The organism is Candidatus Leptovillus gracilis, assembly GCA_016716065.1.
GTDB classification, from domain to species: Bacteria; Chloroflexota; Anaerolineae; order Promineifilales; family Promineifilaceae; genus Leptovillus; species Leptovillus gracilis.
Genome location: JADJXA010000005.1, coordinates 227,420 through 342,762 on the forward strand (window position 1 = coordinate 227,420; position 115,343 = coordinate 342,762).

Consider the following 115,343-nt stretch of genomic DNA (forward strand, 5'->3'; position numbering starts at 1 on the left):
CGATGATACGTCCTGACATTAGCCCCCAGAACAGTTCGCCATCAGCTCGTTTTAATCCTACCTCATACGCGGTTACTTGCTTGTGTTCGCGTAAAGCTGCCAGATAGCTCTGGCGTTGGCTCGGATCCTGGTAAAAGTTCGGCGTCTGTTGGCCTGTTAATACATCGCGCGATTCTCGAATCATTTGGGCCATCGGTTCGTTGACATAGGCCACCATGCCATCCGTCAATTTGGAAATCACAATGGGCACATTAAACGACTCCAGGATGGTTTCGACGCGAGCCTGTTCCTGGCGAATTTGCGCTTCAGCCTGCTTGAGTTCGGTAATGTCGCGAACAAAAATAACGACGCCGGTAATGTCACCAGACAAATCGCGCAGCGGCAGCTTGATGGTATTCAGGACGCGCGATTGACCCTGAACCACAGCCAGTTCTTCAGCAATATATTTCGTTTGGCCGGTGTTGATCACCTCATCATCATCAGCCCAAAACCCGCGAATGCCTTGTTCCGGGTCGCCCAGCACAAACGCTTCGGGGAAGCCTATCTCCAGATCATCCTTGCCCAACATCTCTTCAGGGGAGAGACCAAAGGATTCGGCGAAAGCCTGATTAACCAGGCGGAATCGGTGCTGCTTATCCTTAATGCTGATCCAGTCAATGCTGGAGTCAATGATGGTGCGCAGCAGCGCCTCGTTAGCACGGGTGGTTTCTTCCCCCTGGACTTGTTTGGTGATGTCATGGACAAAACCAACAACCCCGACCACTTCGCCCGCCGCATTTTTCAGAGGCGCTTTAATGGTGTTCAGGTAGCGTGGCTCGCCATCTACCACGGCCGGTTCTATGTCTATCACCTTCAACTCACCGCGCGCCATGATCTCCCGATCATCGGCCCAAAAGCCGCGAATGCCTTTTTCTGGGTTGCCCTTGACAATTTCCTCGGGGAAACCAATATCCAGGTCGTTTTTGCCGATGAAACTGTCTGGGGTCATGTGGAAGGAATTGGCGTAGCCCTGGTTGACCAACACGTAACGATGGTCACTATCCTTCACAAAAATCCAGTCGGGGGTGGCGTCAATAATGGTTCGCAGCAAGGTTTCACGTTCGCGGATCGCCTGTTGCGAATCTTGCAAGGTTTGGTATTGATCGGCGTTTTGCAGGGCGATGGCTATCTGGCTGGCAATCGTTTGTAACAGGTTAGCGGTCGCTTCATTGACGCCATTGGCCACGTTGTGCTGCACATCTAGTACCCCCAACACCTGTTCGCCCAGCAAAATAGGCACGGCGATTTCCGATTTAGTTTCAGGTAACAGAGGGTTGGGCAGCCATTGGTGGTCCTGGCGGACATCGGGGACAAGAACGGCCGTATTGGTCGCCGCCGCCTGCCCCACCAGGCCTTGCCCAACAGCCAACTTGTGCCCGGCAGCCAGCATTTCTTGCCCAGCCTGGCCGGTACCGCCGGCCATGTGCAGCATGTGCGTCGCCTCATCCAACAGATAAATGTGAACGTGGTAATAATCGAAGGCATCGCGCACCTGCTGCACCACCTCAGACACCAACTGGTCGCGGTCGAGAATCGTCGAAAGACTGCGGCTGACATCGCTGCTGGCGGACAAGTCACGAGTACGGTCAGCGACCCGCTGTTCCAGACTCTCCACAAGGCCGCGCAGCTGCACCGCCATGCTGTTGAAGGCAGTGGCTAAACTGCCAATCTCATCTTGTCGAGACACGGCAATCGTCTGCTGCAAGTCACCGGCGGCCAAGGCGGTGACCGCTGTGGTCAGGTTTTGGATGGGACGAATAGAGCGGCTGGCGACAAACCAAACCAGCACGGTAATCAGTAAAATGGTCAACAGACTGATGAGACCGCTGTTAATCACGAAAGCGCGGGTTGTCGCAAATGCTTCCGCTGTTTGCTGCTGAATCACCACACCCCAGCCATTTTCAGCCTGCTTCACATGGGCGGTCCACTCGATGCCATCTTCATCTACAAAGGTGAAAGGGCCAGTCTGCCCGGCGAGCAGGTAAGCGACCGGCGGATAACTGCTGAGGTCGGTCAATTCGGTGGCTTCGGCCGATAAATCAGGATGGGCTAACATATGGCCCATTTCATCTACAACATAGGCATAACCTGTCTTGCCAATTTGGGTCGCGCCTGTCTGGTTTGCCACTTCTGTGAGTTCTGTGCCCACAAAAGCGACACCTTGCACCCTGTTACTGCCATCATAAATCGGTGCAGACATCGCCACAACCGGCCGGCCAGTGCTGCGGCTGACAACCGCTTCGCGGGTGATAGGGACGCCGGCCGCCGCCTGTTGAAACCAAAATCGGTCGGCGTAGTTGATGGATGCGCTGTTGTCGCTGCGAGCGACGTCTGTGCCGGACTTATCCAGAGTCAGCGCCAGGTACATATACTCATAGACGTTAACCATCTGGTTTAGAACTGGCTCTTGCTGCGCCCTATCCATGCTGACAATACCTGGTTGGCCGCTCATGTTCTTTAGCGCCAATACAACGGATTGGTCCCAGGTATTGACGGTTTGCTGAAGCTGGGCGGCCTGGTTGGTAAGGTTTTGCTCGACGCTGGTCCGCTGATTTGCGCCAATGCTGCGGTTGAGCTGGACCAACGCCAGGAGAGCGGGCAGCAAAACGACGATCAGGATAAGGATGGTTACTTGGAAGCCAAAACTGCTTTTAATTCGTCTGATCATCTTCGCATCTCCAAAGATGTGTCTTCTGAGGGTTGATGGGTGTGGGCACGGCCGTTTGTTGGCGCGTTCGCCATTTTCTCGTCGTCATAGTCGGTCAGGTAGACAAAGGACTCCATACCCAACGCCCGGCCGATTTCCTCGGCGGCGGCGCGCAGCATTGATTCCGTATCTACCGCGCCATACACCCGGTCGGATAACTGGCGCAGCAGGCGTTCGCTTTGCACACGCTCCTGAGCCTCTTCAAACAAGCGCTGAGTCTGGGCCACGGCCGCCGCCTGCCCGGCCAGGCTGAACAATTGGCGCGCCGCATTTTCGTCAGTCTGGTAAACATCATCGGCCAGGCCTATGACAAAACCAATCCACAAATCACCAGCGATCAATGGCGCAGCAATGAGGGATTTGACGCGCCGGGTCTCATAAAAAACCCGTTGCGCGGCCTCATCTATCCGTGGTTCCTGGGCAATGTCGGCGACAACCAACGGCCGTTCCCGCACCAAATAAGGTAAGATGGGGTACAGATCAGCCGGGAAGGGTACGCCTAATTCCACACCGGGTGGCCGTCCATCTTTGCGCCACACGGCCGTTACCGTCAGGCTCTTGGGCGGCTCTTTGCCCCACGGGGCGTCAAAGAAAACCAGCGAGGCGCTGTCCATGGCTTGTAGAACGGTGGCGTCTACCAATGCCTGCAAAATATCGGCCATACTGGTGGCGCGCACAATCCGGTCGCTGCCGGAAAAGAGGGCTTCTGTCTGGCTGCGCGCCTGTTCTGTTTGTTCAAACAGGCGCGATTTTTCCAATGCCTGCGCTACCTGCAGCGAGATGGCTTCCAGGAAAAGCTGGTCCTGGGCGGAAAGTGGTTGGTTATTGGGACGGCGCACGCCCAGGCTGCCAACAGACGCGCCATAGACAGTTAGAGGAATGGTAACGGCCGTTCCCGCTGCATCACGCTCATCAATTACCTCAGCCAGGGGCTGAACCCTCTCCTGATTGGCGACATAGCCTCTGGCCGCCTCTTGGCTGCGTTGGAAAGCGCTCCAGCCTTCACGCGCCGTCATGCGCTGCAAGGCGCTTAATTCCGCCAACGCGATTTGGTTTTGCTCGTAGCGGGCGGTGTTTTGCAGCGCCACAGCCACTTGCGCCGCCAGCGTCGTCTTCACGTTCACGTCTTCTTCTGTAAATCGGTCTTTAACGGCCGCTAAAATCTCCAAAACGCCCAGCAGCACATCGCCAACCACCAATGGAGCCGCCAAACCAGACCGCGCTTCCGGCAGCAAATGATGGGCGACATAACCGGGGTCCTGGCGAAGGTCGTTCACCACCACTACCTGCCGGGTCCGGGCCGCCCGCCCCACCAATGTCGGGTCGGTATGGAGATTCAGATGGCTCTGCTCGGCCAACATACGCTGCCCGGTTTCGCCAGACGCGGCGGCCAGATGCAGATCATCGTGGGCCTCGTTGTAAATATAAAGGTGAACCTGATACAGATCGAACCCTGTTTTTGTCAGGTTTACCACATCTTGCAGCAGCTGCTGCCTGTTGGGCGCAGAGGCCACCACGGTGCTGATCTCCGCCACAATTTGCAGGTCGGTAACCGTAGCTTGAATTTGCGCCAGCAGGCGCTGGCTTTCCACGTAGCCGCTCACCCGCCGGCCAATTTCACCGATGAGGGCGCTTTCTTCATTGAGGAAGGGTTGGTTTTCTGTGTAGGCGATATAAACACGGCCAACTTGTTGGCCGCCAATATGCAGCCCTTCAACCATCTGGCAAGGCAGGTTGATGGCCGCCGCATCGCCGTACACGACGCCATCCAGAGTGATGGCTGCCTGACATAATTCTACAAACTGCATCCCGGCCGGGATGCGCTGGGCGACGTAGTGCAAATACTCATCCAGCGACGGCCGTTGGTCAGCTTTGCGTCCTATTTCATTCAGCAATCTCATCTCTTTGACACGCTCGCCCAACATCCCTTCTGACTCCAGACGGTTGGTAATGTCTTCGGAGATGCCCATCAGGTATTTTGGCCGGCCATCTTGACCCATAACCGGCACTTTAATGGTGTGCAGATAGCGCACTTCTTTGTGGGCAGTTTCCAGCCGCTCTTTGGGAATGTCTACCAGAACCCCTTTGTTCAGCGTTTCGCGGTCTTTTTGCACATAGAAGGCGGCCTCTTCCGGCGGGAAAAAATCATAATCTGTTTTGCCGATGAACGTTTCCGCCGGCCAGCCGGTGAGTTCGGCCCCGGCTTTGTTCCAACGAACAAAACGCAGGTTTTCAGCTTCTTTGACAAACAACATGACAGGCAGATTTTCGATGACCGAATCGAGGAAGGAGCTGTTTTCTTGTAGTTCCTGGGACAACTGCATTTGCTGGCGGAACAAGGTAGCGTTTTCAATGGAGACGGCCAGTTGCCCGGCCAGGGCCTCAAATGCGGGCATATTTTCGCTGGAGAGTGCGCCGGGGACTGCGCTTTGCAAATCCAGCACACCGACAACGCGGTCGCCGGCAATCAGGGGCACGGCCGTTTCCGACCGCGTATCTGGCAGCAGGGGGTGGGCTTTGAAGGCGTCGCTAACGGCCGTATCGGCGACCAACATGGTCCGTTTGCGGCTGGCGGCCTCGCCGTTAATCGAGCCGCTGCCGATGGGCAGTTGATGGTGTTCGGCCAACAACTGCCGCCCCACAGCGCCGGTGCTGGCGGACAACACAAGCGTCTGCTGCGTTTCGTCTACCAGATAAATTTGTACATGATACAAATCAAACCAGTTACGAATCAATTCGGCCGATTCGTTCAATAAATCATCCAGTTGATGGATTTGGGAGACAAAGCGGCCCACTTCAGCGGCCAACGCCAGGTCGCGGGTGCGTTCCGTCACCCGTTCTTCCAGGACGTCAATCAACTGGCGCAGTTCCTGGTCTCGTTCTTCGATCTGGTTGGCTAAATCATTGGCGCGGTGGGCAATAAAGTTGGCGTCGGCCTGGTCAATGGAGGGCAGGCGATAATGATAATTGGCGGCCAGTTTTTCCAACCCGCCGGCCAGTTCATCCAACGGCCGTGAAACAAAACGGGTAATCAACAGGCGGACTGCAATCATCAACAGCACCACCATCGGCGCTAACAAAATCATCAGGGTGATGAATGTGTTGCGGCGCAATTGGCTTAACACCTGACCGGTAAAAGTCATTTCCACCTGGCCGATTGTCTGACCCTCAAACACAATCGGGCGGATGACTGTGTACGGATTGGCCACACCAGCCAACGAACCAATCTCAAAAGCAGGCGCGCCAGACTGATCCACCACGCGCAGTTGGGCAATGTTGTCCGCCTGGGCGTAGGCCTCGGCGGTTTGTTGGATAATCAGCGTATCGTCGGCAGCTAACGGCCGTGCCAACACCACAGCCAGATTCTCCACAATTATGGCCGATTGATCGGTCTGCGCCGCCTGCACGCGCTGCCCCAACAAAGCATTGCTGGCAGCGCCAAAAACTAAAAAGGCCAGAACAAGAATGACGCCCACACTTATAGTCAGGTCTCTGGCAATGGTTCTGCGCGTTTCGAAAGAGGTCTGTTCAGATAGGTTCATAATCTATTTGCCCACATGAAGGATGCAGTGGCATCTAGGCACGGCCGTTCTCGCCGTTGGTTTGCGCTTCGTCGAGGTCTCTCAGGTAAATAAACGTTTCCAGTCCCAGGGTGCGGCTCACTTCGCGCACGGCCGTTTGTAAAATGGTGTCGGCGTCGGCGGCGGCAAACACCCGCGCCGTCACCTCACGCAAACTCTGTTCACGCCGGGCGCGCTGCTGGGTTTGGTCAAACAGCCGCTGCGTCTGGCTGACCGAAGCGGCCAGACCGGTCAGGCTGCTAATCTGACGGATTTCGGCCTGAGTCAGCCGCAAAGGTTCCGCCGATAACCCTGCCACAAACCCAAACCATTGATCACCGGCCACCAGTGGAAAGAAGATGGCGCTTTTTGCGCCCAGCGCGTCGGCCAGCCGCTGCGCATCTGGTCCCACCTGTGGGTTGCCTGCCAGGAGCCGGAAAATCGTCGGTTCGTGGCGTTTGATATGCCGGAAACTGGGCAGTTCCGACAACATGTACGCCGTGCCAATGGCTCGCTGCGCCGATTTGCCGGCTTTATTCCAGGTGGCCGCCAGAGTCATCTGTTCCGGCGCCACCGTCGTCCAGGGTTTGTCGAAGAAGAGGAAACTCACCTGGTCCATCTCGTGCAGCGCCGTAGCGTCCACCAGGGCAGCCAACACCTCCTGAATGGATTGGGACTGCACCAGGCGTTCGCTGCCGGCGTACAGTTTTTCCATTTGCGCCTGGGCCAACTGCATCTCTTCAAACAACCGGGCGCGTTCCAGCGCGTCAGCCACCTCAGCGGAGATGGCGCTTACAATGTCCTGCTGCTCAGCGCTTAACGGTTCGCCCGCCGGATGGCGGGCGCTTAAAACGCCGATGGTCTCCCCGCGCACCAGCAATGGTACGGCAATACCGGCCGGGTCCCCAGGGCCATCTGGCGATAACTGGGGCATGTTTGGTGCCTTGCTGTCGCGGCGGGAAAGTAAATGGATGCGCCCATCGTCAAAGGCAAAGCCCTGGATCAGGCGCTGCGGCGCTGTAAGAAACTCAGACCAACCCTCGCGAGTCATGGTGCGCTGAAGCGCGTTCACCTGCGCCAGGCGTTCTTCAAGCTGAGTGGACAGGCGGCTTTGGGCTTTCGCCGCTTCCAGGCGGTCGGTGATGTCGTGCATGGTAATGCTAAAGTTTAAGGGCGCGTTTTCCTCGTCGTTATTGACAGAGATGATCGCTTCTACCGGGATGACGGCAGCGCTGAGGGTGCGCAGGTGAAGCTCGCCGGTCCACAAGCCGTTTTCCAAAGCCGTTGGCAAAGCTGTCTGGTGAATGATGGGGGCGTCTTCGGCGATGTAGAACTCGGCAGCGCTGAAGTTGTTGAAGGTATGGTCGGCTGGCAAACCTAACATGGCCAGGCCACTGGGGTTGGCATAGAGGACACGGCCGTCTAGCGCCGCAATGCTGATGAAATCTGGGTGGTTTTCGACAATATCAGCCAACGAATGAACTCGTTCTGTCAGCCGGAGGCTCTCTAATCGGGAAGCCAGAAGCGCGGCAATTTGCTGGATAAACTGTACATCGGCGTCTGTCCAGGTGTACAGCGGTCGGCGGCCCACCGTTAATGCGCCTATTGTCTGGCTGCCAGCCTTTAGCGGCAGCACCAGCAGGCTTTGCAGCCCATCCTGGGTTAAAGCGGCCGTATCCAGGTACGCGGTCAGGGGAATTTCATTGGGTAGGGAAATCACCCGGTTTTGCTGCACAGCCAGACCAACGGCCGTATTGCCCACCGGCAGTTTGTCGCCTATGTGCAGCGCCCCCGGCTGCCCGGCCAACGCCACCAACTCGCCGGCTTTGCCATCTTCGGTTAACAGGACAACAGCAGCCTGATCCGCCGCCGTCAGCGCCATGACCTGCTGCCCGGCGACCAAAAGCAAATCATCTGTTCTGGCAGCGGCGCTGAGCGCCAGACCCAGGGCGTTCAGCGATGATTCTTGCTGCGCCTGGCGTTCTGTATTGGCCAGCAGCGTTTGCAGTTCGCGGGAAGTCTCTTCACGGGCGCTGAACAAAGCCGCGTTTTCCAGAGCAACGGCCAACTGGCCGGCCAGCGCCTCAAACGCCGGCAGGCTGTCGGCGGAAAAGCCATACGGCCGGACACTCTGCAAATCCAAAACACCCAACACTTTGTTGGCGCTAATCAGCGGCACGGCCATTTCTGAACGTGTGTCTGGCAGCAGGGAGTTGGGGCGAAAGGCGGGGTCTTCGGCCGTGTTTGTCACCAACACGGCCCGTTTCTCCAACGCGGCCGTGCCATTGATGGACGAATTATTTATCGGCAAGAAATGCGCCTGACTCAGCAGCTGCTCGGCGGCGTGGCCGTGCGCCGCTTTTAGTTCCAATATCCCCCTGGTTTCATCTACCAGGTAGATTTGGACATAATACAAATCGAAATAGGATTGAATGATGTTCACCGCCCCAGACAGCAGGGCGTTGACGTTGCGAATAGCGGTAATACTGCGGCCAACTTCACCGGCCAGGGCCAGGTCTCGGGTGCGCTCGGCAACACGCTCTTCCAACACGACCTGGGCCTCTTGCAACGCCTTCTGGTTTTCCTGGAAACGCGCCTGAGCCATTTCCAGATTTTGCATGGTCAGGTATAGGATGGTGGCCAGGGCAAACAGGTTAGCAGCCGTTGCCGATGCATCAACCAGTGGATTACCCGGCGCTGGGATCAGCACCTGGGCGTAGAACTCCAGATAATATACCACCGCACTGGCCGCAATACTCAGGGCAGCGACTAAAATGCCGACCCGCTTGTTGATGGCTACGCCGGACAGAAGTACTATCACAAAATAGCTGGAGACGATAACGACCGAATACCCGGTGAGCAAAAAGCTGACGGCGGCAACCATCGTCCAAAAAATGGCGACGGTTAAAATGGCCACGGCACGAACGTGTCCACGCCGCATCACGGCAAACAAGGCCAGAGCAATCACCACCGCCGCCGCGTTGATCAGACTGGGCAGCCACTCGCCCAGGAAAAAAATGGTGACGATGGTGTTGAACAAGAGAAAGATCGCAAGGACCAGCAAGATGATGTTCAACAGTCTGGCGATGCGCGTTTTCTCTTCGTCCTCAGGATAGACTGGTGGCGCAAAGAGTTGTTTAAAGGTTTCTCCCATCAGTTCCTTCCTAGCTTACGCGGGCTGCGGTTCGTCTTCGGCTGCAAGCAGCGATTGGTGGCCGTTGGCGTCCGGGTCTTGCAGGTAAACGGAGGTCTGCAAACCCAATGTGCGGCCAATTTCGCGCACGGCCGTTTGCAAAATAGATTCAGCATCCAGGGTGGTATTGATGCTGCCGGAAATATCCCGCAGCATCTGCGCCCGCCGGGCCATCTTGCGCGACTCATCCAATAGACGGGCGTTGTCCAGGGCCACCGCCACATGGTTGGCAATGCCTAAAAGTAGCGTAATGTTGGCCGGCGTGTAAGCGTTGAGTTCATAACTTTGCACCGATAAGACGCCCAGCGTCTCCTGGCCGATGCGCAAGGGCACAAACAGCAGCGACGCCGAGGGCCGAGATTGGTTGCCAATCATGCGGCTGCTCTTTTGCGCCAGCAACAGGGCTTCAATCTCTTCGGCGGTACGGTTGATTAATAGAGCCTCGCCGCTTTCAATCACCTTGCCAATGTTGTTGGCCGGGTTGAAAAAGCCGGTCGGCTGCTGGTAAACACGGCCGTCATCATACACCAACGGATAGACAATCTTGCCAGTCGGCCGTTCGTACAAGGCCACATAAAAAGCGTCTACCGACATAATACGTCGAATCTGGTCATACACAGTCAGCAGCAGATCTTGTTGGGTAATTTGCCGCGAGACTATTTCCGCCACTTCGTTAATAACCGCCAATTCCTCGGCGCGGGCTTCTGTTTGCTCAAACAGACGGGCCTTTTCAATGGCCGTAGCCGCCTGCAAGACAATGGCTTCGGCCAGTTGTAACTGCTCCGTGGACAAACCATTGTCGCCGTCTAAAATATCTATGCCCAACGTGCCGGCAACCCGATCGGCGATAACGATCGGGATGACTGCCAGTCCCCAAATGCCCTGCGTCAACAATATTTCCTGAAAAGATTGGGTCAAGGACGAGGTGCGTGCATCCGGCACGTAGCAGGCATGGCGCGTCTGCACAACCTGCTCGGTCAGCAGATTACCGGCCAGGGGAATGCTTTGCCCCATGGCGCTGGGCGCATGGGCGGCGTCGTAATGCTCGGCAACAATGGTCAACTGGTCGGCGGCCTCGTTGAACAAGGCAATACGCGCCTGTCGGACGCGAACGGCCGTGGCCACCTCATTCACAACAATTTGCATACTCTCTTGCAGACTGGTGGCAGCCGACAGATTGGTAACGATATTGTTCAGGATAGCCAGCTCACGGCTGCGCCGTTGGGCTTCGGCCAGAGCTTGCCGGGTGGTGGCGCTGAGGCGTAGTTTTTCCAGATGTTGGCCCAGTTGTTGGGCCACGACAAACGCTATCCCCCGCGCCTCGGCCAGGTCATTCACATCTTCGGTAATCACCAATTCGCCAATCACCTCGCTGCCGATGCGTATGGGAAGGCGCAGCAAGGCGTCTTCTACGGCCGCAGCCGCTGCCCCATCCGCTGAATTTTCCGTACCTATCAGGCGCACGACACGCCGCTTGGTCCCCCAGGCATGGCCCAACTCCATGTCGGCCACTTGCAAAGCCACGGCCTCATCTTCTGTGCTGAGAATGCTTTCGTTGATGGCCCGAATTTGAGCTTCGCGTTGGCCGCGTTTTTCGGCTTCAGCGTAAAGCTGGGCGTTGCGCAGGGCGATGGCGACCTGGTTGGCAATGGATTGCAGCAGGTCCACATCTTCTTGCTGCAAACCGCCGGTCACATTGTGCTGCACGTCCAAAACGCCCAACACTTCCTGGCCGACTTGAATGGGCACGGCCGTTTCTGCTTTGGTGTCTGGCAGCAAGGGGTTTGGCAGCCAGTCGGCCGCCTGCGAGACATCTGGCACAAGCACGGGCGCGGCGCTGTTGGCGGCGCGCCCCACCAGCCCTTGTCCCCAGGCGATTTTGTGGCCTCTGGCCAGCATCTCGCGCCCGGCTTCACCGGTACCGCTGGCCATCAGCAAATACCGCTTGTGGTCGTCAACCAGATAAATGTGGGTGTGATAATAACCAAAAGCGGCATCAATCTGGGTCACCACTTCATGCACAAGCTGCGCCGGGTCCAAGATGGTCGTTAACTGGCGACTGATTTGGGTGCTGGTGAGCAGGGCATTGGTCCGGTCGGCGACACGCTGCTCCAATTCGGTGTATGATTCGCGCAGCAGGTTGGTCATCCCGGCAAAGGCGCGGGAAAGCTGGCCGATTTCGTCCTGGTTGTCCAACGGCGTGATTTCACGGAAATCGCGCTGGGTCACGCGGTGGGTTTGTTCAATGAGGGCGTCAACCGGCTGGGTGATGGTGCGTATGACCCACAGGCCAACGGCCGTGCCCACCACCGCCGCCAATATCGCTGTGCCGATCCAGATGAGGCGCAGCACATTCTGGGCCTGCACAGAATCGGCAATAGCCATGTCTACATCGGTTTGGATGTTGGTGCGGAATAGGGCCAGGTTTTCATCGAACCGGCGCTGTAATGAACTCATCTCGGTGTGGCGAATAACCTGCGCTCTGGACCAACGGCCGTCGGCGGCGACGGCCGTAATCTCTTCCACCAGGTCGGTTAGCTGCCCGCCCAATAATTGCAATGTTGCCACCGTCGCCTGGTCCCGTTCATTCAGGCCAGTCTGCCCGGCCAGGTTGGTCAGGCTGGTGTTAAAATCGGCCAGGGCGTTGGTCAGGTCTTGCTGCACCGCGCCGCCTGTCTGCCGGTTGAGCAGCATTTTATCCACAATGGCGGCTGCTTGCGCCCACGTTCTTTCTAACTGCGCCAGGTCATCAAACTGCTGTAACCCGCTCTCTGTCGCCGAAATTGTGCGCGTTACCGAACTGGCAAAAATCAGTCCCAGGCTGCTAGAAAACAGCACCAGTAAACCAATCAGCAAAAAAACCAGACCAATTCGTTGTCCCAGAGAAAGATTTCGTATCATAACCATTACCTGCGGTACGCGCCGCTGAAACTATTGAGCGCCGGGCGTTCCATCTTAATCCAAAAGACCAGACATTCGTCTGTAAGCGGTAATCCGTAATGTCGTTTCACGGCCACTGCATATTGTCACAACTACTCGTGCGGCAAAAACCCTGCCTGGTCGGTGTGAACTTTGTTTTAGCGGGTAATCATTGCCAGATCAACGGCGATGGCTTTGGGAATGACCCTGCCTTGCAAATGTTTGACAGCATTTTCCACACCCAAACGCCCCATTTCCGATGGCTGTTGGGCGATGGTCGCCGCCAATGAGCCGCTTTCCAGGGCGGCGACGGCATCATCTACGGCGTCGAAGCCCACAAAAATAATGTCGCCGGCGCGGCCAGCCTCTTCGGCAGCCAGAATAGCCCCCAGAATCATCTCGTCGTTATGAGCAAACACGCCATCAATATCGGGGTTGTCGGCTAAAATTTGGGCGAATACGGTTTGCCCCACCTCGCGGTTAAAATCGGCGACCTGGCGGGCAGCGACGGTAATGTTGGCGTATGCCGACATGGCCTGGTTAAAGCCGGCGCCGCGCTCTTTGGCCGCCGATGTGCCGACAATCCCTTCCAACTCCACCACGCTGCCTTGTTGGCCGATGGCTTCAGCCAGGTAGTCACCGGCCATCTTACCTCCGGAGAGGTTGTCGGAGGCGATGTGGCAGGTGACAACATCGGAGGCGATGCTGCGGTCCACGCTGAGGATGGCGATGCCGGCCGCGGCGGCGGCTTCGATTTGGGGGACAACGGCCGTACTGTCCACCGGTGTGATGATGATCGCGTTCACGCCCAGGTCTATCATCTCCTGAATCTGTTGGTTTTGGGTGGCAATGTCATTGACGGCGTCACGGGTGATCAATTCCACACCCAGGCGATTGGCGGCTTCGGCAGCGCCGTTTTGCAAATTTTGGAAGAACAGCGGACCTTCCGGGATCAGCAAGGCGATACGCGGGGTAACGGCCGTTTCTTCTGTTTGCGTTGAACCGCTGGCGGACGGTGTGGGCGTTGGCGCGGTGCAGCCAGCAAGGCTGACGCCTAATACAAATACCAGGCCATACAAGATGATGGTCCATAAATTTTTGTGAGACATCTTTTCTCCTCAGTCGAATGGTCCAGGGATTTGGGTGATTGTGGGATGGTTGCTACTTTGTTCAATTACCCAATTCTATCTGGTGACAGCTTGAGACTGAATGGTACTTTTGGTAAGCGCCAGCTTCTTGTTGTGTCTGCGCAAACTCGTGGATTTAGGGCTGCCAATACGTAGCAGCCGTAGGCCGAAGTCCGTTTCCCGTTATCCGATGACATTTTCTAAAGGTAGCGCCCTACGAATACGGATTACCGATAACGGATTATCGCTTACGGGCAGTAGGTTACAGATGTGCTGCATAGTACTCGCCCATAATAACATAGAGTAACCAACCGCGTGTGAAGAATGCGTGACTGTACTCTGGAAATGGGTGGGAAAATAGTACCCTTTATGGCCTGCCCGGGTGGGCAAAATGCCAGGCAAACAAAAAGACCTGAAGGGGTCTGCAAACCCTTCAGGTCTTTCTATTCCATTCCGGCGGCGGCAAACATTTTCTCCCCCGCCAGAATCGCTACTTTCAACCAGTTTTCTGGCGGTGGCAGCGGGCAGCTGTAGGCGGGCGAATACGCGCAGTAGGGGTTGTAAGCGTAATTGAAGTCTACCTCGAATGTCGTCTCAGAGAGCTGGTTAAGACCTGGTCGGTGATTATCCAGGTAACGGCCGGCGGCGTAGGTGGAACGGCCGTTGCTCTTATCCTTAAACGGCAGAAAAAAGTCATAACCATGCGGGTCGCTGTAGATCGTCAGCGCCGCCGCCTGGCCGGCTACCTGGAAGGCAAACGTCGCCCAGCGCCGGTACAGGCGCATCTCGCCGCTGCTGGTCTCCATCTGAACCAGTGGCTCTGTTTCCGCCAGGCGTGTCACCGTCACCGTAAACACAAAGGCCGGATCGGCGGCGAAATAGCTCAGCCCGACAAAATCGGCCAACTGCGCCGGCGACAGCGGCGATTGGGGATGTTGTCGCATAAAACGATCTACTTCCGCCCGGAAGTGGGTTAATTCACTCATATGGTTTTCGCTTTTCAGCCAAACTTTTCGGGTCTGGATGAAAAAAGGACACCCTTGTGGATGTCCTTGTATATCAGGCGGAGAGGGTGGGATTCGAACCCACGGTGACAATAAAGCCACAACGCTTTTCGAGAGCGCCCCGATCAACCGCTCCGGCACCTCTCCAATCAGACAGCAATTATCAATGAACCACGGCCAATTGTCAATTTTCTGTAGTAGTCAACAGCAATTCTCAATTTGCCATGGTGTGATAGTAGGGGCGGGACGGCGCGGACAGGTAACAGCCGCAGCGGATGGCATTTTCCCGCGCCGTCGCGCCCCTACCTGCTCAACTCATTTGAAACACACCCATTGAGAGGGTGCGTTTCATTTCAGTTATGCTTTGTTTACATTGCTGCACACAAAAAAAACCCGGCAGGGCCGGGCCAGGAGCATCTGAAACGAGGCGGTTTTGTTAATTACCGGCGGAAATCGCCGCGTTGTTGACGGTGAAGGATGAGCGAGTTAGGAGTTCACCATTGACCCAGACATCCAATGAATATTCGCCTGGTTGGAAGCCTTCTTCTGGGTTCAGATAAACGTACCCAGGGCCATCGGCCCCATATTCCCACAATTCGTTGCCGCCTTCCAGGACACGGCCGTTGTGCCGCCAAACCCACGCCCAGGCCATGCCATCGGCCATTTGATCATAGGCAAAGGTGGCGTAAAGCGTATAGTAACCCTCAGCAAAAATGCGCCCTGGGTTTAAAGCTTCATATTGGTCGTTGATTTCAGTGGAAAAAGAGAGGGGGCTGAGTTCTGTCGTATCTTTCAAAGCAACAGTGGGATCATACTTGTTGAACTCTGGGGGTAGTATTGGTCTGGTTGAAGTTGTCACCAGAGACGCTGTTTGCACGGTCTCCAATGTTTGCATCAGATCGGCTGATTTCGCTAATGCAGGGCTGGCTTGAACCAATTGAACGATATCTTCGTGGGGCGGTTTGTCATTGACCAGTATGGCGACCCGGTTCACGTTGTCGTCGGGGCTTCGCCAGGCGTAGGCAGAAACAGCCGCCGCCGCCAACAGCAGCACCAGGCTGCTGGAAAGATACGTTTGCAGCCGTTTTTCGGCCTGACGGCGCATGAAGAAATAGGGAGACTGCTTCATGTCGCGCCAGGATTTTACGGCTACGCTGAAGGTAAACAATATAAGAAGCAGCAGTGTACCCAATATCCAGGGTATGATAGTTTCAGTGAAAACCACAGATTATCCTGCTCATCCTCTTCCCGATGTGGTAACTATCGGTCACGGCAATACCCATTACAAAGTATTGAGCCGCTTGATTTTTATGGACCGTTTATGCGTCACAAACAACCATGAAGCTGTCATAGTTACCCGAAATTCTTGAAACATTATAAATAATCGTTGGTTTTGAGGCAACTCTCCGTAGGGGCTTCGTAGGCTTCACCACCGGTGGGCAGCAAAAATGCCACCAATTTGACTCCAATTTTGCCCATTTTTAATGAATGCTTCAACCGGTTAGAGCGATGGATAAACGGCCGTTTGAAGCAGGCGTCGGGTTGGAATGTAGCGACAAAGCGGGAATACGCATATTATTGTGACGGCCGTTTACCCGGCAACATGAGCATAGAGTTAAGAATGATGATCACAATGCCCACAACAACACCTTCACCCATGATTCAAATTCAAGGGTTGGTCAAACAATATGGCGTGAATATGGTTTTGCGCGGCGTAGATTTACAGGTTGCCCAGGGAGAGTTTGTCACCCTGGTTGGCTCCAATGGCGCCGGCAAATCTACCCTGATGAAGATTGTGGCGACCCTCTTGCAGCCCACGTCCGGCCAGGTGGAGATTGGCCGCTGGCGGCTGCCGGCTTTTGCGGCTAACGTGCGGCAGCATATTGGCCTGGTTTCGCACCAATCACTGTTGTATGGCGATCTGACCGCCGCCGAGAATCTCGCTTTTTTTGCCCGGCTGTACCGGCTGGACAACGCCGACGCGCGCGTGATGGCCGCGCTGAAAAAGGTGGGCTTGTTTGCCCGGCAGCGTGACCCGGTAAGTACTTTTTCGCGGGGCATGGTACAGCGTTTGACCATCGCCCGCGCCACGCTGCACGAACCGGATGTGCTGCTGTTGGACGAGCCGTATACCGGGCTGGATCAGGACGCCAGTCAACTGCTGGATGACCTACTGCGCCAGGAACATGGCAACGGCCGTACCATTCTCATGATCACCCACGACCTGGCACATGGCCTGAACCTGTGCGACCGCACGGCCATTCTCAACCGGGGCAAAATTGTGCAAGAAATCGCCAGCCAGGACGTGACGGCGGCGGAATTTCTGGACCTTTACACCCATTACACACGCAAACAGAAGGCAAAAGACACCACGTCATGAACGAACAAACTGCGGCAGCACGGCCGTCTGAATCAGAAACCAGGCTGTTTTTTACGGCCGTATGGGCCATTGTCTGGAAAGACCTGCGCATCGAGCGCCACACCCGGCAGACCATCAGCGTCATGGCGATGTTTTCCGTCGTCACCGTCGTCATGTTTAATTTTGCCCTGGAGGCCAACATGGATGCGGCGCGCAATGTGTCTACCGGGCTGCTGTGGGCCACCATTTTGCTGGCCGGCACGCTGGGGCTGAACCGCTCCCTGGCGATTGAACGAGAAAACCAGACGATGGACGCCATGTTGATGGCGCCCATCCACCGCAACGCCATCTACTTGGGCAAAGTCATCAGCATCACCTTGTTTACCCTGGCCCTGGAAGCCATCCTGGTGCTGCTGTTTATCATCTTTTTTGATAAGCCGTTGTGGCGGCCAATGGTTTTGTTGGTGCTGGTTTTGGGAACGATTGGCTATGTCGCCGCCGGCGTCATCGTCACTTCGATGACGATTCAGAGCCGCAGCCGGGAAGTTTTGCTGCCGGTGCTGCTGCTGCCATTGTCTTTGCCCCTGGTGCTGCCCGCGGCAACGGCCGTTGCCATGTACATGTTTCCGCAGCCCCCCACGTGGGGCGAAGTCCAGAGCGCCGTCTACATTGTCATCATTTATGATCTGCTTATGGTAACGGCCGGTTTTTTGACGTACCATTTTGTTGTAGAATCATAAGCGCAGGTTAGTTGATAGTTGATAGTTGGTAGTTGGTAGTTGGCGGTTGGTTAAGTTGGGTAGCAGACCAACAAATCCGCCAACTGATTACATACCCCCATTGGAGGAAACGGATGACATCAATCACTTCCGCACGTTTGGATAAAAGCATTCGCATTGCCAATTGGGCGGCGGCGATTGCCATTATGGTCTCCCTATTGGTCATTTTCTTTTACGCTCCGGTGGAAAGAACAATGGGCAACGTCCAGCGCATCTTCTATTTTCACGTTGGCTCGGCCTGGGTTGGCGCGGTGGCTCTCTTTGTCGCCCTTATCTCCGGCATGTTGTACCTGCGCCAAAACGACCGCAAATGGGACACCGTTAGTCTGGCCTCGGTCGAGATCGGTCTGGTCTTTCTAACCATGGCCACCGTCGCCGGTTCGGTGTGGGGCAAACCGGCCTGGAATACCTGGTGGCTGTGGAGTCCCCGCCTCACCCTCATCACCATCGCCTGGCTGACTTATGCCGCTTACTTCATGCTGCGCGGCGCCATTGAAGACGAAGAACGACGCGCCCGATTTGCCGCCGTTTACGTCATCGTCGCTTTTGTCACCATCATCATGGCCTACATCAGTGTACGTATCCTGCGCGACATCCACCCAGTGGTCATCGGCAGCACGCTGGAATCGGCGCAGGGCGCGTCCGAGGGCCTGCAAGAGTTTTCCGGCCTGGATTCGGCCAAAATGGGCATCACCTTGCTGATCAGCACCAGCGCCTTTTCATTATTATATGTCGCCTGGCTGCTCAATCGGATCCGCCTGCAACAATTAGCCGATGCCGTGAAAAATCTGAAAATCCAGGTGACCGCCCACCTGCAAGGAGAACACGCTTCATGACCGCCCTCGTTTTGTTGACCGTCTTTCTGGAAACGGCCGATGTGCCCAACCGCTTCAACAATTATCTCGTCCTCGGCTACTTTGCCATGTGGCTCATTGCCGTCGTCTACATTGCCAGCCTGACCATTCGCCAACGGAATTTAAAGCAAGACCTGCAATTAATGGGGCAAATTTTACAAGAGGAAGAGAAGTAGCCTCATCACACTTCCCGGTTTGAGTGAACTGCTGATCGCTGGTTGGTGTAAGATAACGGCCGTCCCCATCATCTAAACAGCAAAATAGCTTCACTCAAGGCAAGATATATCTATGCAAAAATCCATCTCTTTACCAGGGCGACTGCGCACCCTGTCCACCGGCCAATGGCTGCTGCTGGTTTCCATTTTCCTCGTTGTGTTGTTTCTGATCGTGGGCACAGTCACCCAATCGTCCACAACCAATGAGTTTTCCTTGGGGATTCAGCGGCAGCCCTTTGTTGTGCTGGCCGTTCTCGCCTTTTTGGCTGGTCTGCTCAGCTTTGTATCACCCTGTACGCTGCCAGTTCTGACCGCTTATTTCGCCTTTGCTTTCCAAAGCGAACGCCAACGCATTGCCACCAATACTCTGGCTTTTATGTTGGGTCTGGCTACCACATTCAGCATCTTGGGGGCGGTCGGTTTTGTCGTTGGCCGGATTTTGCTGCAAAACCAACAACTGCTCCTGCTGGTGGGCGGCTCGGTGATTCTGATGTTTGGCGTGATGAGCCTGTTGGGCATGGGTTTTGGTGGCGTCGCCCAGGGGAGCGGGCAGCAGTTTGGCGCCAGCGTGGGCGGCTCTTATCTGTTTGGGCTGACTTTTGCCGTAGGCTGGTCGAGCTGCGTGGGTCCCATTTTGGGTTCGGTTTTAACCCTGGCGGCGCAAACAGCCTCGGTGTGGCACGGCATGATGCTGCTTTTCATTTACACCATTGGCCTGGGGCTGCCACTGCTGATCGTTTCTACCTTTTTTGGGCGTATGAGCCGTCAGAGTTTGTTTTGGCGGGCGTTGAAGGGCAAAGGTTGGGACTGGGATACGCATGTCTTTGTGGTGGCCCTGGTATGGGCATTGGCTGTCTGGCGCATTCTGGTGGCGGCTTTTGTATACGCACAGCGGCGTTTCGCGTTTATGAGCGGCCTGGAGCCTTCGTTAGGCGTGGAACTTGGCCTGCTGGCGCTGGCGATAGTGGGGGCGGCGTTGTGGGTGCTTACCAGCTCCGCCGAAAGGCGCACGGTGGTACACCTGCATACGACGCAGCTTGTTAGTGGGGCGTTGTTTATTTTGATGGGTCTGTTGATGTTGGAGGCGCAGTTGGCCTATTTTAACAACATCATTCCGCCGGGATTGGCTGAGTGGCTGGCGGTGCAGGAAGAGCGGCTGATCACGCTGTTTACGCGATGACCAACGGAACGGATTCTCCGGCGGCGGGAACAAACCCTGACGGCCGTTCCCCTTTCCTCATTTGGGGCGGCCTATTTCTCCTGGGACTGGCTTTTACCCTCTTGTTGTTTGGCAGCAATTTGCTGGGCAATGATGAGGCGGCGGTTGGCGGGGATACGGCCGTTCTCTCCCAGTTACCCGCCCCTCCAGGCACAGCCAGGGTGGCCCAACTACCGGCCGGTGGCAGCAAATTCGTGGCCGTTGGCGACACCGCCACCAACTTCTACCTGCCCGACCTGACCGGCGAGATCGTGGATTTAGAGAGTTTTCGCGGCCGGCCGGTCATCGTCAATTTTTGGGCCACCTGGTGCGCCCCCTGCCGGCTGGAAATGCCTGCCCTGGAAGCCGCCTACCAGGCCCACCAGGCAGACGATCTGGTGATTCTGGCCGTCAACAGCCAGGAAACGCACCAGGACGTGACCGATTTTTTTGCTGAATTGGGGTTAACCTTCACGCCGCTGCTGGATTACGACGGGCAAATTTCCCGCCTCTACAGCGTGTTTAATTTTCCTTCGACTTATTTTATTGATGAGGCAGGACGGGTAACGGCCGTACATCGTGGTCTGCTCTCCGCCGAACAAATCGAAACCTATCTGGCGGCCATCATCAATAAACCCAACTAAAACAGGCCCTTTGGGGGAGTGTTCAGTATTCAGTGTTCAGTGGGCGCTGCCACTGAACACTGAATACTGAATACTGACTATAGGCCAGGAAAAAATTATGGCATCTTCTCCACCCAAACAACCGGTTACCGGCCGACAGCGCAGCCTGGTTATCGGCATAGACAAGCTGATCTACCATTTCAGCCGCCATTGGTTGGCCGTGTTTAACATCGCCATCGCCCTCTACGTCGGGCTGCCCATGCTGGCCCCCGCCCTCATGAAAGCGGGTCTCGAACGGCCGGCCAACGTCATCTACACTATCTACAGCCCCATGTGCCACCAGATGGCCTCCCGTTCATTCTTTCTGTTTGGCGAGCAGTGGGCCTATCCGCGCGCCCTCGCCGAGAGCAGCTTAACGCCCATCGAAGCCTACATGCCCACACTGCCCGAATTTGCCGGGGCTTCTGCCGATCCGGCCGAATGGACGACGTTTTTGCTTGCGGCGCGCCGCTTTGTAGGCAACGAGCAGATGGGCTACAAAATGGCCTTATGTGAACGCGACATCGCCATCTATTCCTTTGTTTTGATTGGCGGATTGTTTTATGGGCTGCTGCGCAAGCGGTTCACCATCAAACCACTGCCTCTCTGGGCCTTCATCATTTTGGGCATGGGGCCGATTGCCCTGGATGGCTTTAGCCAGCTTTTCAGCCAGTATGGCGCAGCCAGCCCAGCCCTGAGCTTTTTCAACGTCATCTTCCCTCTACGCGAAAGCCCGCCCTTTTTACGCAGCCTGACAGGGGCCATCTTTGGCTTCGCGCTGGTGTGGCTGGCTTATCCCCACGTGGACGCCGGCATGAAAACCACCGCCGCCGACCTGGAAGCCAAACTCATTCGCATTGGCGAAATAAAATCGGCGGAATAGCGGTGGGCGGTGGGTAAGGGATCGTTACCCCCGCTGGCCGCCGCCCGCCACGTCATGTCGGCGAAATACTAGTGTCGCGTTATGCCCGCCTAAGCCAAATGTATTTGACATAACAGTGCGCAAATCAGACTTGCGGGCATGGTTGGGCACAACATCCAGGTCGCAGTCTGGGTCAGGGGTTTCGTAGTTGATGGTGGGCGGAATGACGCCCGCTTGCATGGCCCGCAGGCAAAGGATGGCCTCCAGCGCGCCAGTGGCCCCCAACAAATGGCCGTGCATGGATTTGGTGGAGCTGACCGGTACGTTGTAGGCCATATCGCCAAAGACTTGCTTGATGGCCGCTGTTTCACTTTTGTCATTGAGCGGGGTGCTGGTTCCGTGGGCGTTGATGTAGTGGATGTCAGACGGCCGTAGCCCTGCATCTGCCAGGGCCAACTGCATCGCCCGCGCAGCGCCTGCGCCATCTTCAGCCGGCATGGAGATGTGGTAAGCGTCGGCTGTGCTGCCATAGCCGCTCAATTCGCCATAAATGGCTGCCTGCCGCGCCAGGGCGTGGTCCAGCGCCTCCAGCACCAGCACCGCCGCCCCTTCACTGACGACAAAGCCATCCCGCTCTTGGTCAAACGGCCGTGACGCCTGCTGTGGCGCATTGTTGCGGGTGGAGATAGCCCCCATCACGCCAAACCCGGCCATCGCCAATGGCAAAATGCACGCTTCCGCGCCCCCGGCCACCATCACATCGGCCAGACCAAATTGTATCTGGCGCGCCGCTTCGCCCAGGGCATTGTTGCCGCTGGCGCAGGCGGTAAACAGCGCCAGATTCGGCCCACACAGGCCAAATTCAATGGAGATCAGGGCCGCCGGTGTGTCGGCCAGCATCATCGGCACAAAAAAGGGGCTTACCCGGCCGGCGCCGCGCTCCTGCAATACGGCCTGGCTTTCGATGATGGGCTGCATAATGCCCATGCCGCTGCCGATCATCACCCCAATGCGGTGACGATTGGTCTCGGTTACTGCTAGTTGGGCGTCGGCGATGGCCTGGCCGGCGGCGGCCAGAGCCAACTGGGTCACGCGGTCCATGCGCCGCGCCTCTTTGCGCCCAAACAGGGCGGCCGCGTCGAACCCTTTCACCTCCCCGGCAAATCGGGTCTTAAACTCAGCCGCATCAAACTGAGTAATTGGGCCGATTCCGCTACGGCCGTCCACGACCTGCCGCCAGGTTGTGTCTACATCATGCCCCAACGGGTTAAACGTCCCCATCCCGGTGATGACCACCCGTCGTTTCTGTTCATTCATACCCCATCTCCGTGTGGCAGTTTTAGGCTGTTGACCATTGGCTGCTCACCCACCTCGCCTCATTTATAACCCGTGGAACTAAGCGAAGATGCGAAAAAGCCGCCGATGGTGACACCGGCGGCTTATGTGTACCAGAGAAGAACCCTGAGGGTTTCTGAAAACCCTCAGGGTCTAAGCGCACGTTTATTCGATGGACAAAACAAACTTGCCCGCACCCGATTTCAGGAAATCGCTGACGCGAATAATGTACAAGCCTGCTTCCGTAAACTCAAAGCTCAATTCCTCGCCTTCAGCGGTGATATTGGCGTCGGCTTCGGCCAACACATTGTCATCAAAGTCCAGGAATTGCAGGACCAGGTCTATGTTGTCATCAGTTTTGGCCGTCAGGACAATGGTTTCGCCGGCTTCGGCGGCAATGAAGTATTCGATGAAGCTGTCGGGGCCAAAACGGCCGATCACCAGATCGCCCACCGCCAGCTCAAAAATTACCAGATCAGAGCCAACCAGGGTAATGTCGTAGCTGCCGGTGCTGCCTTCATAGCCAATCACGCGGAAGTAGTAGTTGCCATCTTCAGGCACGTTGAAGATCAGTTCTTCAAAGCCGGTGGTGGCGTCCACTTCCTCAATGGGTTCGTCGGAATCATCTTTAAAAATCTGGAGAACCACGTCAAATTCCAACTCAACCGGGTCTACCTGAGCGATGACCATGTCGCCTTCCAGGGCGAAGAAGGGGAATTCGTGGAATTCTTCAGCGTCATCCAATGAGCCGAAGGCGAAAATGAAGCTGGCCGGTTGGCTGAGGTAAGATTCCTCAACCAGCAGTTCAAAATCACCCGACGAACCATCGTAACTGGTGATGGAAATGGTGTAAACGCCATCGGCGGGGATGGGCAGAATGCGGATGTATTCGGTGTCGAAGGATTCATCGCGCGGCGCATCGAGCAGGGAACGGCCGTTTTCATCCAACACATCCACCACCACGTCAAAATCGTCGCTGGATGGAATCACTGTGATGTCCACAAAATCGCCGGACAACGCTTCAAACGTCCACAAGGAAGCGGTGGAGCCGTCGCTAGACCCAACCATAAACTCGCTGTACACCACCGTTCCGCTCAGTTCACTGGCGGCCGGGCCTGTGCCCGATTCCAACAGCGTCAGGCTATAGTCGCCCATCGCGCCGCCATACCCAGAGATGACAATGGTAAATGTGCCATTGCCCGGCAGCAGCAAGTTGGTGATTTCTTCCGTGCCAAAGGAATCGTCTATCGGAAAGTCTAAAATAGAAGCGCCGGTTTCGTCCAGAATGTCTACCACCAGGTCCAGGTCGCCCTGCGGTTCCACGATCAGGTCAATGCTTTCCCCTTCCAGGCCAATAAAGTCCCAGGCCGATGGGCCGGCTTCGGTAATTGCGCCGTCTACGCTGTCGCCATAGAACAAAAAGCCTTCGGATATGCTGCTGCTTACTACTTCGGTGGGTTCGCTTAACACAATGCTCTGGCCCATAGCCGCAAAAATGGGCAGGTATTCGGCAGCATCGGCCGCCGGGGCGGCGGCAATCATGGCCGCGCCGTAATCACCGGCAACGATGATAAGGACGTAGGCGGTAATCCGTGTGCCGTCTTCGGCGTCAGCTTCCAGAACGATATAAGCGCCGGGGAAGTCGTTGACAGTGACGGCCGTTGGTCCCTCCAATGTTTCAAGATTTGCACCGAGATCAAATTCGGTGAGCATTTCATCTATCAATTCCAGCGGGTCGTCACTGGGGAACTCGTCGGCAGGGCCGTTCAGCACCAGGACAGACGCCCCTTTCGCGCCAATGTCGTCGGCAAACAACATCTCTTCGGTGGGCGCAAAGGCGATAAAACCAGGGAAACCACCCTCAAGCCAGCCTTCTGGGTAGCCAACGCTCAGGCCGGATTCCTCGCTAAAGTACTCTTGCAGTTCCACAGCGGGAACGGCCGTTGCCGTTGGCGCGGCGGTAGCTGTCGGCGCCGGCGTTTGTGTCGGCGGAACCGGCGTATTGATCGGCGGGACTTCGGTGCTGGTTGGCAGCGGCGCCGGCGTGGGCGTCGGCTCTTCGCCGCCACAAGCCGCCAAAACCAGCAGCAAAACGAGAACGGCCGTTAACACGACCATCAAACGGGAACGATAACCTCTCATTGCTAAACCTCCTGTCATAAAAACGTAAAATTGAACCATGGTACAAGTAATTGTGATGCCTGCTTCGGCCTCTTGGAATAGTCCAAATTACCTATTCAGCCATTGCCAACATCAGAAGCTGACGCAAGGTATTGGCATTGTATCAAGGGAAGAAACCAAAAGTATCAAATAATTTACCCGCGAAAAGTAACAAGTTGTCTTTCAGGGAGAATCTACCGCGCCCGGTTCAACCAACGCAGCGTCAGTTCGCCCAGGCGTTCTGTGCGTTGGCGCAGAACCGTGCAGGGCGGCAATGAGTCCAAAAACATCTGCCCATACCGCTTGGTCAGCACCCGTTTATCCAGCACGGCCACCACCCCTTCATCTGTGCCGCGCCGAATTAAGCGACCAAAACCCTGCCGGAAACGCAGCACGGCCTCCGGCACAGAATATTCAAAAAAGGCGTTCTCAAAAGTCTCTGACCGAGCGGCAAAAACCGGGTCCGAGGGCACATCAAAGGGCAGTTTGGCAATGATCACACATTGCAGCGCCGGGCCGGGAATGTCCACGCCCTCCCAAAAAGAGCGCGTGCCCAACAACACTACCCGCGCCCCTTCCTGCTTAAATTGGGTCATCATCTGCTGGCGCGACATGCTGCGCCCCTGCGCCAGGGTGAGAATACCGGCGTCGGCCAGCGGGCCTTCGATGGCCTGAGATGTCTGGTTAAGCTGGCCGTAAGCGGTAAAGAGTACCATCGTCCGGCCACCCAACGCCACCGCCACATCCACAATAGCGCTTTCCAGATAGCGCTGATAGCCAGGTTGATTGGGTTCGGGCATGTCGGAAGCCAGGTAGAGCAGCACGGCGTTTTGGTAATCAAACGGTGAGCCGACAGCCAACTGCCGCGCGTCCTGAGCGTGCAGGCGTTGGCGCAGGTAGGTAAAGTCCGCCTCGTTCCACCCCCCAGCGCCGGCCGTGCGCATGGTAGCCGAGGTGAGGATAACTGTTTCCAGCGCGCCGAAAATGTGCTTTTCTACCAGCGGCCCCACGTGCAGCGGCGCGGCATGCAGCGACAGCCGTTCTTTAAACACCTCGACCCAATAAATCATGTCGTCTTGCGGTTTTAAGATGATGCGGTCCAGGTTTTGCCGCGTCTCTTCCAGGTCACGAGCAGCGCCGGCCAACGATCTCTGCAAATCCTCGCCGTTCTCAATGTCGAAGTTGTAAATATGGTCGCCCAGCCCATCGGCCAGTTTGTCAAAACCCGTTACCAGACTTTTGAGATGTTTGCCCAGGCTGTCCCAGGCCATTTCCACTTCATCGTAATTGGGTTGGGCGCGCACGGCCGTTGTCAGGCGAATTTGTTCGGCAAACTGGCTGCGCCGGTTGACAAAATCCTTCAAAAAGAAGCCCAGGGTCACAAAAAAATCGTCCAGGCGCATGGCCGCCTCTTGCGCCTCATGGCGCATGGCGTTGCTGGTGGTTTCCAGCGGTGCATACAGTTCGCGTGGCAGTTGATTGCGTGTGCGCGCCAGCAACTGACCGATGAGTCCGGCGCTGGGTTTGGTGACTTCGTCCAGCACCGCCTCCAGGAAAAATTTGTCGGCGCGGAAACTCAGGCCATCGGTAACGGCCGTTTCCAAATGATGCGCCTCGTCAATGATCAAATCCTTAAAAACGGGCAGAATGTGATTTTCGCTGGCCATGTCGGCCAGCAGCAGCGAATGGTTCACAATGACAATGTGGGCCTGCTCAGCGCGCATCCGCGCCAGGTGCAGCGGGCAGCGCGCCTGGGCGCAATGTTCCGCAGTACAGACCTTGTTTTCGCCGTTCAACCGCGCCCAGGCCTGCCGTTCGCCCGGCGTGCGCAGCACAATCTCGCCCACGTCGCCGGTCTGGCTGTGCGGCAGCCAGAGCAAAATACGGGCATAGAGGGTCATGTCATCGGCGTTGGTGGGGCCGTTGTGGCGCATTTGCTGGAAAAGGCGGGTGCAGAGGTAGTTGCTGCGCCCTTTGCGAATGGCCGCCCGCAGTTCAAAGGGCAGCACGCGCCGCAGTTCCGGCAAATCTTTGAGGATGAGCTGGTCTTGCAGGTTGATGGTATTGGTGGAGACGACGACGCGACGGCCGTTTTGTACCGCCCAGAAAGCCGATGGCAGCAGGTAGGCCACGCTTTTGCCCGTGCCTGTGCCCGCCTCGACCAGGGTGTGCTGCCCCTGGTTGAAGGCATCGGCAACGGCCGTCATCATCTCCACCTGCTGCGGCCGATATTCAAAGTCTGGAAAAAGCTGGCTAAAGTTGCCGCCCGGTTCCAACATAGCGGCGATCAAGTCGGCGTCCAGCGGCTTCACTTTTTCCAGGGGAACAGGAATTTGCCCGGTGGGTTTTTCCGGGTTGAACAGTTCAGGCAGACGTTGGGTGGCAGGCCGGGAACGGCCGTCGCTAAACGCCAGTCGCGCCTTTTCCGCCAACACTTCCTCAAAAAAGAGCGTTTCCGGCCAGGCAATACGCCGCCCCGCCTGCACAATCTCTTCAATCTGCCACATTTCCAGAGCCAACGCCCGCTCCCGCAGGGCCAGGAACAGCTCCACCGTCTGCTCGGCATCGTCCAGAGCGCGATGGGTTTGCCCACCATTGGGGTCAGGCAGTTCCAGATAGTGGACCAGCGATTCCAGATCATACCGCCCCGCCTCTGGAACCAAAATAGAGGCCAGGGTGATGGTGTCCAGGCGGTGGTTGCCCACCCCCAAGCGCTCCTCGTTTAGAAAACCGAGGTCAAAATCCACGTTGTGGCCCACCAGGACGTTGTCGCCCAGCACCCCGCGCAGGCGCGTGCGCACGGTGAACATGGTCGGCGCGTCGGCCACCATCTCGTTGGTGATGCCGGTCATGCCGGTGATCATGGGCGGGATGTCGCGGTGCGGGTTCACCAGTGAAGCGAACTCGTCCAGGATGTCATGCTCGCGCAGGGTAATGGCAGCCACCTCAATGATGGCGTCTTTTTGCGGGTCTAGTCCGGTGGTTTCCACATCCACGATGACGTAAGTTGTAGACATAAGTTAATCCGTGATGGGCTGTGTCATGCGTCAGGCGTCAGGCGTCATGAATCAGGCTTCATGGGTAGAATAGGGAGAATTATAGCACGGATTTTCTAGCGCTACTGCCCTGCCAATTGCAAAATTAAGGCAATCGCCTTACCACGTGTCCATCATAAGAACATGCTGGCCAACAATCAGCAGTTCTCATTTTGCAATCCAGCCGTAGGAGCGGGACAGGCGGCGCAACGTCTTTGCCAATCATCAATGCCTTGCCTCCCGCCTGTCTGGCCCCTCTTTGGGTCCCATTGGGCGAGACGGCGTGGGAAAAGGCCGTCCGCTGCGGCTGTTTTCTGGGCGCGCCGTCCCGCCCCTACCGTACACCACGACAAATTGAGAACTGCTGGCCTAAAATTCCCACGCTTGACGCTCTCCAGGGCATATGGTAGACTACTTTATGTTTACCAAATGAATTCACGTCGTGAAATCATTGAATTTCCCCACAACAAGTTAGGAGGACGCCCGTGAAACGGAAGACAATCATCCCCTTCTGGTTGGTAGCAGCAGCAGTATTTCTGCTCCTGGCGCTGTCTGCCTGTGTGCGGCCGGTGCCGCAGCCCGAGGCCAGCCCCACCCCCGTACCGATAGAAAACCCCACCATCGCCCCAGAGATCACCGTGCCCACGCTGGCGCCACCTGTGGTAACACCAGACCCTTACCCGGCCCCCGGCGATGCCACAGCGACGCCGGTTGGTGAAGCGCCTGGCGGTGAAACACAACCCCAGGCAACGCCGGTTACTGATCCCTTAGGACCACAAAGCCACACGGTACAGCCAGGTGAAACCCTGAACAGCATCGCCACTCTGTACAATGTTCCGGCCCAAGAAATTGCCATTGCCAACAATCTGGCTAATGTCAATCAACTCGATGTCGGGCAGGTATTGGTGATTCCAGTGGCCGGTTCTACGCCGCCGCCTGTGGGTACAACACCCCCCACCGTTGGCGAGCAAGTTCACGTGGTTCAGGCTGGCGATAATTTGTTCCGCATTGGGCTGCGGTATGGCTTCACAGTCAACGAACTGGCGACCTATAACGGCATTGCCAATCCCGAACGCATCTTTGTGGGGCAGGTGATTCGGATCCCGCCGCGTTAAGGAACGACGTTTAAATAACGAAGGGCTTCAGGCCCCCGACGCTTTCCTGGCGTTGGGCGCTTTTACACCTGGGAGCCAGTCCACATTTTGTTGGTGAACCATATACGTGATGCGTGGCATTGATTGCGCATCACGTATTTTGTTAACGAACCAGGCATTGACGACCAGGCTGCACATGAACACGCCGACCAAACTATTAACCATTGCCGGGTCAGACAGCGGTGGCGCGGCCGGTTTGCAGGCCGATTTGCGCACCTGGGCTGTGCTGGGGGCGTATGGCATGAGCGTGGTCACGGCCGTTACCGCCCAAAACTCCCTCGCCGTCCAGTCGGTACAGTTCCTGTCGCCAGACTTTGTTACCGCCCAACTGGAAGCGGTGTTGTTTGACTACGGCGCCGACGCCGTGAAAACTGGCTTTTTGGGCCGCGCTGCCATCATCAAAGCTGTCGCCGCCGGTTTACGCCGCTTTGCCGTGCCGCGCCTGGTGGTTGATCCGGTGCTGGTAAACCATAAAGGAGAGGCCATGTTTGACACGGCCGTCACCGACGCCTACATCAGCCATCTCTTCCCCCTGGCCCACCTGCTCACGCCTAATCCGGCCGAAGCCGGGCTGCTGCTAGACATGCCTGTACGCTGTCTGGCGGATGGCGAAACGGCCGTGCGCCGCCTGCACGCCCTCGGACCACAGCACATTTTGCTCAAACGCATCCCGGCCGGCGGCCGGCTGGTGGATTTGTTTTTCGACGGCCGTACCAGCCGACGCCTGCCAACCACCAAAATCCACACCCACAACACTCACGGCAGCGGCGATGTGTTTTCGGCGGCTATCTGCGCTTATTGGGCGCAGGGCATGGAGCTGGAAACGGCCGTGCCCCAGGCCCAAACCTTCACCGCCGCCGCCATTCGCCACAGCGCCCAATGGCAGTTGGGCGGCGGCCACGGCCCTGTCTGGCCGACCGATTCATCTGCTTGACGAAGGCAAAATTTTTGATACTCTGTACGTTCAAAATGTTTTGAACGCAAGGGTTTTTGATGAACGAGAAATTAATCGCCGTCAATGAAAGTACAATTGCCGGAATCGGCCGTCTGGCGCGCTACTTTGGATTTGCCGAGGTCATGGGCCGACTGTTTGGCACGCTGTTGATGAGTCCTGATGCCATGTCCCTGGACGATCTGGCCGCCGAGCTGGAAATCAGCAAAGGGTCTGTCAGCATGAACATGCGGGCATTGGAGCGTTGGGGCATGGCCAAAGAAGTGTGGATGCGCGGCGACCGCAAAAAGTATTACGCCGCCGAGCATGACCTGTGGCAGATCATTCGCAGCATCCTGAGCAGCCGCGAACGGCGTGAAGTGGAGCTGGCCCTACACGTCTTAGGCGACAGCATCGCCAAATTGCAGTCCGCCCGCGGCGAATTATCGCCCGAAGAGCGGCAGTTGGCTGAATTTTATCTGGAGCGCATTGCCGATTTGCAAGCCTTTTTTACGGTGGCCCAGATGGCTCTGGAAGCTGTCTTAGGCCAGGAGGAGTCTTTGGACTTCGACGCCGTCACCAAGATTGAAATCGGCTGAAGTGTGAGGCAGTGTTCAGTGACCAGTGTTCAGTAAGCGCTGACCTGGCAAACGCAGACTGAACACTGAAAACTGAAAACTGAATTCATCGGAGGATTATGATGATCCAATTATTCGACAAAGCAACGGACGCCTTGATTGGCGAGGTAAGCGAAGCGCAGCTTGCTTTTTTAGTCAGCAATCTGGAAGAAGAAGACGTGGACGACATAGATTATTATCTGGATGAGGCCACATTAGATTTGTTAGCCGCAGAAGGGGCTGACCCTGACCTGATTTCTTTACTGCGTCAGGCTCTAGACCAACATGGGGAGCTGGAATTTCGTTGGGAACAGGCATGAGAATCGCTGTCGGTTCCACCAATCCGGTGAAGGTAACGGCCGTACAAACCATCGTCAGCCAATTGTGGCCGGAGGCGGTGGTAACGGCCGTGTCCGTCGCCACCGGCGTCAGCCACATGCCCCTGAACGATGACGAAACCATCACCGGAGCGCGCAATCGGGCGCGGGCAGCGCGGGCAGCCGTAAATGCCGACCTGGGCTTTGGCCTGGAAGGCGGTGTACATCCAGACCCCATAGGCCTGGTGCTGCAAGGCTGGGTGGTGGTGACAGATGGCAACGGCCGTGAAGGAATCGGCGGCGCCGGCCGTTTGCGCCTGCCGGCCGGCCTTGCCAGCCGGGTGCTGGCCGGTGAAGAACTGGGTCCGGTGATGGACGAACTGCTGGGCGAGGCTAATGTCAAAGCCAAAGGCGGCGCCGTCGGCGCCCTCACCGGCGGCCTGGTCCCCCGCGCCCAGGCGTTCGCCCTCGGCGTCGCTTATGCGTTAGCGCCATTTGTCGCCCCAGAGTTTTATGATGAACAGACTGATAGTCAGATAGCCTTATAGTCGGGGAGTCGCCTCGCCCCAACCAATAGACTACCCGACTACCAGATCACCCTCGCCATGACTCCGCCACTCATTGACACCCACTTCGACGAAGAATTTGCCGATGCGCTGGCGCGGTTGGAATCTTATAACAAGCATTTGTATCGCCCAAACACCTACCTGCATAAGTGGTGGGCACGGCGCTGCGGCAGCACCTTCCGCCTGATCCTCAAAGCGTTGATAGAGGATGAGGCAGCGCGTGATTATTACACGCCAGGCGGGCTGGAAGGCAAAATCATCCTGGACCCGATGATGGGCGGCGGGACAACCCTACATGAAGCTGTCCGCCTGGGAGCCAACGTCATCGGCGCGGATGTGGATCCGATACCCGTTTTGCAGGCGCGCGCCAGTTTATCGGCAATCCCAACAACACAGTTAGCGCAGCAATTTAAACAGTTTCATCAATCTTTGCGCACTGAGCTGGCCGACCATTTTCGTACAACCTGCCCCCAATGCGCCCGCGACGTAGCTTTGTGGTATGTGTTGTACGGTTTGCGTCGGCGCTGCGCGTGTGGGGAAGCGTTGATTGTAGACAGCCTGACACTGCGCCACAACAACGATGGCTCAGTGGTTCATCTGGACCCAACGACCCACGACGTTTGTCTGGACGGGGTTGTGTTTAGCCGCGCGGAGACTAAGGAGAAACGGCCGTTACGCGAACGCAGCAACAAAACCTGCCCTACCTGCCACACACCCTACCGCGAAATTTTGGACGCGCCATATTACCAGCGCTATGTTCCCCTGGCGGTCAGCGGTCACTGTCCCGAACATGGCCTGTTTTTTGCCGCCATGCGTCCCAACGATTGGGCCGCCATCCAACATGCCGATACACAGCGATCGGCAATTGACTTACCCGCCGCAGCGTTTGCCATTGGTCCCGGTTCTAAATCGCGCAGTTTGCACGAACGGCGCATTCACAGCTATCTGGATTTATTTAGCAGCCGACAATTGTTGTATTTGGCGGCGGCCATTAGCTGGCTAAATCGCCGGTCAGTGGTCCAAGACGAGTTTTCAGTCCTGATACGGCTCAATCTGGCTTTGTTGGTCTCTACAGCGCTGGAGTTTAACACGCTGCTGTGCGGCTATAAGGGTTACGGCGCGCGCCGACCGGGAGCCATTCGCCATGCGTTTACCTATCACGCCTACAGCTTTCCGTACACGGTGCTGGAAAACAATCCGCTGTACGGCCGTCGTGCTTCTGGCACGCTGGAAAATTTGTTTAACGGCCGTATCCTTCGCGGCCGGCGGTGGGCCAAAAATCCGGTGGAACGGCGGCCGGTCAGTGGGCGGCGAAGCTGCGCCGTGCCCATCGCCGGGGAAGTAGACGAAGGCACAGAGGCAGCCCAGTTTGACGAATTGGGCAGCGGCCGTCGCCGTTTTTTGCTCATCCAGGGTTCCTCCACCCACCTCGATCTGCCCGATAGCAGCGTGGATTTCATCGTCACCGACCCACCCTATTTTGACAGCGTACAGTACAGCGACCTGGCAGCTTTCTTTCGCGTCTGGCTGCGCCAACTGCTGCCGGAAAGCGACGGCTGGAGCTACGAGCTGGACCAATCGGCCGTTGAGCAAACCACCAACGGCAGCGGCGCCGATTACACGACCATTTTAAGCGGGATTTTTGCCGAATGCGCGCGGGTGTTGCAGAAGGGGAACGGCCGTCTCATTTTCACCTATCATCATTGGAACCCCAAAGGCTGGGCGGCGCTCACCCTGGCCTTGCGGCGCGCCGGGTTTAGTTTGGTGAACCGTTACGTCGTCCACGCCGAAAACCTGGCGTCGCGCCACATCGTCGGCCAAAACGCCCTCGTTCATGACGTGATTTTGGTATGCGCCCCGGCCCGAGAGATCAGCGAGACGGGGTGTGAATGGGAGGCGGTAACGGCCGTTACCCTCACCAACAGCTATCAATTCTGTTATGATTGTGGCAGCGTGCTGGGCTGGCTGCTCCACGCCGACCACGATGAAACAACCATCGAAACCACCTGGTGCAACTTATTGACCCCATCAAGTTAAACCGCCGAGGCGCGGACAACGCAGCGAAACAGAAAAACTGCGGGCGCTCCGTGCCTCCGTGGCGAAAAAGCTATGACGCTGGAAATTGAAAAACTAACCGCAGACCTGGAACAAATGGCCCTGACCACAGCGCGGCGTTATTTGCTGCGCCAGGAACGGCTAGACGAAGCGCTGGCAGCCCTGGCAACCTACCGCACCAACTGGACGGCCGTCTCCCAAGCCCTGTCTCTGGCCCACAAAAAAGCCGACCCCAAACTGTACCGCGCCGCACGGCCGTTCGACGATAAAGAGCCGCTGGATACGGCCATAGACGCGCCCGTCCCACCACCCCAGGCCACCATCCTTGCCACCGACGGCTCGCAAATCCTGCCCGACCGCCACGCCGCTTACCTGTATTATCTCATCAACGTTGGCGGGATTATCTACCACCACGGCGATAGCCGAGGCCACGGCGACAGCCGAGGCCTCGGCAGCAGCCGCGCCCCGGAGACCTTCGCCGTGCCCAAACTGGTCTACCCACCGGACGACAACAACCTGGACGATTTCAACAGCAGCAGCGGCGCGGTCAGCATCGAGCGCGACCTGCTGGAAATTGATACCCTGGCGCGGCAAACCTTCCACCATCGTCACGACAGCGACATTGTGCTGGCGGTGCTGGACCAACGGCTGCTCTACTGGCCCATCGGCTCGGCCGGCGTGGCCGAAAACGCGGCCGTCACCGAATGGGGCAGCAGCATGACGGGCATTCGGCAGGCAGGGGCGCTGCTGTGCGGCTATATTGACCGGCCAGGAACCAGCGCCGTCACTACACTGCTAAAATCGGTAACGGCCGTCTCTGACCCCACGTTCATTTGGCGCACGCTGGGCACGCAAAAAGCCACCCAGGGCCTCACCGACCGCGACTTGTTCGGCGCGCTGCTGGCCCCAGGCCAACGCAGCAAAGTGTTCGTCTACGTTTCGCCGCCCAACGAGACCTTTGCCGCCCAAGACCCGGCCAACGAGGTGTGCTTCTTTTACGTCAACCCGGCCACCCACGGCCGGGCGATTGCCCGTGTAGACATTCCCCGTTGGGTGGCCGAGGATGAAGGGGCGGTCACGGCCGTACACGCCCTCATCATAGACCAGTGCCGGTTGTTGGGTGATTATCCCTATGTGCTGGCAAGAGCGGACGAAACGGCCGTTGTCGGCCGGCAAGACGCCGCCGAACTCAACTTCATGATAGACATCATCATGGAACGTCACGGCATCCGTGAAGGCATCACCGCCAAGCAAGGCAGCAAAGACATTGCGCGGGGTGGGCGGACGCGGTTTAAATAGCCAATAGTCAATGGTTAATTATCAATGGTCAACGGCTGACAATTGACAATTGACCATTCACCATTGACAATTACTTCGGAGGTGCAATGTTTCACAACATTACAACTGATCCAGAAATTTTGAGTGGTAAGCCCTGCATTAAAGGCACGCGCCTGAGTGTGGAATTTATCCTGGAATTGTTCGCCAGTGGCGCAACGCAAGCGGATATTTTGCGTTCATACCCACAAGTGAAACATGAAGGACTGGAAGAAGCCTTACGTTGTGCGCGTTCGTGTTCGGCAATTGTGAAATAGGCTGCATGCCGCAGAAAATTTAACGGATCAACAGACATGAATCTAACCAATCAAGAATTTGGCCGGGTTTTACGCGCTTCCACCAGCGGCTTTGCCGTGGGCTGCCGCGTCGGGCAACTGCAAGGCCCCGCCTTCGGCAGTCTGGTCAAGGCGCAGCCGGTGGACGAGCGTGAGGCCATCTACGGCCTCATCTACGACATGCACGTAGACGACGATCCGCTGGTGCGCCGCCTGGTGCTGGCGGAAAATCCGCCGGAATCGGTCATCAACGACCAGCGGGATAACCGGCTGCTGCCGATTGAGATGAGTGTATTGGCGGTGGGCTACGGCGAAAACGGCCGTTTCCGCCACCATCTCCCCCCACGCCCACCCCTCAATCTGGACCCGGTGGAACTATGCCTGGACCGCGACGAAGTGGCCGGCTTCACCAACGACCTGGGCTATCTGCGCCTGATTTTGCGCGCCCAGGGCAGCGGCGTGCCCGTAGACCAGCTGTTGGTCGCCCACATCAGCCATGTCTACCGCCTGCGCGGCGGCGATGACGCCTGGGGGATGCGCGTCATCACTGAACTCATCGAACTATTGCGCGCCAACTACGACGTACTTATTCCCACGTTGGAAGCGGTCAGCGATGTGCTGGCGATTGGCGACTGGCGCGCCGAACTTTCATAACCAGGGTTACGTTTAACAATGCCGATTTTAGACAAATGGACATTAGATTTTATCAGCAGCAGCGTGGAACAGACGGTGCGGCTGGGGGTGCGGCTGGGTGAACTGCTACAGCCCGGCGACGTGGTCTGTTTGGTGGGCGATTTGGGGGCCGGCAAAACGGCCGTCGCTCGCGGCGTTGGTCGTGGCTGGGGCACAGGATTGCGCGTCACCAGCCCCACCTTTACCCTGGTCAACGAATACCCGCGCCTGAAAGACGGCCGTGTCCTCTACCACGTAGACTGTTACCGGCTGGAATCGCCCGCCGATGTCTGGACCGTCGGGCTGGAAGACATCCTCGACGACCAACAGACCATGATGATTGAATGGCCGGAGCGCCTGGCCCACTTGCTGCCGGCCGACCGATTAGAGATTCACCTGGCTTATCTTAACGAGACACGGCGCAGCCTGCGCTTCTCGGCTACCGGGCCACGCGCCGCCAACCTGCTGGCCGACTTTAAACTAAGCGCCTTTGGCGTCTAAAAGGGACTTATGATTCTGGCAATAGATTCCGCAACTCGTTGGGCAGGGCTGGCTTTGTATGACGGCACGGCCGTTATCGCCGAATATGGCTGGCGCTGCCTGAACAACCACACCATCGAAATCCCTCCGGCCATCGCCGAAATGGGGCAGCGCGTCGGCGTCAGCCCGGCCGACTGGAAAGGCATCGCCGTCGCCGTGGGACCTGGCTCCTACACCGGCCTGCGCGTCGGGCTGGCTTTGGGCAAAGGGTTGGCCTTGGCAAACCGCATTCCGCTCATCGGCGTGCCCACGCTGGATGTGGTGGCCGCGTCCATGCACCAATACCCAGACCAACTGCTGGCCGCTGCCGCCGCCGGCCGTTCACGGGTCTGCGCGGCCGTCTACGAATGGCAGGCGCGGGGTGGCTGGCAGGCGCGCCGCCCACCGGTTATTGATACCTGGGAAAACATCCTGTCCGGTCTCAGCAAGCCTACTTTTTTTGTCGGCGAAATCACCCCCGAAGCGGCCCGCCTCATCAAAGCCAGCAACAAGAGCTTCCGCGTGGCCTCCCCTGCCTTGTCCGCCCGGCGCGCCGGGTTTCTGGCCGAATTAGGCTGGCAGCGCCTGCGCAAAGGGCAGGTTGACGATGCCAGCAGCCTGGCCCCCATCTACCTGCGTGACCCGGCGGGGCAAAAAATCGAATCAGACGCCGCCAATTAACGCCCCATGCTGCAACCGCCACCGCCTTACTGCCTGCGCCCCATGCAGCTTGCCGACCTGAAGGCGGTGACGGCTATTGATCGGCTGGCTTACCCCACGCCCACCCGCGAAACCCTCTTCCGCCATGAATTGGAAGAGAATAAAATGGCCCATTACCAGGTCTTACAAATGGGCGATAGTATCGTCGGCTTTGCCGGCTACTGGCTCATCGGCGACGAGGTTCACGTAAGCACCATCGCCGTCCATCCACACTGGCAGGGCCGCCATTTGGGCGAACTGCTCTTTCTGAACATATTGCTAGACGTTTACCAGCATCCCGCCTGCCTGGTAACGCTGGAAGTACGCCGCAGCAATACCATCGCCCAGGCGCTGTACCAAAAATACCGGTTGGAAGTCGTCGGTGAACGGCGGGCCTATTACCGGGACACCGGGGAAGATGCGTTGTTGATGACGGTGACGCCGCTAGACGGCCGTTACCACCAATTCCTCGTCACCCAACAGGCCACCCTCTTTGCCCGCCTATCCACTGAGGCTTAGCCCACCCGCTCCTGTATAAACAGGTGAAACCCACGAACCCAGATTAACTTGAAGGATAGAACATGAAAATTTTCATCACCGGCGGCGCCGGGTTTATTGGCTGTAATTCGGCCCACCACTTTACCGCCCAGGGCCACGACGTGACCCTCTATGACAACCTCAGCCGCGTTGGCGCACAGGCCAACCTGGAATGGCTGCGCCAATCCCACGCCGACCGCCTCACCTTCATCCGCGGTGACGTGCGCGATTATGATCATCTGGCTCAGGCCATCGCCGGCGCCGATGTGGTGCTGCATCTGGCCAGCCAGGTCGCCGTCACCACCTCGGTGCAAAACCCGCGTGAAGATTTTGAGATTAACGCCCTGGGCACATTTAACGTGCTGGAGGCTGTGCGCCATCACGCGCCGCAAGCGGCCGTATTGTACGCCTCTACCAACAAAGTGTATGGCGGCATGGAAGACGTGGGAGTGGTGGAACAGGGCAGCCGCTACGCCTACGCGAATCATCCAGCGGGCATTGGCGAGGCGTATCCGCTGGATTTCCATTCGCCCTATGGCTGCTCTAAAGGCGCTGGCGACCAATACACCATTGACTACGCCCGCATTTATGGGCTGCGCACGCTGGTTTTCCGGCAGTCGTGCATCTATGGCGCCAGGCAGTTTGGCGTGGAGGACCAGGGCTGGGTGGCTCATTTTGTCATTGCCGCCCAGTTGGGTCGGGCTATCAGCATTTTTGGCGACGGCCGTCAGGTGCGCGATCTGCTGCACGTGTCTGACCTGATCCGCGCTTATGAGCTGGGCATTGCCAATATAGACCGCCTGGCCGGGCAGGCGATCAACGTGGGCGGTGGGCCGCAGAACACGCTTTCCGTCTGGAGTGAATTTGGCCCGCTGCTGGCCGAACTGGCCGGGCACGATGTGTCCATCGCCTACCACGAGTGGCGGCCGGGTGATCAGCGTGTTTTTGTGGCCGATATTCGCAAGGCCGAGCGGTTGTTGGGCTGGCGGCCGGCCGTGTCGCCAGAGCAAGGCATCCGCGATTTATGGGCGTGGGTGGCCGCCAATCGCAGCTTATTTGCCTGACAAAGGACAAAAAAAGTCCCCGGCGCTATGAAAAGCGCCGGGGACTTTGATGGTTGACATAACCGGGCTGACGGCCGTTACCCCATCCCAAACAACGTCTGGAACTTCATAACCGTATTCAGATCGCCTTCAACCTTGATCTTGCCGGACATAAACGCCATCATCGGGTTCAGTTTACCGCTGGTCATGTCCTCATAATCAGAGGCCGCCATGCGAATGGTGGCGGTAGCGCCGGGCGACGCGCCTTCGGCGACGGTGGCTTTGCCATTGGCAACCGACACAGTCCAGGCCCCGCCCCCATCTCCTGACAAATCAAAGACGACGTTGGCATTGAGATCGCCAGCTTTTTCGGCATTAAAACTGTTGGGCATATTGCTAAAGATATCAGCTACAGACATGTGGGAATCTCCTTCAGGTAAATTGGCTCCTACAAACGAGCGCAGACAAACAAATATTGATGAAAAGTATAACAACGGCCGTTACCCTGTCAAGCGTTCCACAATCACAAACTGCACATTGACAGCCGTTGATGGTTTACCTATCTCCAGGCATAATCAGCCCTGATGAACATCTTCACCTATGATTCGTTTACGTTTCCGCTGCCGGAGGGGCATCGTTTTCCCGCCGAGAAGTATCGGATGCTGCGTGAAGCCGTCGAAACAGCACAGGTTGTGCCGCCGGAAAAGCTGATCACTCCCACACCGGCGACGGACAACCAGCTTCGCCGGGCGCACAGCCAAGCATACCTGGATAAAGTGGCCAACGGCCGTCTCTCCGCCCCAGAAATCCGCCGCATTGGCCTGCCCTGGTCGCCAGAACTGGTCGTTCGCTGCCAGCATTCCGTGGGGGCAACCATTGCTGCCTGCCGCACGGCGCTGCAAAACGGCCGCAGCGCATCTCTCGGCGGTGGAACCCACCACGCCTGTTGGGACGAAGGGCAGGGCTTTTGCGTCTACAACGACACCGCCGCCGCCGCCCGCGCCATGCAGGCAGAAGGACGCGCCCGGCGTATCCTGGTGGTGGACTGCGACGTCCACCAGGGCAACGGCACGGCGCAATCACCCAGGGCGACGACACCATCTTCACTTTTTCCATTCACGGCGAGAAAAACTTTCCCTTTCGCAAAATCCCCAGCGACCTGGACGTGGGCTTGCCCGACAACACCGGCGACGCCAATTACCTGGCGGCGCTGGAACCGGCCCTGCGCACGGCCGTAGACAGTGCCCGCGCCGATCTGGTCATCTACCTGGCCGGGGCGGATGTGCATGAAGGGGACCGCCTGGGGCGTTTGTGCCTGAGCAAAGTGGGCATTGGCGCGCGCGACCGGCTGGTGTTGGGCAAGTGTCAGGCGGCCGGGCTGCCGGTGGCGGTGACGATGGCTGGGGGATACGGCCGTTCCCTCGCTGAAACCATCGCCATCCAACTGCAAACCATCCAGATTGCCGCGCATGGTTAGAGCCAGCCAGTCCGGCCGCTGTTTCACAAATAAACCCTGGACCAGCTAGACAATTCGGCGACCGGCAAGCCTGATGCCCCAAAAAAGGGACAGATTCGCAAATTCGGGGTCAAGGTCAAATTGGGCAATCCAACCAGCCTTCGCTCTGTTATAGTCATCATCTGACAGTTTTATCGCCTTGCCAGATGTCACCTTGTCAGGCATTACCCTTCATCATCGGAATCTTCACACCGCGTTCAAGGGCCACGTCTATGGCTCGCTGGTAGCCGGCGTCTACGTGGCGTACCACCCCCATGCCGGGGTCAGATGTCAAGACGCGCTCCAGGCGGGCGGCTGCTTCCGGCGTGCCATCGGCTACCGTCACCTGCCCAGCGTGCAGGCTGTAGCCAATGCCCACCCCGCCACCGTGATGGAAGCTGACCCAGGTCGCCCCGTTCACGGCGTTGATCAGCGCATTCAGAATCGGCCAATCGCCGATGGCGTCGGAGCCATCCAGCATACTTTCCGTTTCCCGGTTAGGGCTGGCGACAGAACCGGCGTCCAGATGATCCCGGCCAATGACGATGGGCGCTTTCACCTCGCCGCTGGCGACCATCTCATTAAACTTCAGGCCCGCTTTAGCTCGTTCCCCATAACCCAGCCAGCAAATACGCGCCGGCAAGCCCTGGAAACGCACTTGCTTTTGGGCCATCGTAATCCAGCGATGCAGCGATTCGTCTTCGGGGAACAACTGCAAGATGGCGCGGTCGGTGGCGTAAATGTCCTGCGGATCGCCGCTGAGGGCGACCCAACGGAAGGGGCCTTTGCCTTCGCAGAAGAGCGGCCGTATATAAGCTGGCACAAACCCAGGATAGCTAAACGCCTCTTCCACCCCGGCGTCGAAGGCGCGTTGGCGCAAGTTGTTGCCATAGTCAAAGACGATGGCCCCTCGCTTTTGAAATTCAACCATAGCGGCGCACTGTTGGGCCATAGATTCACCGGACAGGCGCATAAATTCAGCGGGGTTGGTTTGGCGCAGGATACGGCCGTCGGCAAAACTCAGATGATGCGGAAAATAAGCCAGGTAATCGTGCGCCGATGTCTGGTCGGTTACGATGTCGGGGATGAGACCGCGCTCCAGCAGCTGCGGGAACACCGCCGCCGCGTTGTCAATCAGGCCGATGGAACGCGGTTCTCCGGTGTCCAGGTAATGCTGTACGCGCGCCAGCGCCTCGTCCAGCGTCTCGGCTACCTCATCAACATATTCATGCTTCAGCCGCCGTTTGGCCCGCCATTCGTCCACTTCCACCACCAGGCCCACACCGCCATTCATCGTTACGGCCAATGGCTGTGCGCCGCCCATCTCGCCCAGACCGGCTGTCAGGACCCATTTACCTTGTAACGAAGGCCAGCCCGCCTGTTTGGCTGCCGCCGCAAACGTCTCAAACGTACCCTGCAATATACCTTGCGTGCCGATGTATATCCAGCTTCCGGCGGTCATCTGGCCGTACATAATCAGCCCTTCGGCTTCCCATTTGTCGAAGTTAGCCTGCGTGGCCCAATGCGGCACGATGTTGGAGTTGGCGATCAGCACGCGTGGCGCATCGGGGTGGCTGCGAAATACGGCCACCGGTTTGCCGCTTTGCACCAGCAATGTCTCATCGTTTTCCAACTCACGCAGACTTGCCAGGATAGCGTCGAACGCCTCCCAATTGCGCGCCGCCTTGCCCCGCCCGCCATAGACGATTAAGTTATCTGGATCGCCGGCGACTTCGGGGTCTAAGTTGTTTTGCAACATGCGGTAGGCCGCTTCTTGCAGCCAGCCTTTACAATGTAGTTCTGGTCCAATAGGGGAATGAATTGTGCGTTTCATACTGTGGATTATAGACTCCACCCCTTGCGTGTCAAGAACCATTGGCCTATGTTATAATCGTTCGAGTCAGGCCCCCGAATGAATTTGTAATGGTGGTTAATCTATGAGTAAACAATTTATTGGATGATCCTGGCGATTTTTTGTGTCCTGTATAATCAGCGGGTGAATCAAAGTCAACGCGGCATTTGGTTAGTTAGCAATTACCTTCAAGCCGGCGTGGTATCCGAGAGAACGTATGAGTGGTGAACGAATATTGGTCATTGACGACAGCCGGGAGATTGTGAAGCACCTCACAGAACATGTGCTGCCCACGTTTGGTTATCAAACATTATATGCTTTTGATGGGCAATCTGGATTGGCGCGTATCCGCGAAAAAAAGCCGGATCTGGTGATGCTCGATTTTAATCTGCCCGAAATGACGGGTCTGGATGTGCTACAGCAAATGGCGCAGGAATCTCTGAGTACGCCGGTGATTTTAATGACTGGCTATGGTTCCGAGTTAAGCGCCATTGAAGCATTTCGGTTGGGGGCAAAGGATTACCTGATTAAGCCATTTACGGTGGATGAAGTGGTGGAAACCATTGACCGGGCGCTGGTGGAAACTCGTTTGCAGCATGACAAGGCGGAATTGGCTGAACAACTACGCCGGGTTAAAGTGGAAATGAGCCGCCAGACCCACGAAATGAACACCCTATTTAAGATCGGCAAGGCGATCACGTCGCTGGTGAGTGTGGATCAGGCGTTGGGCCGGGTGCTGGAGGCGGCGACGTATCTGACGGATGCGGAGGAGAGCCACATCTGGCTGGCGGATAAATCAGGGGAACAGTTTCACGCTTATGGCAAATCGGGCAATCAAGATGGGCCGGAAACGACGACGATGCTGTCTGGTGACGACTCTTATTTGGGGGAAGTGGTGCGCCAGGGACGGCCGTTTCGCCAGTCCCAGTTTACCGGCAGTGGGCTAAAGCTCAAAAATGGCCTCTTTGCCCGCTCGGTTTTGTGCGTGCCGCTCAAGCTGCGCGGCGTTGTCATGGGCGCTTTGGCTGTGAGCAACCGCATTGCCATGCGTTCATTCAGCAAGCGTGACGAATTTTTGCTCTCGTTCCTGGCCGATTACGCCGCAATCTCTTTAGAAAACGCCCGCGTCTTTCAGGCGGCCGATCAAGCCCTGGCCCGCAAGTTGGATGAACTGCATACGCTCATCGAGATTACCCGTACCATCACTTCGACTTTGGATTTAGATGAAGTCATCCACCTGGCGATTAAACAAATCCACGAAAGTTGGGACGTTGAAGTGGCCTCCCTATGGTGGTTGGACTCGGCCCGACAAAGCCTGAGCGTCCTGGCAAATATCGGAACCGACACCGCTATTCTTTCACAAATGGAAGTGCCTTTGGGCGAAGGGTTTGTGGGCATGGTCGCCCAGGCTGGCCGAAGCATTTATACCAACGATGTCCGCAACCACCCACTGCACTATCAGGACGTGGACAGGCGCACCGGTTTTAGGACGCAATCCATTTTATGTGTGCCGCTCATATTTCGCGCTCAGGTAGTGGGCGCTTTGCAATTGGTCAACAAACGCGATGGCGATTTTGATGAGCAGGATATTGAGCGTGCTCTATCTATTGCCGCAGCCGTGGCCATTGCCGCTACCAACGCCATGTCGTTTGATAAGGTGGACGACCACACAGAACAATGACTTATTTGATGATTGAAGGGGATAGTTAACGCCTTGGATGGTTGGTTTTTTAGGTTGCGAACGAACAGACCAACAAACTCCCCCTTTGCCGCTGCAATTTACCGGCAAAAGCGAGGACAAACAGTTGCCAACCGATAATCTGACTTATTTCCTGGTCGGGGGAGGAATTGGTCTCATTAGCGCGGTTGTGGGCGCTTTTGTAGATTATTTTGTCGGGCGACGGCGCAGAAATGATGAAGAGGATCACCCACCTGGGTGTATGCTTGTGATCACCGGCATATTGGGGGTTATCGGCCTGGCAGCCATGGCTGTTTCGCTGTTGTTTGGCGGCATGGTTCGTATTGCCGTTGTAATTGGTTTGGGTGTGTTGTCTGGCTTTTTTGTTGGGTTTGCCGTCTTATTTGTTGGCGCGCTTGTGTCGTCTGGTAGGGGAAGCGAGTAAGCGATTATCAGTGTTTAATGGGCAGTAGGCAGTGGGCGTTTATCGGTAAATGGGATTTTGGGCGCGGATTTTGTCTGCGCCTGTAAGCGCGAACCGTAATCTTTGGGAAGGGGTCAATTATGCTGGCCAAAGTGATGAGTTGTGCCATTACCGGCCTGGAAGCGGACATTGTAGACGTGGAGGTGGATATTATCCGGGGCGCGCCAGCTTTTAATCTGGTGGGGCTGCCGGATGCGGCCGTGCGCGAGAGCCGCGACCGGGTGCATTCAGCCATCAAAAACAGTGGTCTGGCGTTTCCATCGAATAAACGGATTACCGTTAACCTGGCCCCGGCCGATTTGCGTAAGGAAGGCCCTGCCTATGACCTGCCCATTGCCATCGGGATTTTGGCTGCGTCGCAGCAAATCTGGCCGGATAAGTTGGCGGGCGCTCTGTTTATCGGCGAATTGTCGTTGGATGGGGCGACACGCCATACCAAAGGCATTTTGCCGATGACCGCGTTGGCGCGGGCGCAGGGTTTTGTGCGGGTGTTTGTGCCGGCCGTAGATGCCCCTGAAGCGGCGCTGCTGCCAGATGTGGAAGTGCTGCCGGTTGCCAGCCTGTCTGACCTGGTGGGGCATCTAACGGGGATACGGCCGTTATCCCCCCTCTCTGTTAACCTGGAAGATGCCTTTGCCGGGGAAGCCACCTACGCCGCCGATTTTGCCGACATTATGGGGCAGGAGCATGTGAAGCGGGCCATGGAAGTGCCGCCGCCGGGGGACACAATATCCTCATGTCCGGGCCGCCGGGCGCGGGCAAGACGCTCATTGCCCGCTCGCTGCCCGGCATTTTGCCGCACATGACCATTGATGAAGCGCTGGAAGTGACCAAAATTTACAGCGTGGCCGGGCTGCTGCCGGCCGACACTCCGTTGATTCGGGAACGGCCGTTTCGTTCCCCCCACCACACCGTCAGCTACGCCGGGCTGGTTGGCGGTGGTGCCTGGCCGCGCCCCGGCGAAATCTCCCTGGCCCATCGTGGTGTGCTCTTTTTAGACGAACTGCCCGAATTTGGGCAAAACCTCATCGAAGTGCTGCGCCAACCATTAGAAGGGCTGCCACGAGAAGTATCCATCTCCCGCGCCAGTGGAACCGTCACCTATCCGGCTAATTTTATGTTGGTGGCGGCGCAGAACCCCTGCCCTTGCGGCTATTATGGCGATCCCGTTCATGCCTGCACCTGCTCCAACGCCATGATTACCCGCTACCAAAAGCGCATTTCCGGCCCGCTGATGGACCGCATAGACTTGCACATTGAAGTACCGCGGGTGGATTTTGAAAAGCTAACGGCCGTGCGCCGCGGCGAAACATCGGCCGAGGTACGGCAGCGCGTAGAGATAGCTCGCGCGCGCCAGACGGAACGCTTCCGCGCCAATGGCCTGTTCACCAACGCCGACATGGGTCCCAGCGAAGTGCGCGCCCTCTGCGAACTAGACGAAACCGGTAAACGACTGATGAAAAGCGCCATGTCGCAGATGGGCCTCAGCGCCCGCGCCTTTCATCGTGTCCTGAAAGTAGCCCGGACTATCGCCGATCTGACCGAGGCGGCCGTCATCCAACCGGCCCACCTGGCCGAAGCGCTGCAATACAGGCCACGGAACACGTGAGACGTGAGCCGTGTTCCGTAAGCTGTAGTCGGAACACGGAATTAGTCCTAATGTTTACTTGCCTGGAAACGCGCTCTGCGCTATTTTTACGGTCATTATCTGCGCATCAATCTACTCTGGAGTTTTGTAGTGGCCAATAACCGTCCGCGTTACGAAGAAGCCCTTAAACGAGGCGCGATGTACAGTTCCAAGTCGTTGTGGCCGGATGCCTTTCAGGCGTACCGTCTGGCCATCGCCGAATTCCCGAAGGAGGCCGCGCCCTATGCCGGCCTGGGCGAGGCGTGCCTGGGGCTGAAACAGTTGGACCGGGCGCTGGAATGCTTCAAGCTGGCCGCCAAACATTCCAATGGCGATGTGGTTTACCTGAAACGAGTCGCCGATATTCAGGAGCGCCAGGGTGATTTAACGGAAGCGGGCAAAACATATACGGCCGTTGGCGAAGTCCTGCTGCGCCAGCGCAAGTTGGAAGAAGCCATCGGGCATTGGGAAAGAGCCATCCGTTTAGATTCCAGTCTCTTAGGCCCCCACCGCCGCCTGGCGATGATCTTCCAACGGCAGAACAAAAAGCGCGAAGCGGTGCGCGAATATCTGGCTATCGCCCGCATCTTACAAGCCCAGGGCGACAATGTGAAAGCGTACCAGATGTGTCAGGCAGCCCTGCGCCTGGACCCTGGTAATCAAGATGTGTTGACGGCCGTTGCCCTCATTCGTCATGGCGAAGCCGGATTCGCCGAACCGGAGCCAGAAGAGATTGAAGTGCCGGGCATCACGGCTGAAGAACAGGCCGAGGCGGATGCGCTGACCGAAACGGTGCGCCAGATGGCTGCCATCTTCGAGGCCGAAGCACGCCAAAAACAGGCCGCTGCCAAACCGGTGCGCGTGAGTACAGACCCGGTAGATACGGCCGTTCGCCTGGCCGCCGAACAGTTGGCCGAAGAAATTTTCCGCGAAGAAGACGAACGCGACGCCGCCATAGCCCGCCAAACCGGCCTCAGCAAACTGGAACGCGACGCCCTCATCGGCCAGGCGATGGATTTTGAAAGCCGCCGTCAGGTAGACGAGGCCATCGGCTGTTACGAAAAGGCGATTCGCGGCGGTTTGCGTATGACGGCCGCTTATTTCAACATTGGCTTGTTGTACCTGCAAAAACAAGACTTGGAAAAAGCGCGGCGTATTCTGGGGGTTGCCGTGAAAGATGCTGCTTATGCCGATGCCGTAAAACTGGCTTACGGCCGGGCGCAGAAGGGGAAGTGATCTGCTCAGTAAGCAGTATTCAGTATTCAGTAAGCAGAAGGTTTTACTGAACACTCAACACTTACCAATCCTCCCACTACAGGAACACCATGGTCAACAAACTGATTGAGGCTCAGGCGGCCTTTGTCGGCGTTTGGGCATTGCTTTTGTCGGAGTTTCGGCAGGCAGACGGCCGTTCGCTCTTTCCATTGGGTGAACGGCCACAGGGCCAGATTTATTACCACGCCGCCGGCCACATGGCCGCCCAACTCATGCACCCAGACCGCCCCCGGCTGCGCTCTGGCGATATGTCGGCAGCGGCCGCTGCCGATCTTAAACTTGCTTTTGATGGCTACACGGCTTACTTTGGCGTCTACAGCATTGACGCCGCTGCCCGACAGGTAACCCATTACGTGCAGGGCAGCCTGCTGCCTAATTGGGTGGGCAAAGAGTTGGTGCGCTTCTATGAATTTTCGGCCGACGGCCGTATCCTGACCCTGACAACGCCGCCGATGGGGCCAGCAGATGCCCTGGTGATGGGGCGTCTGGTCTGGGAGCGGTTGGGTGGGTAACCTGCCCGATTTGTCTGGCCTGCCGGGCACACTGCTCTTCACCTTGCGGGCGCGCGCCGAAGAACACGGCCGTGCAGCCCGGCTGTTTACAGACCCATTGGCGGCGCAGTGGATGGGGCAGATTCCACAATCGGCGGCGATGCAGCAGGCGATGGCCGCCGCCTATTCGCCGGTGTTCCAACTGGGCACGGCCGTGCGCGCCCAGTTTTACGACGATGTGGCCGAACGTTTCCTGGCCAGCCATGAGCAGCCGGTCATCGTGGAATTGGGGGCGGGGTTGTCTACGCGGTTTGCCCGCCTGGGCGCAGAGCGGGCGCTGTGGTTGGAGTTGGACCTACCAGAGGCTATCGCCGTCCGCCGATTGGTAGATGTGGCGACGGCCGTTCATCGCTTCTTACCCTTTTCTATGGCAGATGAAGCGTGGGTGGCAGAGGTAACGGCCGTGCTGCCTGCCGGCGCTGCGCCAGGCGATATCCTGTTTATTGCCGAAGGGGTGCTGTTTTTTCTGGACCCGGCCGATGTGGCGGCGCTGCTGCGCCTGTTGGCGCTCTATTTTCCGGGGGCGACCTTTGCCCTGGACGTGCTGACCGAGCAGTTCAGCGCCAGTATGCGCCGCCGGTTTGCCGCACATGGCGCGCCCATACAATGGATTTTGTCGGATGCGCAGGCCCTCCATCACCTGGGTCTTACGGTGTTACGCAGCGCGGTGGCGGCCCATCAATCGCCCACTCGCTGGCAGGCGCTGGGTTTTGACCCAGACCAACTCCTGGCAACGGAGGTCAACATCCTGATTGAAGCGATGATTATTTAACCGGTTCGGCAGAGACGCGCCCCACTTTTGTTTAAGGGCGTTGCACCTCTAGCAGCCTGTCGGAAAAGTGAAATTTGGGCATGGTTCATTTCAGTCGATTTGTGCTTTACAAATTTAGCAAAAAAGCGTGTCATGCTGAGGTCCTCCGAAGCATCCCGTTCCTCTGGTGGGAGGGGGATGCTTCCCCGTTCGACGTTGCTCAGGGCCGAAGACTCCGCTCAGCATGACCATGCAGCGTAAATTTGTAAAGAAGATGTTCCGCTCAATGAACCATGCCGAAATTTGATACACGGATGATACGGATTTAACGGATTTACACGGATTTTCTGGTGCTTTATCGTAACGACTAAGGCTCTCTGGAAAGTTTGATGGTTGGTTTTCAGCCAACAAACCAACCAACAAACCGACCAAGGGCTTGGTAGTTACGATTTATCTGTGAAAATCGGTCCTACCCGTTCAATCCGTGTACCTATCTTGAGTTCTCCGACAACCTGCTAGTACACAATGACAGAAATAAGCCGACAGTTTGTAGAACGATTTTGTAAATCGCCCAACAAAAAACTCGCGCGTTATTTGTGCCGAGGTGTACTAGTATCTGTATAATTACAAAGAGAAGAAGACACAAGGAATGATGGAGGGATCATGCCTGATGAAAGTAAGATCAAAGTTCAATGTGTTCATTGCCAACGTTCAGAATATGAAGTCCCCTTGATGCTTTTGCACTTCCGGGGACGCCAAGTGTGGATTTGCGCCCAGTGTTTGCCCCTTTTGATCCACAATCCGAATCGTTTGGCGACAAAATTTCCGCAGGCGAAGGAAGTGGTGACCGGGCCACTGGCTTGAGCGGGCGTATGGCTGGCGCTGTGGTCAGCCGTGTGGGGCAAATTGAATCACTCCCCAACGGCCGTTAATCATCCAATTAGGGTCGCGTTCAGCAAGTAAAGCAATCTGGTCTGGCAGCAGCCCGGCGACAATTTCCGATTTGAGTGTGCGCAAAGCCAGGAGCGGGGCGGGGAAATAGGCCACAATCGTCGCAAACGAATCATCAAACGCCCAATGCCGGTCGCCTAACAGACGGCGATAGTTGGCGTCGCCTTTGCTGATAACCAGGTGGGCTGTCTGCAAATCGGCGGCCAGGTCGGTGGGCATTTCCCAGGCCGGCAAAGGCGCTGTCCAGAAGAGAGGGGCGCGCAGTTGTAAACGGCCGTCATCCAAACACGCCTGTAACCGCCGCCCCACTGCCTGCATATCCGGGTCGTTGGTCTGGCTCAGGTGAGCAATGGTGTGCCGCGCATCGGCAGTGGTGGCATCAGAGACAAAGGTGGGGTGGAATTTGAGGTGTAGGGCCACGGATACGGCCGTACCGCTGTGCAGCGCGTAATCCACCAGGCACAAATCGCCCACCAGTTCCAGCCCGGCATTGTCGGCGACAAGAGCCAGGTGGATGGGGCGGCTAGGGGCAAGCAGATGGTGGATAACGGCCGTGCTGTCATCCACCACCAGGTGGGCCTGTCTTGTTTCGTCATCATGGCGCGGAGTGTTGGCGGCGTCGGCCGGCCATAGGCTTAAATCCGCCTGATTGCCCCACAGGGCCACCGAGAGCAAATGCGCCAGGGCCTTTTCTTTGGCGTCTGGCTGCGCCAGCCACTGGTTGACGGTTTTACACAAGTCGGCGATGGTCGCATGGGTGGTGGCCAGCCCTTGTTGTTTTTGGTAGGCGAAGGGGTCATAAACGGCCGTCGCCGCCCCTTGCTCAAAATATTGCGTCGCCTCCAACACCCGGCGATAAAAATAAGTCTCCACAAAAAACCAGGGCGCTTGCAGCCAGGATTGCCCCAGATACGGCAGACAATACTGCCGCCAATCAGCCGCGTCTGGGGCATTGTGGTCAAACAACGGGCGAATAGCGCCGTTGGGAATTTCTTCGATGAGCGCCTGAACGTCGGCGGCGATATGGGAGCGGAAATTATTCTCGGCCAGAATACGCCGCCCAATCTCCGGCAGGCGCACAGCGATGGAGTAATGGGTAAATGTGCCCGTCTCCGAACCACGCAGCGAGGCGGGCAGAGGTAAACGAGGTAACTGTTGATCGGACATCTGAACCACTCAATCCCGCGTTAGTTTGCGGTAGCTGATCCGGTGTGGCCGGTCGGCGGCGGCGCCCAGACGGGCGCGGCGGTCTTCTTCGTAGGCGTCGTAGTTGCCGATGAACCAGCGCACTTCGCTGTCCCCTTCAAAAGCCAGGATGTGGGTGGCGACGCGGTTGAGGAACCAGCGGTCATGGGAGATAACCACAGCCGAACCGGCAAAGTTTTCCAGGGCGTCTTCCAGGGCGCGCAGGGTATTCACGTCCAGGTCGTTGGTCGGTTCGTCCAGCAGTAAGACATTGGCCCCGGACTTCAGCATTTTAGCCAGATGGACCCGGTTGCGCTCACCGCCAGACAGGTCGCCCACTTTTTTCTGCTGATCGCTGCCGGGGAAGTTGAAGCGGGCGACAAAGGCGCGAGTTGACGCGCCGGTTGCCCAGGTTGATGGAATCTTCGCCGCCAGAAATCTCTTGCCAGACAGTTTTATCGCCATCCAGGGTATCGCGGCTCTGGTCTACATAGGCCAATTCCACCGTATCGCCGATGCGTAGGGCGCCGCCGTCTGGCTGCTCCTGGCCGACGATCAGGCGGAACAGGGTGGTTTTACCGGCCCCATTTGGCCCAATGACGCCAACAATCGCTCCCGGTGGAATGTCGAAGCTGAGGTTTTCGTAAAGGAGGGTACGGCCGTATGCCTTGCTAATCCCATTGGCCTGAATGACGACGTCGCCCAGGCGCGGGCCGGGTGGGATGAAAATTTCGCGCTCTTCGTTCGCCCGTTCCACATCCTGGTTGAGCAGTTCGTTGTAGCGAGAAATACGCGCTTTCGACTTGGCGCGCTGCCCTTTGGCCGACAGATTGACCCATTCCAGCTCGCGCTGCAAGGTTTTGACACGGGCCGATTCTTTCTTTTCTTCGCGGGAGAGGCGGTCTTGTTTTTGTTGCAGCCAGGAGGAGTAATTGCCTTTCCAGGGGATGCCGTAGCCGCGATCTAGTTCCAAAATCCAACCGGCGACATTGTCCAGGAAGTAGCGGTCGTGGGTAACGGCGATGATGGTTCCGGGATATTGCTGCAAGTGGCGTTCCAGCCAGGCCACCGATTCGGCGTCCAGGTGGTTGGTGGGTTCGTCTAGCAGCAAGATGTCTGGCTGTTGCAGCAGCAGGCGGCAGAGGGCCACCCGTCGGCGTTCACCACCGGAGAGGATGGCGACGGCCGTATCGCCCGGCGGCGTGCGCAGCGCGTCCATCGCCAGTTCCAGGCGGTTGTCCAAATTCCAGGCATCCATATGGTCCAGCTTGTCTTGCAGCCGGCCCTGCTCTTCGATGAGGTCGTTCATTTCATCATCGGTCATTGGTTCGCCGAATTTCAAGTTGATTTCGTCAAACTGGCGCAGGGCGTCTACCACTTCTTGCGCCCCTTCTTCGACGACCTCGCGCACGGTGCGGCTCTCATCAAGCAAAGGTTCTTGCTCCAGGAAGCCGATGGTGTAGCCGGGGGAGAGAACCGTTTCGCCCAGGTGGTCGGTATCCACCCCGGCCATGATGCGCAGCAGAGTAGATTTGCCGGAGCCGTTGAGGCCCAGAACGCCAATTTTTGCGCCGTAAAAGTAGGACAGGGAGATGTCTTTGAGGATTTGTTTGTTGGGGGGAACGATTTTGCCCACGCCCATCATGGAGTATATGATTTTCTTGTCATCGGTGGTCATGGTTGGTCTGGTAATCCTTTGTCTGGAAGTCTGATAATCTGGTCGTCTGGTTGTTGGGAGCCGTAATCAGTTTTCAGTAGGCGTTACCTCTGCAAAACGCGCGCTGAATACTGAACACTGAATACTGAATACCGCTGCTAAGTGACAAGCCACTGTTCAGCGGCGGCGCGGTCGGTGAAGAAGTGGATCTGGTTCCCTCTGTTGCATTCGTAGACCAGTTCGTGGAAACGAGGGCTGGGGATGGCCGCCAGATTAACGACAAAAGCCGTTTTTATCCGATAGTTTGTCAGCTTCAAAAAAACTTCTCCGGCCAGGCCGCTGCTCAGATCAAAAAAGGCGGGCGCCAGGTGCGCTTCGTCCAGCAGCAGTTTTTGGGACTGTGTGTGGACGCTGTTTGCCAGCAAATCCAGCACGTCGCCGCCACTGGCAATGATTGGGTCTTGAGCGGTGGGTGAGACGTATACGGCCGTTGTCTGGTTACTTTCTGTCATGAAGTATGCTGTAAAAATGGCTAGAGCGAGAGCAAGAGTATTGCCCAGATTCTTCCTCTAGCTCTAAGCTCATGGAAAGAGCTGCATCTGGGTTGGCCCAGGTCGTGTCAATTTGTCGGGCGCAGCGCGGCGCGAACCGGGCTGCCATCACCTCCGCCGATTTTTAGGGGCAGAGCCACCAGTTCATAAAGGCCATCAGGCGCGTGAGTCAGGTCCAGTCCTTCCAGGATGGCGATCTGGTTGCGCAGCATGGCGTGGTGGCCGGGCAACTCCTGGCTGTCTATGGCGTCCATGGAGGGAGCGTCGGTCCCGTAGAGGATAACGCCGCGTGCGCCCAGGAAATCGGCCAATTCAGGGCTGGGGTGGGGGATGGCCGGTGGAAACTGGTCATGGGGCAGTTGGCCGATGGGGGTACGGACGAGCAAACGCGGGGCGCGGGTGAGATCGTAGGCGGCAAAATCGGCCGGGAAGAGGGGACCGGCCGGTTTTTGCACTGTGACGACCTGGGCCAAACCCCAGAACGGCCGTAAATCCACCTGTTCCAACGTCACCCCAGCGTCATCAAAATGGTAGGGCGCGTCGGCATGGCTGCCGGTGTGGGCGTTCAGCGTCAGGTCGGTCAGGTTGACATTGGCGCCATCTTTCTTTTGCAAGACGGTTCGCAAGGTAAATGGATCGCTGCCGGGCCAGACGGCCAGACTGGAAGTTAAAGTGCGGCTGATGTCTATAATTGTCATGGGCAAGCAGTATAGTCGTGGGGGCAACGGCCGTCAACCATCATTTCGGTTTGCGCTGGAGTTGTGGGACAATTGGATTTTGAATTTCCGATTTCGGATTTTGGATTGCGGCTTATGAAGAAAGAAACAATCATGTTGGTGGTAGTGGCCGGGGTGTTGATTGTTGGCGTGTGGTTGTTAGGGCGGGTGACCGCCCAGGCCGGCGATTGGGCAGCCTATTTGCCGCTGGTGACACAATCAGAGCCAGAGCCGGAGCCGCTGGTGGAGATGCGCGGCCTGTGGGTGACGCGCTTTGATTGGACGCTGAACCCGGCCGACATCAATCCGGCCAAACTGGACGAGATTGTCGAAAATGCTGCCCTGGCCGGCTTTAACGCCCTCTTCTTCCAGGTACGCGGCGAAGCCGATGCCTTTTACGCCTCCAGCTATGAACCCTGGTCCAAACGACTGACCGGCACATTGGGACAAAACCCCGGCTGGGATCCGCTGCAATACTTTATTCAGAAAGCCCACGAACGCGGCCTGCAAGTCCACGCTTACATCAATGTTTATCCAGTCTGGCTGGGCTGCGCGCCACCGCCAGACAACACCACGCCGCGCCATTTGTATTATCTGATTCAGGACGCCCATGGGACAACGGCTGGCAAGCTGAACGGCTTGCAGTGGGACACCAACGGCAGCGTGATTTGCGATTCCTACCTGCGGGCCAGCCCGGCCTCGCTGATGGTGGACGAGCATTTGCTCAACGTGGCCGCCGACCTGGTGACGCGCTACGACGTGGATGGCCTGCATCTGGACCATGCGCGCTACGCGGCGCGCAGCAGCTCGTGTGATCCGGTGAGTACGGCCGTTTATGGCGCCGATTGTTTTGGCAGCAATGGGCAGGTGGCCTATGCCGACTGGCAGCGACAGCAGGTAAACGCCGCCATCGCCAAATTCTATGCGCAGATTGTGCCGCTGAAACCGGACATCTGGTTGTCGGCGGCAGTGTGGCCGATTTATGTTGATATTTGGGGATGGGGCGGCACACAAGGCTACCACGATTATTACCAGGATTCCAAAGCATGGCTGGCAAATGAATCTCTGGACACCATTATGCCGATGATTTACGGCGGCAGCTTTTGGACCCAGGCACGGTTTGAAACACTGGTGGCCGATTTTCAGGCAAGTCGCAGCGGCCGTTACATCATCCCCGGCATTGGCGCAGATTTTGCCGACTTCAGCGAAATTGAGGCGCGAATTGCGCTGGCGCGGGCAGCGGGCACAGCCGGCCACGCCATTTTCTCCTACGGGGCGCTGCTGAGTCGGGGCTACTTTGATGATCTGGCAGAGGGGCCTTATGCGGAGACGGCCGTTGTGCCACCCATCCCCTGGCGATGAACGGCAACATGGTCAGACAACTAAAACAAAAATTGGTTGGCTAACAAACTAACCAACCAATAAACCAGCCAACCACCCCACTCAAACTTAAAAGTCAGAAGTGATCGGTATCGTAAAATCTACGCGCGTGCCGTGCCCCATCCGGCTCTGAATCTTCATCTCGCCACCCAACATCTCAATGCGTTCACGCAAAGAAGACAAACCGATGGTCCGGTTGTTGGCGTTCAGCGTCTCATCCACGTTAAAGCCGCTGCCATTGTCCTCGACAACCGCCTGCACATGATCCTGGGCCAGATCCAACGAGACCTGGATTTGGGTAGACTGCGCGTGAAGCAGAGAATTATTGAGCAGTTCTTGCACGCCACGGAAAATCGTTACTTCGATATGGCTCTCCAACCGCCGCTCAACACCGGTCACCGTGATCGGCGCTGAAATGCTGTTTTTCTCCTGAAAAGATTCAACATACCGACGCAACGTCGGCACAACACCCAAATCATCCAACATCATGGGACGCAAGTCGAAGATAAAATCCTTCACGTCGTTAAACGTGCCGGCGGCGGCGCTCTTAAGGGCATTCAACTCGGCGCGCGCCCGATCCGGATTCACGTCAAAGAAACGCTGGCAAATTTCTGCCTGCAGAATGAAGTTGCTCAACGAAGACGCCGGGCCATCGTGCATTCGGCGCACCAGACTTTGACGACCCAATTCCTCCGTTTGAATCACACGAATCACGTTGGAATGATCGCCAACATTCTTGCGGGCAGGGCTTTTGCTGCTAATAGGAATGGCTCCCATTTCTTGCGTCAGGTCTAACAAACGACGCTGGAATTCGGACAAACGTTCCAGATTTCGTTGGTCGCTTTGCAGCTTTTCCAACTGTCCGCGCATGGTAAATAGACGCTGTTGGACATCGTTCAGAGCCTCGTAGGCTTCCTTGATATCCTCGCGGGGCAGGGTCTCGAAATTAGTTTGCAACTGCCGTGTATAGTTTGTAACCTGAGCATTACGCTGCGCCAGCCGCTCAACTTCGGCCGCGCTTTGTTTGATCAGAATATCAATCTCTTTCAGATCGCGTTGTGTCTGCTCGTAATCTTTTTGGGCTTCTTCTAAAAAGTCGTGCAGCGAATCGCCTATAGCTTCTTCCATCATCAGACGTTTTTCCCTAGATCAGGTGCAGCGCACCTGTGACTAACTGAAATCAAGTACACCCTTTACTAAATAGCGTTACCACGCCAGAGGATGGCATCCTTTGCTGCGAACTCCGGTTAAGAAGATACCTGGGTTCCTTCCAGACGAACCCACCCGTGGCGCAGCGCATAAACGGCCGCCTGGGTGCGGTCATCTACCCGTAATTTGCGTAAGATGGCCGTCATATGGTTTTTCACCGTTTGATGGCTAATTCCCAGTTTGTAGGCAATTTCCTTATTGCTCAACCCCTTGGTCACATGCTCTAAAATTTCCATTTCGCGGGGCGATAAGGGCACAAAAAGCTCATCACTGTCACTGACCAATGGGCCACTAAAACGGCCGATTTTTTGCTCGATCCAGGACAACAGTTCGTCGTAAGCCATGATCTTATCGCCGACGGCGTATTTGCCGGCAAAAACGGCCTGGATAATATTGGTTAACGACTCTGGCGTCACATCTTTGGGACAATAGGCGGAAGCGCCAACGCGAAAAGCGTGGAATACCTGTTCCGCATCATCATAACCGGTAATCATGATCACCTTCACGTCAGGAAACTGGCTCTTAATCTTGCGGGTAACCTGCAAGCCATTGATGGTGGGCAGGTTAATGTCCATCAAGATGACGTCTGGTCTGATGTCCAGAACGGTTTCAATGGCTACTTCGCCGTCAGCCGCTTCGCCAATGACGTTCATGATCGGATCGGTATCCAGCAGATCTCTTAAACCCTGGCGGAACAAGGGATGATCGTCAACTATGAGTACTTTGATTTGTTCTGACACGGAAACTCACCTCTCGCTTGTGCCGCCACGCCCAACTGTCTGGCGTTTTAGCGGATCATGATGTGTTTCACACATTGATACAGGTTCCAACAGGTCTGGTAAAGTAGGCCGGAATGCCTGCGCTGAGTCAGTTTAGTCTGGTTGGGAACAGTGGCAGTATACCATGAAAAAGAGAGCTTATGCAAACCTGGGATGGCGCGGGAGTGCTGCCCGCCGCGGCGTAATGGTTGTCAGGGAAGTTGATAAACGGCCGTCCCATTCACCCCCTGCGCCGCCGTCCAGGCAAAGTTGGTGGCGTACAACAGGCGAATCTCCGGGTCAGAGGTCAGGGGCTGGTATTCCCAGCCCGGCGCGGTCACCAGGTAGCGGGCGTCGCTGGCGCGGACGTAGGCCGCCAGACTCATTTCATCGGCCAGCAGAGGGATGATTTCCGGCGAAATGAGACCGGCCAGGTCCAGCAGCGGCCGCTGCGCAAAATAGCCTATCGCCCCAATATCATGGGCGGCAATCAGGGCGTCGGGTGGGGTGTTGGCTGCCAGCCAGTGGGCCGCGTCTACCATTTCGCCTTCGATAAAAGCCACGTCGGCGGCGTAGCTTTGCGCCCCCAGCAGCAAAAAGAGCAGCAGCAGCAAACCAAAAGTCAGCCCGGCCACTTGTTTGACGATGCGCGCCTGACGGCCGCTGCCCATCTTGGCCCACAACCACAACCAGCCGGCCAAGCCATACAACAGCCAAATCGGCAGGGCGGCGAAGAGATAACGGCCGTGTTGATAGGTCACCGGCAGCCGCCAGGCATACAGCAGCACATGGCCGCCAGCCCACCACAACGGCAGCGTAACCAGCAGTCGGCGGCTGGACCAGTCGGCCTGCAAGGCGCGCCAACCGGCCACCACCAGGCCGGGCAGCAGCAGCAGGTGGGCGCTGCTCAGGCCGCGCCAGCCAGACGATGGCCCACCCAGGCTAAAATAGAGCAGCCCAACAAACCGCGACAGCAGCGGCGTACTCAGAAGCGCCTGGTACTCGGCCTGTTTAGCGTAAAAGGTGTTGGGCCAGATGCTGCCGCTGGCGGACAAATTGAAGGCGAAATAAGGCAGCAGGGGTACGGCCGTTAACAGCCCATATACCACCACAATTTGCACCCGCTGCCGCCGCGCCGCCGGCCGCAGCAGCAGCCCCACGACCACCAACAGCACCAGCACCACCCCATCCGGCCGCGTCAAAATCAACAAGCCCGACAACACGCCCAGCACCGCCGCCGTTCTTCCTGCCTGACCAACCGCGCCCGCCAAACGGCCGTACAGCGCCACAATCTGCATCCCCAACGCCGCAAACAGTATCGTCTCCATGCCGCTGGCCGCGCCCCATACCAGCGGCCAGGTCAATGCCAACGTCAGACCGGCCAGCCAATCCTGCGCAGCCAGTTCCGGCCAGTAGACGCGCCATGTCTGCATCCCGGCCAGCGCCAGCCACAGCAGCGCCAACCCACCCAGCAAAAAGGCCCACAACAAATAAGGCAGGCGTAGCGCATAACCCAACGCCAGCAGCAGGGTCCACAATGGCGCGGTAGACCCGGCGCTGACAACGCCGGGCACATATTCCCAACGGCCGTGCTGCGCCAGGCTGCGCGCATAGGTTTGATGAATCCAGCCATCATCCAGGGGAAAGCCGAGGCCACCCGCCAGCGCCGACCAACCGACAAACAAGGCCATCACCAGGGCGACGGCCGTTACCACCCACCAGCGACGGTTCACGGCGCGTCCTCCGGCCAGACGAAGCGGTACAGCACAAAACCATCGCCAAAATCGCGCACTTTTTGCAGCTCAGGCAGACTAACTTCCTCGTTATACAGGGCATCCAGCGGCTTGGGGTGATCGGCGTCGAACAACAGATAGCCCACCTTGAACTGGCGCGCCACCTGCCGCAGGATGTCGGGCGGTTCGTTGGGCGTAGCGACGGCCGGCAGCCGGGTATGGTAATAGAGGCCCGGTGGGTCGCCGGTCATCACGGCCGTGCCGGGAGGAACGATTGTCCCAACCTGGCGGTAGATGGCCGCCTCTGCGGTTTGCAGTGGTTGGCCGCCAGACACGGCGAAGCTGACCACAAATACCAGCAGGACAAACGTCGCGGCGAAGAGGCGTTTGGCCGGTTCTGGCCGCCAGGCAGAGCGCCGCGCCGCAATCCAATCCACGGCAATGTCTATACCCAGCGCCGCCAGGGCCATAGACCAGGGCCACAAAGCGGTGGAGGAATGCAGCAGGCTGCCGCGCTGCCCCGGAAAGGTGAAGATAAAAATAATCGCGCCGTAGAGGATAAAGGTGTACCAGGTGAACGGCCGTAAAAAGCGCTTCGTCCGTTCCGCCCGCCCCAGGCGCAGCCAGGCCCACACAAAAAACAGGGTAAACACTGTCAGGCCGGTGACGGCGACAAAGGTTTGCGCCGCCAGCGACGCCGCCGCCAGCTTGGAGCGCAAGATATTGCCCCAACCCCAGGCCAGATAACTATCCAGAGCGAAGTGACGGCCGTAGGAAAACACGTCATCATACGTCGTCAGAAAAATGGTCTGTGTGCCCACCGCCGACATTGGCTGGCCGATAAGCTGGTACGTGCGCCAGAACCAGGGAGCCATCACCAGCAAATAACCCAGGCCAAACAACACGGGTTGGCGGATGAGCGCTGGGAAGTGGCGGGGTCTGTCGCCCGCGCGCCACGCACCCGCGCGCCACGCGCCAGCGCGCCACGCGCCAGCGCGCCACGCGCCAGCCTCGTACAGCCAGATCACGCCGGCCGCGCCCACCAGCAGCAGCCCGTCGGCGCGGGTGAGGTGGCCCAGCCCGGCCAGCAGCCCGGCCAACAGCCAATAGCGCGCGCGGCGCGTTTCGTGCGCCCAGGCCAGGGCCAGCAAGCAGCCGCCGCCTACCCAGGCAAATAGGACAAAAGTGGTCGGCTGCACCCAATAAGCGGCGTAATAGCCACCGGCGGCCGTAAACAACGCGGCCGTGCGGGCAATCCAGCGCTGCTGTTTCAAGTGCCAGGCGATGCCATAACTCAGCCAGGGCAAAAACCCGGCCATCAGCCAGAAAGGAAACTGCGCGGCGCGAAAACTGCCGCCGATAGCATAACCGGCAGCGGCAATGAAAGCTGGCAGGGGCATCCAATAGGTAAAGCTGGGCGTGGGCAATCCGGTAGGCTCATCCAGGTACTGCCAGATGATTTCTTCGGTCAGGCCATGCCCTTCGGCCAGCCGTTGGGCATTGGTGGTGTAGTAAAAGGCGTCGAAGTAGGTGGGATGGCTCATACGCAGTGCCCAGAACGCCTGCACCGCCAGGGTCACCAGGGTAATCCACAGCAAGTCGCGCCGGGTTTGGCGCTGGCGCAAAAATTCAAACATGGTGTCTTATTGCTGCCGGATAAAAATTTGGGCTACGTCGTCGGCGTAGGCTAACTGCCAATTGGAACTGGCTTGCAGCAGCGCGGTTAGCGGCGCGCCGGTTTCCATGAGTACGTAGGCGACGGCGTAGTCGGTCAACGGCTCCTGCCAATTTTCGGTTACTTCGTAGGTTTGTAAATAGTAAAAAAGGAAGGGATCGCCGTAGACGTCGGCACGGCCGTCTACAAACACCGGCAGTCCGCGCCAGATCAGGTAGCCGCCCCAATTGTAGCTGTTGTAGCCGGGTTGGTCGGCCAGGCCGCTGGACTCCAGGTAATCTACGGCCGTTACCGGATAGCGCGCGGCGATAGCGGCTGTGTTTTCGGCGATTTTGTTAGCCGTCCAGCCCAATGTCCCGAACACGGCCAGCAGCAGCAGCAGCCAGTTCAGCGCCTGTATCACGGCCGTTGACCGTCGTTCTGGCATTTCGCCGCTGAGCAAGGGGTAGACGGCCGTCTCCTCCAGACTGCTCAATAGATGTCGCGCCACAATCGGCGCGCTGACAATGGCAAACAGGGGAATGTTGCGGGCGGAAAGCAGGCCAGCCGCGGCCGTGCCGCCAAACAGCAGCAGTTCGTCCCAGGTGGGGCGGCGGCGGCTAAAGATCATGCCAATCACGCCCAGCGCCGCCAGGGCGATAAAGGGCCAGAAGATGTTGACATGGAAATCGGGTGAATGCCATTCCTGGATGTAGACTTGCATAGCCGAACTGCCCAGGGTGAGAAAGGGATAAATCCACAGTTCGGGACCATTGGGGTTCAGCACGGCCGTGCCCAAACTCAGCGCCGTCAGCGCTGCCAGGAAACGAATGTCGGCCCAGGCCAGGGTGCGCGCGCCGCCGCCGCGCCACTGTTGCAGCGCCTCGCCGACGGTGTACGTGCCCAACAAAACCACGCCCAACAGGTAACCGCTGTGAAAATTGGCCCACAACACGCGCTCAACAGCGGCAGCAGCCAGAGGGGTCGCCGCCGGATTTTTTTGTCTTTGAAGCGCTCAACCAGGAAAACGAAGACGGCCGTAAACAGCAAATTAAAAATCTGCGGCCGCGCCCCCCACACGATAGCCGACGCAAAAGCCGCCAGCAGCACCACAAACGCCGCCAGAAACGGCCGTCCCGGCGTCACCAGATATACCAGCCAAAAGGTCAGCGTAATCAGCAGGGCAAACACCACCATCAGGCCCGGCAGCCCGCCCATGACATACACGCCCCACATGACCACCTGCGACAACCATTCGTGGGTAATCCATTCGTGGTCCGGCACAGTGAATGAAAAAACATCCTGCCGCGGGATGCCCTCTTGCAGGATGTATTCGCCGGTGCGCAAATGCCACCACATATCCGGATCCAACGTCGCCCGCACCGCCATAGCGAAGAGAGACACCAGGAATAAAGCCGTAAAAAGTCGCCGAACTGTCATGGTTGGTGTTTTTTAGATTGGACCAATCTCCAAGATTGGTCCAATCTGGGCCATGTAATTTCTCGATGATCGCTTAGTTGCAGGGATGACGGGGCGGTTTCGCCCGTCGGGCGAGTAGTTTGCACCCGCCCCCCGTTAACCTTCATAACGGCCGTTGCGCATACACCGTAAACAAATCGCCCAGGTTCACCGGCAAGGCCACCTGCTCGATGTGCAGCCCATGTACCAGCGACTTTGCCAGCTTGCCCAACGGCCGATTCAACCCGCCAATACGGCTGGCAATATAGTTCAGACGCAAATAACGGCCGCGCGCGCCCTGCCAACGCACCACAAACCCGACCTGGGTCAACATCTGCTGCATGGTTTTCTGGCTAAAGTAATGCAGGTGCATGTCCATGTACCAGGGCCAGCGCGACCCCATCAGCCGGGCGAACAGGCTGTCTACGTCCATGGTGTGCAGCGCCAGCCAGCCACCGGGTTTCAGCAGACGGTACGCCTTACGCATTTCCGCCGCCGGGTCATCTACATGCTCAATCACATCCCACATGGTGATCAGGTCGAATTGACGGCCGTCTAATTCCACCGCATCTTGTGTGCCCACAATCACATTAAGGCCATGTCGCTGCGCCTCGGCGCTGGCCCAATCGGACGGTTCTACGCCCATAGCCTGCCAGCCAGCCGCCCCGGCCACTTCCACAAACACGCCAATATAGGCGCCCACGTCTAACAGGGCACGGCCGTTGCCCGGCCCGGTCCACTTCTCTAAATGCTGCAAATGCTTGCGAAAGGTCAGCTCGCGGCCAACACGCTCAGAAACATAGGTTTGGTCTTCAACGGCCGTATACGCCGCCAACAGATCGCTTTCGGCCCAACGCGGATTGGCATATACAAAACCACAATAGACGCACTGCACAATCTGTGGATGATGCCCATAACCGGGATTGGTACAACGAAAAGCGTCTACGTTAACCAACTGGCTGCCGTTTAGCGTCGCCGGATGGCGTACCGTATATTCATTGCGGTCACACAAGCTGCAATTAACGTCAATCATGGGGTGATCGGCACGGCCGGTCGCCGGGGTTCACCGCCGCGCAAACGCCGCAGGAAAAGGCGAAACACCGTATACTGCGCCTTAAACACTTCCTGGCGCGAAATTTTCGTCTGCCCTTTGCGGCGATCTTCAAAAATAATCGGTACTTCGCCAATTTGCCAACCGCGCCGCTGGCACATAAACAACATCTCCACCAGGAAAGAATAGCCGCTGGAAAAAATCTGGTCCAGGGGAATAGATTCCAACACCTCGCGGCGATAGAGGCGGAAACCGGCGGTGGTATCTTTGGCTTTCAGTCCCAGTAATGTTTTGGCAGCCATGTTCGCCGTCCGGCTGAGAAAGACGCGCTTCCAGCTGCAATCTTTTTGCCCACCGCCGGGCACATAACGCGACCCGATGACCACATGCTTCTCCCGGCTCAGTTCGAGCATCGCCGGAATGTAGCGCGGGTTGTGGGAAAAATCGGCGTCCATCGTCATCACCCGCCGGGCATTCAGTTCGCCTATCGCGGTTTTGAAACCGGCGATGTAGGCCGTGCCCAACCCCATTTTGCCGGGCCGGTGGATGGCATACACGCGGCCGGGACATTTTGCCACCCAGTCATCGGCCATCTGGCCGGTTCCGTCTGGGGAATTATCATCCACTACCAGAACACCAATTTTGACGGGTAAAGCCAATAGCTGGCTGATTAAGTCGTCGAGATTATCCGCTTCGTTATATGTTGGTACAATTACAAAGGCTTCTACGTCATCCATACCATTTATCCTCTTCAGACAGGCAGGTGATTGTAACGAGATTGCCTGATAGGGTCAAAATAGGCACACATGAAAATAGGCATTTTATCGCGCAATCGTATGTTGTACAGCACCCAGCGTTTGACCCAGGCGGCGCGGGAACAGGGGCATGAGGCGTTGGTGATTGATACGACGACGGTGGCTGTGGAAGCAGGCACGGCCGTTGACGAAGCCATCAAAGTGGTCAAGCGCGGCCTGGTTCCGGGGTGGGGCCAACAGCGGGGCGGGGCGGTGCGGGCGGTGACGCGGCTGCCCCAGTTGGATGCCATCATCCCACGCATTGGCACGTCCATTACCCAATATGGTCTGGCGGTGGTGCGCCAGTTTGAAGCGCACGGCGTGTGGACCACGGCCACCTCGGCGGCGATTGCCTGCTCGCGGGATAAGCTGCACAGTTTGCAGCTCATGGCTCAGGCCGGGCTGCCTATTCCCAGGACGGCCCGTTGTCGCCCAACCAGAAGCGCTGCTAACGGCCGTCCAATCTGTCGGCGGGCCGCCGGTTATCATCAAACTGGTGCGCGGCACACAGGGTAAGGGGGTGATTCTGGCGCGCAATCTGGCGACGGCTGAGGCGGTGATGAAAACCATTCAACAGGCAAACCGGGAAGCGCTGATCCAGGAGTTTATCGCCGAATCGGCCGGTAAGGATTTGCGTCTGATTATCGTGGGCAACCGCTGTGTGGCAGCCATGGAGCGGCGCGCCAGCGGCGAAGGAGAGTTTCGGGCGAATTTACATTTGGGGGGAACGGCCGTGTCTATCTCGCCAGACAAAGAGATGGTGAAGCTGGCGGTGGCCGCCGCCCAGGCGCATAGGCTTAAAGTGGCCGGGGTAGACATTTTGCTCGCCCGGCGCGGCCCGCTCGTTCTGGAAATCAATTCCTCGCCTGGCTTACAAGGCATCGAAACCGTCACCGGCGTAGACGTGGCCGGCGAAATCGTCAGTTATCTGGAACGATCTACTCGCCGCTAGCAGCCTGTCGGAGAACTCAGGATAGGTACACGGATTGAACGAATTCGACGGATTTTTACGGATAAATCACCAGAAAGATCAGTGTAAATCTGTAAGGGTCACGATTTGGTCAAAGTCATTCTGAGCAGAGTCTTCGGCCAGCCGGCTTCGGAGCGAAGAATCCCTATTTGTCGGTAGCCAGGGGATTCTTCCTCGAAGACTCGTCAGAATGACAGTGCTTCCAACCAAATCGTGACCATTACAAAATCGGTGTAAATCCGTTAAATCCGTGTCATCCGTGTATCCATTTCTACTTTTCCGACAGCCCGCCAGGAAGGAAAAATCGTCAATCGTTAATCGCCAATCGCCCACACTACCCCTCCCCCTCTACCACCGGCGGCACGCGGACAATGGGCACATTGGCGGTATCCCCTTCCACCGACACCGCCGCGCCAATGACCCAGCCCGGCTCGCCTGCCAGGCAGCAAAGCTGCCACCACTCACCATTTGCCGATTGTCCGACCATTTCATATCGCCCAGACTGGGTAATTTCGCCAATGATCGGATACTCAGTGCCGGGTCCCTGGCGCACGTTGAGCCGTAACACATTGACGACTACCAGGGGCACGGCCGTTGGCGGCAGTGTGGCGCTGGCTGTTGGCGCGGGGGTAAATGTGGGCGGCGGCGTTGGAAGCTGCGTGGTTGTGGCCGTGGGCACGGCCGTTGCTGTATCTATGGGTGGCTGTTCGGCCGCTGCGCTGGTCGGGGTCGTTTGTCCGGCAGGGGTTGGGCTGGGGGCATTTGTCGGGGCGATGACTAAGAGCGCGGGCGGGGTTGGCGCGCTGGCCGCTGCGCCAAAAAAGCGGCCGAAAGCCAGCAGCACGGCCGTTAGCAGCACACCGGCAGCCAACACGCCCCATACCACCCTTGTCGCCCAGCGGCGCGGTTCGGCCAGTTGGCCGCGCAGTTCAACCGGCAGCGGACCAGACGCGGCCCGGCGAAACACCGGGCACGCTTCATGGTCCGCCCCCAGGCAAAAAGCCTGTTGGTGTGCCAGGGAAACCTGTTCAGCCGGCTGGGCGTGATGGCATGTGCCCGCCGGCGATACAAACAAAAAGCGCGTCGCCGCATCGTCTGGGCTGCCCAGGTGGGGGCAGCCCTGGGTTAGTTCCGACAATGGCTGCGTAGGCAGGGGAAGCGGTAGGGATACGGCCGTTTCCAGCGGAAACGAATCGTCCACAAACTGCTCAGGCAGTCGCCCCTGCCCGGCCCCATTTTTGCCATTTTTCACACCCAAAGACATGCTGTTCCCTTTTGTAAGTCTCCTACGAAAATAGAGTTGTCAAATCTTAAAGATTTGACAACTCTAACCCTCATGAAGTCTCTAGTGTATCTGGAGCATTTACCTTGCGCAAAAGTATCTATCGCGCCCCGGCAATTCCAATTGTGGTAGGGGCAGGACGGCGCGGACAAGTAACAGCCGCAGCGGACGGCATTTTCCCGCGCCGTCTCGCCCATTTTTGCCTGAACCGGGCGAGATAGGCGGCAGCAGAGGTCTTGGAGAATGGCCGAGACAATGGCCCGCCCGTCCCGCCCCTACGAGCAGGTTCATATTTGGAATTGCTGATCGCGCCCAGGGCGATTGCCCAAAGCGTTTCATGACAATTCACCATCGGTTGGCTGCCTGACGGTATAATGCCACTGTCACAAAGTGAGCCTACGCGGTGTTTAGTGAGGTGAATTGGACACAACCGATCCCAATCCAGGACAGACCATGACTGCCTTGCCGGACAACATTCTGTCGGACAATAGACGGTTGCAACGCCTGAGCACAGGCGATGCGGCCACGTTTGAAGAGCTGTTTCACGAGCATTACGACCGCGTGTACGGGTTGTTGTTTCGGTTGCTGGGCAGCCGGGCTGAGGCCGAAGACCTGGCCCAGGAGGTTTTCCTGAAGCTGTATCATCACGCTTTCACCCACAAGCGCTTTCAGCGAGAACGAGAACACCACCTTGGCGCCTGGTTGTATCGGGTGGCGACCAACATGGGGTACAATGCCATTCGCAGCCGCCGCCGGCGCTGGCAGCGCAACGTCTACCTGGTCCCAGACGCGGCCGATGGTGCCAATACCGAGGCTGAGGTGGCGCAGCGGGAAACGGCCGTCATCGTGCGCAAAACCCTGGCAAAACTCCCCGAACGCCAGGTGCAGCTTCTGCTGCTGCGGCAGATGGGGCTAAGTTACGCCGAATGCGCCGACGTCTGCGGTGTTGCCCCTGGCTCGGTGGGCACGCTGCTGGCCCGCGCCGCGGCCGCCTTCCGCGCCGCGTATGAAGAAGAGATAGGAGGCAAATCATGAACCAGACGGAACGTGACTTGCAAGATGTGCTGGAGAAGCTGGCGACGTTGGAACCAACGGCCGTCGAAGCCCCCCGCGCCCCACGCGCCCTGGCGCAAATTCACCACCGCCTGGTTCTGGAGGAGGAAAATCGCTGGCAGCAGCGGTTCCGGCGATTCTTTGCCCCGTCACCGGCCCGCCGCCTGGCGCTGACGCTGGCTTTTGTGGTCGTGGCGCTGCTGGCGGCTTTTAGCTTGCCAACGGTGCGGGCGGCGGCCGGGGAATTTTTGGGCTTGTTCCGGGTGCAGACATTTACGGCCGTCTCCATTTCCCCGGAGCAAATTGCCTTGCTGCAACAATTAGCCAACGAAGGGTTGTCGCCAGGGCAGGTGAACATTATCCAGGAACCGGACGCGCCAACCCCGGTAGCGACTCTGGATGAAGCAGCGGCGGCGTTGGGATTCAGGCCGCGTACAGTAACCAGCCTGGGCCAGCCAACGGCCGTCCACGCCATCAGCGGTGGCCGCGGCAATTTTGTCATCAATCTGGCCGGGACCCGCGCCATTCTGCAAGCCACCGGGGCCGATCCCCTGCTGTTGCCCGACAGCCTGGATGGGGCGCGGATTGATTTAACCACCTTCGCCAGCGTGGAGCAGCAGTGGGCCAACGGCGTCTGGCTGATCCAGTCTGCCAGCCCAGAAGTAGAATACCCGGCGGAAATTGGTGATCCCACGTTGTTAGCCGAGGCGTTTCTACGTGCTTTGGGACTGGAGGCCGCCGAGGCGCGGCGGTTAGCGCGAGAGATTGATTGGACCAGCACCCTGCTGCTGCCGCTGCCGGCGGATGCCATCTCTTTCCGCGAAATTCAGGTGGATGGCAGCAGTGGTCTGGCGCTGCAAAACCTCGATGGCACGGCCAGCGCCCTGGTCTGGCAGCGGAATGGCGTTCTTTACTTGCTGCAAGGGGCCATGCCCCCAGCGGAATTGGCCGCTTTGGCGGCTTCGTTGAATTGATGGTTGGCTAACCTGTCAACCAGCCCAGCCACAAGGAACAACCTCTTGCATTCACCAGCGATTGAAACTCAGGGCTTGCGTAAGGCGTTTGGCGGCAAAACGGCCGTCACCGACCTGACCCTCACGGTGCAGCGGGGGGAAATCTTCGGTTTTCTGGGGGCCAATGGCGCCGGCAAAACCACATCGGTAAAAATGCTGCTGGGGCTGTCCAGCCCGACGGCAGGCACGGCAGCCCTGTTGGGACGGCCGTTGGGCGACCGCGCCAGCCGCGCCGCTATCGGCTATCTGCCGGAGCATTTTCGCTTTCATGAATGGCTGACGGCCGTTGAGTTTTTGGATTTACACGGCCGTTTGTACAAGATGGAAAAAACGGAACGCACGGCCGTTATCCCTGACTTGTTGGCGCTGGTGGGCCTGAGCGAGCGGGCCAATACGCGGCTGCGCGCCTTTTCTAAAGGGATGTTGCAGCGCATTGGGCTGGCTCAGGCGCTGCTGAACAGCCCGCAGTTGGTCTTTCTGGACGAGCCAACCTCTGGTCTGGACCCGCTGGGGCGGCGGTTGGTGCGCGACGTGGTAAATGGGCTGCGAGAGGAAGGAACGGCCGTCTTCCTCAACTCTCATCTGCTCAGCGAAGTGGAAAAAACCTGCGACCGCGTGGCTTTCATCCGCGATGGGGCGATTGTGGAAACCATCAGTCTGGCCGATTTTGACCAGGGCAGCCTGCGGGTGACAGTGCGCGTCGGCCAACCGACGGCGCAGTTGACGCAGGCGTTGGCCCGATTTGGCGCAGAGGTAGGGATGGATGGCAAAGACGGCCGTATCCACCTGACCCTGCCCCACGAAAGCCACCTGCCTGAACTGGCCCAATGGCTCGTCAACCAGGGCCACACCTTATACGAACTGACGCCCGAACGCCTTTCCCTGGAAGACCACTTTCTGCAAATCATCGGCCAGCCAACGGCCGTTCAGGGTTAAATAAGCGAGACTTCATGAGTGGGCTGCATCCACCACCATGAATGAAAATCGTTGCGCCACCTGGAAGGCGACGACGCGAGCAAGATACTGACGCTACATCAATCCGAAATCCGGCATGGTTCATCGAGCGGAACATCTTCTTTACAAATTGACACTAAATTGTCATGCTGAGCGGAGTCTTCGGAGCGAAGCATCCCGCTCCACCAGAAGAAGGAGATGCTTCGGAGGACCTCAGCATGACACGTTTTTTTGTTAAATTTGTAAAGCACGTGTCGCCTGAATTGAACCTTGCCCGAAATCCGAAATTCTCAAAGGAGTATTACCTTATGAATCAAGAACCTGGCCTTTCCCAACAAGTCACTACCCTCGGCGGCGGCTGCTTCTGGTGTCTGGAAGCAGTCTATGATGATTTAATCGGCGTGTCATCGGTGGTTTCCGGCTACGCTGGCGGCCACGTGCCCAACCCCACCTATGAGCAGGTTTGCGGCAAACGGACCGGCCACGCCGAAGTAGTACAGGTGACGTTTGATCCAACCGTCATCAGCTTCCAGGAGATTTTGGAGGTGTTTTTCACCATCCACGACCCGACGACGCTGAACCGGCAGGGCAACGACGTCGGCCCACAGTACCGTTCCGCTATCTTTTACCACGATGCGGCACAAAAAGAGACGGCTGCTGCCGTCATGGCCGAACTAGCCGCGGCCGGATTGTGGTCGGACCCCATCGTCACCGAAGTGACTCCCCTGGATGTGTTTTATCGCGCCGAGGATTACCACCAAAACTACTTCCAGAACAATCCGTACCAACCCTATTGTCAGTTTGTGGTCGCCCCCAAAGTTGCCAAGTTCCGCAAAAAATTCAGCCACCGGCGCAAATCGGCCGGTGGCTGATACAGCTAGTACACCTCGGCACAAAAAGCGCGCGCGTTTTTTGTTGGGCGATTTTGTAAATCGCCCCGGAACGATTTACAAAATCGTTCTACAAACGGTCGGCTTATTTCTGCCACTGTGTACTAGAATGCAGCTACAGTCTTTCTCATTCGTAGCGGAAGCGTGTGACGCCGACGATGAAAAAGAGGACGGCAAAACCACTTAACACGGCCGCTTCCGGCAAAATGTCGTTCAACCCGCCGCCGCGCAGCACCAGGTCGGTCAGGCCGCGCATGGCCCAGGTGGTGGGCAAGACATGAACGGCCGTGCGCACCGCCGGCGGAAATAACTCAATCGGGAACCAGCAGCCGCCCAACAAAGCCATCGTCATGCCCATCATGATGCTGAGGTTGTTGGCCTGTCCTTCGGTTTTGACAAACGCGCCCATCATCAGGCCAAAGGCCACCGCCGCCAGCCCAAACGTCAACAGCATGACAATCAGACCGACCGGCGAGCGCCCCCAGTTGACGCCCATTATCAGGATGCCAAAGCCGACCAACAGCGCCATTTGCACAACGGCCGTCAGATATTGCCCGGTAATCATCCCCAGCAAATAGGTCGCTTTGCGCGTTGGCGTTACCATCAGGCGGCGCAGCGTGCCATAGCGCCGTTCAAACGCCAGCAGCGCCGACGTGCCTAACAGCGGAATAAACACCCAGGTAATCAACTGCCCAGCCGACTGATGCGCCGCCTGATTATAGCTGTTGGCCTGGGTCAGGGCGGCGTCTGGTTGGGTGACAACCATGCGCGGCGGCGCGGCAGCCAACTGCGATTCGGCCAGGGTGGTGGCCTGGCGCAGGTAGGCTTGCCGGGCGGCTTCATCAGCCAGCGGCTCCAGCCGTTCGGCTTCGGCCAGGCTGGTGCGGGCGGCCAGCCAGGATTGGCTGATGCGGCTGACGGCCGTTTGCACAGCCCGGTCGGCGGCGCTGGCATTGGTGTTGTTGGGCAGTTGGCGCAGGTCCAGGACGGCCGTTTCCCCGGCCAATACTGCCGCGCCAAACCCGGCCGGAATCACCAACAGCGCCGGGGCATCCTCATCGGCGAACTTCGCCTCCGCTTCCGCCAGCGCATGTTCGGCAATACGCACCACTTCAGAAGCCGTCAGGTCTGCCAGCAAGGTATTGGCCGGTTCGCTGTTGTCCTGGTTCACCACCAGCAGCACAATCCGATTATCACCATCGCCAACCAGACTGCCACCCACGCCACCGCTGAGCAGCACGGTAAACACCAGGGGCAAAATCAAAAAGAAAAGTAGTTCAGTCCGGCTGGAAAAGCGGATAATGGTATCTTTCCAGGCCAGAGCCGTGATTTTTTGGAACATGAGACCTCCGGATTTAAGATTTGGGATTTCGGAGTAAGAGAATCGTCAATCGCCAATCGCCTTACCGCGCAATCAAAGCGCCGGAGCGGCGTTGGAAGATGATAGACGCGGCGATGAATAAAACGGCCGCCATGACAAGCAAGGCGATCAGGTCGGGGACAATGTCTGTTACCGCGCCCCCCTGGTACAAGGTAGTAAAGCCCTGGATGGCCCAGGCGTTGGGTGTAATTTTGCTGAGTTGGGCCAGAAAGCCGGTAAAAGGAATCTGCACAAAGCTGCCGCCCAAGATGCCAAAGGTAAGCATGAGCGCCGTACCAAAGCTGGCTACCTGGCCTGGCCGGTTGGCTAACGAAGCCAGCAGCAGCCCCCAGCCAGTGGCCGCCGCCGCCACCGTCACAATTAGCAGGGCGACGCCGGGTAAATTGCCCCAACGCAAATTAAACAACAGCGCGCAGGCGGCGATGAGAACGCTGACCTGGGCGACGCCCGTCAGGAAAATGCCTACCACCTTGCCGGCCAGGATTTGTGTGGTCGACGTGGGAGAAATGAGCAGGCGGGACAACGTGCCTTTGTCGCGCTCGGCCAGGATGCTGCGGCCGCCTAAGGCGACGGTGTACATCAGGAAGGCAACCGCCATGCCGGGGGCGATATAAGCCAGGAAATTGATGTTGTTGTTGGCCTGGGTCGCGGCCGTGTCGCGTTGAATTTGGATGAGCGAGGCGGCGCTGCCCTGGCTTAGCTGGCGTTGGGCCATTTCTTGCCCCAGGCGCATCAGGGTGGCAGAGTCGTTGGGCGCGATACGGCCGTTCATCACCATCTGCGTCATCGCCACGTTTACGCTCACCAGACCGGTTTCCACCTGGTAGACAAACCCCTCGACGATGCTGCTGATAACCCCGGCGCTGATGGTGCGGGCCGGATTGGCGTACACCTCAATCTGCGCCGCCTCGCCCAGGCTGCCAGCGGTGTCTGGCAAGATGCTGTTGGTAAACCCGGCGGGAATGATGACGGCCGCGGCAACCTGGTCGTCGTCTACCAATTGGCGGGCGGCGGCGGGGGAAACGGCCGTGTCTGGCATCAGCAAATCAGCCAGATCGGCCGAATAGAAGGCGTCTACCAACGCCTGACCCAACGCGCCATCATCCTCATTCACAATCACCAGGGCGATACCGGTCAGTCCGCTGCTGCCGCCGGAAAATGAGCCGGTAATCAGCCCCAGACCCAATGTCAGCACAAACGGCGCGCCCAACATCAACACCAGCGCCCCCCGGTCGCGGAATAATACAATTAAATCTTTCCAGCTAATTTGTAGAATTTTTTTCATGGTAATTTACCTTTGGGTGGGATTTAGTGTTTGGTGATGGCTCAGTCTCTTAAGGCCCGCCCGGTCAGGTGCAAGAAAACGGCTTCCAGGTTCGGCTCTTCAATTTCGATGGCCCGAATGGGCAGCCCGGCGCCGTTGGCCCGCGTGACAATGGCCGGTAAAACGGCCGCCGCTTCGCGCACCGACAGCACAATCTCGCCGTTCACCGAATTGGCCGCCAAAATGCCTTCCGTGCCGACAAACAGGTCGGCGTGGCCGTTGGCCTCATGGCCTTCACCAAAATTGAGCCGCACCGTTTCCTGGGAACCGACCACCTGTTTCAGTTCATCTTGAGTACCGAGGGCGATGAGACGGCCGTGATCCATAATGCCCACCCGGTCCGACAACTCCTCGGCCTCTTCCATGTAATGGGTGGTGTACAGCACCGTCATGCCCAGGTCGCGCAGGTCGCGCACCATGTCCAGAATGCGCCGCCGACTTTGTGGATCAATGCCCACCGTCGGTTCGTCCATAAACAGGAGCTGCGGCTTGTGCAGCAAGCCCACGGCAATGTTGATACGCCGTTTCATGCCGCCGGAATAGGTCTCCACCCGGTCGTTACCCCGATCCGCCAGATTGACCTGCTCCAGCACCTCATCCACGCGATGCTTCAGCGCCTTACCGCTCATGTTGTACATCTGGCCCCAAAAATGCAGGTTCTGGCGCGCGGTCAGCTCTTCATATAGGGCGATCTCTTGGGGAACAACGCCGATAATCTGGCGAATCGCCAGACTGTCGCGGGGAATGTCCAGCCCGGCAATGCTGGCGGAACCGGCCGTGGGTGTAAGCAGGCAGCTCAGCATAGAGATGGTGGTGGTTTTGCCGGCGCCGTTTGGCCCCAACAGACTAAAAATCTCGCCGCGCAGCACATTAAAAGAAATGCCGCACACGGCCTGGTTATTACCATAGGATTTCTGTAAATCTCTGGTTGTGAGAATCGGTTCAGACATAGATACCTCCGTCAATCGTCAATCGTCAATTAACAATGATAGAGGCAATGGGGTGGTGGGGGATGTGCTGGAAGTCATGACGCAGGTCACATTGGGCTGCATGACCGGTCATGGTTGAACGCGCGAGTCTTTTGTTGGGCGATTTTGTAAATCGTTCTACAAACTGTTGGCTTATTTCTGCCATTGTGTACTAAAAGTCAGTGTACAGTGACCAGTGTTCCGTGCGCGTTTTCCAGAGATAACGCCCACGGAACACTGGTCACTGAATGCTGCTTGCTGAACACTGATTACGGCTACCAGGGGTTTTACAGCAGCGGGCGGGGCGCGCCGCGGGTGAGCGGGTCCTGGCGTTTGGCGGTGATGTGCAGATAGCCATCCCGGTCCAGGTAGCCCAGATCGCCGGTGAACAGCCAGCCGCTGCGGCCGTCTGGGCCGGTACGCACCACCTCGGCTGTGATGACCGGCCGCTGCCAATAACCACTCATCACCTGAGGGCCGCGCACCAACACTTCGCCAATTTCGCCGACAGACAGGGCTTCTGTGCCCAGCGATACGTCAGCGATCTGTACATCGGTATCTGGCAAGGGGACGCCAACAGCGTCTGATCTGGGGTTCCTGTAGGGGTCCAACGCCACCAATCCGCCAGCCTCGGTCAGGCCATAGGCGTCGAGGAGCCGGCCGCCGGTCAGGCTCTCGAACTGTTGGCGCAGCGTCAGCGTCAGGGCGGCTTTGCTGCTCAGGGCCAGATGGATGGAAGAAAGGTTGTATTGGCGCTGTCGGCTGTGTTCGGCCACTGCCTGAAATAATTTCGGTACGCCGGGGAGGAAGGTGACGCGGTACTGCTGGATGGCTTGCAGGCTGTGGCCGATGTCGCGGGGATTGTGCATCAGGACCAGGGTAGCGGCGTTGGCGACGCTGGCGGTAAGCACGGCCGTCAGGCCAAACGAATCATAAAACGGCATCAGCGCCAGGACGGTTTCCTGGGCGGGCTGCAGCGGCAGCCAGTGGTTCGACATGGTGGCGCTGCACACCAGATTACGATGGGATAGGCTGATGCCGGGCTGATTATGGGCGTTGACGTGGGGATAGAGGATAACGGCCGTATCCGGTGGCATCACTTCCACCAGCTTCAACCGGGCCATCTTGCTGCGCAGCACCCGCCTGAACGAGAGCGTCGAAGCGCTGTTGTTCGCCTTAAACTGGCGCGGAACTGTTTCACGGCCGTTCCACTTCACCGGCCAGGGCAAAAAATCCGCCGCCTGGCTAATAACTACCTGCCGCAAGTTCGTCCGGCTGCGGATAGACTGCACGCCGGGCAAAAGTCGCTGGGGGATAATCAGCGTTTCGCTGCCAGAATCGTCCAATACGTGGGCCACATCTTCCAGGCGCGCGTTTGGATTCAGGCCGACGACAATGCCGCCAATCCGCCAAACGGCATAAGCGGCAATCACAAATTCGGCGCAGTTGGGCAGGGCAATGGCGACCCGATCCCCCTTTCTAACCTGGCGCTGCTGCAAACCGGCGGCAAAGCGATTGACCATGTTATTCAACTGCCGGTAGGTCTGGCGAGCGGCCAACTGGCGGTCGCGCAGCGGTGCGCTGGTGATGATGGCGGTACGCTTGGGGAATTTATGCGCCGCGTGCAGAAGAAAATGATCCAGTGGCAGCACCGGATACTTCAAGGATGGGGGAACTTGTGTGTCATACTGTTGCAGCCAGGGTTTATCCATCATACCTTCAGCGCGCCGCACTACAAAACTGGCGTCTTGTGCGTAACCCGATTTGGCAAAGGGTGTGTTGCAAGTGAAACGCATCCTTTGGTAAATTACGCTGCACTGGACACGGTTTCGTGCAAAAGTGTGTTACGCTTCTGATTATAAAACTTTCTTGTCTGGCGCGTAAAGGTCAGGGCAAGAATCCAATCTGGCGCAAGAGCCAATCACCGCCCCATTGGTACATGAAGATAAAAAAGCCGCAGCAGCAGCAGGTGAGCAGCAGCAGCACAACCGCCAAAATACCGACGATGCGTTTGCCGGTATTGGCGCCCGACTGCGCCTGCACCACCGGCGGTTCGGCCGCGGGGATGACTCTGGGCGCGCGCAAGCGCGGTGGGTCCGGCGTCAATTCGGCCAATTCTGGCAAGTCCGACAGGTCGGGTAGAACGGGAACGTCTGGCAAGGCCAGCAGCGGGTAGACGGGTTCATCGGCGTCCGACGACTCGCCTGGGATGGTGTCTTTGTTGGTTGTAGCGGCTTCCTCATGGAGAGGCGGCGCCTCTTCGTGCGCCGGCAGGTCGTCGAAGCTGGGGGGCAGCATCGGGTCGGTGAAGTCTGGTTCGGCGGAGGGTAGGGGTTCGGTAGCGGAAACGGCCGTTACCAGCAGTTCTCCCTTCTCATCCACCGGCGCCGGTTCGGCCAACATCGTCATCACCGCGGCGTCTTCGGCCACATCCAGCAGTTGATAAAGCAGCACCACGCCGCTGCCAATTTGCACCTCCTGGTCTGGCTCCAGCAAAATCGGCCCGGCGCTGATGTTGCGCCCAGCGACAAACGTGCCATTGGTGCTGCCCAGGTCCTCCAGGCGGTAGCCTTCTTCGGTTTCAACCAGGCGGGCGTGCAGACGAGACACTTCTGGGTCGTCTACGGTGATGTCGGCCGCCGGGTCACGCCCCAGGGTGATGACCGGCGCCGACAAGGGAATGATTCGACCAACTTGTGGCCCCTTGCGGATGATGAGCTGATACACTTTTTCTAACACGGCCGTTGCCTCCCATGAATCGCCAGCGCCAGGCCAACGAGAATTGGATATACATACATTCTCGCGCATTTTACCTGAAAACAGCAAATAAGGAACAGTTGATGGTGGGTAGTGGCAGCTTCAGCTTCGCCGGCGAAGCAGGGAGGGTAGGGCTTTGGCGATCTGAATGTCCAGGGCGAAAACCATGACTGTGTAGCCAGCCAGCCCGGCCAGGCCGCCGGCCAGCACCAGAACAATGTGATTCAGCAGACTGGTCATGGGCAGCCGTGGCAGCAGCAGGGTCATTGCGCCGTAGGCCGCCAGACCTGTGACCAGCGCCGCGCCCAACGATTTTACGGCGGCCGTGGCGATGCCATAACCGCGCAAACCGCGCAAGGAGCGGTTGAGCAGCCAGGCCATAATCAGCGTATGGACGATGTGTTTGACGGCGTCGGCGACCATCAGGCTGTATAAACCGAGGGGGCGGATGAGGGCAACGGCCGTGCCCAAGTAGACCACAATCGCCACCACCCCCACCAGGGCCGGCCGCAGGGTGTCCTTGCGCGCATATGAGGCAAAGACCAACATCTGGTCAATGGCCGCAAAGGGCAGCCCTAAGAGGTAAAATTGCAGCACCCGCGCCGTAATGAGTGTGTTGGCCGGCGTAAATTCGCCTCGCTCGAACAACAGGGCCACGATGGGCAGCGCCAGGGCATACAAACCGGCCGTCGCCGGCAAAATCAGGGTGATCACCAGCCGCAAGCCATCGGACAGGGTGTGCTTAAAATCGCCCAGGCGATTTTCCGCCTGACGCGAAAGCGTGGGCAAAATCGCCACCGACAGCGCCGTGACGACCAGCCCCAACGGAAATTGGAACAGCGTGGTGGCGTAGCGCATGTAGGCCACGCTGTCGTCGCCGGTGCGCGTCGCCAGGTTGTAGCTGAGGGCGATGGAGATTTGGGTGATGACCAGCCCGGCGACGATGGGCGCGTAGAGCTTGAGGATGCGGCGGATGGCCGGATGGCGCAGATTAAGCTGCCAGCGCAGCCGGGCGTCGCGCAGCGCCGGCAGCTGCAGCACAATTTGCAGGAAAGAGCCAATCAGCAGCCCCCAGACCAGGCTTTCTACATGGTCGGGGCGCAGCAGGGCAGCCACAACAATGGCCCCATTCAGCACGGCGCCGATGAAGGCGGGCACAGCGAAGCGTTTGAGGGCATACAGCGCCCCGCTGAGGATGCTGGCCAGGCTCATAAACAGCACCGCCGGAGTGGCCAGGCGCATGAGACGGATGGAAACGGCCGTTAACTCCGGATCGGTAAAATTACGCGCACCAATCAACCAGGCGATCTGCGGCGTAAACAGTTCCACCACCCCTACCACCAACAGCAGCAGCAGCGTGGCCGCGCTGAGTACCATGCTCAACACGCGCCACAGCTCATCGCGCCGCTCTTTGCTGGCATAATCGCTGAACACCGGGACCAGGGAGGAGTTGACCATGCCGCCGATGATCAGATCGAACAGGCTGATGGGGATGTAAGCGGCGATTTCGTAAGCGGCCAACAGGCCAGACGCGCCAAAAGCGTTGGCTTTTACCGTTTCCCGTACCAACCCCAACATGCGGCTGACCACGTTGCCAGCCGCCAGGATGGCCGCAGCCTTGACCACGCCGCCATCTTCACGGATGGAGTCGGGGATGGGCTGCTCTTCCAGTGCTCTGTCTGTGGGTTCTAGCAAAATGCGTCCTGATCTTCACTGTTGTATCAGGGGCATTCTAACCGATGGGTGGATGGGGGGCAATAAGTGGTGGGGTAAGCGTTCATCCCCCTCTCTGGACCTCCCCCGAAGAGGGAGGGAACTTGCTTCCTCTCCCTCTGGGAGAGGGTTGGGGGGAGGGTAAGAGGGCTGAACGGATACTGGCGGGGTACAGGAAACGGGATACGGGATACGGTGGTCACGCCTCTTTGATCAAGCCGGTGCGGTACGCGCCCAGCAGTTCTTTCAGGCTGTCTATGCGCTGCTGAATCAGCCGCCCCTCGTCGGTGTCCTTCACGCGGATGCGCAGGCGGTTGCGTTCCAGGATTTCCGTTTGTGTTTGCATATCAATCCCTTCTTCAATCGCCAACTGCTGCGATTCAAACGGTTCGTGGGAGGCCAACAGCAGCCCGTAGGAGTTGAAGATGAGCGTGTAACCGGCAATGCCGGTGATTTTGTGGTACGCCTTGGCCAGCCCGCCATCTATCACCAACAGCTTGCCACCCGCTTTGATAGGGCTTTCCCCCTTGCGCACCTGCACCGGCACGTGGCCGTTGATGATGTGGGCTGTGTCCGGGTCTAGCCCAAATTCGCGTAGGATTCTAACGGCCGTTTCCTCCCGATCCCGCCAGGCAAAATAAGCATTCTTCTCTTCCTTGTGCGTGCTTTCAGCGGCGATGAAATATCGCTCAAAGGTCGCCATTTTGTTTTTGCCAAAAATGGGCGATTTGGCCCCGCTCCACAGATACCACATCACATCCTGGCCGTAGCGTTTTTCGTCCGGGTCGGCGCTGAAATACCCCTGCCGCGCCAACCGGTCCAGGCGGTCTACAAACGCCCGGCCGGCATATTCCTGCCCGCCAACCCGCGCCGACATAAAGGAACCATCCTCTTCCATGGCGATGCAGCCGTGGTAGAGCAAATTGCCGTTGTACACCAGATACATGCTCCCCCGCGAAAAGAGAAAACGCACATGCTGCTGCAACTTTTCGCTGATGGCGAAGGATTGCTGCAGCCGGGCGACGGTATTGGCTTCGTCGGGCGTTAACTCATAGGGGTTGGCCGGGTCCACGGTGGGGAAATGGGTGTCTAGCAAGGGGTAGCTACGGCCGTCTACCAGCGCCGTGCCCGTTTCGCCATCAATCTTGTCCAACAACAGCCGGTCTTGCATCTCAAAATGCGGCCGTCGCTGAATAATTTGCGCCTCCAGCTTCAGTTGAATGATGGCAATCGCCTTGTGCATCTTTGCCATCAACTGAATCTCGTTGTGGGTAAACTGCGCCTCGCCGCTAATTTTAGGCTGGAAACGATGGCACGGGTCGCTGCCATACATATCCATGGCAAAGGTCGCCAACGGCAGCATACTGATGGCGTAGCCATTCTCCAACGTCTCCATGTTGGCATAACGCAGCGCCGTGCGAATGACGTTGGCGATGCACGCCGCGCTGCCGGCCGCCGCCCCCATCCACACAATGTCATGATTGCCCCATTGAATATCCAGCTCATGGTAAGCCATCAGCGTATCCATGATGATGTGCGCCCCAGGGCCGCGATCATACACATCGCCGATGACATGCAGGCGGGCAATCGCCAGCCGCTGAATCAATTCCGACAAAGCGACGATAAAGTCATTGGCCTGCCCAATGGCGATGATGGTTTCGATGATGCGTCGGTAATAATCTAACTTATTGTCGCTGCCTTCTTGCTCATGCAGCAGCTCTTCGATGATATTGGCAAACCCGGCCGGCAGGGCGGCGCGCACGTCGGCGCGGGTGTATTTGGAGGCCAGGTTGCGGCATAAGCGGATCAGGCGAAAGAGGGTGATGCGATACCAGGCATCGGGATTGCCAGTTTTGTCCAGTATATGGGCCAGCTTTTTTTCCGGGTAGTAGATCAGCGTCGCCAGGTCTCGTTTTTCCTGCTCGGTCAGGTCGTAGACGAATAATTCATCTATGCGCCGCTTGATGGAACCGGAGCCATTTTTGAGGACGTGGAGGAAGGCTTCGTATTCGCCGTGAATGTCGGAGACGAAATGTTCTGTGCCTTTGGGGAGCTGCAACTTGGCGCTGAGGTCAATGATTTCCGTGGAGGCGGCGCGGATGGTGGGATACTGCCGGGCCAATAAGGTGAGGTAGGCTAATTTTTCGGCGGAAACGTCCATGTCTGTTTAACTCCCAACTCCCGATTATCCATTATGGAATCAACTGTTGGCGCTGCCAATGGCCGTCTGCCTGCCAGGTAAATGCCATGCGGTCTGGGATGTGGTCAGGCTGTTCCTGCCAAAACTCATAGCGATACGGTTCCAGGCGGTAGCCGCCCCAGGCGCCTGGCAGCGGAATCTGGCCCGCCTGGAATCTCTGTTTCAGTTGGGCCAGCATGTCTTGCAGCGCGGCGCGGGACGAAACGGCCCCGCCGGACTGGGTGAGCCAGGCGCCAAGCTGGCTGCTGCGCGGCCGGGTGGCAAAATAACGCCATACATCGCCGCTGGGTAGGGGCACAGCCGTTCCCTGTATGCGCACTTGCCGCCGCAAAGCCAGCCAGGGAAACAGCAGCGCCGCCTGTGGGTGGGCCGCCAGGTCTTGGGCTTTTTGCGTTTCCAGGCCGGTGTAAAAGACAAAACCGGTGGCGTCAAAACTACGCAGCAGCATCAACCGCGACGATGCCTCGCCATCAGCCGAGACGGTGGACAACACCATGGCATTGGGCTGCGGCAGATTGTGGCTCTGCGCTTCGTCGTACCAGGCAGCAAACAAGGCCAGCGGATCAACGGCGGCGGGTGAAGTTGTTGACAAGGCCAGGGGACAAAAAAACGGCCGTCCAGGAAACCAACTTAGCTCCCAGACGGCCGTTTACGAGGTGTTTGTGTGCGTAATTCGTCTGATTGCGCAGACGTTAATTACTTACCAACGGCGGCCACCACTATCTCTGTCCGAGTAATCATTGCGACGGCCGTAACCACCACCGCTGTCACTCCGACCGCCACCGCCACGGCTGTCACTACGACCACCACCGCCACGGCTGTCACTACGACCACCACCACCACGGCTGTCGCCGCCACGATTGCCGCCGCCACCGCTGCGTTCTTCACGGGGGCGCGCTTCGTTGACGCGCAAATTACGGCCACCAATCTCTTTGCCGTCTAAAGCAGCAATCGCTGCATCAGCCGCAGAAGGGGCCATCTCGACGAAGCAGAAACCACGAAAACGGCCGGTATCCCGGTCGTTAATCATGGCGACTGATTCAACCTCACCATATTCCGAAAACAGGTCACGAACATCTTCTTCTGTGGCCGAGAACGACAAATTCCCTACGTAAACTTTCTTTGCCAAGGTGATACTCTCTCCAAATTAAGGTCCAGTCTGAAACACAACCAATGGCTGCGCAAACCTGGGTAAAAAATAACCAACGAACGAGTTAAGGATAACGATATTTTTTTGATTTGTCCACTAAATCATCAAATGATGCTAAAATCCTGTTCGCTTCCGTTGCAAATTTTGGGTTGGAAGCGTGACAAGGGTCAAAAAAGACCAAATTGTCTGCATTATAGAGTATGTCTATGGCTTATTGTCACCTGGAATGTCTATTCCGACCGGAGCAGGAAACACGTAGTCCGGTGGTTTTTGTTCACGGGTTCCCCGATTCACCGGAGATGTGGCGGGCGTATACGGCCCCGGCAGAACGGGAACGGCCGTGGTTGGCCGGCCGGGCTATTTACACCTTTGCCTTCCCCAATCGCCAAACACGCCCGGAGCCGATCCCATCCTGGCGTGACGTGCGCCGGGGCGTGCTGGACGATGAACTGGCCGCCGCCTTTACCGAGGTGATCACCAGCAGCCCGACGGGACAAATCATTCCCATTGTCCATGATCTGGGAGCGACGGCCACCTGGCGTTATGCGCGCCGCCGCCGCGGACAGGTGGCGTTTGAGAAGCTGGTCAGCTTTTCGGTGGGCGCGTGGCTGCGTTATGATCTGGCGGAGCATGGGCTGCGGGCGTTCACCTGGTTGTATCAGGTAATTTATATTGCGCCGTATACGACACGGTTACGGCCGTTGCAAAATCTGCTGGCGTTCCTCCTGACCCGCGCCGCCGGCTATCAGTCCGACAGCGCCGCCGAGGTGTGGCGCGACACGTACCATTATTGGGAAGGCTGGCTGTGGCCGCTGCGCCTGCCGTTTTATCTGTTAGGCGCGGGCTGGGAACGGCCGTTTCTCAATTTCCCCTTCCCCGTTTTGTTCATGCGCAGCCAGATAGACCGCATTGCCACCACTGAAGCCTTCGAGGTGGAATTGCAGCGCCGCCCCGACTGCCGCTGCATCGTCCTGCCGGATGTCACCCATTGGTTCCCGGAACAGCGGCCGGAGTTGGTCCTGCCAGAGTTACGCGCTTTTTTGCATGATGAGTGAAGAATTCCCCACGCCGCCCCTTAACCATGTGCGCCGCCAGGACCGGGCGGTGAGCGATGAAACCTGGCTGCGCGCCCTGCTGCACCGCGCCCCCATAGGCTACCTGGCGACACAGCACGACGGCCAGCCCTTCATCAACAGCAATCTGTTTGTCTATGACGAGGCCGCCCATGTGGTGTACATGCACACCGCCAAAACCGGGCGCACGCCAACCAACGTGGCCGATAACGGCCGTTTCTGTTTCACCGTCACGGAGATGGGGCGGCTGCTGCCGGCCGCGGTGGCTCTGGAATTTAGCGTGGAATATGCCAGCGTGGTGCTGTTTGGCACGGCCGTTCTCGTCAGCGACGAAGCCGAGGCGACTTATGGGCTGCAGCGGCTGCTGGACAAATACGCGCCGCACCTGACGCCGGGTCAGGATTATCGCCCGCCGGTGGCCGAGGAGTTGAAGCGCACGGCCGTTTTCCGCCTGAACATCGAAAGCTGGAGCGGCAAAAAGAAAGAGGTCGCCGCCGATTTTCCGGGGGCATATGCGTATGAATCGGCGACTGGCAAAATGGGATGACGCCAGATTCTTCGCCTCCGGCCATCCCGCCCTTTCAACTGCGCCAATGCGCCAATGATGCCTGCCGTTTCCGTTTTCCGCTAACAGATAAACGCGTAACCGGTGAACGCTGTCCCGCTTGCGGCGCGGCTGCCAGGTTGGTCGCCATCTATACCAGCGCGGCGCCACCGTCGGCTGCGCCGGTTCAACGTCATGTCGAGGCGCTGCTGGACAACATTCGCAGCATCTATAACGTCGGCTCCATGCTGCGCACGGCCGATGGGGCCGGGCTGCGCCACTTGCACCTGGGTGGCATCACCCCGCCGCCGGACCATCCCAAAGTGACCAAGACAGCGTTGGGCGCGGAACAGGCGGTGGGTTGGACGCGCTGGAATAATGGGTTGGAAACGGCCGTTGCCCTGCAGCAGCGTGGTTATTTGTTATGGGCGTTAGAAGGCGCGCCAGACGCCGCACCGCTGTGGGCAGCAGTTGTGCCGCCGCAAACCCCCATCCTGCTCATCGTCGGCAACGAAATTGCTGGCGTAGACCCCGAAATTTTGGTCCTTTGCGATAAGGTTCTCTACATCCCCATGCACGGCGTTAAACATTCGCTCAACGTTGCCTCCGCCTTTGCCATCGCCGCCTACCACCTGACGCATAGTGTTGGTTTGGGTTGGCTGGTTGGTTAAACACCGTATTCGGTAATCCGTAATCCGTATTCCGTAGTGGCGCGACCTCTGGCAAATGCTAACGGAAAACGGCATACGGACTTCGGTTTACGGCTACTAGCTAACCACCCGCAACACCTGGAGAACAACCCTATGATCAACGACTTTATCACCTGGATCGGCGAACGGCCGCATGAGCGATTTCGGACAGTGTGGACGGCCGTTTCCTCGGCCGGTCTGGTGGCTGTCAGTTTATGGCCGGAGCGAGAGCGCATCGAAGCGGAAGTGGTGCGGCTGACCGGGCGCGCGCCGCTGTATGATGTGGCCCAGACAACGGCCGTTTTGGACCAGTTAGACGAATATTGGCACGGCCGTCGGCAAACCTTCAACGTGCCCATCAACTGGGCGGTCATGACGCCATTCCAGCAAACCGCCCTGCGCGCCGTGGCGGCCATCCCCTACGGCCAATATCTAACCTACGCCGATGTGGCCGGGCGTATCGGCCAACCCCAGGCGGTGCGCGCCGTCGGCCGGGCCAACGCCACCAACCCTATGCCGGTGATTATTCCCTGCCATCGCGTGCTAGGCAGCGACGGCCGTTTGCACGGCTACGGCGGTCCCGGTGGGCTGGAAACCAAAGCGTGGCTGCTGCGGCTGGAAGGCGCGTGGCTGCTCTAGGAACAGCGTTCAGTGTTCGGTATTCAGTGCGTGGTTATCAGAAGCCGCGCTTACTGAAAACTGGTCACTGAATACTGAACACGATTTCGTGGCGTGGCCGGCTCTCGCTGCTGTCGCGCCAGGGTGATGAGCGTCCCGCCTGTTTCGGCCGGCGATGCCGGTAAGCGCTGGTAAAATGCCCGGTGATCAGGCCGGGTCCTGCCCTGGGCGTCTGTTAACGACAGACGCCAGGGGGCTTTGGTCTGGATGGTGTCGTGCAGCTCGATTTGGGTGTGCTGCGGGCCAAATTCCCAGATTTCCAGGTGTGACGGCCGTTCAAACCCCGCCGCCAACAGTGGCAGAATCGCGCCGGGCCGTCCACGGGCTGCCTGCTGGCTTTCCCGATAATCCAGCAAAAGCACGTCGGGTCCAAATCCGGCTACCTCATAAGCCACAAAATCAACCTGCCGATCCAGAAACCGCAAGACGTGGGGCGAAGGGATGTGCAGTCCGGCTGCGCCAGAGAAGATGAGCCTTGTCATTGCTACCTCCATGTCGGAAAAAGTCAGGACGCCCGAATAAGGGAAGTTTGGCGCTTTTTGTTCTTCCAACTTGTATTACCAGACAAGTTTAGCACATGTGTTCTATTATTTCAACCAGCAAAACAAGCGCCTGGCCGCTGAAATGAAGCGCACCCAATGAAATACGCCCATAATCGGGAAGGCAACCCGTCTGGCGCTCTGCTATAATTCGTGGCGGTTCTCTGAGTTGATAACCATTATTGGTTGTGAATGAATTCTTTATCCCCTGGCAGCAGGCTGCCCAAGAGCAGACGCATGATGCACAACGCAACGGCCGTCACCCATTGGCTGGCTGAACGGCTCCATGACCTGACGCTGTGGCCCATCAACCTGGTGCGTGATATGCCCATCCGGTTGAGCCGACTGCTGCAAACCGTGTGGGGCGGCGCACGGGGGCTGGTTTTTCTGCTGCCAGAGTGGCGGCAGGCCTGGCGCATGGGACAAACGGCCGTCTGGCGTCGGCAAAAAATGGGCCAGGTGGCCGGTGGCCTGCACTGCCTGGTCGCCCACACGTTCGATCTGCTGGGCGGGCCGGAAATCGCCCAGTTTTTCATGCACCTATTCACCCCCACCACACCATTGACCGGCGCGGAAATTGGCCTGATTGCCGGCGTATTGGGGCCGGAGGCGCTGCGTTTTAGCGACGTGCGCGTGGCCGAAGGCGGTTTGTTGGACCTGGTATTTAAACACAATGGCAGCCTGGCCTTCGCCACCTGGCGCACCATCAATCTGCCGCGACACGGCCGTCATAGGCGGGCCAATTTGCCTCTTGTGGTGCATGAGTTGACGCACGTTTACCAGTATGAGCGCGTGGGCACGCGCTACCTGGGCGAAGCCATTTATGCGCTTATCAAGACGCGGCGAGATTGTTACAATTACGGTGGAGTTGCCGGGTTAGACAGCGCCTGTGCCGCCGGTAGGCAATTTTGCCATTTCAACCGGGAGCAGCAAGCGCAAATCACCCAAGATTATTTCGATTTACGCGCAAAAGGTTCTGATGTGACTGCTTATGAACCGTTTATGGTCCAGGTACGCGCCGGTAAACTGTAGTTGGCGTTGTTCTTTCTTGGCGCTGTTGCTGACGGCCGTGCTGTTGGCCGCCTGTCGTGTGCCGGTAGAAATTGAACCGGAAACAGTGACGCCCGTGCCGCGCCCGGAAATTGCCACCGAACCGGCAACGGCCGTCATCCAACCAGAAGCCACTTATACCGGCAGCAAAGACCTGGTGGTCTGCCTGCCGCGTGAGCCAGAAACGCTGTACCGTTACGGCCGTGCCGCCCGCGTTGAAAAATCGGTGCTGCATGGCATCTACGAAAACGATTACACCCATCTTTCCTTCGCCCATCAGCCGCAGGGGTTGGTAAAACTGCCCAACCTGGCCGACGGCGACGCCATCCGGCAGCAGGTGACGGTGAAAGCAGGCGACAGGGTGGTAGACGCCGATGGCGCGGTGATTGTGCTGGCGATGGGCGCGCGGGTGCGGCTGGCGGATGGGGAAACGGCCGTGTTCGCCGGCGCGCCGCTGGTGATGGCCCAATTGACGGCCGATTTCAGCCTGAAAGCGCGCGTGTGGGCCGATGGCGTGCCGGTCACGGCCGCCGATTCTGTCTACAGCTTCGAGCTGGCGGCCCATCCCATCACCCCCGCGCCGAAAAACAAGATTGAACGCACCGCCAGCTATACGGCCGTAGACGAGACCAGCGTCCGCTGGGTCGGGCTGCCCGGCTTCGACGACGCCACCTACTTCACCAACTTCTGGGGGCCGCTGCCGCGCCACGCCTGGCAGCAATACACCCCTGCCGAACTGCTAACGGCCGATGTTGCCCACCGCTTCCCCTTGGGTGATGGGCCATTTCAGGTGGTAGACTGGATACAAGGCCAATACCTGCGCCTGGAACCCAACCCGTTTTATTACCGCGCCGTCGAGGGACTGCCCCATCTGGACAGCGTGACCTTCCGCTTTTTGCCAGACGCCGACCGGCGTCTGGCCGAAGCCCTGACCGGGGCCTGCGATATTGTCACCCAAGAAGGCGTGAACCTGAGCCAGGCTTCGTTGTTTCTGGAAGCCGAGTCCGGAGGGCTGCTAACGCCGGTCTTCCAAATTGGCACGGTGTATGAAGCCATTACCCTGGGCATTCATTCCTGGGGTAATTATGGCGACGGTTTGGGGCGACCCGACTGGTTTGAAGATGCGCGGGTGCGGCAGGGATTGGCCCTGTGTCTGAACCGGCAGGCGATGGTGGACGAGTTGTTTTACGGCCGTTCCGAAGTGATGCACAGCCAGATTCCCTCCCTCCACCCGCTCTACAGCGCCGAAATCGCCCGCTGGCCCTACGATCCGGCCACCGGCGCCGCCCTGCTAGACGCCGCCGGCTACCGTGACGCCAATGAGGATGGCCTACGCGAAGACCCACAAACAGGCCAACCCTTTCGCATCACCTATACCACCACCACCGAATTTGCCATCAACCAATCCCTGGCCGCCATGATTCAGGCCGATTGGCGCGCCTGCGGCGTGGACGCTGAGATCAGCTTTGTGCCGGTGGGCAGTTGGTACGCCGCCGGCGAAGAAAGCCCATTATTTGGCCGCCGGTTCGACGCCGGGCAGATTGCCTGGCCAGTGGGCGAGCCGACCATGTGCCACCTGTTTGCGTCGTGGGAGATTACCGGGCCAGACGGCCGTATCAATCCTCAAACCGGCGCGCCTTATGGCAGTTGGGATGCGCTCAACAACACCGGCTGGTGGCTGCCCCAGTTCGACGATGCCTGCCGCAAAACACGCGCGCTGCTGCCGGGAATGCCCGGCTACGAAGAAAATTTTCAGGAGACGCAGCGCCTTCTGGCCGAAAATTTGCCCATGATCCCCCTGTTCATGCGGCTAAAACTGGCCGTCATCCGGCCTGGCGTGCGCAACTTCAACCTTGACCCCACCCAGGACTCTGAATTATGGAACTTGTTTGCGCTGGATTTGGGCAACAGCCGGGAAAATTGACCGAACAGGTGAAAATCTTATAATAGCCTGTAGATTCGTGTCGTTAAGGCATTTTCGGAATAATAGATAAGCCTTCAATGCGAAAATGCCTCAAGCGAATTCCGAAATATATCGAATTTTCACTCGATTATTTCTCGGAATTCGCCTAACAGCCTGATGGATAGATTGTGGTTGTTACAGGTGTCCAGAGAAATCTTCGCGCAATTTGTAGAACGATTTTCCCAATCGTTCACTGGGCGATTGGGAAAATCGCCCTACAACCGCCGGAAAAGAGTTTTCTGGATAGCCATCTATTCCGCGACACAACAAACTGGTTTGTAGTAGAGTTATAAGCTATGGCAGACGTCAAAAAAGTATTGGTAGTAGATGACCATTTTGAAATGTTGGAACTGCTGCGCTCGCTGCTGGAGCTGTCTGGCGAAGCATGCGAGGTATTGGCCGTGCCCTCGGCCGAAGAAGGGCTGCTGGAACTGCGCCGGACGCCGTTCGACCTGGTGATCACCGATGTGCGGCTGCCAGGTATGAGCGGTTTTGATCTGGTGCGGCGCATTCAAAAATTAAACCGCGACATACCGGTCATCATGATCACCGCCTATTCTTCTTCTGAAGGGCAGAAGGAGGCGCACAGCCTGGGTGTGCTGCGTTATTTTTCCAAACCATTGGATACCGACGCCGTCTTGTTGGCGGTACACCTGGCGCTGTATGGCGAGCCGGTGACGCCGCCGCCAACTGCTGCCAGAGCAAACGAGCGGCCTGGGCGAACGGCCGTCTCGGACAGCGTGAGCAAACGGCTGCAAACCTTACGCGCCGACACCGGGGCCACCGGTTTGCTGCTGGCGACCACTGACGGCCGTATTGTCTTTGAGTCGGCGACCAACCGGCGGCTGGATTTTGACAAACTGGCGCTGGCTCTGGGGCAGACCATCAAACAAAGTTTTGCCCTCAGCCAACATCTGGATGGCGAAATGCCCCACACCATTCAATATTACGCCGGGGAAACCATAGAGTTATATTGCGCCAACGTCGGCCTGGAGTATTTTCTGGCAATTTTCTTCGATGTGCAGTTACGGCGTGGGCGCATTGGCACGATTTGGGTCTTTACGCAGCGGGCTATCAAAGACCTGGTAGATTTATTGGCATCCGGGGGCGCAGCGCCGGCCGCTTCTGCTGCTGCCGCCGCTGTCGCCTTGACTGCTGCTCCGCCAACCGTCAAACCCACCCAACCGACCAAAACAGCGCCGCCACCCAAGAAACAGGAACCCCCACCCGCCCTGGTGCAAAACGACGAGATCGTGGCGATGATGCAGGCGATGTTAGACGCCCAGGCCGACGCGGAACAGGATACGGCCGTCAATACCCAACACCTGATCTTGGACACCTCCGAACTGGAAAACCTCTTCGGCGAAGACCCCCCCGCAGACCACGAGGCTGCTGACCTGGACGCCTTCTGGGATGATATGTTCAACGGTCAATAACGACTCGCGCTGAAACAGTTTTTTGCGTCCAATGAGCCGCTACGCGGGCTTCCGCGCAAACACCTGGTCATAATCCACCTGCCAGGGCAAGGTTTCAATTTCCGTCAAACCCATATCAGCCAGCAGCGCCTCGAATTGGTCCACGTCCCGGTAACGGCCGACGAAGGTTTGCGCTTCCCAGCCGCGCCGCCGTGTCACCAACAGGCTGCCGCCAGGCTGCAAAACGCGCGTCATCTCATGCAGGGCAGCCGTGTCGGAGGGGAAAAATTCCAGCGCTTCCAGGCAGGTGACGCCGTGGAAGGTGTTGTCGGCAAAGGGCAGCGGCACGGCCGTTGCCCCGACCAATCCGGCGCGACGGCCGTAAGGCCGCAGTTTGTCGTTGGCAATGGCTAACATCTTGCGTGAAGGCTCCAGGGAGATGATACGGCCGTGAAACGTCGGCTCCTCCAGCAAGAAATAGGACACACGCCCCGTCCCGGCGGCTACGTCTAGCAGCATGGGGGCGGGATGATGGGGCAGGTGGTGGAGATACGGCCGTACCACAAACAACCGTTCCGCGTCGGCCTCAAACTGCTTGATGCCGTCGTATTTATCGGCTGTCAGGTCATACATCCATACCACCGCTCGCCGTCCCAGGTAAACCCCCTCGGTAATGACGACCAGCCAATAAGCCAGCGCCCCCAGCGCCGCCAATAAAACCAGACCGAAAAGCATCCAAAGTAATGTCATGAGTCAGGATAAAGGGTTGCGGGCGGTTGATATAAATAGTTTACGACCTACTGTAGCAACATGCCACCCTGGAAAACGACCAGGGCCATCAGCCAGGCCAATACCAGTTGGCCGATGACGCTGCGCCACATCCACTTGGCGCCCAATTCCTGCCGCTCGGCGGCGACAGCGACCATGCAGGGCGTATAGATCAGCACGAAGACCATGAAGGCCAACCCGGCCAGGGCGCCGTGCCCGCCGCTGGAGGCGTTGAAACCGTCGTAGACTGCCTGGCGCAGGCCGCCGGACAGATCCTCTTCCGCGCCATCGCTCAGGTCTATGCCGACGATGAGAGGGATGGCTTTGATGGTGTCCAGCACGGCCGTTCCCAGGCTGCCAACAATCTCGCCCACGTCTTGCAGGAAGGTGGTGGGTTCGGCTGCTTCGTCCACACTCTGCACGCCATACACCTGGGCAAAGGTGCTGATCACCACTTCCTTGGCCACAAAGCCGGTGAGCAGCGCGCCGCTGGCTTCCCAGGTGCCAAAGCCCAACGGCGCCAGCGCCGGGCTGAGAACGCCGGCCGCGCGGGCAAACAAGCTTTGCTCCAGGTCGGCGTCGGCGAAGGAACCGGCGTCGGCGCCCACGGGAATCGCCATCAACAGCCAGAGGATGACGCTGGTAACCAGAATGAGCGACCAGGCATTTTGAATGAAGGAGCGGGTGCGTTCCCAGGTGTGCGACCAGACGGTGCGCCAGTTGGGACGGCGGTAAGGCGGCAGTTCCATCAGCAGAGCGGTTTGTTCTTTGTCTTCAAAAAGTGTTTTGCGCAGGATAAGAACGAGGAGAACGGCCGTTACAATGCCCAATACATACATGCCAAAAACCACCGCCCCGGCATACTGGGCAAAAAACACTGTTGAAAACAGCACGTATACCGGCAGCCGCGCGCCACAGCTCATAAACGGGACCAACAGACCGGTCAGGATGCGGTCCTTTTCGTTTTCCAGGGTGCGCGTGGCGTAAATGGCCGGCACGGTGCAGCCAAAACCGACCATCATCGGCAAAAAGCTCTTGCCTTGTAGGCCGATGCGGTTCATCAGCCCGTCCATCACGAAGGCGGCGCGGGCCATGTAGCCGCTGTCTTCCAGCACTGCCAGGGAGACGTAGAGGAACATCAGCACCGGCACAAAGACCAGCACGCCGCCTACCCCGGCGATCACGCCATCCACTACCAACCCTTCTAGCCAGGTCTCGCTGAGGCTGAGACTGCCCAACAAGGCCAACGCCCAGCGCGTGATGGGGCCGCCGATGACGCCATCTACCCAATCGAGCAGTGGGGCAGAGACGACGGCCGTTAACTTAAATACCACCCACATCACTGCCAGAAAAATGGGCACGCCGGTGACGCGGTGGGTGACAACGCGGTCAATCTTGTCCGTGAGTGAAAGTTCTTCGGGCGGTTTTTGCATCACGCGGCCCACCAGTTCGTGGATGAAGGTGTAGCGGCGGTCGGCGATGAGTACGTCTATCTCTTCGCCGTAATCGGCGGCCAGCCGGGCGTAAGCAAGCTGCGCTTTGGTCAGCAGCGCCGGACCCCCTTCGATGGTCAGCAGGCTGGTTTGTATATCGCGGTCTTGTTCCAGCAGTTTAATCGCCAGCCAGCGGGCCGGATACTGCTGCTGGATGGCGGGGTAGGCGGCCACATCGGCCTCGATGGCGCGGATGGCCGGTTCCAGTTTACGGCCGTAATCTACCACGGCGGTAACGGCAGTTGCTTCAAATGGTGGCATGGTTGTTTTCCTCGGCAGCGCGGGCGATCAAAGCCCGCAGTTCATCCAGACCTTCACCCTGGCTGGCGCTGGCGCGCATCACCGGCGCGCCCAGTTCACGGCTCAACCGCGCCGTATCTATGACGATGCCACGTTCGGCGGCCCGGTCTGTCATGTTCAGGACGATAATGACCGGCGCGCCCAGTTCCAAAATTTGCACCGTCAGATACAGATTGCGTTCCAGGTTGGTCGCGTCCACGACAGCGACGACAAGAGACGGCCGTGCCTGCAAAATAAAGTCGCGGGCGATCACCTCCTCCGGCGAGTAGGCCGTCAGGCTGTACGCGCCCGGCAAATCTACCACCGTCACCGTCAGGTCGCCTATCTGGAAGCTGCCTTCTTTCTTCGCCACCGTCTTGCCCGGCCAGTTGCCGACATGCTGATTAGAGCCGGTAAGCGCGTTGAAAATTGTGCTCTTGCCGGCATTTGGGTTCCCGGCCAGAGCGATGAGCAATTGTTTCATAATCCTTTGTCGGTACTTTCGCTGTAGATTTCCCAGATGCGTAAAGCTGCCTGAACTATGCGAGAAACGAAAATCTTTGTGGGGGCTTCAATCCGAAATCCGAAATCCGAAATCCACAATCACACCGGGGCCACCAGCAGTTTGTGGGCCATGCCGCGCCCCATGGCGATGCGCGAACCGCGCACAGAGATGAGCAGCGGGCCGCCAGCGTCTTGCACCACTTCCAGTTCCACGCCGCGCGTGATGCCCAGTTCCGCCAGCCGATGGGTGAGTTGATGACCGGCGTGAATTTCGACCAAACGCAGTTTGTGGTTGGCGGCAGCCAACGACAAGGGCACAGTAGTCGAATGGGGATGGGGGGTGATGGCCGGGTGAAACAGGTCAGTTAGATGGGTCATGGACAGGCTCCGTAAAAATATGGGCGGCAATTTCTTGCCCCAGGGCGTGGGTTTCGCGGCCGATTTTGATCATCAACGGGCCGTTAAATGGGGCGATTTCTTCAAACTCGATGGTCTGGCCGGGTACAATGCCACGTCCGGCCAGGTAATCCAGCAGCAGCAAACTTTCGGGGTATATGCGGCTGATGGCGCGTTGGTCGCCGGGCTGCAAATCGCTCAGCGGGCTGTCGCTGCTGGCAGCGACATCGCCAGCGGCGTTGGGGATGGGGTTGCCATGGGGGCAGGTTTGCGGATGATTGAGAAAGGTGGACAGGGCTTCGGTAACGGCCGTATCCGTGGCATGTTCCAACCGGCAGGCATAATCATGCACCTTTTCCCAGGGCAGGTTCAGGTGGTCTACCAGGAAACATTCCCACAACCGATGCCGCCGGATAACCCGCTGGGCGCGGCGACGGCCGTCTTCGGTCAGCGCCACGCCTTTGTAGGGCGTGTGGTCCAGCAGCCCCTTCTGGCCCAGGCGATGGACCATCTCTGTCGCCGAGACGGTGGAGACGCCCAACCGCTCGGCCAACGCCGAAATAGGCGCCAGTTCACCCGCCACAGCCAACTCGCTGGCCGTTTTTAAATACATTTCCACGCTTTCGTTAAAGGATTCGTGTTTCATCTGCCCGTGTGTTCGTTCGACAGACCTGACAGGTCTGTGATTATAAGGTTTGCCTTAAACCTTAGTTTTAAGGACAGCCTTATCTTACGACACAGGCCAACCTGCGGCAATGACATTTGTCAGACGAGCGGTGGACAATTGTCATTAAGGACTGGATCAATTGAAAGTTAACCAGGGTTCATCTAAGGATTCAATGCAGAGGCGCAGAGAATGGTTGGGTTCTGGCTTGTTGAGCCGAAGCGTTGCTGGGGTGATTGTTTTGGCCCCATGAACTCATGGGCCATGGGCCATAGGGCATGGCAATGGGCGATAAGGAAAAAACGGGTAACGGCCGTTAGACGGCCGTTACCCTTCTGTCCGCCGCCATGTCTATGGGGCAGGTGAACGTTTCAGGCCAAAGAGCCGCAGCAGTTTATCCCGCCCTGCCTGAATCTGTAACTTGCGCGCCTGCCAGGTTCCCACAATGCCAAACGGCACAAACATCACCAGCAGCACATAAATCAAACCCAGCAAGAAGCTGGAATTTTCGCCAAACCAGCGGTCCAGGTAAAACTGCAACAGCCGAAAAACCATCGCCCCCACCAACGCCCCGCTTAACGTGCCAATGCCGCCGATGAGAATAACCAGCAGGGCAGCCACCGTCCACCCCAAGCTGGCCACCGATGGGCTGACGATGGGTTGGTGGATGGTGTGGAAGAAGCCGGCAAAAGCGGCCGTGATCGAAGAAACAGTCAGCGCCATCAGCTTAAAATAGAAGGTGTTGTACCCCAACATCAACGCCCGGCCTTCGTTTTCGCGGGTAGCAATGCACACTCGACCGGTGGGGGAATCTACAAAGCGCCGATAGACCAGGTAAACAAACAGAGTGAATACCAACACAATGAGGTATAGGTTAAAACGCTCATTGGATGTGTTCAGCCAGGCGGGGACAATGACGCCCTGCAAGCCCACGTCGGCCCCGGTGTAGGCGACCATCTCGTTGGACTTGACCACAATTTCAAACACCGAGGCAAAGCCCAGCGTTACCAGGGCAAAGGTGATGCCCTTGACGCGCGGCAGCACCAGACCAAACAACAGCGCCTGCACAATCCCGGCGATAAAGACAGCCAGAATGGTCTGGCCGATGTCCCATTGGAAATTTTTGAAGGCGATGCCGGTAAGATACGCGCCGACAGCAAAGAACATGGCGTGTCCAAAAGAAAGCAGCCCGGTAATGCCCAGGATCAGGTCGTAGCTGATGGCGTAAATCGCCAGGATGAAGACCTCGATCATCAGCCCTTGCATGAATTTGGCGCTGCCGGTTTCATTGTTGATGACGCTGGCAGGTGGACGGCCGTCTAGCGCCGCCACAATAAAGGGGAATAACAGCATGGCCCCAAAAACAGCCAGCACGCCCCAGTTGTTCTTGAACCAGTATGCCAGGCCGGTTTGCCGGGCGTTTGTAGGTGAAATAGTTGATTGCATAGTACGTGTTCCGTATTCCGTGTTCCGTATTCCGTCTAAACGGATTACGGATTACGGCTTATGGCTCCTAATCCTCTCGTCCAAACAACCCCTGCGGCAGCAGCAGCAAAATGATCACCATCAGCAGCACCGTCGAGGCGGGGACCAGCGGCGGCGATGGCTTAAACGGTTCGGCCAGGAAGGGCAGATTGATGCCGATCTGGCCGTATTTGATGATGAACTGCTGCAGCAGGCCCACCAGCACCGCGCCGGCCGCCGCGCCCGGATAGCTCGTCAGGCCGCCAATGGCCAGGGCGATGAGCGCCAGCAGCAAAAATTGGCCGCCCATGGCGTTAGAGAGGCCCATGGAGGGGGCAGCCAGCACGCCGCCCAACGCCGCCAACGCCACACCCAGGGCAAAGACCATCGTGAAGACCTGGCGCACGTTGATGCCCAGCGCTTCGACCATCTGGCTGTCTTGCACGCCGGCGCGGATGATCATGCCCAGGCGGGTGCGCTGGAGCAGCAGCCACACGCCCACCAGCACGATGAGGCCCATGAGGATGATGAAGATTTCGTTGTAGGTGCGGATACGGCCGTTAAACAAAAATATCGTGGCGCAGTTATTAGCCAGCCGCTCGGCCAGGTCTGTGACGGCAGCGCCGCAGCCTTCGCCTGTACCGGCAAACAGCGCCGGTTTGGGCATAGAGAACTCTGGTCGCCCCCAAACCGCCCGCACGGCCTCGATGGTGATGAAGCTGATGCCCAGGGTGAGCATGATCTGGTAGATGGGGCGGTCGTATAACGGCCGTATCATCGTACTCTCTATCAGCCCTCCCACCGTCGCGCCGCTCAACGTGGCGACGACAATCGCCACAGCAAAGGTGGCAGTGGTGTTCAGGCCGTAGAGCCAGTTGGTTAGCACGTCGTTGGCGAAAAAGAAGGCCAGGCCCACAAGCAAGAATGTTCCGGCGATGATGAGGGGGGTTTTAGAGATGTAAGAGGAGGGAACGGCCGTTTCCTTCATCTGTCGCAGCCCCACAATCGCCGCCGCCAACAACGCCCCGCCCAGCAAAATACCCACCATCAGCAGCAGCGGCGGCAGCCCCTCGGCCACAGCCGGGGCCGGAATCTGTCGCCGCCCCTGATCCATCGCCAGCGAAAACGTAGATGGGCTTTCGGCAAATGCGCCAGCATTCCACTTCGCCAGCGGCCACTGCGACACAGTGACAAACAACAGCACCAATGCCAGCGCCAGAGCAACCCACGGCCAGATTTTGACGGCCGTTCCCGGCAACCGGCGGCGGCCCAACACCACTTCCAACAGCGGCATCGTCACCAGCCCGGCGGCGATCAGCGCCAGCGGCGTTACACCATCCACAAACGTATCCGGTCGCACATATACCGTCCAGCCAATATACGCCCCCAACATAAACATCTCGCCATGGGCCAGGTTCAATACATCCATCAGCCCCAAAATCAGCGAAAAGCCGGCGGCCACCAGGAATGTAATCGCCCCTACCGCCAACCCGCGCAGCACGGTGATCACCCAATCCCCCGTCTCCATACCCTGCGACGCCGACACAAACAAAAAAGCCAATGCCGCCAGCACAATCAAGCGCGTCCGATTTTTCTTCAACCTCTCAGCCATAGTTTGTATTCCGTGTTCCGTATTCCGTGTTCCGTGTTCCATAAACCATGTTCCCTGTTCTCCGATTAACGATTAACGGATTACGGATTATGGTTAACGGCTCACGGTTAACGGCTAACGCTCCTACGCTGCTCCCAAATAGCGATGGATCGTCTCTGTATCATTCACCAGGTCGGCCATCAAGCCCTGCTTCACCGACTGCCCTTCTTCAATAATGACATAACGCTCTGCCAGCTTGCTGGCAACGACGAAATTTTGCTCCACCAACAGCACTGTCGTATTGGCGGACAATTTCTGGATCGCCTCAATCATCTGTTCGATGATGACCGGGGCCAACCCTTCGCTCGGTTCGTCAATCAGCAGCAGTTTGTTGTCGGGAACCATCGCCCGCGCGACAGCCAACATTTGCTGCTGCCCGCCAGACAGATTCGTGCCCGGCAGTTTGATCAGCCGCTTCAAATCGGGAAACAGACCAAAAATCAGCTCTTCCTTACGCGCCAGGTCCCCCTTCTGCCGCTCGGCGATCTTCAAATTCTCGGCCACGCTCAAATCACGGAAGATGGCGCGGTGTTCCGGCACAAAGCCAATACCCATCGCCGCAATGTCAAAGCTGCGTCGCCCCTGAATTGGCTGGCCCTCAAACAAAATTTGGCCTTCACTGGGCGGCGTCAGGCCGATGACCGATTTGAGCGTGGTGGTTTTGCCCGCCCCGTTACGCCCCAACAGCACCGTAATGCTGCCCTGGGACACAGCCACGGACACCCCTTCCAAAATGTGGAACTGCCCGATGAAGGTATGGATATTTTGGACTTCGAGTAGATTTGTCATGGTTATAGTGTCCAGTGTTCAGTGTCCAGTGTTCAGCGTTTGTGTTCAGTCTTTGCACAACTGAATACTGAACACTGAATACTGCTTACTGATAAAGCGCGCCCAAATACGCCTTCTGCACCGTCTCGTTGGCCGAAATATCGGCCGGGGAGCCTTCGGCCAGGACTTCGCCGTAGTGCATCACAGTAATGGTGTCGGAGACGTTCATGACGACGTTCATATTGTGTTCGACGAGCATGATGGTTTTACGGCCGGCCGCCTGAATGTCGCGGATCAGGGCCATCAGTCCCGGCACTTGCTCGGAGGCCATGCCAGCCGTTGGTTCGTCCAACAGCAGCATTTCCGGGTCTGGAGCCAGAATCATGCCCAGTTCCAGCTTCCGCTGGTCGCCATGGGGTAGGGTGCGCGCCGGCGTCAGGGCGCGTTCGCTCAGGCCAACCTGCCCCAGCACTTCCCAGGCGCGCTCTTCATACTGCTGAAAGGCGCGGTGCGAACGGAACAGCTTGAAATTATCGTGACCCAACGATTGGCAGGCCAGACGAATATTTTCCAGCACTGTCAGGTTAGGAAAGATGTTGGTGATCTGGAACGAACGGCCGATTCCCTTATGAATAGTCTGATGCACCGGCAGCCGGGTAATGTCTTCGCCTTTGAAAAAAACCTGACCGGCCGTCGGCTTCAGGTTGCCGCTGAGCAGGTTAAAAAACGTCGTTTTGCCCGCCCCATTCGGCCCAATCACCGAATGAAACGAACCTGTTTTCACCTGCATACTCACGTCGGCCACGGCCACCAACGCGCCAAATTCGCGGCGCAGGTTGCGCGTTTCCAGAATGATGTCGTTAGCCATAATTGCTCCGCGTTCCGTGTTCCGTAATCCGTGAGCCGATTGTTACAGTTCACGGATTACGGTTCATGGATTAGGGTTTACGTTTTACTCGCCGCTCAGGCTGCCGATGGGCAGGTCGCCGCAGCGATCTTGCAGTGCTTCCGGCAGCAGGCAGGGCACGTCGGGACGATTGGTTTCCACCAGGTCAAAGAAGCGGAATTCCGGGTCGTCCACGTTGGTCAGGGTAACGATGTACATGTCCTGGATAGCCACGTGGTCTTCCGGGCGGATATAGATCAGGCCCTTTGGCCCGGCAAACTCCAACCCTTCCATCGCTGCGATGAGGACGTCAGCGCGGACATCGCCGCCAGTGGCGCGCAGAACGTTGGCGATGAGCAGCGCCGCGTTCATGGCGTCGGCGTCAAACAGATCCGGCGGTACGCTGTAAAGTTCCGTGGTTTTGGCGACCAACCAGTCGTTGATTTCGTTGTCGGGCGCGGTGTAATGATACAGGATGCCGCTGGTATTGCCGATGGCGTTGGCGAAGAAGACGGGCATGACCACGTTGTCTACGAAGCCGGAAGCCATTGCCATTTCATCTATCACACCCAGTTCGGAAGCGGCCTGCATCATCGGCACAAAGCCGCCGCCGGCCCAGGTGACCAGGAAGGCTTCAGCGCCGGAGTTGAGGATTTGCTCCATGTAGGGGGTGAACTCGGTGGTGTCGGCCGGGGCAAAGATGTCGTCGGCGACAAATTCACCGCCAAACAGGGTGCAGGCGTCGCGGAAGGCCGCCGCGCCGCCGTAGCCGAAGGAGTAGTCGGGGGCGATCTGCACGAAGGTGCTGTATTGGTCTACCAGATATTCGCAGATGTTGACGGCGTCCTGGTAGTTGTTGCGGCTGGTGCGGAAGGTGTATTCGTTGAAGGCGACGCCGGTGATGTCGTTGGCGGCAGCCGGGGCAACGATTAAGGGAATCTGGTTTTCGCGGGCCAGTTCTTGCAAGGTGGCCGTCGCGCCGGAGCTAACCGTGCCCACCAGGATGTCTACGCCTTCGACCTCGATGAGTTCACGGGCGACGGTGGCGGTGTTTTCAGGATTGCTCTGGTCATCGCGCACATACACTTCGATGGGGCAGTCGTCCAGTTGGAAGTTCCATTGGTTGGCTGAGACAACTTCGGCCGCTGTGCCGCTGGCGTATTCCAGGCCCAGCGGGAAGCTGCGCATAATGTGCGCGCCGTAAATAGCCAGTGCGCCGGAAGTGTCGGTGATGAGGCCGATTTTGACCGGTTCGGTACAAACGGCCGTACCCACCTCTTCCACCTCGGCCGGCGCTTCCGTCTCGGATATATCGCCTAACGCGCCAATCGGCAAACTGCCGCAGCGGTCTTGCAGCGCTTCTGGCAGCAGGCAGGGCACATTGGGCCGGTTGGTCTCTACCAGGTCAAAGAACTTGAATTCTGGATCATCTACATTGGTCAGGGTGACAATGTACATGTCCTGAATGGCAACGTGGTCTTCGGGGCGGATATAAATCGAACCTTTTGGCCCGGAAAATTCCATGCCCTCCATCGCCCCAATCAGGGCCGGGGCGCTGGCGTCGCCGTTGGTGGCCTTCACTGCTTCTACCAACAAGATGGCTGCGTTCATGGCGTCGGCGTCGAACAGGTCCGGCGGCACGCCAAAGCGGGCTTTGGTCTGTTCCACCAGCCAATCGTTCACGTCATTGTCGGGCGCGGTGTAATGATACAGGATGCCGCTGGTATTGCCGATGGCGTTGGCGAAGAAGACGGGCATGACCACGTTGTCTACGAAGCCGGAAGCCATCGCCATTTCATCTATCACACCCAGTTCGGAAGCGGCCTGCATCATCGGCACAAAGCCGCCGGCCCAGGTGACCAGGAAGGCTTCAGCGCCGGAGTTGAGGATTTGTTCCATGTAGGGGTGAACTCGGTGGTGTCGGCAGGGGTGAAGATGTCGTCGGCGACGAATTCACCGCCGAACAGGGTGCAGGCGTCGCGGAAGGCCGCCGCGCCGCCGTAGCCGAAGGAGTAGTCGGGGGCGATCTGCACGAAGGTGCTGTATTGGTCTACCAGATATTCGCAGATGTTGACGGCGTCCTGGTAATTGTTGCGGCTGGTGCGGAAGGTGTATTCGTTGAAAGCCACGCCGGTGATGTCGTTGGCGGCAGCCGGGGCTACGATCAACGGAATCTGGTTTTCGCGGGCCAGCTCTTGCAGGGTGGCGGTCGCGCCGGAGCTAACCGTGCCGACCAGGATGTCTACGCCTTCGACCTCGATGAGTTCGCGAGCGACGGTGGCCGTGATGTCTGGCGTACTCTGGTCGTCACGAATGAAGACCTGGAATTCGCAGCCGTCCAGCGTGTAGCTGGTGTACGCGCCGTTGTCGGTCGCTTCGCTGCCGGTGGCGTATTCCATGCCCAGCGGGAAGCCGCGCATGACATGCGCGCCGTAGATAGCGAGCGAGCCAGTCTGATCGGTGATAAGGCCAACTTTGACCGGTTCGGCGCAAGTCAGGCCAGCCATTTCCTCGGCCGGCTCTTCGGCGACTTCTTCCGACGGTTCTTCGACGGGGGCAGCCGTCGGTTCTTCAACGACTTCTCCGGCCGGAGCTTCAGTGGCTTCGGGGGCTGTTTCGGTCGTCTCACCACCGCCGCAAGCGGCCAGGGCCAACATCAACACGATTAACAGGGATAACAGGGTAAACAGCAAATTACGACGTTTTAACATGTGTCTTTCCTCCAAAGAATTTTTGATTTGGGATTTCGGATTGTGAATTGTTCATTACCAACATCATGCCATAAGTTCCTCCATACTCTCGCTCGTTTCCAGGTCTCTCACGTAGACCAGGGCTTCCCCCTCACAGACAACCGTACCGGCCTGATTGGTGCAGGCCGTACGCAGGTTGACCAGATCTTTTTCGGGGCGCAGGCGGGTGATGGTGACAACGGCCGTTACCACCTCCCCCACGTCTGCCACCGCCGGATAGCTTAATTGCTGCTTCAGCCAGTTCGTGCCGCGCCCCGGCAGCCGCGTGCCGAGTAGATCAGAAATCATACCCGCAAGCAAGGGGCCAGGCACGGCCGTGGCCGCCACCCCACCAAATTGCAGCCCCGCATCGCCCGTCAACCGGCGATAAGCCGCCACATCGTCGGGCGAAAAGGTTCTCGTCGTGCTGGCCGATTGGCCGATGGTTAGTCCTTTCATACATCCTCGGAAGCGAGAGCTAGAGCTAGAGCTAGAGGGGAAAATCCTCTCGCTCTCGCTCTAGCTCTCGCTAACTACGTTGCGCTTCCGCCGCAGCTCTTCCACAAACGCGCGGAAGCCTTCCATCGCCTCGCCGTAGACAACTTCTTGCACGAACTGCTGGCGCTCGGCTTCCAGGCGGCGGGCGATGTCGTCGCGGTCGCAGTTGAGCAGGTGTTTGGTGCGGCGGATGCTGCCTTGCTTTTTGGCGGCGATGTCCAGGGCGATGGCTAACGCAGTTGCGCGCAGTTGGTCGGCGGGAACCAGGCGATTGGCAAGGCCCCAGGTTACGGCCGTTGCCGCATCAATCGTGGCATTGGCAAACAGCACTTCAGACGCCCGCTGCCGTCCAATCATCTGCGGCAGCAGCGCTGTCCAGCCACCATCCGGGCTGGGGCCAACAACGCTGTAATAAGGGGTGAAGCTGGCTTCCGGCGTCACCAGCACCACGTCGGCGGCCAATACCAGCCCGATGGAACCGCCGGTGACAATGCCTTGCACGGCCGTAATCACCGGTATCGGCAAATCTAACAGCGCCAGAATCGCGCGATTAAGCAAGCCAATAACGTCCAGGGTGTAATCGGCGATCATGTGTTCGTGTTCCACAAAGCCCAACGCATCGCCGCCGGTGGAGAAGGAACGGCCGTTGGCCTGGATGATGAGGGCGCGGGCAGAGGGGGTGTGGGCAACGGCCGTGATCTCATCCAGCAGTTCCTCCAAAAAAACAGGAACCAGGCTGTTATGCCGCTGCGTCCGATTCAACGTCAGAATCGCCACCGGGCCGGTTGTCTCGCGTAAAACTAAATCGTTCATAATTCGGATTTTCGATTTTGGATTTCGGAATACGGTACACGGATGACGGTTTCGCCGTCACACGTCAACAGCCCTTGTGGGTTGGCGATGGTCGTCGTCAGGCGAAGCTGTTCGTCCGGCAGCAGTTCGGTGATGGTCAGATTGATGGTCATCGCCTCGTCGGCGTAGGTGGGCGCGGGGAAGGTGAAGCGCTGCTCAAGCTGCACCGCGCCGGGAAAATGGCGGCTTAACACGCCGCAAATCAGGCCATACAGCAGCATCCCATGCGACACCGTGCGCCCAAAGCGCGTCTGCGCCGCAAACGCCGGGTCCACATGAATCGGGTTGTTATCCCCACTCAGCCGGGCAAATTCATCATACTCGCCCTGCAAAAAGGTGCGGGCACTCTTAAAACTTTGTCCAACAGCAAATTTCATGACTTGCTATCCACCACATTCTCAATAATAATAAGTTCATGATTACGATAAGCGTTGATAAAGTTAAGCATGATTTTCTCAGCTATCTGCTGCGCGTCGAACAGGGCGAAACCCTGGTCATTTTGCGCGACGATAAACCGATTGCCGAAATCAAACCGGTCTCAACTTCAGCTTCACAGCTACGTCCCTATGGCCTTTGCGCCGGCGAATTCACCGTGCCCGACGACTTTGATGACCCACTGAGCAGTCTGTCATGCTGAGCGGAGTCTTCGGAGCGAAGCATCCCGCTCCTCTCAGGTAAAGGGGATGCTTCGGAAGACCTCAGCATGACTTGTCTTCTGATCAGTTTGTAAGCCACATCACACTCCTATCGAACCGTTATCAGACTACCTCTTCCCCAAACTCTTCGCGCAGTTCGCGCTTTAGCACCTTTCCCGCCGCCGTGCGCGGCAGGGGCTTGTCCACGAAAACCACCGACTTGGGGATTTTGTAGCGGGCCAGTTTGCCCTGACAAAAATCAATGATCTCCTGCTCGGTGGCCGATTGGCCTTCCTTCAGGACGATGAGGGCGCGGCCCACTTCCTGCCATTTGGCGTGTGGCACACCGATGACGGCTACTTCGGCAACGGCCGTATGCCCATAAATCACGTTCTCCACCTCCGCCGGGTAGACATTCTCGCCACCGGAGATGTACATATCCTTCCAGCGATCCACAATCGTGTAAAACCCTTCCTCGTCCACCATCGCGGCGTCGCCGGAATGCAGCCAGCCGTCAATCAGCGCCTTGGCCGTTGCTTCTGGCCGGTTCCAGTAGCCGCTGGTGACGTTGCCGCCGCGAATGCACAGCTCGCCCACCTCGTTCGGGCCGAGGACGTTGTTCTCGCGGTCGCGGATGGTCACGTCGGTGTGCAGCACCGGTTTGCCGACGGAACCCGCCTTGCGCACGGCATCTTCTTTGGTGATGATGAACACCGTCGGGCCGGTTTCGGTCATGCCGAAGCCTTGCTGGATGATGATGCCCTTCGCGGCGAACAGATGCACCAGGTTGGGCGGCAGCGACGAGCCGCCGCTGGCCCAATGGCGAATGCCAGACACTTTGGCCGGGTCAAAACCTGCGTACTGGCTCAGCATCAAATAGATGGCCGGGACGAGCAGCAGCACCGACACCTGATATTGCTGCACCAGCGCCATAAACTGCGCCGGGTCGAAGGCGCGCATAATAACCACCGTACCGCCCGCGTGCAGCGTCGGCCCGGCGTACAGCCCCAGCCCGCCGATGTGGAAAGTGGGCAAGACGTTGAGGTTCACATCATCGGCGGTTAGCTGAATGGCCTGCCCCATGCCGATGGCGTTGTAGAAGAAGTTGCCATAGGTGACTTGCGCCCCTTTGGGATGGCCGGTCGTGCCGCTGGTGTAGATGATGGCCCAGGTGTCGTTGTAGGTGAGGCGGGGGGAGGTGGGCGGAACGGCCGTTTCCCCTTGAATCGCCGCTTCGTACACCCATTCACCCGCCGGCGCGCTCTCGCCCAGTACCACAAACTGCTTGATGGGCAATTCCGGTCGCAGTTGGTCTACCACCGGGGCAAACATCGCCTCATAAAACAGCACCGACGGCGTGCAATCGGCCAGGATGTAGGCCAGTTCGGGCGCGGTCAGCCGCCAGTTGAGCGTATTGAGGATGACTCCCAACCGCCCGCAGGCGAACAAAATCACAAAATAGTCGGCGCTGTTCTGCGCCAGCAAGGAGATGCGGTCGCCTTGCTGCAAACCCAATTGGCGCTGCATAAAATTCGCCAGCCGGTTGATGCGCGCATCCAGTTCGGCATACGTCCACTGCTGTCCGGTGTACGCATCCACCAACGCCAGCTTGTCCGCCGTGCGTTCGGCGTGTCGTTTAATCCAATCGAAGTGGTACATAATGATTTCGGATTGTGGATTTCGGATTTCGGATTGGGAAGATTCCCCAATCCGAAATCCGAAATCCGAAATTAGCCGGCCTGGAAGGCCAGCACTGCCCGCTGCCCGTCGCCTTCGCCGCGCTGGATGAACTGCACGGTGAGCGGCGTGCCAATAATGTTCACGTCGGGATGGACGGCGTCCAGTCCCAAAATTTGGGCGCTGATCATCGGCCCTTCGGCCAGTTGCACCACGCCGGACATGTAGGGCTTATTGCGGTCGTAGCCCGCCTGCACCATGCTGGTGGGGCCGATGAAAACGGCCGTAAACGCCGCCAGCGTCCCCTCGCCCGACAACTCCACCCATTCCATCGCCTGGCTAAACGTCTCCGGGTCCATCGGCCGCGGCGGCACATACACCTTGCCCGTCACCGCGCTACGCGAACCCATCAACTTGCCCTCACGCAAATACGCCTGAAAAGAACTCTCTGTAAATGGCCTATCGCTCATTCCATTCGCTCCTGAATTGTGAATTGTGAACGGTGAATTGTGAATTGTGAAGTTCAGAATCACTTCACAATTCACAATTCACAATTTCTTCTATCTTCGCTCGTACACATGCACAACGGCCGTTTGCCCCGTGCCGCCGACGTTATGGGTCAGAGCCAGGTTCACATCGCGGTCTACCTGGCGCGGGCCAGCCTGGCCGCGCATCTGCTTGAAGACTTCCACCGCCTGCCCCGCGCCCGACGCGCCCACCGGATGCCCCTTTGATTTAAGTCCCCCAGAGGTGTTGATTGGCTTGGGGCCTTGCCGGGCGGTCAGCCCTTCCTCGGCCGCTTCGTGGCCGGTTCCGGGCGCGAAGAAGCCCAGGTCTTCGGTTGCCAAAATTTCGGCGATGGTGAAGCAGTCGTGGACTTCGGCGATTTTCACGTCGTCGGGCGTGACGCCGGCCATCTCGTAGGCCACTTTGCCGGCGGCTTTGGCGCTGCCGATGCTGGTCAAGTCAGAACGGCCGTGCAGCGCCCTATCACTCGCCTGCCCACTGCCGATGATGTAGATGGGGTCATCGGTGAACTGTTTGGCTATTTCTTCGGAGACGAGGAGAACGGCCGTGGCCCCATCCGTCACCGGCGAGCAGTCGAACAAACGCAGCGGCCAGGCAATCATCGGATTGGCCCGATCGTCTTGCATAAAGGCCATTTCGTCGGCCCATTCTGGCGCGGGTTTGCCTTTCTTCAAGGCCGCCACCCGCTTGCTCTCCATAATCTGGCCGATGGATTGGTTGAACTGCGCCTTGGGATTCAACGCGCCGTTCTCGTGGTTCTTGATACCCACGCGCAGCAGCGCCGTCGCCGACGCGCCGTACTTGTGCATATAGGCCGTCGCCATTGTCGCGTAAAAGCCAGGGAAAGTGAACCCGGCCGGGATTTCATACAACACATCACCGGCCGTTGCCAGCGCATCGGTCACGGCAGCGATGGGCAGATTGGTCATCTTCTCGATGCCGCCTACCAGCACCATGTCGTGCAGGCCGGAAGCCACGGCCATCACGCCCTGGCGCAAGGCCACGCCGCTGCTGGCGCAGGCATCTTCTATCCGCGTCGCCGGGCGCGGCGTCAGCCCCACCCAATCGGCCATGATGGGCGCGGTGTGTCCCTGCCCCTCAAATAATTCGCTGCTGTAATTGCCAATGAACAGCGCCTCGATGTCGTTGGGGTCCAGCCCCTTATCCACCGCGCCGCGCATCTCCACAAACGCTTCCACAAACAGGTCGCGCGTCGTCTTGCCAGGGAATGCGCCAAACTGGCTCATCCCCACGCCCACGACGGCCACCCCTCGGCCTAATTTTCGTGCTTTCATATACTCCTCCTCAAAGAGTTATCCGCAGATTTCGCAGATTTTCCCTCTCAATCTGCGTTAATCTGCGTAATCTGCGGATCGTCTGCTAATCTCTCAAGAATCCAATGATGGTTTCATTCGCCTCGTCCGGCGTTTCGATGGGGAAGAAGTGGCCGGCGTTGGGCAGGATGTGGACCTGGCTGTACGGGATTTTGGCCGCGAGCAGGTCGGCGTTGCCGGGCGGCACCACTTTGTCGTGGGCGCCGAAGAGAATCAGGGTGGGCGATTGCACGGCCGTTAGCCGATTCTCAAAACAGGCCGCTTCTGCCAGCAAGCCCAAACCAACTGCCATTTGCGCCTGATAGGCGACGGGGTTGATGGGATTGGCGACGCGCCATCCCAGCCACTCGTCAATCATCGGGCCGTTGGCGGCGCTCCAGCCGGGCGCGGTGCTAACAGCCAGGCCATTCTTGAAGCGCGTCACCGGGTCGCTGGTGACGTCCATCAAGACCGCCATCGCCTCCTGGGTGATGGGTTGGTGGCGCGGCCCGCCGAAGTTGGTCGAGGCGAGAATGAGCTTATCTACCATCTCCGGGTAGCTCAGGGCCATCTCCTGGGCGATGAAACCGCCCATGCTGTGCCCCATCACGTGGGCCTTCGGCAGGCCCAATTCACGCAGCAGGCCGATGGTGTCGGCGGCCAGCATGGCGGCGCTGTACGGCCCGGCCGGGGCGTCTGTCTGCCCCACGCCGCGGTTGTCGAAGGTGATGACCTGGAAATGCTCAGCCAGCCCCGGAACCATCTTGTGCCACTGCCACTGGTTGTAGCCCAGGCCGGAAATCAATACCAGCGGTTTTCCGGAACCATGAATTTCGTAATAAATGTTGATGTCATTAGCGGTTAGCGTTGGCATATTGCCCTCCAATCAAAAAGCACGTCATTCTGAGCGGAGTCCGCGGAGCGAAGAATCCCCACGCTCTGGTGATACCAAGAAAAGGGGATGCTTCGGGGGACCTCAGCATGACAAGGCCTGCACCTCACCGAACCTCGATATATTGTTTTTTTAGTTTGATCTTCTCCACCTTGCCATAGGGCGAATATGGTAGTTCGTCTACGAAGATGACTTCTTTGGGGACTTTGTAGCGGGCGAGACGGCCGCGACAAAATTCCTGTAGTTCCTCTGGCGTGGCGGACTGCCCCGGTTTGAGGACGGTGATCATGATGCCGACTTCGCCCCATTGGTCGTCGGGTTTGCCGATGAGGGCGGCTTCGCCGACGGCCGTATGCTCCCGAAATATCGCCTCTACCTCCGCCGCGTACACGTTTTCCCCGCCAGAGATGATCATGTCCTTAAATCGGCCGACAATCGTGTAAAAGCCATCCTCGTCCATGCGGGCCATGTCGCCGGTGTGGAACCAGCCGTCCACCAACGATTTGGCCGTCGCTTCCGGGTTGTTCCAATAGCCGGTGGTGACGTGCGGCCCTTTGATGCACAGTTCGCCCGTTACGCCCGCCGGAACAAGGTCGCCATGTTCATCCACCAGCTTCATTGCGCTGTGGAAGATGGGTTTGCCCACGCAGCCGGTCTTGGGCACGCTCTCTTCATCCGTCATGGAGAAGCAATTCGGGCCGACTTCGGTCAGACCGTAGCCCTGGCGGAAAACGACGTCCTTTTCTTCGCGCCACTGGTTGATAAGTTGGGGCGGGCAGGGCGCGCCGCCGCTGATGAAGAAGCGGACATGGCTAAAATCGGCGCTGGCGTAGATGGGCGACTTTTGCCACATCTGGAAGAGGGTCGGCACGCCGAGGATGACGGTGCATTTCTCTTCTAAAATCACACACAGCGATTCTTCGGCGTCGAACCCTTTGCTCAGGACGATGCGCCCACCGATGTAGAAGATAGGCGTCAGGAAGGCAAACAGACCGCCAGCGTGAAACATAGGGGTGAAAACCGGGCTGACGTCGTGTTCGATGAGGCCCCAACTGATGACAGTGTTGATGCAGTTCCATATTACTTGCCGCTGGGGAATCATCGCCCCTTTCGGCCGGCCGGTTGTGCCAGAGGTGTACAAAATACAGTGGGTAGATTCGCCGGTCAGGTCAAACGGCCGTAACGGTTCCTCAACCGAGTGGCCGGGCAGCACTTCTTCGTAGCGGTACAGGGGGACGACATGGTCTACGGCAATGCCAGCGCGCATTTGCTGTACCGTCGCCTCAAATTCCGGGCCAAAGAGCAAAAATTTGGGCGTGCAGTCATTGACGATGTAGACCAGTTCCGGCACGGCCAGCCGCCAGTTCAGCGGCGTAAAAATCGCCCCGATTTTGGCGCAGCCATAGAACAAATCCAGGTAAACGACGCTGTTATGCGCCAGAATCGAGACCCGGTCGCCATAGCCCACGCCATAGCCGCGCAGCCAGTTGGCGCAGCGATTAGCCCGCGCATTCAGCTGACCATAAGTATAGCGAATGCCAGTTTCCAACTCTAGCAGCGCCTCTCGCTCTGGCGTCAACCGCGCCCGGCTGGTTAACAAATCTGCCGCATCCATAAACTCTCCGATTGCGGATTGCGGATTGCGGATTGCGGATTTTTTACCCGCTCGCGCAGTGGCAATCCGAGATTATTCCTTTGTTTTGCGTTTCTTCGCCGTATTGATAGAGGCTACGGTGATGGCTAACAGTTCATTCGCTTCTTGCATAAGAGGCTGCAACAAAGATTCTTTCACAATACCTGCTTCAACAAGTAACTCCATCCAATAAATTGATTCGTCGGCTTCTTCTTCAACAATACCCATTTTGGCTATGAAATCGGCTGGGGATTTGGCACGGCAGGCGGCGCGATAGTTGGCAGCCACGGAAGTGCCTGAGCGCAACAACTGACGTCCAATCACATCGGCCGTTTTGCCTGCGGGTAATGATTCCGTCAAATGAATGACGCGCAAAGCAAACTGCTTCGTCCGTTTTTTCAAGACGTCCTGGTCCACGCGCGCCTCCCAATCCGCAATCCGCAATCCGAAATCAAGTGCCGACAACAATGCCGCCATCTACGCGCAGGGTTTCGCCGCTGATGAAGCTGGCTTCGTCGGAGGCCAGGAAGAGGTAGGCGTTGGCGATGTCGCGGGTTTCGCCCATGCGGCGCAGGGGGGTGCGGGCGATCATGCCGTCGAGGACTTTTTGCGGCATTTGCTGCACCATTTCGGTGAGGGTGAAGCCGGGGGCGACAGCGTTGACGCGCACGTTGAACTTGCCCAGTTCACGCGCCCACACTTTGGTCATGCCAATCACGGCCGATTTTGTCGCCACGTAGTTGGTCTGCCCGAAGTTGCCATCCAGCCCGACGATGGAGGAGGCGTTGAGGATGACGCCGCTGCCCTGCTTAATCATCACCGGGGCGACGGCCTGGGTGCAGTTGAAGACGCCCTTGAGGTTAACGCCGATCACCAGGTCGAAATCGGCTTCGGACATCATGCCGGTCAGTTCGCCGTCTTTGACGCGGACAAGTTGGCCGTCACGCAGGACGCCGGCGTTGTTGACGAGGATGTCTATACGGCCGTATTCCGCCACCACCGCATCCACCCACTTCTGCAACGGTACGGCTTTCAGCCGCCGGTTATTCGCCCCATTTCACAATGCCCGCCGCCCAGACGTAGCCGATGCCGGCCGCCACAATCGCCATCAGGTCACCATCTTTCAGGCGGCCTTGTTTGAGACCCTCGCGGATGCCAAACATGGCGTCTTGCTCGCCGGTGTGGCCGATGTCGTGCAGGTAGACGGACTGCTCTTCCGTCAGGCCCAGGCGCTCCAGCATCTCTTTGTGGCCGGAGGGTTTGATGAGGACCATGTTCAGGAAGTCCAGGTCGGCTTTGGTGTAGGAACGGCCGTCGGGCCGGGGGCCGCTTTTGCGCAGCGCCTCGTCCACGCATTTCACCCAATTGTCCATGCTCACGGCGTTCAGGCGGTCCTTCATCAATTCCGGCTCCACCAGATCAAAATAGAACTGGTCGTTTTTCACCGCTTCGTCGGTGGGATGGTGGATGGTGCCACTGGCGGGCACGATGACGTGTTTGCTCATGAAGCCATCGCTGATGAGGTGACTGCCCAGGACGTGGTTGCGCGGGTGGTTTTTGCGCAGCAGCATCGCCCCGCCGCCGCTGCCGATATTCCATAGGAAAGTGGTGCGCGGGTTTTTGAAGTTGATGAAATCGCTGACGCGGTAGCCGCCGGCGATGAGGATGGTATTGATTTCGGGGTCGGCGATCATCATGTCTTTCGCCATTTTCATCGCGCCGACGGTGGTGGCGCAGCGGGTGTGGATGTCCATCGCCCAGGCATTGGTCGCGCCGATTTCGTAGGCCAGGTGGATGCCGGAGGTCCAGAGCAAGTATTCGCGCCATTCCTCGGTGGTGCAGAGGACAACGTCTATCTCTTGGGGGTCTACGCCGCTGTCTTGCAGGCAGTCGAGGGCGGCCTTGATGCCCATCTCGTTGGGCTGATCGTCTGGCCCGCCGACGTGCTTTTTGGTGATGCCTAACTTGTCGCGGATGACCCATTCCGGGTAGCCGCTGAGTTCGGCGATGTCGGCGGCGGTGAGATAACCGGGGGGTGAATACGTGCCGGTGCTAACGATTCCTACAGATGGTTGGTTGTTCATAAGCATGGGGGAGATTGGAGATTAGAGATTGGTAGCTGACCCGTTACCATCTCCAATCTCCACTCTCTAATCTCCTGAAACAAAATCTCTTATTTCGTCCATCACTTTGCGGGCGGTTTCGCCGAAGAGCATGGTGATGTGGTTGCCAGGGACTTGTTGATAAGTGCAGTTGGCGAAGAGCACGGCCGTTTCCCCGGCCATCTTCGCCGACAAAATAGGCGGCGCGTCGGGCGGCCCGTAGGGGTTGGGGGCGTTGAGCAGCAGGACGGGTTGGGTAACGGCCGTTACACTCTCCAGCCACGGTTCGGCATACTCATGTTCGATGGTCTCGGCAATAATGGCCGGGGTGGCGTGCGGCTGCACGGAGCCATCCGGGTTCACGCGCACGTCGGCGCGGAAGTTGCTTTCCAGGCAGTCGTCCCAATAGCCTTGCAGATAAGGCATTTGCCGCATGGCGGCCAGATAAGCGTCCATCGAAGGCAGCGTCTTGCCCAGGCGATCCAACGACGCCTTGATCAGCGTCACGGTTTCTGGGGTGATGAGCAGGTGGGAGGAATCGAGCATGATGAGGTGACTGAAGCGCTCGGGATGCTGCGCGGCCAGAATCAGGCCGATGAGCGCGCCAAAGGAATGACCACAGAGAACGGCCGTATCCAATCCCAGTTCATCCATCAGCCCCAGCACGTCGCCGCAATATTCGGCCATGCTGTAGCCGGTCGTCGGCTTGTCGCTCAGGCCGCGCCCGCGAAAATCTACGGCGATGGTGCGGAAACAGGGACTTAACCCGGCCGCGACCAGTCCATCGAAGCTGTGGGCATTGGCCGTCAGCCCCGGCAAAAGCAGCAAGGCGGGATCGCCGCCGTCGCGGTCCAGATAGTGCAGGCGCAGGTTGTTGACTTGTGCGTAGTGGTCCATGTTTTGCTCGAAAATGGCGATTGGAGATTGGCAACATCCTCTACTCTCCAATCGCCCGTTCTTTCTTCTCTGTCTCCAGGTCCACATAATTCGCCATGAACTTGAGGGCGTCGGCGATGTCGGTGAAGCGGATTTCTTCGCTGGTCTGGACGTGGCGGATGAGGCCGCGCCAGGTGGCGTCGTTGTCGTCTTGCTCCTGGATGAAGCGGATGATGAAAGAGGTAACGGCCGTTTCAGACATCACTTTTCCCTTTGCTGTGCTGCAGCAGGGGAACTGTAACACAGGCCGGTTACACAAAAGTTACAAATGGGCAGGTTAGCGGTTGGGCAGATTGGCTAAATAGGGGATTTTTCTACTGGCGAAGGCAAATAGTACTCAGGCAAACTCGATCCTCAGATGCTGGCCCACTGCCCTTGCAAAACGTACTCCACAAAACTGTCTCCCCAACAAAAAGGTCTGCAACCCCATCAGGCAGCAGACCTTTCATTCATATCGTCATTGCGGCCAACCCATCAACCCAGGTGGGCATGAAAAGCGGCGTTAAACTCCGCTGGTTTCTCCAGAAATGGCGAATGGCCGGCGTCGGCAATCACCACTTCCTGGTACGCGCCGCCATTGGCCTGATACGCCTCCAGCACCGCCCGCGTTTGCGCCACCATCGGCTGCGGCGGGCATTCCTCCACGCCGGGATAGCCGGGCACCGCGCCCATCGCCCCCAACGCTGCCAAGTCGAACAGCGCCATGTCGCTTACAATCAAGTCATCGGCGCCGCGAATCCAGAGGATAAGCGGTTTTGGCTCGATGGTTGCCAGGGCGCTGGCGTTGAAATATTTGCGATTGAAGGCCGGCAGCACGCCGCGGTCGCCGGGGGCGGCCCCGGGCCAGTTGGTGGAGGGAACCGACGTGCCCGGATACCAGTCATCGCCGATGCGCGTGGTGAGCATGGAGCTGATCAGCGCGTCCTCCCGTTCGGAGATGAAGGGCGGTTTGACGTAGAACTGACGGAAGACGTTGCGCGGCGACATGGGGTTTTCTAGCCCGTACTCGCCGGCGGCCAACAGCTGCACAAATTCAGGATTAATGCCGGTGGGCGCGCCGTCGTCGTAGGTCAGCGCGCCATCTTCGCCTTTGCTGCCACCATAGCCATAAGGCGACATCGGGTCGGCCAGGGTGATGGACAGCAAATCGGCGGCGTGGGCGATGGCGTATTTCATGGTAATGCCGCCGCCCATGCTGTGGCCGACGATGTGGCAGCGCGTTAGACCTAACGCCTGTACCAGGGCGTGAATGTCTGCCACCATGTCGCCAAAGCCGAGGGTGGCGTTTATAGGCAGCGTTTCGGTATCGCCGTAGCCGCGCATATCGGGGGCGATGCCGCGATAACCGGCCGGCAGCGCCAGCATGGTCTCTTCCCAGTACGTGGCTGAAGAGACGTTGCCGTGGATGAACAGCACCGGCGTGCCATCTTCCGGGCCGCTGAACAGCGTGTGGACGATTAACCGGCCGGTGGGAACCATCTGCGAGGTAATTCCAGGTAAAGTTGGGACGGTAGGCATGTGGGTTTTCTCCTTATTTGCAAAATAACGGGGAACTTTTACCGCATTATCATAACACAGTCCGGTAACTCGAGGTTCGCTCAAATTGAGCGGTAAATAGTAAAATTGGCGGCATGACTATGCCAGAATTCACAATCAGTGTTGAACGGCTGGATGACCTGCCGCTCTTGTATGGGTTTATCGAAAAGATGGGCATTCAGTCCACCATTGATACCGTCATCAAACCGCACGGGAATTGGCAGGGACTGAGCATGGGTTGGGTGATCTCCATCTGGCTCAGCCACATCATCTCGGCGTACAACCATCGGATGGATCGGGTTCAAGAGTGGGTGGCAACCCATCAGGTTTCTTTGCGGCAGTTGACCGGACAGGACGTGACCGAGCTTGACTTCACCGATGACCGACTGGCGATTTGTCTGCGGGAACTGCACGAGCCTGACCAGTGGCGGCGGATCGAGAGCCTGTTGGGTAATCGGTTGCTGCGCGTTTACGACCTGCGGTCGGTGAACATCGTGCGGCTGGATGGCACAACCGCCGGCGTGTATCACGACCCGGCGGGTCACCTGTTGTTTCAGGTGGGGAAGAACAAAGAAGGGGTCTATGAACCGCAGTTCAAAGCGATGCTGGCCAGCCTCGACCCGTTGGGCTTGTTGTTGGCGCTGGATGTGGTTCCTGGCAATCGGGCCGATGACCCGCTGTATGTGCCTTGCTACCAGCGGGTGAAAGAGATGCTGGCCCGGAATGGACTGCTCATTGTCGGCGACAGCAAGATGAGCGCGCTGACACCGGCGACGATTGCGGCGGGCCATGACCACTATCTGACGCCCCTGCCCGATGGCAAGAGTGAACCGGGTCTGCTGGACAAGTACCTGCGCCGGTGGTGGGCTGACGGCGGCGCGGCGATGCCGGTTTTCCTGCCCGACGATGAGCCTGAGGAGGGACAAGAGCCTGACTGCTCCCTGGCCATCGCCGAAGGATTCGAGGTCAGCCGCGCCCATCAGGCTGGGGTGGGCACACAGCATGTCGTCTGGTCGGAGCGTTGTCTGGTGGTGCGCTCGTTGAGCTACCAACAGACCGAACAGGCGAACTTGCGGCAGCGGCTGCCAAAGCGGAAGGGGCGCTGCGGGACTTAACGCCTGCGCCAGGGCGGGTAAACGCCCCATCACCGATGAAGCGAGTTTACAAAAAGCCATTGCCGCTATTGAAAAGCAGTATCGCGTGGCCGGTCTGTTGCCGGTCAGCTACACTCGCCAGGTCACAGAACGCGCCATCCGCGGCTATCGCGGTCAACCGGCACGAGTAAGAGCAAGACATTCGCTACCAGGTGCAGGTCAAGCGAGACGAGGCGGCGATTGAGTGGGCGCTGTTCCGGGCCGGTTGGCGTATCTACCTGACCAATGCGCCGCAGGCGTCGCTCTCTTTGACCGAGGCCGTCCTGGCTTACCGCGACCAGTATATCGAGGAGAACATTTTCCGCCGTCTCAAAGGCAAGATGCTCTCCATCACCCCGGTCTATGTCCAGCGGGATGACCATGCGCAGGGCTTGTTTCATTTGCTCTCGCTGGCGGCGCGACTGCTGGCCTTAGGCGATTACACGGCTCGTCGCGCTCTGGCCGACCAACAGTCAGAACTGAGTGGCATCTACCCCGGCAACCCCAAGCGGGCCACGGCTCGACCGACGATGGAGCGGCTGCTGGAGGCATTTGACAACATCAACCTGAGCATTATCCATCTGACCGGGCAGCGGGTCTGTCAGGCGACGCCGTTAACGGCCGTGCAGCAGCGCATTTTATCTCTGTTAGGCTTGTCGGCTACGTTGTATACCAACTGGACTGTGGCCTGAACCGGTTAACCAGGGGTGGATTGGGCCTGTTGACGGTATTTGATTGGTAAAGTGCTTGTTTTTTGTAGCTGTCATATCGGTTTTGCTGGCTTCTGAACCACTTCACCGATATGGCAATCTGAATTGGACTTTTGCTCGTTTATTTGAGCGAACGCCCTGCGGTAACGTTT

General features: G+C 58.0%; 100 protein-coding genes, 1 tRNA gene and 3 pseudogenes (1 of these 104 cut by a window edge). 44 read left to right on the top strand and 60 right to left on the bottom strand.

Translation table 11 applies throughout. The features are described 5' to 3' along the window. From IPM39_15655 to IPM39_15690, 8 genes are all read right to left on the bottom strand, one after another. Window positions 1-2,707, bottom strand: the 5' portion of a protein-coding gene (locus IPM39_15655) for a GAF domain-containing protein (GenBank protein MBK8987488.1). The gene continues 1,670 nt to the left of window position 1, outside the view; only the first 2,707 of its 4,377 coding nucleotides appear in the window; its start codon is at window positions 2,705-2,707; its stop codon lies beyond the left edge, outside the window. After that, window positions 2,704-6,288, bottom strand: coding sequence for a GAF domain-containing protein (locus IPM39_15660; protein MBK8987489.1), 3,585 nt, complete (start codon window positions 6,286-6,288; stop codon window positions 2,704-2,706). Before IPM39_15660 ends, IPM39_15655 begins: the two co-directional genes overlap by 4 nt. Before the next feature lie 34 nt (window positions 6,289-6,322). Further along, the gene (locus IPM39_15665; GenBank protein MBK8987490.1) at window positions 6,323-9,460 is read right to left on the bottom strand and encodes a GAF domain-containing protein; all 3,138 of its coding nucleotides are present in this window, start codon (window positions 9,458-9,460) and stop codon (window positions 6,323-6,325) included. A 15-nt stretch (window positions 9,461-9,475) separates the two neighbouring features. Further along, a complete protein-coding gene (locus IPM39_15670) occupies window positions 9,476-12,400 on the bottom strand; it encodes a GAF domain-containing protein (GenBank protein MBK8987491.1) in 2,925 nt (974 codons plus the stop codon). Between the two features lie 176 nt (window positions 12,401-12,576). Beyond that, window positions 12,577-13,527, bottom strand: a complete 951-nt coding sequence (locus tag IPM39_15675) for a substrate-binding domain-containing protein (GenBank protein MBK8987492.1) — start codon at window positions 13,525-13,527, stop codon at window positions 12,577-12,579. Between the two features lie 461 nt (window positions 13,528-13,988). Beyond that, a complete protein-coding gene (locus IPM39_15680) occupies window positions 13,989-14,531 on the bottom strand; it encodes a DUF1684 domain-containing protein (GenBank protein ID MBK8987493.1) in 543 nt (180 codons plus the stop codon). 78 nt (window positions 14,532-14,609) lie between these two features. Continuing rightward, a tRNA-Ser gene (locus IPM39_15685) sits at window positions 14,610-14,696 on the bottom strand. 289 nt (window positions 14,697-14,985) lie between these two features. Then, the gene (locus IPM39_15690; GenBank protein MBK8987494.1) at window positions 14,986-15,774 is read right to left on the bottom strand and encodes a hypothetical protein; all 789 of its coding nucleotides are present in this window, start codon (window positions 15,772-15,774) and stop codon (window positions 14,986-14,988) included. Window positions 15,775-16,182: 408 nt separating this feature from the next. Between IPM39_15690 and ccmA the strand changes: the two genes are divergently transcribed. The 7 genes from ccmA (at window position 16,183) to IPM39_15725 (ending at window position 21,499) form a co-directional block, all read left to right on the top strand. Then, the gene (gene ccmA / locus IPM39_15695; protein MBK8987495.1) at window positions 16,183-16,929 is read left to right on the top strand and encodes a heme ABC exporter ATP-binding protein CcmA; all 747 of its coding nucleotides are present in this window, start codon (window positions 16,183-16,185) and stop codon (window positions 16,927-16,929) included. Next, window positions 16,926-17,648, top strand: coding sequence for a heme exporter protein CcmB (locus IPM39_15700; protein ID MBK8987496.1), 723 nt, complete (start codon window positions 16,926-16,928; stop codon window positions 17,646-17,648). The genes ccmA and IPM39_15700 overlap by 4 nt, the downstream gene beginning before the upstream one ends. 113 nt (window positions 17,649-17,761) lie before the next feature. Further along, on the top strand, window positions 17,762-18,523 hold the full coding sequence (gene ccsA / locus IPM39_15705) for a cytochrome c biogenesis protein CcsA (GenBank protein ID MBK8987497.1): 762 nt from the start codon (window positions 17,762-17,764) through the stop codon (window positions 18,521-18,523). Continuing rightward, on the top strand, window positions 18,520-18,717 hold the full coding sequence (locus IPM39_15710) for a hypothetical protein (protein MBK8987498.1): 198 nt from the start codon (window positions 18,520-18,522) through the stop codon (window positions 18,715-18,717). The genes ccsA and IPM39_15710 overlap by 4 nt, the downstream gene beginning before the upstream one ends. A 112-nt stretch (window positions 18,718-18,829) precedes the next feature. Continuing rightward, the gene (locus IPM39_15715; protein ID MBK8987499.1) at window positions 18,830-19,936 is read left to right on the top strand and encodes a cytochrome c biogenesis protein CcdA; all 1,107 of its coding nucleotides are present in this window, start codon (window positions 18,830-18,832) and stop codon (window positions 19,934-19,936) included. Further along, window positions 19,933-20,598 (top strand): TlpA family protein disulfide reductase, encoded by a 666-nt coding sequence (locus IPM39_15720; protein ID MBK8987500.1) that lies wholly within the window; start codon window positions 19,933-19,935, stop codon window positions 20,596-20,598. Before IPM39_15715 ends, IPM39_15720 begins: the two co-directional genes overlap by 4 nt. A 97-nt stretch (window positions 20,599-20,695) precedes the next feature. After that, window positions 20,696-21,499, top strand: coding sequence for a DUF2085 domain-containing protein (locus IPM39_15725; protein ID MBK8987501.1), 804 nt, complete (start codon window positions 20,696-20,698; stop codon window positions 21,497-21,499). 24 nt (window positions 21,500-21,523) lie between these two features. Here IPM39_15725 and fabF read toward each other — a convergent pair whose 3' ends face one another. The 3 genes from fabF to IPM39_15740 all read right to left on the bottom strand — a co-directional run bounded on the left by fabF (window position 21,524) and on the right by IPM39_15740 (window position 27,990). Continuing rightward, complete coding sequence (fabF, locus tag IPM39_15730) at window positions 21,524-22,795, bottom strand: beta-ketoacyl-ACP synthase II (GenBank protein ID MBK8987502.1); 1,272 nt, start codon at window positions 22,793-22,795, stop codon at window positions 21,524-21,526. A 183-nt stretch (window positions 22,796-22,978) separates the two neighbouring features. After that, window positions 22,979-24,955, bottom strand: a complete 1,977-nt coding sequence (locus IPM39_15735) for a hypothetical protein (GenBank protein MBK8987503.1) — start codon at window positions 24,953-24,955, stop codon at window positions 22,979-22,981. Between the two features lie 212 nt (window positions 24,956-25,167). After that, window positions 25,168-27,990: a DEAD/DEAH box helicase family protein gene (locus IPM39_15740; protein MBK8987504.1), complete on the bottom strand. Its 2,823-nt coding sequence runs from the start codon at window positions 27,988-27,990 to the stop codon at window positions 25,168-25,170. 503 nt (window positions 27,991-28,493) lie between these two features. Between IPM39_15740 and IPM39_15745 the strand changes: the two genes are divergently transcribed. The 13 genes from IPM39_15745 to IPM39_15805 all read left to right on the top strand — a co-directional run bounded on the left by IPM39_15745 (window position 28,494) and on the right by IPM39_15805 (window position 38,749). After that, a complete protein-coding gene (locus tag IPM39_15745) occupies window positions 28,494-29,123 on the top strand; it encodes a LysM peptidoglycan-binding domain-containing protein (GenBank protein MBK8987505.1) in 630 nt (209 codons plus the stop codon). Window positions 29,124-29,232: 109 nt separating this feature from the next. Then, complete coding sequence (thiD, locus tag IPM39_15750) at window positions 29,233-30,096, top strand: bifunctional hydroxymethylpyrimidine kinase/phosphomethylpyrimidine kinase (protein MBK8987506.1); 864 nt, start codon at window positions 29,233-29,235, stop codon at window positions 30,094-30,096. 59 nt (window positions 30,097-30,155) lie between these two features. Beyond that, window positions 30,156-30,692, top strand: coding sequence for a hypothetical protein (locus IPM39_15755; protein MBK8987507.1), 537 nt, complete (start codon window positions 30,156-30,158; stop codon window positions 30,690-30,692). A 101-nt stretch (window positions 30,693-30,793) separates the two neighbouring features. Further along, complete coding sequence (locus tag IPM39_15760) at window positions 30,794-31,030, top strand: galactosyldiacylglycerol synthase (protein ID MBK8987508.1); 237 nt, start codon at window positions 30,794-30,796, stop codon at window positions 31,028-31,030. Continuing rightward, window positions 31,027-31,575, top strand: coding sequence for an inosine/xanthosine triphosphatase (yjjX, locus tag IPM39_15765; GenBank protein ID MBK8987509.1), 549 nt, complete (start codon window positions 31,027-31,029; stop codon window positions 31,573-31,575). Before IPM39_15760 ends, yjjX begins: the two co-directional genes overlap by 4 nt. A 57-nt stretch (window positions 31,576-31,632) precedes the next feature. Then, entirely contained in the window at window positions 31,633-33,630 is a 1,998-nt protein-coding gene (locus IPM39_15770; protein ID MBK8987510.1) for a hypothetical protein, read from the top strand. Window positions 33,631-33,702: 72 nt separating this feature from the next. Beyond that, entirely contained in the window at window positions 33,703-34,947 is a 1,245-nt protein-coding gene (locus IPM39_15775) for a DNA double-strand break repair nuclease NurA (protein ID MBK8987511.1), read from the top strand. An 86-nt stretch (window positions 34,948-35,033) separates the two neighbouring features. Continuing rightward, window positions 35,034-35,240: a DUF433 domain-containing protein gene (locus IPM39_15780; protein ID MBK8987512.1), complete on the top strand. Its 207-nt coding sequence runs from the start codon at window positions 35,034-35,036 to the stop codon at window positions 35,238-35,240. A gap of 36 nt (window positions 35,241-35,276) precedes the next feature. After that, complete coding sequence (locus IPM39_15785; protein ID MBK8987513.1) at window positions 35,277-35,912, top strand: hypothetical protein; 636 nt, start codon at window positions 35,277-35,279, stop codon at window positions 35,910-35,912. An 18-nt stretch (window positions 35,913-35,930) separates the two neighbouring features. Beyond that, window positions 35,931-36,431: a tRNA (adenosine(37)-N6)-threonylcarbamoyltransferase complex ATPase subunit type 1 TsaE gene (gene tsaE, locus IPM39_15790; GenBank protein ID MBK8987514.1), complete on the top strand. Its 501-nt coding sequence runs from the start codon at window positions 35,931-35,933 to the stop codon at window positions 36,429-36,431. A 9-nt stretch (window positions 36,432-36,440) separates the two neighbouring features. Next, complete coding sequence (gene tsaB, locus IPM39_15795) at window positions 36,441-37,130, top strand: tRNA (adenosine(37)-N6)-threonylcarbamoyltransferase complex dimerization subunit type 1 TsaB (protein MBK8987515.1); 690 nt, start codon at window positions 36,441-36,443, stop codon at window positions 37,128-37,130. A gap of 6 nt (window positions 37,131-37,136) precedes the next feature. Continuing rightward, window positions 37,137-37,667, top strand: coding sequence for a ribosomal protein S18-alanine N-acetyltransferase (rimI, locus tag IPM39_15800; GenBank protein ID MBK8987516.1), 531 nt, complete (start codon window positions 37,137-37,139; stop codon window positions 37,665-37,667). A gap of 62 nt (window positions 37,668-37,729) precedes the next feature. Next, on the top strand, window positions 37,730-38,749 hold the full coding sequence (locus IPM39_15805) for an SDR family NAD(P)-dependent oxidoreductase (GenBank protein ID MBK8987517.1): 1,020 nt from the start codon (window positions 37,730-37,732) through the stop codon (window positions 38,747-38,749). Between the two features lie 77 nt (window positions 38,750-38,826). Here IPM39_15805 and IPM39_15810 read toward each other — a convergent pair whose 3' ends face one another. Then, window positions 38,827-39,147 carry an SCP2 sterol-binding domain-containing protein gene (locus IPM39_15810; GenBank protein ID MBK8987518.1) on the bottom strand — a complete coding sequence of 107 codons (321 nt, stop codon included), beginning with the start codon at window positions 39,145-39,147 and terminating at the stop codon, window positions 38,827-38,829. 165 nt (window positions 39,148-39,312) lie between these two features. Between IPM39_15810 and IPM39_15815 the strand changes: the two are divergent. Further along, window positions 39,313-40,205 (top strand): annotated as a pseudogene (locus IPM39_15815) (histone deacetylase). Window positions 40,206-40,401: 196 nt separating this feature from the next. Here the strand turns inward: IPM39_15815 and hutU are convergent. Beyond that, complete coding sequence (gene hutU, locus IPM39_15820; GenBank protein MBK8987519.1) at window positions 40,402-42,066, bottom strand: urocanate hydratase; 1,665 nt, start codon at window positions 42,064-42,066, stop codon at window positions 40,402-40,404. Between the two features lie 226 nt (window positions 42,067-42,292). Here hutU and IPM39_15825 point away from each other — a divergent pair, with 226 nt between their 5' ends. The 6 genes and pseudogenes from IPM39_15825 (at window position 42,293) to IPM39_15850 (ending at window position 48,462) form a co-directional block, all read left to right on the top strand. Next, on the top strand, window positions 42,293-43,756 hold the full coding sequence (locus tag IPM39_15825; GenBank protein MBK8987520.1) for a GAF domain-containing protein: 1,464 nt from the start codon (window positions 42,293-42,295) through the stop codon (window positions 43,754-43,756). Between the two features lie 37 nt (window positions 43,757-43,793). Beyond that, the gene (locus tag IPM39_15830; protein ID MBK8987521.1) at window positions 43,794-44,198 is read left to right on the top strand and encodes a hypothetical protein; all 405 of its coding nucleotides are present in this window, start codon (window positions 43,794-43,796) and stop codon (window positions 44,196-44,198) included. Window positions 44,199-44,317: 119 nt separating this feature from the next. Beyond that, window positions 44,318-45,846, top strand: a pseudogene (locus IPM39_15835) (YifB family Mg chelatase-like AAA ATPase). A 129-nt stretch (window positions 45,847-45,975) separates the two neighbouring features. Beyond that, window positions 45,976-47,100, top strand: a complete 1,125-nt coding sequence (locus IPM39_15840) for a tetratricopeptide repeat protein (protein MBK8987522.1) — start codon at window positions 45,976-45,978, stop codon at window positions 47,098-47,100. 89 nt (window positions 47,101-47,189) lie between these two features. Next, a complete protein-coding gene (locus tag IPM39_15845; protein ID MBK8987523.1) occupies window positions 47,190-47,651 on the top strand; it encodes a lipocalin-like domain-containing protein in 462 nt (153 codons plus the stop codon). Next, on the top strand, window positions 47,644-48,462 hold the full coding sequence (locus tag IPM39_15850; GenBank protein MBK8987524.1) for a class I SAM-dependent methyltransferase: 819 nt from the start codon (window positions 47,644-47,646) through the stop codon (window positions 48,460-48,462). The genes IPM39_15845 and IPM39_15850 overlap by 8 nt, the downstream gene beginning before the upstream one ends. A gap of 867 nt (window positions 48,463-49,329) precedes the next feature. Here IPM39_15850 and IPM39_15855 read toward each other — a convergent pair. From IPM39_15855 to IPM39_15870, 4 genes and pseudogenes are all read right to left on the bottom strand, one after another. Next, window positions 49,330-50,559, bottom strand: a complete 1,230-nt coding sequence (locus IPM39_15855; protein MBK8987525.1) for a protein-glutamate O-methyltransferase family protein — start codon at window positions 50,557-50,559, stop codon at window positions 49,330-49,332. A gap of 9 nt (window positions 50,560-50,568) precedes the next feature. Beyond that, window positions 50,569-52,255 (bottom strand): annotated as a pseudogene (gene ettA, locus IPM39_15860) (energy-dependent translational throttle protein EttA). Between the two features lie 137 nt (window positions 52,256-52,392). After that, window positions 52,393-52,746 (bottom strand): DUF4180 domain-containing protein, encoded by a 354-nt coding sequence (locus IPM39_15865; GenBank protein ID MBK8987526.1) that lies wholly within the window; start codon window positions 52,744-52,746, stop codon window positions 52,393-52,395. A 107-nt stretch (window positions 52,747-52,853) separates the two neighbouring features. Further along, window positions 52,854-53,483 (bottom strand): cyclase family protein, encoded by a 630-nt coding sequence (locus tag IPM39_15870; GenBank protein MBK8987527.1) that lies wholly within the window; start codon window positions 53,481-53,483, stop codon window positions 52,854-52,856. Between the two features lie 114 nt (window positions 53,484-53,597). Between IPM39_15870 and IPM39_15875 the strand changes: the two genes are divergently transcribed. Beyond that, window positions 53,598-54,863 carry a family 10 glycosylhydrolase gene (locus IPM39_15875; protein MBK8987528.1) on the top strand — a complete coding sequence of 422 codons (1,266 nt, stop codon included), beginning with the start codon at window positions 53,598-53,600 and terminating at the stop codon, window positions 54,861-54,863. An 87-nt stretch (window positions 54,864-54,950) separates the two neighbouring features. On the opposite strand, the gene IPM39_15880 is transcribed toward IPM39_15875, so the two are convergent. The 7 genes from IPM39_15880 to IPM39_15910 all read right to left on the bottom strand — a co-directional run bounded on the left by IPM39_15880 (window position 54,951) and on the right by IPM39_15910 (window position 63,481). Then, complete coding sequence (locus tag IPM39_15880) at window positions 54,951-56,012, bottom strand: sensor histidine kinase (GenBank protein MBK8987529.1); 1,062 nt, start codon at window positions 56,010-56,012, stop codon at window positions 54,951-54,953. A 116-nt stretch (window positions 56,013-56,128) separates the two neighbouring features. Beyond that, window positions 56,129-56,818, bottom strand: coding sequence for a response regulator transcription factor (locus IPM39_15885; GenBank protein ID MBK8987530.1), 690 nt, complete (start codon window positions 56,816-56,818; stop codon window positions 56,129-56,131). A gap of 242 nt (window positions 56,819-57,060) precedes the next feature. Then, window positions 57,061-58,581 carry a hypothetical protein gene (locus IPM39_15890; protein ID MBK8987531.1) on the bottom strand — a complete coding sequence of 507 codons (1,521 nt, stop codon included), beginning with the start codon at window positions 58,579-58,581 and terminating at the stop codon, window positions 57,061-57,063. After that, window positions 58,578-60,218, bottom strand: coding sequence for a glycosyltransferase family 39 protein (locus IPM39_15895; protein MBK8987532.1), 1,641 nt, complete (start codon window positions 60,216-60,218; stop codon window positions 58,578-58,580). Before IPM39_15895 ends, IPM39_15890 begins: the two co-directional genes overlap by 4 nt. A 6-nt stretch (window positions 60,219-60,224) precedes the next feature. Then, window positions 60,225-61,187 carry a hypothetical protein gene (locus tag IPM39_15900; protein MBK8987533.1) on the bottom strand — a complete coding sequence of 321 codons (963 nt, stop codon included), beginning with the start codon at window positions 61,185-61,187 and terminating at the stop codon, window positions 60,225-60,227. Between the two features lie 630 nt (window positions 61,188-61,817). Next, the gene (locus tag IPM39_15905) at window positions 61,818-62,726 is read right to left on the bottom strand and encodes a class I SAM-dependent methyltransferase (GenBank protein ID MBK8987534.1); all 909 of its coding nucleotides are present in this window, start codon (window positions 62,724-62,726) and stop codon (window positions 61,818-61,820) included. Further along, window positions 62,723-63,481, bottom strand: coding sequence for a polyprenol monophosphomannose synthase (locus tag IPM39_15910; protein MBK8987535.1), 759 nt, complete (start codon window positions 63,479-63,481; stop codon window positions 62,723-62,725). The genes IPM39_15905 and IPM39_15910 overlap by 4 nt, the downstream gene beginning before the upstream one ends. Window positions 63,482-63,550: 69 nt before the next feature. Between IPM39_15910 and IPM39_15915 the strand changes: the two genes are divergently transcribed. After that, window positions 63,551-64,054 carry a hypothetical protein gene (locus tag IPM39_15915; protein MBK8987536.1) on the top strand — a complete coding sequence of 168 codons (504 nt, stop codon included), beginning with the start codon at window positions 63,551-63,553 and terminating at the stop codon, window positions 64,052-64,054. After that, on the top strand, window positions 64,035-64,490 hold the full coding sequence (locus IPM39_15920) for a hypothetical protein (GenBank protein MBK8987537.1): 456 nt from the start codon (window positions 64,035-64,037) through the stop codon (window positions 64,488-64,490). Before IPM39_15915 ends, IPM39_15920 begins: the two co-directional genes overlap by 20 nt. Before the next feature lie 352 nt (window positions 64,491-64,842). On the opposite strand, the gene IPM39_15925 is transcribed toward IPM39_15920, so the two are convergent. Next, a complete protein-coding gene (locus tag IPM39_15925) occupies window positions 64,843-65,772 on the bottom strand; it encodes a hypothetical protein (protein ID MBK8987538.1) in 930 nt (309 codons plus the stop codon). A 471-nt stretch (window positions 65,773-66,243) separates the two neighbouring features. On the opposite strand from IPM39_15925, the gene IPM39_15930 reads away from it, so the two are divergent. The 4 genes from IPM39_15930 to msrA all read left to right on the top strand — a co-directional run bounded on the left by IPM39_15930 (window position 66,244) and on the right by msrA (window position 69,682). Further along, on the top strand, window positions 66,244-66,825 hold the full coding sequence (locus IPM39_15930) for a sigma-70 family RNA polymerase sigma factor (protein ID MBK8987539.1): 582 nt from the start codon (window positions 66,244-66,246) through the stop codon (window positions 66,823-66,825). Continuing rightward, window positions 66,822-67,817: a hypothetical protein gene (locus tag IPM39_15935; protein MBK8987540.1), complete on the top strand. Its 996-nt coding sequence runs from the start codon at window positions 66,822-66,824 to the stop codon at window positions 67,815-67,817. Before IPM39_15930 ends, IPM39_15935 begins: the two co-directional genes overlap by 4 nt. Window positions 67,818-67,862: 45 nt before the next feature. Next, window positions 67,863-68,792: an ABC transporter ATP-binding protein gene (locus IPM39_15940; protein MBK8987541.1), complete on the top strand. Its 930-nt coding sequence runs from the start codon at window positions 67,863-67,865 to the stop codon at window positions 68,790-68,792. Between the two features lie 326 nt (window positions 68,793-69,118). After that, window positions 69,119-69,682, top strand: coding sequence for a peptide-methionine (S)-S-oxide reductase MsrA (gene msrA, locus IPM39_15945; protein ID MBK8987542.1), 564 nt, complete (start codon window positions 69,119-69,121; stop codon window positions 69,680-69,682). Window positions 69,683-69,827: 145 nt separating this feature from the next. Here the strand turns inward: msrA and IPM39_15950 are convergent, their stop codons facing one another. From IPM39_15950 to IPM39_15990, 9 genes are all read right to left on the bottom strand, one after another. After that, window positions 69,828-71,042: an ABC transporter permease gene (locus IPM39_15950; GenBank protein ID MBK8987543.1), complete on the bottom strand. Its 1,215-nt coding sequence runs from the start codon at window positions 71,040-71,042 to the stop codon at window positions 69,828-69,830. Between the two features lie 61 nt (window positions 71,043-71,103). Next, entirely contained in the window at window positions 71,104-72,366 is a 1,263-nt protein-coding gene (locus IPM39_15955; GenBank protein ID MBK8987544.1) for an ABC transporter permease, read from the bottom strand. Window positions 72,367-72,407: 41 nt separating this feature from the next. Beyond that, the gene (locus IPM39_15960; protein ID MBK8987545.1) at window positions 72,408-73,355 is read right to left on the bottom strand and encodes an ATP-binding cassette domain-containing protein; all 948 of its coding nucleotides are present in this window, start codon (window positions 73,353-73,355) and stop codon (window positions 72,408-72,410) included. 305 nt (window positions 73,356-73,660) lie between these two features. After that, window positions 73,661-75,088: an AMP-binding protein gene (locus IPM39_15965; protein ID MBK8987546.1), complete on the bottom strand. Its 1,428-nt coding sequence runs from the start codon at window positions 75,086-75,088 to the stop codon at window positions 73,661-73,663. A 172-nt stretch (window positions 75,089-75,260) separates the two neighbouring features. After that, window positions 75,261-76,112 (bottom strand): FHA domain-containing protein, encoded by an 852-nt coding sequence (locus tag IPM39_15970; GenBank protein MBK8987547.1) that lies wholly within the window; start codon window positions 76,110-76,112, stop codon window positions 75,261-75,263. A 120-nt stretch (window positions 76,113-76,232) separates the two neighbouring features. After that, window positions 76,233-77,825, bottom strand: a complete 1,593-nt coding sequence (gene murJ / locus IPM39_15975) for a murein biosynthesis integral membrane protein MurJ (GenBank protein MBK8987548.1) — start codon at window positions 77,823-77,825, stop codon at window positions 76,233-76,235. 217 nt (window positions 77,826-78,042) lie between these two features. Then, window positions 78,043-80,004: a fructose-1,6-bisphosphatase gene (locus IPM39_15980; protein MBK8987549.1), complete on the bottom strand. Its 1,962-nt coding sequence runs from the start codon at window positions 80,002-80,004 to the stop codon at window positions 78,043-78,045. 31 nt (window positions 80,005-80,035) lie between these two features. Further along, window positions 80,036-80,635, bottom strand: a complete 600-nt coding sequence (pdxH, locus tag IPM39_15985; protein ID MBK8987550.1) for a pyridoxamine 5'-phosphate oxidase — start codon at window positions 80,633-80,635, stop codon at window positions 80,036-80,038. 108 nt (window positions 80,636-80,743) lie between these two features. Then, window positions 80,744-81,172, bottom strand: a complete 429-nt coding sequence (locus IPM39_15990; protein ID MBK8987551.1) for an RNA-binding protein — start codon at window positions 81,170-81,172, stop codon at window positions 80,744-80,746. Between the two features lie 227 nt (window positions 81,173-81,399). Here IPM39_15990 and IPM39_15995 point away from each other — a divergent pair, with 227 nt between their 5' ends. The 4 genes from IPM39_15995 to IPM39_16010 all read left to right on the top strand — a co-directional run bounded on the left by IPM39_15995 (window position 81,400) and on the right by IPM39_16010 (window position 84,138). Beyond that, window positions 81,400-82,248: an alpha/beta hydrolase gene (locus IPM39_15995; GenBank protein ID MBK8987552.1), complete on the top strand. Its 849-nt coding sequence runs from the start codon at window positions 81,400-81,402 to the stop codon at window positions 82,246-82,248. Then, window positions 82,238-82,813, top strand: a complete 576-nt coding sequence (locus tag IPM39_16000) for a pyridoxamine 5'-phosphate oxidase family protein (protein ID MBK8987553.1) — start codon at window positions 82,238-82,240, stop codon at window positions 82,811-82,813. The genes IPM39_15995 and IPM39_16000 overlap by 11 nt, the downstream gene beginning before the upstream one ends. Then, entirely contained in the window at window positions 82,810-83,481 is a 672-nt protein-coding gene (locus IPM39_16005) for a TrmH family RNA methyltransferase (protein MBK8987554.1), read from the top strand. Before IPM39_16000 ends, IPM39_16005 begins: the two co-directional genes overlap by 4 nt. Before the next feature lie 132 nt (window positions 83,482-83,613). Further along, window positions 83,614-84,138 carry a methylated-DNA--[protein]-cysteine S-methyltransferase gene (locus IPM39_16010; GenBank protein ID MBK8987555.1) on the top strand — a complete coding sequence of 175 codons (525 nt, stop codon included), beginning with the start codon at window positions 83,614-83,616 and terminating at the stop codon, window positions 84,136-84,138. Between the two features lie 50 nt (window positions 84,139-84,188). Here IPM39_16010 and IPM39_16015 read toward each other — a convergent pair whose 3' ends face one another. Then, on the bottom strand, window positions 84,189-84,659 hold the full coding sequence (locus IPM39_16015; protein MBK8987556.1) for a hypothetical protein: 471 nt from the start codon (window positions 84,657-84,659) through the stop codon (window positions 84,189-84,191). 294 nt (window positions 84,660-84,953) lie between these two features. Between IPM39_16015 and IPM39_16020 the strand changes: the two genes are divergently transcribed. The 3 genes from IPM39_16020 to IPM39_16030 all read left to right on the top strand — a co-directional run bounded on the left by IPM39_16020 (window position 84,954) and on the right by IPM39_16030 (window position 89,165). Next, window positions 84,954-85,748 carry a DUF4157 domain-containing protein gene (locus IPM39_16020; protein ID MBK8987557.1) on the top strand — a complete coding sequence of 265 codons (795 nt, stop codon included), beginning with the start codon at window positions 84,954-84,956 and terminating at the stop codon, window positions 85,746-85,748. 16 nt (window positions 85,749-85,764) lie between these two features. Then, a complete protein-coding gene (locus IPM39_16025; protein MBK8987558.1) occupies window positions 85,765-87,690 on the top strand; it encodes a peptide ABC transporter substrate-binding protein in 1,926 nt (641 codons plus the stop codon). Window positions 87,691-88,025: 335 nt separating this feature from the next. Continuing rightward, a complete protein-coding gene (locus IPM39_16030; GenBank protein ID MBK8987559.1) occupies window positions 88,026-89,165 on the top strand; it encodes a response regulator in 1,140 nt (379 codons plus the stop codon). Between the two features lie 39 nt (window positions 89,166-89,204). Here the strand turns inward: IPM39_16030 and IPM39_16035 are convergent, their stop codons facing one another. From IPM39_16035 to IPM39_16100, 14 genes are all read right to left on the bottom strand, one after another. Continuing rightward, the gene (locus tag IPM39_16035) at window positions 89,205-89,894 is read right to left on the bottom strand and encodes a class I SAM-dependent methyltransferase (protein MBK8987560.1); all 690 of its coding nucleotides are present in this window, start codon (window positions 89,892-89,894) and stop codon (window positions 89,205-89,207) included. A gap of 47 nt (window positions 89,895-89,941) precedes the next feature. Further along, window positions 89,942-91,666 carry a ferrous iron transport protein B gene (gene feoB / locus IPM39_16040; GenBank protein MBK8987561.1) on the bottom strand — a complete coding sequence of 575 codons (1,725 nt, stop codon included), beginning with the start codon at window positions 91,664-91,666 and terminating at the stop codon, window positions 89,942-89,944. Further along, a complete protein-coding gene (locus IPM39_16045; protein MBK8987562.1) occupies window positions 91,653-92,168 on the bottom strand; it encodes a 50S ribosome-binding GTPase in 516 nt (171 codons plus the stop codon). The genes feoB and IPM39_16045 overlap by 14 nt, the downstream gene beginning before the upstream one ends. Window positions 92,169-92,287: 119 nt before the next feature. Further along, the gene (locus IPM39_16050; GenBank protein MBK8987563.1) at window positions 92,288-92,566 is read right to left on the bottom strand and encodes a ferrous iron transport protein A; all 279 of its coding nucleotides are present in this window, start codon (window positions 92,564-92,566) and stop codon (window positions 92,288-92,290) included. Then, window positions 92,550-93,230, bottom strand: a complete 681-nt coding sequence (locus IPM39_16055; GenBank protein ID MBK8987564.1) for a metal-dependent transcriptional regulator — start codon at window positions 93,228-93,230, stop codon at window positions 92,550-92,552. The genes IPM39_16050 and IPM39_16055 overlap by 17 nt, the downstream gene beginning before the upstream one ends. A 369-nt stretch (window positions 93,231-93,599) precedes the next feature. Continuing rightward, window positions 93,600-94,694 carry a branched-chain amino acid ABC transporter permease gene (locus tag IPM39_16060; GenBank protein ID MBK8987565.1) on the bottom strand — a complete coding sequence of 365 codons (1,095 nt, stop codon included), beginning with the start codon at window positions 94,692-94,694 and terminating at the stop codon, window positions 93,600-93,602. 67 nt (window positions 94,695-94,761) lie between these two features. Next, entirely contained in the window at window positions 94,762-96,324 is a 1,563-nt protein-coding gene (locus tag IPM39_16065; GenBank protein ID MBK8987566.1) for a hypothetical protein, read from the bottom strand. Between the two features lie 123 nt (window positions 96,325-96,447). Next, window positions 96,448-97,152, bottom strand: a complete 705-nt coding sequence (locus IPM39_16070; protein MBK8987567.1) for an ABC transporter ATP-binding protein — start codon at window positions 97,150-97,152, stop codon at window positions 96,448-96,450. Between the two features lie 85 nt (window positions 97,153-97,237). Then, window positions 97,238-97,999: an ABC transporter ATP-binding protein gene (locus IPM39_16075; GenBank protein ID MBK8987568.1), complete on the bottom strand. Its 762-nt coding sequence runs from the start codon at window positions 97,997-97,999 to the stop codon at window positions 97,238-97,240. 84 nt (window positions 98,000-98,083) lie between these two features. Continuing rightward, window positions 98,084-99,916 carry an ABC transporter substrate-binding protein gene (locus tag IPM39_16080; protein ID MBK8987569.1) on the bottom strand — a complete coding sequence of 611 codons (1,833 nt, stop codon included), beginning with the start codon at window positions 99,914-99,916 and terminating at the stop codon, window positions 98,084-98,086. Beyond that, on the bottom strand, window positions 99,847-100,728 hold the full coding sequence (locus tag IPM39_16085) for an ABC transporter substrate-binding protein (protein ID MBK8987570.1): 882 nt from the start codon (window positions 100,726-100,728) through the stop codon (window positions 99,847-99,849). Before IPM39_16085 ends, IPM39_16080 begins: the two co-directional genes overlap by 70 nt. A gap of 63 nt (window positions 100,729-100,791) precedes the next feature. Next, the gene (locus IPM39_16090; protein ID MBK8987571.1) at window positions 100,792-101,205 is read right to left on the bottom strand and encodes a phosphate acetyltransferase; all 414 of its coding nucleotides are present in this window, start codon (window positions 101,203-101,205) and stop codon (window positions 100,792-100,794) included. A 60-nt stretch (window positions 101,206-101,265) separates the two neighbouring features. Beyond that, the gene (locus IPM39_16095; GenBank protein MBK8987572.1) at window positions 101,266-102,057 is read right to left on the bottom strand and encodes an enoyl-CoA hydratase/isomerase family protein; all 792 of its coding nucleotides are present in this window, start codon (window positions 102,055-102,057) and stop codon (window positions 101,266-101,268) included. Continuing rightward, complete coding sequence (locus IPM39_16100; GenBank protein ID MBK8987573.1) at window positions 102,054-102,473, bottom strand: MaoC family dehydratase; 420 nt, start codon at window positions 102,471-102,473, stop codon at window positions 102,054-102,056. Before IPM39_16100 ends, IPM39_16095 begins: the two co-directional genes overlap by 4 nt. Window positions 102,474-102,511: 38 nt before the next feature. Between IPM39_16100 and IPM39_16105 the strand changes: the two genes are divergently transcribed. After that, window positions 102,512-102,733 carry a type II toxin-antitoxin system Phd/YefM family antitoxin gene (locus IPM39_16105; protein ID MBK8987574.1) on the top strand — a complete coding sequence of 74 codons (222 nt, stop codon included), beginning with the start codon at window positions 102,512-102,514 and terminating at the stop codon, window positions 102,731-102,733. Window positions 102,734-102,854: 121 nt separating this feature from the next. Here IPM39_16105 and IPM39_16110 read toward each other — a convergent pair whose 3' ends face one another. The 11 genes from IPM39_16110 to IPM39_16160 all read right to left on the bottom strand — a co-directional run bounded on the left by IPM39_16110 (window position 102,855) and on the right by IPM39_16160 (window position 113,330). Then, window positions 102,855-104,390: a long-chain fatty acid--CoA ligase gene (locus tag IPM39_16110; GenBank protein MBK8987575.1), complete on the bottom strand. Its 1,536-nt coding sequence runs from the start codon at window positions 104,388-104,390 to the stop codon at window positions 102,855-102,857. A 71-nt stretch (window positions 104,391-104,461) separates the two neighbouring features. Then, entirely contained in the window at window positions 104,462-104,878 is a 417-nt protein-coding gene (locus IPM39_16115) for a Zn-ribbon domain-containing OB-fold protein (GenBank protein ID MBK8987576.1), read from the bottom strand. Between the two features lie 90 nt (window positions 104,879-104,968). Continuing rightward, complete coding sequence (locus IPM39_16120) at window positions 104,969-106,231, bottom strand: hypothetical protein (protein MBK8987577.1); 1,263 nt, start codon at window positions 106,229-106,231, stop codon at window positions 104,969-104,971. 85 nt (window positions 106,232-106,316) lie between these two features. Next, complete coding sequence (locus tag IPM39_16125; GenBank protein MBK8987578.1) at window positions 106,317-107,123, bottom strand: alpha/beta fold hydrolase; 807 nt, start codon at window positions 107,121-107,123, stop codon at window positions 106,317-106,319. A gap of 124 nt (window positions 107,124-107,247) precedes the next feature. Next, on the bottom strand, window positions 107,248-108,756 hold the full coding sequence (locus IPM39_16130; protein MBK8987579.1) for a long-chain fatty acid--CoA ligase: 1,509 nt from the start codon (window positions 108,754-108,756) through the stop codon (window positions 107,248-107,250). Window positions 108,757-108,828: 72 nt separating this feature from the next. Continuing rightward, window positions 108,829-109,191 carry a four helix bundle protein gene (locus IPM39_16135; protein ID MBK8987580.1) on the bottom strand — a complete coding sequence of 121 codons (363 nt, stop codon included), beginning with the start codon at window positions 109,189-109,191 and terminating at the stop codon, window positions 108,829-108,831. A 34-nt stretch (window positions 109,192-109,225) separates the two neighbouring features. Further along, window positions 109,226-109,810, bottom strand: a complete 585-nt coding sequence (locus IPM39_16140) for an SDR family oxidoreductase (GenBank protein MBK8987581.1) — start codon at window positions 109,808-109,810, stop codon at window positions 109,226-109,228. 7 nt (window positions 109,811-109,817) lie between these two features. Continuing rightward, complete coding sequence (locus tag IPM39_16145; GenBank protein MBK8987582.1) at window positions 109,818-110,858, bottom strand: 3-oxoacyl-ACP synthase; 1,041 nt, start codon at window positions 110,856-110,858, stop codon at window positions 109,818-109,820. 66 nt (window positions 110,859-110,924) lie between these two features. After that, window positions 110,925-111,773: an alpha/beta hydrolase gene (locus IPM39_16150; GenBank protein ID MBK8987583.1), complete on the bottom strand. Its 849-nt coding sequence runs from the start codon at window positions 111,771-111,773 to the stop codon at window positions 110,925-110,927. Window positions 111,774-111,813: 40 nt separating this feature from the next. Further along, a complete protein-coding gene (locus IPM39_16155; protein MBK8987584.1) occupies window positions 111,814-112,014 on the bottom strand; it encodes a hypothetical protein in 201 nt (66 codons plus the stop codon). A gap of 272 nt (window positions 112,015-112,286) precedes the next feature. Further along, on the bottom strand, window positions 112,287-113,330 hold the full coding sequence (locus IPM39_16160; GenBank protein MBK8987585.1) for an alpha/beta hydrolase: 1,044 nt from the start codon (window positions 113,328-113,330) through the stop codon (window positions 112,287-112,289). Between the two features lie 119 nt (window positions 113,331-113,449). On the opposite strand from IPM39_16160, the gene IPM39_16165 reads away from it, so the two are divergent. Further along, window positions 113,450-114,463, top strand: coding sequence for a DUF4277 domain-containing protein (locus tag IPM39_16165; protein ID MBK8987586.1), 1,014 nt, complete (start codon window positions 113,450-113,452; stop codon window positions 114,461-114,463). Between the two features lie 191 nt (window positions 114,464-114,654). Continuing rightward, window positions 114,655-115,173, top strand: a complete 519-nt coding sequence (locus tag IPM39_16170; protein MBK8987587.1) for a hypothetical protein — start codon at window positions 114,655-114,657, stop codon at window positions 115,171-115,173. Window positions 115,174-115,343: the final 170 nt, after the last annotated feature.

What these genes read in the sequence shown, in the direction of transcription:
- IPM39_15660 (MBK8987489.1), bottom strand. Translation starts at nt 6,288, where the DNA reads ATGAACCTATCTGAACAGACCTCTTTCGAAACGCGCAGAACCATTGCC.
- IPM39_15665 (MBK8987490.1), bottom strand. Translation starts at nt 9,460, where the DNA reads ATGGGAGAAACCTTTAAACAACTCTTTGCGCCACCAGTCTATCCTGAG.
- IPM39_15670 (MBK8987491.1), bottom strand. Translation starts at nt 12,400, where the DNA reads ATGATACGAAATCTTTCTCTGGGACAACGAATTGGTCTGGTTTTTTTG.
- IPM39_15675 (MBK8987492.1), bottom strand. Translation starts at nt 13,527, where the DNA reads ATGTCTCACAAAAATTTATGGACCATCATCTTGTATGGCCTGGTATTT.
- IPM39_15680 (MBK8987493.1), bottom strand. Translation starts at nt 14,531, where the DNA reads ATGAGTGAATTAACCCACTTCCGGGCGGAAGTAGATCGTTTTATGCGA.
- ccmA (MBK8987495.1), top strand. Translation starts at nt 16,183, where the DNA reads ATGCCCACAACAACACCTTCACCCATGATTCAAATTCAAGGGTTGGTC.
- IPM39_15700 (MBK8987496.1), top strand. Translation starts at nt 16,926, where the DNA reads ATGAACGAACAAACTGCGGCAGCACGGCCGTCTGAATCAGAAACCAGG.
- ccsA (MBK8987497.1), top strand. Translation starts at nt 17,762, where the DNA reads ATGACATCAATCACTTCCGCACGTTTGGATAAAAGCATTCGCATTGCC.
- IPM39_15710 (MBK8987498.1), top strand. Translation starts at nt 18,520, where the DNA reads ATGACCGCCCTCGTTTTGTTGACCGTCTTTCTGGAAACGGCCGATGTG.
- IPM39_15715 (MBK8987499.1), top strand. Translation starts at nt 18,830, where the DNA reads ATGCAAAAATCCATCTCTTTACCAGGGCGACTGCGCACCCTGTCCACC.
- IPM39_15720 (MBK8987500.1), top strand. Translation starts at nt 19,933, where the DNA reads ATGACCAACGGAACGGATTCTCCGGCGGCGGGAACAAACCCTGACGGC.
- IPM39_15725 (MBK8987501.1), top strand. Translation starts at nt 20,696, where the DNA reads ATGGCATCTTCTCCACCCAAACAACCGGTTACCGGCCGACAGCGCAGC.
- fabF (MBK8987502.1), bottom strand. Translation starts at nt 22,795, where the DNA reads ATGAATGAACAGAAACGACGGGTGGTCATCACCGGGATGGGGACGTTT.
- IPM39_15735 (MBK8987503.1), bottom strand. Translation starts at nt 24,955, where the DNA reads ATGAGAGGTTATCGTTCCCGTTTGATGGTCGTGTTAACGGCCGTTCTC.
- IPM39_15740 (MBK8987504.1), bottom strand. Translation starts at nt 27,990, where the DNA reads ATGTCTACAACTTACGTCATCGTGGATGTGGAAACCACCGGACTAGAC.
- thiD (MBK8987506.1), top strand. Translation starts at nt 29,233, where the DNA reads ATGCGTGGCATTGATTGCGCATCACGTATTTTGTTAACGAACCAGGCA.
- IPM39_15755 (MBK8987507.1), top strand. Translation starts at nt 30,156, where the DNA reads ATGAACGAGAAATTAATCGCCGTCAATGAAAGTACAATTGCCGGAATC.
- IPM39_15760 (MBK8987508.1), top strand. Translation starts at nt 30,794, where the DNA reads ATGATCCAATTATTCGACAAAGCAACGGACGCCTTGATTGGCGAGGTA.
- yjjX (MBK8987509.1), top strand. Translation starts at nt 31,027, where the DNA reads ATGAGAATCGCTGTCGGTTCCACCAATCCGGTGAAGGTAACGGCCGTA.
- IPM39_15770 (MBK8987510.1), top strand. Translation starts at nt 31,633, where the DNA reads ATGACTCCGCCACTCATTGACACCCACTTCGACGAAGAATTTGCCGAT.
- IPM39_15775 (MBK8987511.1), top strand. Translation starts at nt 33,703, where the DNA reads ATGACGCTGGAAATTGAAAAACTAACCGCAGACCTGGAACAAATGGCC.
- IPM39_15780 (MBK8987512.1), top strand. Translation starts at nt 35,034, where the DNA reads ATGTTTCACAACATTACAACTGATCCAGAAATTTTGAGTGGTAAGCCC.
- IPM39_15785 (MBK8987513.1), top strand. Translation starts at nt 35,277, where the DNA reads ATGAATCTAACCAATCAAGAATTTGGCCGGGTTTTACGCGCTTCCACC.
- tsaE (MBK8987514.1), top strand. Translation starts at nt 35,931, where the DNA reads ATGCCGATTTTAGACAAATGGACATTAGATTTTATCAGCAGCAGCGTG.
- tsaB (MBK8987515.1), top strand. Translation starts at nt 36,441, where the DNA reads ATGATTCTGGCAATAGATTCCGCAACTCGTTGGGCAGGGCTGGCTTTG.
- rimI (MBK8987516.1), top strand. Translation starts at nt 37,137, where the DNA reads ATGCTGCAACCGCCACCGCCTTACTGCCTGCGCCCCATGCAGCTTGCC.
- IPM39_15805 (MBK8987517.1), top strand. Translation starts at nt 37,730, where the DNA reads ATGAAAATTTTCATCACCGGCGGCGCCGGGTTTATTGGCTGTAATTCG.
- IPM39_15810 (MBK8987518.1), bottom strand. Translation starts at nt 39,147, where the DNA reads ATGTCTGTAGCTGATATCTTTAGCAATATGCCCAACAGTTTTAATGCC.
- IPM39_15825 (MBK8987520.1), top strand. Translation starts at nt 42,293, where the DNA reads ATGAGTGGTGAACGAATATTGGTCATTGACGACAGCCGGGAGATTGTG.
- IPM39_15830 (MBK8987521.1), top strand. Translation starts at nt 43,794, where the DNA reads ATGGTTGGTTTTTTAGGTTGCGAACGAACAGACCAACAAACTCCCCCT.
- IPM39_15845 (MBK8987523.1), top strand. Translation starts at nt 47,190, where the DNA reads ATGGTCAACAAACTGATTGAGGCTCAGGCGGCCTTTGTCGGCGTTTGG.
- IPM39_15855 (MBK8987525.1), bottom strand. Translation starts at nt 50,559, where the DNA reads ATGTCCGATCAACAGTTACCTCGTTTACCTCTGCCCGCCTCGCTGCGT.
- IPM39_15865 (MBK8987526.1), bottom strand. Translation starts at nt 52,746, where the DNA reads ATGACAGAAAGTAACCAGACAACGGCCGTATACGTCTCACCCACCGCT.
- IPM39_15870 (MBK8987527.1), bottom strand. Translation starts at nt 53,483, where the DNA reads ATGACAATTATAGACATCAGCCGCACTTTAACTTCCAGTCTGGCCGTC.
- IPM39_15875 (MBK8987528.1), top strand. Translation starts at nt 53,598, where the DNA reads ATGAAGAAAGAAACAATCATGTTGGTGGTAGTGGCCGGGGTGTTGATT.
- IPM39_15880 (MBK8987529.1), bottom strand. Translation starts at nt 56,012, where the DNA reads ATGATGGAAGAAGCTATAGGCGATTCGCTGCACGACTTTTTAGAAGAA.
- IPM39_15895 (MBK8987532.1), bottom strand. Translation starts at nt 60,218, where the DNA reads ATGTTTGAATTTTTGCGCCAGCGCCAAACCCGGCGCGACTTGCTGTGG.
- IPM39_15905 (MBK8987534.1), bottom strand. Translation starts at nt 62,726, where the DNA reads ATGATTGACGTTAATTGCAGCTTGTGTGACCGCAATGAATATACGGTA.
- IPM39_15910 (MBK8987535.1), bottom strand. Translation starts at nt 63,481, where the DNA reads ATGGATGACGTAGAAGCCTTTGTAATTGTACCAACATATAACGAAGCG.
- IPM39_15915 (MBK8987536.1), top strand. Translation starts at nt 63,551, where the DNA reads ATGAAAATAGGCATTTTATCGCGCAATCGTATGTTGTACAGCACCCAG.
- IPM39_15925 (MBK8987538.1), bottom strand. Translation starts at nt 65,772, where the DNA reads ATGTCTTTGGGTGTGAAAAATGGCAAAAATGGGGCCGGGCAGGGGCGA.
- IPM39_15930 (MBK8987539.1), top strand. Translation starts at nt 66,244, where the DNA reads ATGACTGCCTTGCCGGACAACATTCTGTCGGACAATAGACGGTTGCAA.
- IPM39_15935 (MBK8987540.1), top strand. Translation starts at nt 66,822, where the DNA reads ATGAACCAGACGGAACGTGACTTGCAAGATGTGCTGGAGAAGCTGGCG.
- msrA (MBK8987542.1), top strand. Translation starts at nt 69,119, where the DNA reads ATGAATCAAGAACCTGGCCTTTCCCAACAAGTCACTACCCTCGGCGGC.
- IPM39_15950 (MBK8987543.1), bottom strand. Translation starts at nt 71,042, where the DNA reads ATGTTCCAAAAAATCACGGCTCTGGCCTGGAAAGATACCATTATCCGC.
- IPM39_15955 (MBK8987544.1), bottom strand. Translation starts at nt 72,366, where the DNA reads ATGAAAAAAATTCTACAAATTAGCTGGAAAGATTTAATTGTATTATTC.
- IPM39_15960 (MBK8987545.1), bottom strand. Translation starts at nt 73,355, where the DNA reads ATGTCTGAACCGATTCTCACAACCAGAGATTTACAGAAATCCTATGGT.
- IPM39_15965 (MBK8987546.1), bottom strand. Translation starts at nt 75,088, where the DNA reads ATGATGGATAAACCCTGGCTGCAACAGTATGACACACAAGTTCCCCCA.
- IPM39_15980 (MBK8987549.1), bottom strand. Translation starts at nt 80,004, where the DNA reads ATGGACGTTTCCGCCGAAAAATTAGCCTACCTCACCTTATTGGCCCGG.
- IPM39_15995 (MBK8987552.1), top strand. Translation starts at nt 81,400, where the DNA reads ATGGCTTATTGTCACCTGGAATGTCTATTCCGACCGGAGCAGGAAACA.
- IPM39_16000 (MBK8987553.1), top strand. Translation starts at nt 82,238, where the DNA reads ATGATGAGTGAAGAATTCCCCACGCCGCCCCTTAACCATGTGCGCCGC.
- IPM39_16005 (MBK8987554.1), top strand. Translation starts at nt 82,810, where the DNA reads ATGACGCCAGATTCTTCGCCTCCGGCCATCCCGCCCTTTCAACTGCGC.
- IPM39_16010 (MBK8987555.1), top strand. Translation starts at nt 83,614, where the DNA reads ATGATCAACGACTTTATCACCTGGATCGGCGAACGGCCGCATGAGCGA.
- IPM39_16015 (MBK8987556.1), bottom strand. Translation starts at nt 84,659, where the DNA reads ATGACAAGGCTCATCTTCTCTGGCGCAGCCGGACTGCACATCCCTTCG.
- IPM39_16020 (MBK8987557.1), top strand. Translation starts at nt 84,954, where the DNA reads ATGATGCACAACGCAACGGCCGTCACCCATTGGCTGGCTGAACGGCTC.
- IPM39_16030 (MBK8987559.1), top strand. Translation starts at nt 88,026, where the DNA reads ATGGCAGACGTCAAAAAAGTATTGGTAGTAGATGACCATTTTGAAATG.
- IPM39_16035 (MBK8987560.1), bottom strand. Translation starts at nt 89,894, where the DNA reads ATGACATTACTTTGGATGCTTTTCGGTCTGGTTTTATTGGCGGCGCTG.
- feoB (MBK8987561.1), bottom strand. Translation starts at nt 91,666, where the DNA reads ATGCCACCATTTGAAGCAACTGCCGTTACCGCCGTGGTAGATTACGGC.
- IPM39_16045 (MBK8987562.1), bottom strand. Translation starts at nt 92,168, where the DNA reads ATGAAACAATTGCTCATCGCTCTGGCCGGGAACCCAAATGCCGGCAAG.
- IPM39_16050 (MBK8987563.1), bottom strand. Translation starts at nt 92,566, where the DNA reads ATGACCCATCTAACTGACCTGTTTCACCCGGCCATCACCCCCCATCCC.
- IPM39_16055 (MBK8987564.1), bottom strand. Translation starts at nt 93,230, where the DNA reads ATGAAACACGAATCCTTTAACGAAAGCGTGGAAATGTATTTAAAAACG.
- IPM39_16060 (MBK8987565.1), bottom strand. Translation starts at nt 94,694, where the DNA reads ATGCAATCAACTATTTCACCTACAAACGCCCGGCAAACCGGCCTGGCA.
- IPM39_16065 (MBK8987566.1), bottom strand. Translation starts at nt 96,324, where the DNA reads ATGGCTGAGAGGTTGAAGAAAAATCGGACGCGCTTGATTGTGCTGGCG.
- IPM39_16070 (MBK8987567.1), bottom strand. Translation starts at nt 97,152, where the DNA reads ATGACAAATCTACTCGAAGTCCAAAATATCCATACCTTCATCGGGCAG.
- IPM39_16075 (MBK8987568.1), bottom strand. Translation starts at nt 97,999, where the DNA reads ATGGCTAACGACATCATTCTGGAAACGCGCAACCTGCGCCGCGAATTT.
- IPM39_16080 (MBK8987569.1), bottom strand. Translation starts at nt 99,916, where the DNA reads ATGGAACAAATCCTCAACTCCGGCGCTGAAGCCTTCCTGGTCACCTGG.
- IPM39_16085 (MBK8987570.1), bottom strand. Translation starts at nt 100,728, where the DNA reads ATGTTAAAACGTCGTAATTTGCTGTTTACCCTGTTATCCCTGTTAATC.
- IPM39_16090 (MBK8987571.1), bottom strand. Translation starts at nt 101,205, where the DNA reads ATGAAAGGACTAACCATCGGCCAATCGGCCAGCACGACGAGAACCTTT.
- IPM39_16095 (MBK8987572.1), bottom strand. Translation starts at nt 102,057, where the DNA reads ATGAACGATTTAGTTTTACGCGAGACAACCGGCCCGGTGGCGATTCTG.
- IPM39_16100 (MBK8987573.1), bottom strand. Translation starts at nt 102,473, where the DNA reads ATGAAATTTGCTGTTGGACAAAGTTTTAAGAGTGCCCGCACCTTTTTG.
- IPM39_16105 (MBK8987574.1), top strand. Translation starts at nt 102,512, where the DNA reads ATGATTACGATAAGCGTTGATAAAGTTAAGCATGATTTTCTCAGCTAT.
- IPM39_16110 (MBK8987575.1), bottom strand. Translation starts at nt 104,390, where the DNA reads ATGTACCACTTCGATTGGATTAAACGACACGCCGAACGCACGGCGGAC.
- IPM39_16115 (MBK8987576.1), bottom strand. Translation starts at nt 104,878, where the DNA reads ATGAGCGATAGGCCATTTACAGAGAGTTCTTTTCAGGCGTATTTGCGT.
- IPM39_16120 (MBK8987577.1), bottom strand. Translation starts at nt 106,231, where the DNA reads ATGAAAGCACGAAAATTAGGCCGAGGGGTGGCCGTCGTGGGCGTGGGG.
- IPM39_16125 (MBK8987578.1), bottom strand. Translation starts at nt 107,123, where the DNA reads ATGCCAACGCTAACCGCTAATGACATCAACATTTATTACGAAATTCAT.
- IPM39_16130 (MBK8987579.1), bottom strand. Translation starts at nt 108,756, where the DNA reads ATGGATGCGGCAGATTTGTTAACCAGCCGGGCGCGGTTGACGCCAGAG.
- IPM39_16145 (MBK8987582.1), bottom strand. Translation starts at nt 110,858, where the DNA reads ATGAACAACCAACCATCTGTAGGAATCGTTAGCACCGGCACGTATTCA.
- IPM39_16150 (MBK8987583.1), bottom strand. Translation starts at nt 111,773, where the DNA reads ATGGACCACTACGCACAAGTCAACAACCTGCGCCTGCACTATCTGGAC.
- IPM39_16155 (MBK8987584.1), bottom strand. Translation starts at nt 112,014, where the DNA reads ATGTCTGAAACGGCCGTTACCTCTTTCATCATCCGCTTCATCCAGGAG.
- IPM39_16160 (MBK8987585.1), bottom strand. Translation starts at nt 113,330, where the DNA reads ATGCCTACCGTCCCAACTTTACCTGGAATTACCTCGCAGATGGTTCCC.
- IPM39_16165 (MBK8987586.1), top strand. Translation starts at nt 113,450, where the DNA reads ATGCCAGAATTCACAATCAGTGTTGAACGGCTGGATGACCTGCCGCTC.